The following is a 113627-nucleotide window of genomic DNA, read 5'->3' as shown; positions in this document are numbered from 1 at the left end:
GGTCGGCCGGCGTATCCAGCAGATCGATGAAATCGGCGAAGACGGTGCCAGGATCCGGGTGCCGGCACCGCAGCCCCATCCGCGCGACGCGCGCGGGCGCAACTGGGACATGGCCTTCGACAATCTGCACGGCTATGCCGCCAGTGTGCGCGCGGTGGTCGACAAGGTGCGCGACGAGTTCGACCTGAACGAGGCGCTGGAGAACCGCGCGCCCAATCCCTTCGGCGACTGAGCCGGCGGTCTAATCCACCGAAACGATGATGGCGACGCGCCGGTTCTCGGCGCGTCCCGCGGCGGTGCGGTTGTCCGCCACCGGGCGGGCCTTGCCCAGCCCGCGCACCTCGATGCTGTCGCGCGCAAAGCCGGCATCGGCCAGCAGCCTGGCCACGGCCTCGGCGCGCCGCACCGACAGCGACTGGTTGTAGTCCGCCGAGCCGGCGTCATCGGTATGGCCATCCACGCGCAGGCGCTCGATGCCCACGCCTCTCAGCGCCCGGCCGATGCGCTGCACATTGGCGGCGCGGTCCCCTTCGATCAGGTCTTCGTTGAAACCGAACAGCACCTTGTCGGTGAGGCCCAGCTCCCAGCCTTCGCCGGTCTGCATGAAGCCCTCCTGCTGCAAGACCGCCAGCTGCGCCGGCGACAGCCGGCCGGCGGGCGGCGTGGCCTGGCAGCCCGCCACGGCGAGGCTGGCCAGCATGACGGCGGCTACCCAGGCTTTCCATCTGGATGTGAGGCTTGTCGGGGGACGGCTTGCAAACATGTGGATTCTCACTGCGTGACGTCGAGGCGCGGCTCGGCGCTTTGCCAGATGCCGCCGGAGCGCCGCTTGGCGCCGTACATGGCGGCGTCGGCGGCGTGCAGCAGGGCCTGGCTGCCTTGCGCGTGGACCGGGAAGACGGCAAGTCCGATGCTGAGCGAGGCCTGCACCGAGCTGCCGTCGGGCAGGTCGATCGGGCGAGCCATCGCCTGCAGGATATGTTCGGCGATCTGGATGACGTCGGCCGGCGCGCGCAGCGCGGTGGCCAGCACCGCGAATTCGTCGCCGCCGATGCGCGCCACGGTGTCGCGGCCGCGCAGGCTGGCGCGGATGCGCTGGGCCACCGCGACCAGCACCGCGTCGCCCGCGGCATGGCCGTGGCGGTCGTTGACGTGCTTGAAATCGTCGCTGTCCAGGTACAGCACCGCGGCATATTCGTCGTTGGCGGCGGCGTGGCGCACCGCGTGCTCCAGCGCTTCGACGAAGGCGGCGCGGTTCAGCAGCCCGGTCAGGGCATCATGGTTGGCGCGGTGGGCGAGCGAGCGGTTTTCGTGCTGCATCTGGTTCTGCCAGGTCTGCAGTTCGTCGAGCAGGCCGTTGAAGTCATCGCTCAGGGCATTGAGCTCGGCGATGCTGGCCGGCGGCGTTCGCTGCGCGAAATCGCGCTGCGAACGCACTGCGTGCGCCACCCGCATCAGGTTGCGCAGCGGCTCGATGATCTGCACCAGCAGCCGGCTGGCCAGGTAGTGGGCGCCGACCGCGGTCAGCAGCAGGCAGGCCAGCAGCCCCAGCGCGCCTTGCAGCAGGAAGTGCAGCAGGTTGCGCGGGTCGCCGCTGACGCGCAGCGTGCCGACTTGCTGCGCCTGGTGCACGATGGGCTGCTCGACCGCATCGGTGCCCAGCCATTCGAGCAGCGCGTGGCGCAGGCCGGTCAGCGGGGCCTGGCCGGGGCGCTGCCATACCGCCAGCACGTGGTGGTCGCGGTCATAGACGGTGGCGCGGGCGATGTCTTCCGAGGCCGCGATCGCGGCCAGCGTTTCGGCGGTGGCCGCCTGGTCGCGGAACACCACCGGCGCTTCCAGCGTATAGGCGATCGAGCGTGCCACCAGCCGCACGTTGTGGTCGGCGTAGACACGCAGCGCGGTGACGCCGATCGCGGTCAGCGCCAGGCCCGCAGTGCATACCGCGATCAGCGCCACGCCCAGGTGGATACGGCGCAGCACGCTGTAGAGGGTGGGGCGCGCGCCTTGCCCGCGCACCGGCTGGCGCTGGCTCATGACGGCGCTCCCTTGCGGCGGCCGAGCTGCAGCACGCCGGGGTGCATATGCACGCCGCTGCGGGCGAGGGTATCGAGGTTGACGCGGAACGAGACCTGGTTGTCGCGGATGTTGAGGCAGAACATGCTGCCCACCTCGCACTCGAAGTCTTCTTCGGCGATGACCAGCACCGGGCGGCCGGTCAGCTCGGCCGACAGGCGCTTGCGGCGCGGTTCGTTCATGGTGCCCACGTACAGCGCATCGCACGCCGGGTGCAGCATCTCGGCCAGCACGTCGACCTGGCGGGTCTGCACGGTGCGGCCATTGGCGAGCGTGCCGCCTTCCTTGAGCCGGGCCGCATAGCGGCTGGCGTGATCGACGCACAGCCGCACCGGATCGCGCTCCACCGGCCAGCGCGCGTAGCCGAGCAGGCTGATGACGACGCGCGCGACCAGGTCGGCCCGTTGCGGCGCGGGCTGCGCGGTGACCGCCGGGGGCAGCATGGCCGGCAGCACTGCCAGCGTCACCGCCAGCAACAGCGCGGTCAGGCCGCGGCGCAGCAGCGGTCGTGCACGGGCAGCGGGCGGGGTTGGCGGGGGGCTGGCTGGGGCAGGCGCCATGGTCTGGAGCGAAGGGGGCGGGGCGGCCGGTTGCGGTGTTGTAGTCTGGCCGCGCGTATTGTCTGTGGCCGAGTTCCGGGCGGTCAAGCGTGCGGCTTTGCCGTGGCTCGGGCGAAAACGGGCGGCACGAGCGGGATGCTTCGGAGACCGGCTCGTGGCGCGGCGTGATACGAAATGTTTATCGGCCCCGCGGTTGCTTTCCTGAACCCCGCTGCGACCGCTGCTGCGCGCATGCCAGGCTTCGCCGTGGCGGACGCAACACTTAGAATGTGGCCATTGCCTCAATTCGTCCAACTCGCCCCCTGCCGCCATGATCGCCGATCCTCTTCTCCGCCTGCTGCACCTGACCGGCGTCGCCGTCTGGGTCGGCGGCATGTTCTTCGCCTACCTGTGCCTGCGGCCGGTGGCCGGCAACCTGCTGGAGCCGCCGCCGCGCCTGCGCCTGTGGCGCGGGGTGTTTGCCCGGTTCTTCCCGTGGGTATGGGCGTCGGTGGCGGCGATCCTGCTGAGCGGTGGCGCGATGATGGCGGCAGCTGGCATGGCGGGCGCACCACGCAACTGGCACCTGATGCTGGGCATCGGCCTCGTCATGGCGGGGATCTTCTGCTACGTCTGGTTCGGCCCCTACCGGGTGCTGGGCCGGGCCGTCGAGGCCCAGGACTGGCCAGCCGCCGGTGCCGCCCTGAACCGCATCCGGCAGGCGGTAGGGACCAACCTCGTGCTGGGGCTGGCCAATATCGCCGTGGCGACGCTGGGTCGCTGGCTTGCCTGAGCGGATCCGCGTCGGCTGGTCTTGTCACAACCACGCAAACGGAGAATTGCTATGCGCGTCCTCGCATGTGTTGCCGTCGCTGGTCTGACCGTGGCGGCCATCCCCGTCGCCGCCGCGGAAAATGGCACGCAGAATGGCGGCCTGAGCGCCGACTATGAGCGCTGCATGGACAAGGCCGTTTCGAACGCCGACATGCTCAACTGCGCGGCGCTGGAGTCGCGCGTGCAGGATACGGCGTTGAATCGCGCTTACCAGTCGCTGCTGCGGCGGCTGGAGGCGCCGCGCACCGGACAGTTGCGGGTGGCGCAGCGGGCCTGGCTGGATTACCGCCAGGCCAATTGCGCCTATGTCTCCAATCCTGCCGGCGGCAGCGCGGCGCGCGTGGCGGGCGCGTCCTGCCTGCTGGAGATGACCGCCGCGCGCGTGCGCGAATTGCGCGACTTCGCCACCGAGGCCGCCGGCCGGTGAGCTGGCGGGCCTTGTGCTAGAGTTGCCTGACCCCTGTGCTGCGGCACGTCTCAACCGGAGATGGATCATGGCAAACGAATCGCGCCACAACCTCAAGGCTTTCGTGCAGACCGCACCCCAGTCGGGGCGCTATGTGTGGGTCATCGCGCTGGTGGATTTCAGCGCGCAGCAGGTCAGGCGCGCGATCGTGTCGGACGATACCTTCACCACCTCCGATGCCGCGCGCGTTGCCGGCGAGGCCCAGCTCAAGGCGATGGCCGAGGATCACTAGCATCGCCCGCGCGCAAGCGGGGCTTGCACCGGGCTGTTGCGCGCCGGCATCCATGGCCGGCCGATATCGATTCTTGACTTGCCGGGGACTCACGGCGGACTAGACTATGGGCATGTTCCTCCACAAGAAAGGACTGCCATGTCGGATTGCGCGCTTCGCCCGGCCAGGGCCTTGCTGCTGGCCGCGTTGCTAGGTTCGGGCCTGACCCTCAGTGCGGGGTCGCTGGCCCAGGTCTCGGTCAATATCGCCATTGGCGTGCCGCCGCCGGCGCCGATCTACGAGGCCGCGCCCGCTCCGCGCGCCGGCTATGTCTGGATGCCCGGGTACTGGGACTGGGACGATCACCACCGCAAGCACGCCTGGAAGAAGGGCCGCTGGGAGCGCGAGCGCCCGGGCTATGTCTATGAGTCGCCGCGCTGGATCCAGGCGCGCGACGGCTGGGTGCTGGTGCCGGGTCGCTGGGACCAGGGCGGGTACAAGGACAAGGGCAAAAGCAACGGCAATCAAGGCCACGGCAACAAGGGCAACAAGGGCGGCCATTGCCCGCCCGGCCAGGCCAAGAAGGGCGAATGCTGACCGGCGCGCTGCCAGGCGCCGCGCGGTGACGCCGGACACCCCTGCCATGCTACGATCCCCGCCATGACACCCGCGCCCGCGCGGCGCATCGGCAGCGGATTCCGGAGGTAGCAATGGCAAGGCACGTCTTCACGCGCGCGCAGTATCTCGACATCCTCAACGACAGCCTGCGCAAGCATCCCGGCTGGCAGCCGGGCATGGCCTTCGTGTTCCTGCCGCCCGGCGCCGATGCCAGCCAGGCCACGGCGGTGGGCTGCACCGGCCCGATGGACGCGATACCGGTCTATGCGGAAATCCAGCGGGTGGCGGCCGAGCTGATCGAAGTCAGCGACGAATAGCCTAGGCACAGGCCTGCAACGGACACCACCACCGTAGCGCCGGCCGCGCCGGCGCCGCGGGTGCGTACAATACCGCCCTCTACAGACTTTCGGATATTGCCGTGAAGAAAACGGACCTGGAAAAAAACAAGGGCCTGAAGATCGCCAACAGCCTGAAGCAGGCGGCGGCGGGGCGGGGCGGCATTCCCGGCGCCGCGGCGCGTCCGGACCGGCGCGAGCAGCGCCGGCTGGACCAGGAGCAAGGCCTGGTGCCGTTCGCGTGCAAGCTCGACGGCGCGCTGGTGAAGCGCCTGCAGGCGCTGGCCGCCGATCACCCGGGCGGCATGACCGGGTTGCTCAATGAAGTGCTGGCCGGCGCGTTGCCGCCGGAACCGGGCCAGGCCTGAGCGCCGCGCGGCGGCCGCGCCGCCGCTGGCCCGGGCGTTGCTTCAGTCCTATTCCTCTTCGTCGAGGAACTCGCGGCGCAGCATCCAGTTGGCGATGGCTTCGTCGCAGATGCGCTTGAACTTCTGTTTGTCGGGCATCTTGTCGAACAGCTGGAAATTGACCAGCGCCATGCCGGCATCGGTGATGTAGAACATGCGGCTCGGGTCGTCATCGTGGACGATGCGGCCGTCGATGGCGTCTTCTTCGCTTTCGGCCGGCATGTCCTCCAGCTCGACCACGCGGCAGGTGAAGCGCGGGCTGCGGGTGTGGGTCAGGTACTCGAATTCGTCGTGCATGACCTCGCCGCCCTTGCCCGCGATCACGGCGAAGCCCCAGATAAAGCGGGGCATCGGCAGATCGGACAGATCTTCAATCTCGTCCATGGTGTTCTCCCTGATTCAATCCCCGCATTATCGCCCGGAACGCCGCGGCTTCAAAAGATGGCGCGGCCCGGGCCGTGCCGCGACCGTGCCCGCTACCTCCCGGCGTGGCAGTTGGCCAGCGCGGGCGGGGCGTTCTCGGCCTGCATCAGGTCGCGCAGCGTGCCTGACTCGCCCTTGGTCCACCATTCGTAGCGTCCGCCGACATAGCGCGCGCCGGACGCCGCCACCGTGCTGACCGCCAGCACCGGCTTGCCTTCGACGCGGAGCACCGCGGCCTGGTTGTCGGGGCTGTTGAAGTAGCGCACCGTCAGCGTCTTGCCGCCGTCGCACTGGTAACGCATGGTGCGCACCTCGGGAAAGCGCACGCCGTCGATGCCCGGCGCGCGGGCGGCGTAGGCCGTGGCGCTGGCGCAGAGCGCGGCCAGCAGGGCAACGATATGAATGCGGGACAGCGTCGGTCGATCGCGCATGGCGTGGTCTGGTCTGGTCGAAAGTTTGTGTTCGGGTGGATGGCGACAGCTCCGGCGAGCGATCAGCCGAGCATGTAGCCGGCCGCGAGCGTGCGGAAGCTCTCCACCTCGCGCGCCTGCCAGGCTGCATCCTCGGCAAGTTCTTCGGCCAGGATCGCGGCCACCGCCGGTGCCGCGTCAACGGCCGCGCGCGCGTCCAGGAACAGCGCGCGGTTGCGGCGCGCCAGCACGTCCTCGACCCGGCGCGCCAGCTCATGCCGGGCGGCAAAGCGCACATGGGCCTCGGTCAGTCCCGAGGCGCCGGCGAGCATCCGCTCGTGTCCCGGCAGCGCGCGCAGCAGGCCCAGCTCGTTGCCGTAGTAGCGGTCCGGCGAGCCCGAATCCGGCGGCGGCAGGTCGGCCGGCAAGCCGGCGGCGCCATGCAGCGGCAGCTCCGCGGTCACGCATGGCGCGGCGCGCACCATCTGGCGCTGGATCGCGGTCTCGATCACGTCTTCGGCCATCTTGCGGTAGGTGGTCCATTTGCCGCCGGTGACGGTAATCAGCCCGGCCCTGGACACCAGGATCGTATGCTCGCGCGACAGCGAAGCGGTGGAGGCCTCGCCAGTGGCCCGCACCAGCGGCCGCAGGCCGGCCCAGACGCTGGTGACGTCGGCGCGGGTGGGGTCCTTGGCCAGGTAGCGCGACGCCGTTTCCAGGATGAAATCGACATCGTCGGCCCCCGCATCGGGCTCCAGCGGCAGGTCGCGGCGCGGCGTGTCGGTGGTGCCGACGATGGTGTGGCCGTTCCACGGCACCACGAACAGCACGCGTCCGTCGTCGGTCTTGGGGATCAGGATGGCGCGCTCGCCGGGCAGGAAGCTGCGCGGCAGCGTCAGGTGCACGCCCTGGCTGGGCGCGACCATGGTGCGGGCATGCCCGTCTTCCATCTGGCGGATGGCATCGACCCACACGCCGGTGGCATTGATCACGCAATCGGCGCGCAACCGGAAGGTTGCGCCGCCGAGCACGTCCTGCACCGTCACGCCGCTGATCACGCCGCCTTGCTGGCTCAGCCCGGTCGCGCGCATGTAGTTGAGCGCGGTGCCGCCGACGTCGAACAGGGTCCGCATCAGCGCCACCGCCAGCCGCGCATCGTCGAACTGGCCGTCGAAATAAAGGTTGCCGCCGCGCAGCGGGCGACCGCCGACGTGCTCGGCCAGGTTGGGCGCGGCGGCCAGCACCTCGCGGTGGTTCAGCCAGCGGCTGCCGGACAGGTTGAGGTTGCCGGCCAGCATGTCGTAGAGCTTGAGGCCGATGCCGTAGAAGGGCTGGTCGAACATCTGGTAGGCCGGCACCACGAAGCCCAGCGGCCACACCAGGTGCGGCGCGTTGCGCGCCAGCAGGCCGCGCTCGTGCAGGGCCTCGCGTACCAGGCCGATATTGCCCTGCGCCAGGTAGCGCACGCCGCCATGCACCAGCTTGGTGGCCTTGCTCGAGGTGCCCTTGGCAAAGTCGGCGGCTTCGACCAGCAGCGTGCGGTAGCCGCGCGAGGCGGCATCGACGGCCGTGCCCAGGCCGGTGGCGCCGCCGCCGATGACGATCACGTCCCAGCGCGGCTCGCGCTCCAGGGTGGCGAGCAGGGCGGCGCGGCTGGGCGGCTGGATCGGGGTGGGAAGACTTTGCATGACGCTGGTGTGTGGTGGGTGCTGGCTGGAATGTTCGGATGGTCCGGACGTGGTGGCGCGGGGCGGGTTTGATCGACGCTCAGCCGTGGCCGGCGGCGGCGTCGTCATCGCGCGCCCAGTCGCGTGCGCGCTCGACCGCCCGGTGCCAGCGCGCGAGCCGGTGGCCGCGCTGGTCGGCCGACAGGTTGGGCTCGAAGCGCCGCTCCACCTGCCATTGCTGCGCGATCTGCACCGGGTCGCTCCAGTAGCCGGTGGCCAGGCCCGCCAGGTAGGCCGCGCCCAGCGCGGTGGTCTCGGTTACGCGCGGACGTACCACCGGGGTGCCGAGCAGGTCGGCCTGCATCTGCATCAGCAGGTCGCTGCGCGACGCGCCGCCGTCCACGCGCAGCTCGGCCAGCGCGATGCCGGCGTCCTTCTGCATGGCCTCGAGCACGTCCACGCTTTGCAGCGCGATCGATTCCAGCGCCGCGCGCGCGATCTGCGGCCTGCCGGTGCCGCGCGTCATGCCGACCAGCGTGCCGCGCGCAAAGGCGTCCCAGTGCGGCGCACCCAGCCCGGCAAAGGCCGGCACCAGCACCACGCCGCCGCTGTCGTCGCACTGGCGCGCCAGCGCCTCGGCCTCGGGCGCGCTCTGGATGATCTTGAGGCCGTCGCGCAGCCACTGGATGGTGGCGCCGCCCATGAACACGCCGCCCTCCAGGCAATACTGGGTCTGGCCGCGGTACTGCCAGCCGATGGTGGTCAGCAGCCGGTTATGCGACGTGACCGGCTGCGCGCCGGTATTCATCAGCAGGAAGCAGCCGGTACCGTAGGTGTTCTTGGCCATGCCGGGCACCAGGCAGGCCTGGCCGAAGGTGGCGGCCTGCTGGTCGCCGGCGATGCCGGCAATCGGGATCGGCATGCCGAACAGCCGCGCCGACGTGCGCGCGACCTCGCCGCTGGAGGGCACCACCTCTGGCAGCAGCGCGTGCGGGATGTCGAGCAGCGCCAGCAGCGCGTCGTCCCACTCGAAGCGGTGGATGTTGAACAGCATCGTGCGCGAGGCATTGGAGACATCGGTGACATGGCGCGCGCCGTCGGTCAGCTGCCAGATCAGCCAGCTGTCGACGGTGCCGAAGGCCAGTTCGCCGCGCTGCGCGCGCTCCCGCGCGCCTTCGATGTTGTCGAGCATCCAGCGCAGCTTGGTGCCGGAGAAATAGGCATCGATGACCAGGCCGGTCTTCTCGCGGAACAGCTCGCCGTGGCCGGCGGCCTGCAGCGCCTCGCACATCGGCGCGGTGCGGCGGTCCTGCCAGACCAGCGCGCGGCCGACCGGCTCGCCGGTCTTGCGGTCCCACAGCACGGTGGTCTCGCGCTGGTTGGTGATGCCGATGGCGCGCACCTGCGAGGCGCCGATGCCGGCGTCGGCCAGCACCGTGTGCGCCACCGCCAGCTGCGATTGCCAGATCTCGTAAGGGTCGTGCTCGACGTGGCCGGGATGTGGGTAATATTGGCGGAACTCGCGCTGCGCCAGCCGCACCACGTTGCCGGCATGGTCGAACAGGATGGCGCGCGAGCTGCTGGTGCCCTGGTCGAGCGCCAGCACGTATTGCGGCTCGGCGGGAAGCTGGGACGGGGCAGGGCGCTGCGCCTGCGCGGCGGGCTGGTTCATGCGTTCGATCCTGACAATGACAATGCGCGCCGGCGTGGCCGGTGCATGGAATCCTGATGGCTGAAACATCTTCTTTGCCGGCGGCCGGGGCCACCGCACGGATCGCCGCCTCGCTGGCGGCGCGCAGCGGCTTCGATGCCGCCGCCAGGCTGCGCCTGATGGCCGACGGCCGCCAGGTCGGCTGGCTGCCGCGCGCGCATGCCGGCATCCTGCGCGGTATCGACATCGGCCCTGGCGCCGTGCTGGGCCCGGAGCAGGCGCTCGCCGATGGCTCCGTGGCGGTGGCCTTGCTGCCCGGCCGCGACGATTTCGAGGCGCGCAGCGCCGCGCTGCAGGCGCTGGCCCGCCAGCTGGCCGACGCCGGCCATGTGCGCGGCTGGCGCGACGAGCTGTTCGCCGTCACCGCCGCGCTGGATGCGCCGTCGGTCGCGGTGGTGGAGCGCGCCGCGGCGCGCTTCCTCGGGCTGCTGACCTTTGCCTCGCACCTGAACGGCATCGTCGACGGCGCCGCGGGCGACCAGCCCGCCCTGTGGATCTCGCGCCGCAGCCCGGCCAAGGCCGTCGACCCCGGCATGTGGGACAACCTGGTCGCCGGCGGCATGCCCCACGGCAGCGATCCGCTGGCGACGCTGGTGCGCGAGTGCGAGGAAGAGTCTGGCATCCCGCCCGCGCTGGCGCGTGGCGTGCAGGCGCACGGCATGATCGAGGTGCTGCGCGACCTGCCCGAAGGCGTGCAGTGGGAGCAGGTCTATGTCTACGACCTGCTGCTGCCGCCGGACTTCATTCCGCACAACCAGGACGGCGAGGTCAGCGAGCACCGGCGCGTCGGGCTGGCGCCATTGCTTGCTATCATGTCGGCCGGCGCCATGACGGTCGATGCGACACTGGTGACGCTGGATGCCCTTGGACGGCGTGGCTGGCTCGAGGCCGGCCTCCACGACTGAGCCGCCGCAGGGTCCATCGCCGCTTGTCCCGGTATTGCCTGCCGTATTGACCTTTGCACGGACCGAGCCCCCCTGGCTTTCCCGGCCTTGCGCCGCGCCACCCAGACAGAACCACACACCATGAGCAACACCGGATTCATCCTGACCCTCTCGTGCCCTGACCAGCCGGGCATCGTCCACGCTGTCTCGGGCCTGCTGTTCCAGCACGGCTGCAATATCGTCGACTCCGACCAGTACGGGGACGAGTACGCGGGCCGCTTCTTCATGCGCGTGCATTTCACCCCGGCCGCCGGTGGTCCCGACCTGACCACGCTGAAGGCCGCGTTCGCGCCGGTGGGCGACCAGTTCGGCATGCAGTGGGAGCTGAACGACGCCACGGTGAAGCCGCGCGTGATGATCATGGTGTCGAAGATCGGCCATTGCCTGAACGACCTGCTGTTCCGTGCCAAGGCGGGCGGGCTGCCGGTGGAGATCGCGGCCATCGTCTCGAACCACCGCGACTTCTACCAGCTGGCGGCGTCGTACGACGTGCCGTTCTTCCACCTGCCGCTGATGAACGCGTCGGCGGAGCAGAAGGCCGCGCAGGAAGCGCGCGTGTTCGACGTGGTGCAGGAGCAGAAGATCGACCTGGTGGTGCTGGCGCGCTACATGCAGGTGCTGTCCGACGACCTGTGCCGCAAGCTGGCCGGCCGCGCGATCAATATCCACCATTCGTTCCTGCCCAGCTTCAAGGGCGCCAAGCCGTACTACCAGGCGCACGACCGCGGCGTGAAGCTGATCGGTGCCACCGCCCACTACGTCACCGCCGACCTCGACGAAGGTCCGATCATCGAGCAGGAGATCGAGCGCGTGGACCACAGCATGGACCCCGACCAGCTCACCGCCGTCGGCCGCGACGTCGAATGCGTGGCGCTGGCGCGCGCGGTCAAGTGGCATGCCGAACACCGCATCCTGCTGAACGGCCACAAGACCGTGGTGTTCAAGTAATCCTTTCCTGTGCCCTTGGTTTGCTCCCTTCTCCCGCTTGCGGGAGAGGGGCCAAGGGCGAGGGCAGGCCTGCGCCAGAACCAACGCGCCAGGCACTGCCGGCACGCTCAGTGGCGCCACTGCCGACACGGCAGCAGCAGCGCTTGTCCCGCAATCACTCCCGCTCCGCCACCACACACTTCACCCCACTGTCGGCCAGGATCTGATCGAACGGCGCCGCCAGCGGCGCGTCGGTAAACAGCCGGTCCACCTGCGACACATGCGCCAGCTCGACCATGGCCTGGCGGTTGAACTTGCTGGCGTCCGCCGCCAGCCAGACCTCGCGTGAATGCTCGATGATGGTCCGCGCCACCTTGACCTCGCGGAAGTCATAGTCGCGCAGCGTGCCGTCGGCTTCGATGCCCGAGATGCCGATCAGCCCGATATCGACCTTGAACTGGCGGATGAACTCCACCGTGGCCTCGCCGACGATGCCGCGATCGCGCGAGCGCAGCACGCCGCCGGCGACGATGACTTCGCAATCGGGGTTGTCGGCCAGGATATTGGCCACGTGCAGGTTGTTGGTGATCACGCGCAGGCCGCGATGGTGCACCAGGCCGCGCGCGATCTCTTCCACCGTGGTGCCGATGTTCAGGATCAGCGAGCACCCCTCGGGCACTGCCGCCGCCACCGCGCGCGCGATGCGCGCCTTGCCTTCGGCATTGAGCACCTGCCGCTGCCGGTAGGCGATGTTCTCGGTGGTGGAGTCTTCCACCCGCACCCCGCCGTGGAAGCGCGCCAGCATGCCGTTCTCGGCCAGCATGTTGACATCGCGGCGCACCGTCTGAAGCGTGACGCCGAACTTGCGCGCAAGTTCGTCGATGGAGGCAAAGCCCTGGGTGCGGACTTCTTCCAGCAGGGCCGTCTGGCGGGGATTGAGGGTCATGCGGGGATTCTAGTTCAAACACAAACGAAAACAAAATGATGCGGTGCACTATTGTTTTATGTTCGTTTTGTTGCTAAAACGAGCGTGAAGCCAAGATTGGTGCGCCTGCATCGAACGCATGCCGTATGTCGGCAGCGTCATCGGCCGGCAGCATATCGAACATGGAGGCCGGATGCAGCTACGTTTGGAAGGCGTCGCACAGCAGGCAGGTTCGCAGGCGTATCTGTATCCGCTGACGCTGGCCCTGGTTCCCGGCGCGGTCACCATCCTGCTGGGCGCGACGCAGGCGGGCAAGACTTCGCTGATGCGGGTCATGGCGGGGCTGGACCGGCCCAGCGCCGGGCGCGTGCTGGTCGACGGCGACGACGTCACCGGCATGCCGGTGCGCGAGCGCAATGTGTCGATGGTCTACCAGCAGTTCATCAACTACCCGTCGCTCAGGGTCTTCGACAACATTGCTTCGCCGCTACGGCTGCGGCGCAAGGCCGCAGCCGGCGAGATCGCCGCGCGCGTGCGCGAGCTGGCCGCGCGGCTGCATATCGACCACCTGCTGGAGCGCTATCCGGCCGAGCTGTCCGGCGGCCAGCAGCAGCGCGTGGCGCTGGCCCGCGCGCTGGCCAAGGAAGCCCCGCTGATGCTGCTGGACGAGCCGCTGGTCAACCTGGACTACAAGCTGCGTGAGGAACTGCGCGAAGAGCTGACCCAGCTGTTTGCGCACGGCGACGCCACCGTGATCTACGCCACCACCGAGCCCGGCGAGGCCCTGCTGCTGGGCGGGCACACCGCGGTGCTCGATGCCGGCGAGCTGCTGCAGTACGGCCCCACGCCACAGGTCTTCCACTATCCCGATTCGCTGCGCGTGGCGCGCGCCTTCAACGATCCGCCGATGAACCTGGTTGAGGGCCGGCTGGAGGGCGGCAAGGTGGCTTTGCCGGGAGGGATCGAGGTGCCCGTGCCTGGCGTGGCGGCGCACGACGGCCCGGTCACGCTTGGCGTGCGCGCCTCCGCGTTGCGCCTGACGGGCGAGGCCGGCGCGGTCGCCGTGCCGGGCCGCGTGGCGCTGGCCGAGTTGTCGGGGTCGGACACCTTCGTCCACGCCGCTACGTCGGTGGGCAACCTGGTGGCGCAGTTCGCGGGCGTGCTCGACCTGCAGCTGGGCGCGCCGGTGACGCTGCATCTGCTGCCCGAACAGCTCTACCTGTTCGACGCCGACGGGCGCCGCATCCATGCGCCGCGCCGGCCCGGCGGCCTCGCCGCCGAGGTGCCCGGCGGCACCGCGGCGGCAGGAGGCTGAGACATGGCGCGCATCGACCTGGACCTGGCGCACTCGTACGTGCCCGATCCGCGCACCGACGACGACTACGCGCTGCTGCCGCTGCGCTTCACCTTTGAAGACGGCGGCGCCTATGCGCTGCTGGGCCCGTCCGGCTGCGGCAAGACCACGCTGCTGAACTGCATTTCCGGGCTGCTGCGGCCTTCGCACGGCACCATCGCCTTCGACGGACGCGACGTCACCGGCGCCACGCCGCAGGCGCGCAATATCGCCCAGGTGTTCCAGTTCCCGGTGATCTACGACACCATGACCGTCGGCGAAAACCTGGCCTTCCCGCTGCGCAACCGCGGCGTGCCGGAAGCCCAGGTGCGCGAGCGGGTCGGCCGCGTTGCCGAGATGCTGGACCTGTCGGCGACGCTCGGGCGCCGCGCCAGCGGCCTGGCCGCCGATGCCAAGCAGAAGATCTCGCTCGGGCGCGGGCTGGTGCGCCAGGACGTGTCGGCCATCCTGTTCGACGAGCCGCTCACGGTGATCGACCCGCAGCTCAAATGGCAGCTGCGGCGCAAGCTCAAGGAGATCCACCACGAGTTTCGCCTGACGCTGATCTACGTGACCCACGACCAGACCGAGGCGCTGACCTTTGCCGACCAGGTGGTGGTGATGTCGCGCGGCAAGGCGGTGCAGGTGGGGCCGGCCGACGCGCTGTTCGAGCGGCCCGCGCATACCTTCGTCGGTCACTTTATCGGCTCGCCCGGCATGAACTTCCTGTCCGGGCAATGGCGCGACGGCGCGATCGACGTGGCCGGGCGGCGCTATCTGCCGTCGCTGGCGCCACCGGTGGAAGCGGCGCTGCGCGCGGCCGGCAGCTTCCGCATCGGGGTCCGCCCGGAATACCTGCAACTGGCGCCCGAGCGCGACACCCAGGCGGTGCCGGTGCAGGTGCAGCGCGCGCAGGACATCGGCACCTACTGGCTGCTGACCGGCGCGGTGCAGGAGGCGGGCGCGCAGGCCGGCACGCTGCGCGCGCGGCTGGGCGCCGAGGCGGCCGGTCTGCGCGCGGGCGACACGGCATGGCTGTCGGTGTTCAACCGGCATACCTGCTACTACGTCAACGAGGAGCTGGTGTCATGAAACCGGTCAACCAGAAGGCCTGGCTGCTGGTGCTGCCGGTGGTGGTGTGCGTGGCGTTCTCCGCCATCCTGCCGCTGATGACCATCGTCAATTACTCGGTGCAGGACATCATCTCGCCCGAGCGGCGCGTGTTCGTCGGCACCGAATGGTTCCGCACGGTGCTGCGCGACGGCGAGCTGCACGACGCGCTGCTGCGCCAGCTCGGCTTCTCGCTGGCGGTGCTGCTGGTGGAGATTCCGCTGGGCATCCTGCTGGCGTTGTCGATGCCGGCCCGGGGCTGGAAGGCGTCGGCGGTGCTGGTGATCATCGCGCTGTCGCTGCTGATTCCCTGGAACGTGGTCGGCACCATCTGGCAGATCTTTGGCCGCACCGACATCGGCCTGCTGGGCGCGGCGCTGGAGGGGCTCGGCTTCGACTACAACTACACCGGCAGCGCCTTCGATGCCTGGATCACGGTGCTGGTGATGGACGTCTGGCACTGGACGCCGCTGGTGGCGCTGCTGTGCTATGCCGGCCTGCGCGCGATCCCCGACGCCTACTACCAGGCCGCGCAGATCGACGGCGCCTCGCGCCTGGCGGTGTTCCGCTTTATCCAGCTGCCCAAGCTGCGCGGGGTGCTGATGATCGCGGTGCTGCTGCGCTTCATGGACAGCTTCATGATCTACACCGAGCCGTTCGTGCTGACCGGCGGCGGGCCGGGCAACGCCACCACGTTCCTGTCGCAATACCTGACCCAGAAGGCCGTTGGCCAGTTCGACCTGGGTCCCGCGGCGGCATTTTCCATCGTCTACTTCCTGATCATCCTGCTCATGTGTTTCATCCTCTACAACTGGATGCAGCGCGCGGGCACCGCCGGCAGCGAGGACATGCCCCATGGCTGAGATCTCTTCGGCAGTCCCCGCGGTGATCCCCACCGCGATCCCGGCGCAGGCCAACCGCGCCGCCTGGTGGCGCGCCGGCTTCCTGCTGGCTTACCTGGTGTTCGCGATCGTGCCGATCTACTGGATGGTCAACATGTCGTTCAAGACCAACGAGGAGATCGTCTCGACGCTGTCGCTGTGGCCGGGCCAGTTCACGCTCGAGCACTACAAGACCATCTTCACCGATCCGTCCTGGTATTCGGGCTACCTCAACTCGATGATCTACGTGGCGATGAACACCGTGATCTCGATCGGCGTGGCGCTGCCGGCCGCCTACGCCTTTTCGCGCTACCAGTTCATCGGCGACAAGCACGTGTTCTTCTGGCTGCTGACCAACCGCATGACGCCGCCGGCGGTGTTCCTGCTGCCGTTCTTCCAGCTCTACAGCACCATCGGGCTGATGGATACCCACCTGGGCGTGGCGCTGGCGCACCTGGTCTTCAACGTGCCGCTGGCGGTGTGGATCCTGGAGGGCTTCATGTCGGGCGTGCCGCGCGAGATCGACGAGACGGCCTATGTCGACGGCTACTCGTTCCCGCGCTTTTTCCTGACTATCTTCCTGCCGCTGATCAAGGCCGGGGTGGGCGTGGCCGCGTTCTTCTGCTTCATGTTCAGCTGGGTCGAGCTGCTGCTGGCGCGCACGCTGACCTCGGTCAACGCCAAGCCCATCGTCGCCACCATGACGCGCACGGTGTCGGCATCGGGCATGGATTGGGGCGTGCTGGCCGCGGCCGGGGTGCTGACCATCGTACCCGGCGGCATCGTGATCTGGTTCGTGCGGCACTACATCGCGAAGGGCTTCGCGATGGGCCGCGTTTAACGCAGGCCTTCGCAAGGAGACGGCGCCAATGCTGAGCTGGATGGTATGGACCACACCGGTGGCGGTGTTCTTTGGCTGCATCGTGGTGATGCTGATCGGCATGACGATCCTGGAAATCCGCTCGCCGTCGGTGCTGCGCAAGGGCTTCCTGCCAATCGCCACCACCCGCGGCGACCGGCTCTTCATCGGGCTGATGTGCGCGGCGTGGATCAACCTGGCGTGGGTCGGGCTGGGCGAAAAGGTCGCCGCTTGGCTGGCGCTGCCGGAAGAGCCCTCGGTGTGGATCAGCTTCGTGGCTTCGATGCTGGTGCTGGCGCTGATCCTGCGCAAGGGCTAGCGCCGCTGCCGGCCGGCATTGGCCAGCAATAGCAAGCAATAACGGGAAACGCGGCTTGTCCCCACCCCGGGGCCGCCACCCAGACCACGACCGGGGCAGGGGATTCTTGAGGAGACACCGATGAAAGTGCACGTGACGTTGGGGATGTCAGCCCTTGCCTGCGCGGCCGCGCTGGCTTGCGGCGCCGCCTGGGCGGGCGAAGCGGAAGCGAAGAAGTGGATCGACAACGAATTCCAGCCCTCGTCGCTGTCCAAGGACAAGCAGGCTGCGGAGATGAAGTGGTTCATCGATGCCGCCGCCCGGCTCAAGGCCAAGGGCGTCACGCAGATCAACGTGGTGTCGGAGACCATCACCACGCACGAGTACGAATCCAAGACCCTGGCCAAGGCGTTCGAGGAGATCACCGGCATCAAGGTCAACCATGACCTGATCCAGGAAGGCGACGTGGTGGAGAAACTGCAGACCTCGATGCAGTCAGGCAAGTCGATCTATGACGGCTGGATCTCCGACTCCGACCTGATCGGCACGCACTACCGCTATGGCTCGATCCTGCCGCTGACCGACTACATGAACGGCGCCGGCAAGGAATGGACCAATCCCGGGCTGGATGTGAAGGACTTCATCGGCACCAAGTTCACCACCGCGCCGGATGGCAAGCTGTACCAGCTGCCTGACCAGCAGTTCGCCAACCTGTACTGGTTCCGCGCCGACTGGTTCGCGCGCAAGGACCTGCAGGACAAGTTCAAGGCCAAGTACGGCTACGACCTGGGCGTGCCGACCAACTGGTCCGCCTATGAGGACATCGCCAATTTCTTCACCAACGACGTGAAGGAGATCGACGGCAAGAAGGTCTACGGCCACATGGACTACGGCAAGAAGGACCCCTCGCTGGGCTGGCGCTTCACCGACGCCTGGCTGTCGATGGCCGGCACCGCCGACAAGGGCCTGCCCAACGGCATGCCGGTGGACGAGTGGGGCATCCGCGTGGCCGAGGACAAATGCACGCCGGTCGGCGCCTCGGTGGCGCGGGGTGGCGCCACCAACAGTCCGGCGGCGGTCTACGCGCTGACCAAGTACATCGACTGGATGAAGAAGTACGCCCCGCCGCAGGCGATGGGCATGACCTTCTCCGAGGCCGGCCCCGTGCCCGCGCAAGGGCAGGTGGCGCAGCAGATCTTCTGGTACACGGCCTTTACCGCCGACATGACCAAGAAGGGCCTGCCGGTCGTCAACGCCGACGGCTCGCCCAAGTGGCGCATGGCGCCGTCGCCGTATGGGCCGTACTGGAAGCAGGGCATGCAGAATGGCTACCAGGACGTGGGCTCGTGGACCTTCTTCAAGAACACCGATCCCAACAAGCTGGCCGGGGCCTGGCTGTACGCGCAGTTCGTGACCTCGAAGACGGTATCGCTGAAGAAGTCGCTGACCGGGCTCACCTTTATCCGCGACAGCGACATCCATCACGACTACCTGACCAAGAACGCGGCCAAGTATGGCGGCCTGGTCGAGTTCTACCGCAGCCCCGCGCGCGTGGCCTGGACCCCGACCGGCACCAACGTGCCGGACTATCCGAAGCTGGCGCAGCTGTGGTGGAAGAACGTGGCCACCGCGGTGACCGGCGAGAAGACGCCGCAAGCCGCGATGGACACGCTCGCCGATGAGATGGACCAGGTCATGGCGCGGTTGCAGCGCGCCGGCATGAGCCACTGCGCGCCCAAGCTGAATGCGAAGGGCGATCCGGGCAAGTGGCTGTCGAACGACCACGCGCCGTGGAAGAAGCTCGCCAACGAGAAGCCCAAGGGCGAGACCATCCCTTACGACAAGCTGCTGCAGGCGTGGAAGGAAGGGCAGGTGCGCTGAGGGGTTTGAGGCTGCGGCGAACGTCGGGCCCTGATTAGCCCATTGGATGCTCCCTCTGCCGCTTGCGGTAGAGGGAGCCGCAGTCATTCCGCCTGAGCTAGCCTGCTTGCGATGCCAGGTCGGACGGCGCTGCCGTATCGGCCGCCTGCGCGGCATAACGCGCCTTGCCATGCCGCTTGGCTTGATACAGCGCCATGTCGGCGTGCAGGAACAGTTCGCTCACGGTCATGGCGTGCCGCGCATCGCGCAGGGCCGCGCCGACGCTGGCCGACGCCGCCAGCGTATGGCCATCGATCACGAAGGGTATGCGCGCTGCCTGCACGATGGTGTTGGCCACCGACGCCATGGCATGGCGGTCGGCAATGCCGTCAAGAATCACCGCGAATTCGTCGCCGCCGATGCGCGCTACCGCATCGCCCTTGCGCACACAGGCGCGCAGCCGCTGCGCGAATGCCACCAGCAACTGGTCGCCGATGGGGTGGCCGTGGTTGTCGTTGACCGCCTTGAAGTCGTCCAGGTCCACCAGCAGCAGCGCCAGCGGGCACGCGCTGGCGCCGGCGCGCGCCATGGCTTCGGCCAGGCGCCGGTCGAAGCCCTTGCGGTTGAGCAGGCCGGTCAGGTAGTCGGAGACGGTCTGCGCTTCCAGGCTGCGCAGCTTTTCGCGCTCGTGGGTGACGTTGCGCCCGAACATATGCAGGCCGACCACGGTGTCCTGGGCATCGTTCCACGCTGGCTGGCAAGTGATTTCGATGCACTCGGTGCCGTCCGCGCTTTCGCGGGTAAAGGTCACGGCCTGGCCGGTGCCGGCTTGCTGCAGGTAGGCCTGGCAGGCCATGTATTCCTGCGTGCCCCACAACTCGCGCAGCGACAGGCCCACGATCTGCTGCGCCGGCAAGCCGTAGCGACGTGCATACGCCTCGTTGACGAAGACATAGCGCTGCTGCATGTCGATGAAGGAGATAAAGTCCGGCACATGGTTGGCAATCGCCTCGATGCGCTTCTCGCTGGCGGCGGCGCGGTCCTTGGCGGCCTGCAGCGCGGCCTCGCGCTCCGACAGCCGGGCCACGACCTCGGCGAAGCTCGACGCCAGCTCGCCGATCTCGTCGGCACGGCCGACCGGCAGGTCCGCCACGGCCTTCGGGTCGGTGCCGAGCTGGCGCACCGCGCGGTGCAGCCGCTGCAGCGGCGCCAGCAGCCGCCACATCACCAGCCACATCAGCGCGGCCGCGATCACCATGGTGATCGCCCCCATCACCAGGGTCCGCTTGCGCACCGTGAGCAACGGCGCATAGGCTTCGGCCGCGGGCAGCACCGCGACCACCTCCCAGCCGTTGGACGCCAGCAGGTAGCGCGCGACGATCGGCTGGGTCGGCGTCAGGATCTCCAGCAGCGCGGGCGGCTGCTCGGCGCCGCAGGCTTCGTCGAGGGCGCGCGCGGGCGCCAGCAGGCGCGACACGTCAGGATGCATCGCGTAGCGGGGATTGGTGCCGGAAGACACCAGGCAGAAGCTGCCGGTAGTGCCGACCCGGCTGTGCGACAGCTCGCGCAGGAAGTTGCTGTCCGCCAGGTTCAGCACGCCGCCGACCACGCCGCGCAGTTCGCCGGCGGGCCCCAGCATCGGCACCGCCAGCACCACGCCCGGTGCATTGGTCTGCTTGCCCTGGATCAGGTCCGACACCGCGAACGACTGGCCGTGCAGGACATCGCGGAAATAGTCGCGGTCGTTGACGCGCAGGCGCACGCCATCGGGCACGGCGGTGCTGAACGTCAGTTCGCCATCGGGCGAAGCCAGGAACACGGCATTGAAGGTCTCGGGAATTTCCACCAGACCGTGCGCCGCCTTGCGCAAATCGGCCGGTTTGGCGCCATGGAGCGCGGAGAACTGGCGTGCCACCCGCTGCAGCACGGCGGCGCGTGCCTGCAGCTTTTCATCGAGCTGCTCGGCGACCATCTCGACCAGCGTGTCCTGCTGCGCCTGCAGCAGGTTTTTCAGGCTGTCATAGGCGTAATACTGGGCGTAGAGCGCGCGCAGCACGATGATCAGCGTCACCACCCCCGCCGTGGCCAACGCCATCCGATACTTCAAAGAGTGCTGCATGATTGACTTCTTTATTGTGCGCACTGACCCGGTGTCCCGTCCATCGACCCGCTCGAGAGTGGAATCGTCGGTCCGGTGACGTGAAAATAAGATTAGCAGAAGTCAAGCGACATTTCGAAACTGTTTGCAACAGCGGGTGCAAGTGCAGAAGCGGGGTGCTTTCGGAAAGGGCGGGGCGATGGATGCGGAAATGAAAAAAGCCAGCGCGAGGCTGGCTTTTTTGAAACTGGTGGGTGGTACAGGGATTGAACCTGTGACCCCTGCCGTGTGAAGGGACGGCCTCGCGCAGTGCGAACGCGAGTATAGCGCAAGCGGGTGCCACTCGGACGCAAGTCGGCGCGAGTCGGGCGCGAGTCGGGCGCGAGTCAGGCGCAAGTCGGGCGCAAGTTGCCTGCTGTGTGGAAAAATTGGGCCTGCCTTCTTCCGAAGGGGGATGGGGAAAAAGCAACTAAAACGATACGCGCGCCGCCCCTTTCCCTAAAAGGGGCGTGGCGAGTGACGCACGTGTCGCCGCGTTCGCGCAGCACGTCCACAACCCATGTTGAAAGAGGCGGTGATTATCCCCGCGCTGCCCGGGTTGGCACGTTCGAAAATCACGTACCAATTTCGATCCTGTGGTGTCGGTCCACTGAGCGGCCTCTTTCGTCGTCACAGAAGCACCTTTGGAAAGCCTAAACTGGATCAGCTACGGCCTTTTTTCGTGGCTACCTTGGGGGCAGCCCGGACCTTTCCACTTCGGCTTGTGGGTCCGGGCTGTTGTTGTTTGGGCAGGCGCCATTTGCACATGATGCAGTGGAACAGGCCACGGGCAACACGCCAGCGCACCGCCAGCGAATCCGCGCCGCACGCACAGCACCGGAACATGGACTGACCAAACGCGCCCCCTTCGGCTTCGGGTGTCACTTCCACCCATCCGTGGATGGCCACGTCATCGCCCGCCACACCGCCGCTGCGCTGCCTGCCCATGCCTCCCCCGTCGTTGTCTCATATCGACATAGTAGGAAAAAGCCGCCGGCCGCCGGCGAGGCACAAGACGGCCGGGGATAAGAGTAGTTCAGTTCGGAAAAGCGTTCGCTCGACGTTTTGTCACCCTAGAGCAAAAATCTAGAGTTGTCTTGGCGTTGCCGTTCCAAAAATCACTTGTTCTGCGAAATATCTAACTATCGGAATGATTTCATAAATTACATCCTCCGATTCCGAGAGTGGTATATGACATTCCTCCCTCTTGTACTTGTCGCTCGAATGAACAATCGCGTTTCGAACATGTTTCATTAATTTTGCGGCGTTGGAAATTGCATGTCCTTCCTTAAGCGAAATTTCGAGCGATTCGCCGAAAATTACACGTTTTTTCGAGTACAATTTTTCGCCAAAATCGCTCTCCAAATTTGCGACATATGCGATGAAATCTTCCTCGGACGTGAAGCGTTGTAGCACTTTTCTTAGCATCTCAGTTTCATCATCCTGTGCCGCCTGCTTTCGAACAAGTGAGATCAGCCGATCTAAACCATCAGAATTAACAGAAAAATTAGGTCGATTGAGAAGCGTCTTAAGTTGGTGGTGGAGGCTATCCTCCGAGACGCGAAGGAAGTAGTACTCTAGTACATGGTAGTAGGCGAGATAGCTTTGGCTCGGGAAGGGGCTGCTACGTGCCACCTTATAGAAACTTACGATGTTCGGATCGTAAGTTACTTTGGGGATGGTCCACTCGGGTTCAATCAATGAATCAACTTTTGAAATTGATCGGCGGGCGCGTGGTCGAAAGATCTCATAACAAATTCTGCGCTCAACGGCCAATTTCAAAAGACAAGCGCGAATGGCTTCTATTGCTGTCTCTTTAATATTGTTCGGAGTTTTCCTGCCGCCAGCCATGTAGGTTGCAGTTATTGGGCGGAAAAAAATAAATGCGAGCGGCTTCGCGGATCTTGATGACAGATTTCGTGTAATTCTCTGGTGAACGAATGATTTGAAATATTGCGCGTATTCAGGCGAATCGAAGTGGGCGAATGCATACGAGGCTGATGCTCGTTGGATGACAATTTTTCTGTTGGGCTCGCCATTGAACGTTGCGTCGTCGCCTTCGCGGAAAATATCGAGGTCGAGTCTGGCGAGAGGAACTTCTACCGAATTGTTAAGAATGTACGTTCGATCATTTGCGTCGAAGTTTTTGCTTCTTGCTCGCCGATAATTTGCATAGGCGTTTTCTAAATCCTCGTCTCGTCGAATCCGTATTTCGTTACCGTCTATGGTTAGATGCAGCGTGTCCTGTCGAATTTCTGATGTAATGCCGAAAGTTGCCAGACGCGTGGAGATATGTTCATTTAAAGTCATTATTTTTATCGACCCAATTTACGAAAAAGAAGACAGATTTTCCTGCTTGGTGTCCCATTATGTTGAGCATGCGCAACGCAGCATCATTTCACAGCAGTCATTCGACTCGCATCCTACTAAAGTGGGGGGTACTTTTTGCATAGCTGTACGCCCCCGTCTCAGACAACCACTGGACGCGCAAAGCTGGTAGGTCAGTAGACGTGTTTCAAGTGTCAAGTTATTTAGCAGGAAAAGAGGTCATCGCCGGGCTGCGGCTTACGGCTGCGCCGATTGCGTGTGGGCATTGCCGTGGACGACTGGTCGCGGGCACGACGTGCAACAGGCGCCAGTCGCAGCGCACGGCACGTGGCCAAAATGAAAGCCCGTAGCGCGCCGATCTCATTTAACAGTACTCGGCGCACCTTAAGCCGGTTGTCATCTGTTGGTGATATCGGCAGACGTTCTAGCGCTGCCGATACACGCCGGTATCTGGCCATCGAATCGCACAGGGTCGCTAACGCTACTTCATCCGCCGCCGCAAAATGGTCATCGTTGACCCCAGCCACGATTTCATCCCAGATTGCAGCCGCCCCCCTCACGGTCAGCAGAGGGGACGCTTCCCACGGCTGGCGGCTCACGGCCAACGTCAGGTTTCTTTCGGTGGTGGCTTTCATGGGTTTGTTCCTTCCAAATTTGCTCCGCAGAAGCGGCAGGAGGCCCGTGGTTGCGTCGAGCGATTCGGGGGGCGCCTTGGACTCTTCACCTCACAAAAAGCCCGGCAAACGGGGGATATTTTTTTTGGTGGCTCTTCGAAGCCCGCATGGTCAAAAACCGTTTTTAAAAGTGACCTACCCGCCCCGCCGCGGTGTGCCCCGGCGCGCTGGCGATGCTCGCGCGCACTGCAACGCGCGGCGTGCGTCAGGGCGCAGGCGAGGGGGCAGGCCATCGGCGCTTGCGCGCAGCGTCGCAGGGATGGCAACGCTTCGACGCGCGGCCCATCCGCGCGGACGGCGCGAAGTCAACGGAAGCGGCGTGAAGACCGGCGCTTTGTCCATCGCATCACGGTGCCGGCACCAGCACGGCCACGCGGCCAGCGCCACGCACGTGGAAGACGGCCGGCACCAGCGAACGAATGGCGCTCATGTCCTGTTGCCACATGCTCAGGACGGGGTGCGCTACCACGGGGGTGGCGGCGTTGTCCACGATGGGCAGGGGCACGGTGTCTTCCATGTGCAACGTAGCAGCGTCTGACACCGCCACGTCCGGCGCACCGCTCATGCCCACCAGCAGGTCCGCAGCGTCCAGCAGGATCACGCTATCGGTGGCACCCGTGGCCAAGTAAGGCAGGCCGAAAATGGAATCGTCACGCAGGGCACCAGCCGCAGCAGCAGCGGGCAAGTACGTGTAAGGCAGCACGAAGACAGGCGTGGACAGGTTGGGCACGGCGGCCAGCAGCGCGGCAAGGTCCGTTGCTGCATCGCCCGTGCTGGTCACTTCGGTGGCGCCGTACAGCAGGCCAGAGGGTCGGCCGCTGGCTTCACTGCCCTGCGTGTCGTCCACCAGCGCCGCGTCCACCGTCGCTTGGATGTCTTCGGCCATGATGGCTTCAAACGTGGGCAACGCGGGTGCGTCCATCAGTTCGTTGGTGGCCACGGTGATGACGGCCACGCGCCCGCCCAGCAGCGGCGCGGTGGACAGCCCGGCGCCTGACACGGGGATGGGCTGGCCTTCCACGTGCCATACCGCCGCTAGGCGCTTGCCGAAGTCACGCACAGGAATGCGAACGCGGCCACGGACCACCGGCACGCCCACCGATAGCGCGGCCAGTTGCGTGAACAGACTTCCGGCCAACGCTGTGGCCGCGTATTCGGCCACAGCGTCTTCCATAAGTTCCGCCGCCCATCCGGGCGTGGTGGTGTCCGCAGGGTTCTGCGCGGCCTTGGCGGCAGCGATAGCTACACCAGCGCCGGGCCACATGCGTTGAATGACGTTATCCACGCCTTCGCCTGTGCGGCGGTGGTGGAATGCGCCGATGGCCAGCGCGGCAAAGATAGACGGCAGCGGCTTGGAAATCATGGTCAGGCTCCGATAGGGTTATTCATCGGCGGCAGTAGGTGCGGCCGGCGCAGCAGGTGCAGACGGTGCGGAAGGCGTGGGCGTGGCCAAGGCGTTTTCCAGCGGCACTACCTGCGCTTGGACGCGCGGGGAATCGCCGGCCTTGGCGCGCGGCAAGCCCATGCGCTGGCGCGCTTCATTGGGTGCGAACAACCCGCCCGTAATGCCCTTGGTCAATCCGTCCACCCGGGCCACGAAGTCAGGCCGCATCAGCGCGTCCATATCGAATTCCAAGTATTCGCCAGGCGGAAGCTCAAACAACACGTCTAGGGCCTGCTCGATGTGTTCCACCATGAAGCCCAAGCCCGTGGACAACCAGTTGGAAATCAACTGTTCCGTGTTGGCCACGGTGACGCCTTCCATTTGCCCGATGACAGGCAGCGGCACCCGGAACACGCGGGCGATTTCCGCCACGGTCATTTTTTGTGTCTCAATAATCTGGCTGTCCTGACTGCTGAAACTGGTGGGTTGCCACTTCAAGCCCCACCCCAAAATTGGCACGCGGCCGGCGCCACTGTTCGCGGACAGTTGTTCCCATTGCTCGCGCAGTTCGGCCATTTGCTTGGACGTTAGCTGCGTGTCGGTTTGCAGCACGCCGGACGGGCGCGAAAAGTTCTGAAAGAAGGTCGCGTGGTGCGCGCCAATGGAATTTCCCGTGGCCACGGCCATGGCGGCGGCCGTGATGGGTGACACGCCCTTTAGGGGATGCTCCGGGCAGTTGATCCGCAGGTGCAGCGCGTCCCGTTGCGCAACGGCAAAACTCCAGTTGTCTTCAAGGCGTACCTCCGCGCGGCGCGGCGGCACTAGGCCGTTGTCCGCAATCGCATAGAACACCTCGCGCGAGTCCGGGTCCACCATGGGTTGCGTTAGGTGCGGGCCGGCAATATGCAACGCGTCTATTTCGTCCCGGCCGTTGCGCGTGGCGAAGGCGATGCCGTTGCCTTCGTATAGCTCGGTCGAAATTAGGTTTACCAAAAAGTCCGCGCGCGTCTGGTAGCCATTGGGCCGGCGCATCACGCGCGTGGCTGCGCTGTTTATCACGCGCTCACGCCCACCGTTGGGCAGGTCGCGCCAATGGTTCACGGGCAGGCTTGCAATGGTCTGCGCGTAGGCGGACACGCACGCGGCCACGGTCGGGTTGGGCTGGTGGGGCAGCGGGCTTATGCCAAGTTGCCACCAGTTCCACGGCATCGACGCGGCCAACAGTCCGTGCGATGTCGGGATGACTGGACCCGGGCCACGCCACCATGATTTCACGTAGGCCGGCAGGGTCGCGGCGCGAAGCATCAGGGCGTTGGCCATCATCATTTCCCCTTCGCACGTGCCAGCGCATCGGCTATGGGCCGGCGCGTGTCGGCTTCTTCGTGCAGTTCGGCCAGCACCAGCCGCGCGCCGCGCTGCAATTCCACTTCCAACCTGAAGTTGGTCGTTTGCCTGCGCACGGCCATCAATTCGAGTGTCAACCTGTTCAGCAGCTTGTCCACGCCTTCCATTGCGTCGGACACGGCGCCATACGTGGCCGCGTTCTTGTTCTCCTCTTGGCGGCACGCCGCGATGGCCCGGGCAATATGGGCCATGCGGTCTTCGATGCTGTCCACGATCACGCGCCGCGTCAGCGGCAACCCGGCGGTTGGTGTCGTCATGGCTTGTCACCTGCGAAAATAAAGGCCGGGTGTTCGAACTTGGCCAGCAGGCCGCGCGCCAGCGCAAACACCATCAGGTCATCGGCCGACAGGCACCCGCCCGGCGCGTCTTCCAGCGCGCAGGCAAGGCGCCTAATGTCGGCGTCATGCTCATAAACCAATTGCCGGGCGGCATAGTCCGCCATGGCGCCAGTACCTCGTCCTGGCATTGCGGTGTTGATGTCGCGTGCGGCGCGTATGTGGTCGGCATGTCGGGCCGCAGCGATGGGTTCCGGTAAGCGCGTCACGGCGCGGTCCGCGTGATAGCCCGCCAGCAGCACGGCAAGAATGTGCGAGGGGCGGCCATCGCTCAAAAATTCGACGTGTGCCGGGGCCATCGTGACGGCGCGTACCGTCATTCGGCATTGCCATGCCACGATGACCGTCGCGGCCAACCCGATGGCGGGACTCTGCGGCAGGCTATACGCCTCGTCGGGGCCGTAGGGGAACACGGGTTCGTCGGGGTCGAAGTCGGGTGTCATGCCGCAACGGATTTGCGCAGCGCGCGCACGGCGTCGGTAAGAATTCGCTTGTCGTGCGCGCGGGCGTGGATAAATTGCACCAACGCGTCCGGCTGGGACGTGATGAGCCGCCATCCGTTGCTTGGGTCGCGGAGCACCAGCCGGCTTTCCAGCAGCTTTTCCATGTCCGGCGCGAGGAACCGCCGCAGGTTTCCATCGGTCCTGAACATGCCTAAGCGTTCGGTGCGCAAGCACGGGCCGGGGCCATAGATGGGAATGAAGCGGGGGTGATTGGGCGTGTGGGCGGTCATGGGCGAATCTCCACGGTGGTGTGGTGATTCGGGGACCGGATGAACCATCGCCCGTAGGGTCGGGGCGTTGGCGGCCAGCGCGCACGAACCACCACCGTCTTGGGGTGATGGTTCGGGCCGGCACACCGTTGCCCGAAGGATTTACCCGGTAGACTACACCTCCATGAGCAAAACGCAAATGTGATTTAGGCCGCCGTGCCCTCTGCGCCGGCAGTGTCCGGCCAGCGCGGGCGCGCGCGGCTTCACGTTGTCCATCATCTGGGTGTTCCGGTTGGTTCGCCTTCGATTAGCCGCTTATAGCGAGCCTGTTCTTCAGGAAAGTCTTCGAGGAACGCGCGGCGCTTTCCCTTGGTTGTCTTGATGGGGTGTTGGCCGGCCAGTGCCTTTGCGATGCCGCGCCGCTTGCGCTTTCGCCACCAGTGCAGCCACGCAGGACCAAGGACGACATGTGGCAATGCCGAAGACGGTTGCGGTTCCGGTAATGTGGCCGGCATCAGGCCGCGCCGTACGCGTTCGTCCCGCAGGCGCCGTGCGAAGTGCGCGGCTTGCTCGGGCAGGCTGACAGCTGGGGCGCGGCGCAGTCGGTCTTCGATGTCGGCAACCAATTCGGGCGGCCAGCGTTCCAGCGTGGCCAGCGCGGCGACATCGGCACGGATAGCGGCCAGCATGGAACGGACTTGGGCGAGGGTGGGCAGGTTGTGCATGGCTTTACCCTTCAAAGCCGGCAAACGCAGCTTCCCCTTCTGGCGTCCAGAGATACGCGCCGCAGGAAAGCCGGTAGGTCACATCGGCACCGCGCCGCACGAAGTCAGCAAAGCGGCGTGGCCAGCATGGATGCGTTGGCATGGTCAGCGGTTCCCATAGCTGCCAGAACCGGGCCAGCGCGAATTCGAGGTACCGGGGTTCCATCCGCGTCAGCGCGCGTACGTCTTCGTCTTTGCGGCGCACAAGGGCAGCCACCGTGTGCAAGATTGCCGGCGCCCGTGAACCGTTCTCTGCAAGCCAGCCACGAAAGCTAATGTTCCGGTGTGGCTGGCACAGTGTGTCGAGGGTTGCGCCTTGGATGGTTTCGCCTTTCTCTCTGTACTCTCTTGGTACCTCTAAATACAGTGGCACAGAACTGGTACCACTTTCGGCCAGAACTGTGCCCACTTTTGAACCCGAACTACACCCACTTTGGCTGTCGGGGGTGCCCGAGTTGGCCCCAGTTTTCGCGCTCAAAAGGGGCACAGAACTGTGACCATTCTCCGAAGCGGCAGATTCAAAAGTGGGCGCCGGAGTGGTACCACTTTCGGCCGGGTCGTCGTCATCGTCGTCTTCGGAAGTGGGCACAGAACTGGCACCACTTTCGCTTGCGGCGGCCCGCTTGTGTTGCAATGCAGTCAGGTCTAACCCGTACACCCGGATGGTGCGAGAGCGGCCGTTGATTTCGACACGGCGACTTCCATCGGGGACCAAGACCCCTTCCCGGATTAACTGGCCACGTATGCGCTTCACGCTGCGTTCAGCAACGCCCATACGCTTGGCCACGGTCGCGTTGGCGGCCCATAGCTCTCCGGTGTCTTCGTTGGCATAGCTCGCAAGGAACACCAGCACCCGCCACCCCGCCGCATCCATTACGGGCGCCAAGTCCAATACCTGTTCCATTAGCTTGTAGCCCATGGTCATTGCTCCGCCTGCGGCTGGATCGGGCCAGCGGCATAGCGCGGGCGGTCCTTCTGCCAGTCCCACAAAAATGGCCGGTACTCGCCATATTCGGGATGCAATGCCTCTTCCGTCAGGCCGAGGGCGCGGAGGATGTCAGACGGTGGGCAGTTCGTGTCGCACCCGAAATGCACCTGCTGGTTAGCGAGCCAACCGAAATGCAGGTCACGCCGGCAAAGCGGGCACCGCGCCTTGCCCCGGTTGTAGGTGACAGGCTCAACGTGTCGCAGGCCGGGGGATGCAATGAAAACGGACAGGGACATAACCATTCCTTTTTCGTTGGGGTAAAGCTCCGCCCATGCCGCCCGGCCAAATGCCGGGCGTGTTCTCGGTTGGTTCGTTCCCTTGTTTTCTGGTGCGGCGCTGGCGTGCTTCTGTGGCACGCGGAGGCAGGATCAGGCCGCTTGTCTGTCGGCCCTCGGTGCGGAAGCCGGGGTCGGTTCGCGGTCGTCTTCGACGGTGCCGCGCGTGAGCAATTCGAAGGCGGCTTGCTCGAAGCGTTCGCTGTCGGCAATGGTGCCGCGATTGCCCGGTACCTTGCGCAGTATGTCCAGTTCGCGCAGGCGCGGGCCGTGGCGAGTGTTGAAATGAAACCAGCTATCCAGCGTGCCGGACATGTTCAATTCCGGGTGCTGCTGTTGGGTGAATTGCATCCAGAGGCTTGGGGCTGGCTTCCACTTGTTAATCTTCGGTTCCATAGTCGCTCCGTCGTGGGTTTCACATGCTTCGGGCAGGTGTCCTATCCCACGGTAGAAAAAACGGCTGTTTTGGGGCAAGTCAAGGATGCTTGCCGGCCTTGGCAATAGGACTTGCCGCGCCCGGCGACCCGCGCCAGCCAACAAAAAACCCGGCACGTGTGCCGGGTGTATCAGGGTTTGTCAGGAGGCGATTTGCGCGCGGGCGCTAAGGCTGTTGCCGCGTCATGCGGCGGTTCGCCACGACCGTTCGGTGGCTTCGCGCAGGGTCTTGGATTCCAAGTGTCCATATCTGCGTTGCAGGATCAGCGACGAATGCCCCAAGACTTGCGAGGCCACGGCAAGGGTGGTGCCGGCGCGTAGCAGTTCAGCGGCGCGGTGATGGCGCAAGTCGTGCAGATGCAGGTCGGGTCGGCCGATGGCGCGTGTCAGCTTGGCCCACGTGTTGCGGTAGTTAACGGGCTGGCCCTTGACCTTGCTTTCGAACAGCAGCGCATCGGGGTCGCGCTTGGGCCAAACCCGGCGCATGAGCGCAGCGGTGTCTTCGGAAAAGAACAGTTGCCGGGGTTTGTCGGTCTTGGTCTGCATCACGGTGATGGTGCGGCTGTCCAGATCGACGTCGCGCCAGCGGCGTTCGCGGATTTCGCCGCGCCGCCCGCCCGTCTCGATGGACAGGCGAACGAAGACAGCAAAGCGGCGGTCACGGAAGGCGTGGGCACCGTTGAGGATGGCGCGGATTTCGCGGTCGGAGATTTCCACGCGGCGGATGCCTTCTTCGTAGCGTTGCAGGCCAAGGGTGGGGGAGACGAAGCCGGCCGGCGCGAGGTGGCGGCGCACGGCCCATTTGTAGACCGTGCCGATGGTGCTGGTGTCGCGGTTGATGGTGCTGGGCTGGTAGAGGCCGGATTGCAGCATGGCTTCGGCGGCCAGCGAAATGTCGCGGGTGGTCAGCGTCCACGCCGCCAGATGGCCGAACGCCTCCTTCCACTTGCGTAGTCGGAGGTCGGCGCCGTCAAACTGGACCGCGCTGTAGGCGTCGATCAGTTCGGCGAAGGTCAGGTCAGCGGCTTGGTGTTCGCCGACTTGGGCCATGGCGGCCCGCAAGTTGATTTTGGGTCTCATGTGCAAGGCTCCTTGGTGCACTGTGCAAAAGGTGCCTGCCCGAAGCCATGATCCCAAAGCGAAAAGCCTTGCTAGGCAAGGCTTCACGGGTAAATCTGGTGGGTGGTACAGGGATTGAACCTGTGACCCCTGCCGTGTGAAGGCAGTGCTCTACCGCTGAGCTAACCACCCCTGTCTGCGTCGTCGTTGCCGTGCAGCAGAGAAATGAGATTATGCAGAGGTTCTTGTATCTTGTAAAGCCCTTTTTTGAATTTTCTTAGGCGGCCAGCGTTCCGGGGGCTTCGACAGGATCTTCCTGCCATACCGTCTTGCCGCCGCTGGCCTTGTCCAGTCCCTTCAGCAGGGCCAAGTGGGCCTGCTGCTCCTCATCCGTGGCGCGCAGCACCGGCAGTGCTAGCCGCGACAGGTCGGCGGTCGTGACCACACCGCCCTGGCCGCTGCCGCTGTCGAGCGTGTCGATCACCAGCGAATCCTGGCCACGCGTCATGGCCAGGTAGACCTCGGCCAGCAGTTCGGCGTCCAGCAGTGCGCCGTGCAGCGTGCGGTGGGCATTGCTGATGCCGAGGCGCTCGCACAGCGCATCCAGCGAGTTGCGCTTGCCGGGGAACATCTGCCGCGCTTCGCGCAAGGTATCGATCACGTTGCCGACATGCTGGCGGAACGGCGGCAGGCCCAGCAGCTGGAATTCCATGTCGAGGAAGCCCAGGTCGAACTGCGCGTTGTGGATGATCAGCTCGGCGTCCTGCACGAACTCGCGGATATCGTGGACGACCTCGGCAAAGCGGGGCTTGTCGGCCAGGAACTCGACCGTGATGCCGTGGACCGCGATCGCGCCCTCGTCGATATCGCGCTCGGGGTTGACGTAGAAGTGCAGGTGGCGTCCCGTCAGGCGGCGGTTCATCAGCTCGACGCAGCCGATTTCGATCAGGCGGTCGCCGGTGGCGGCATTCAGGCCGGTGGTTTCGGTATCGAGAACGATTTGTCGCATGGCGGGCATTCTAGCGGAGCGGGGCGGGCGTTCCGCGCTTGTTGTTGGTGGTGCTGAAGGTTCCGGTCAGCGGCCGATCGATTCGACGCCGCGGTTGGCCAGCGCGTCGGCGCGCTCGTTGCCGGGGTGGCCGTTGTGGCCGCGCACCCAGTGCCAGGAGATCTGGTGCGGCTGCGCCAGGGCGTCCAGCGCCTGCCACAGGTCGGCGTTCTTGACCGGCTTCTTGTCGGCGGTTTTCCAGCCGCGCGCCTTCCAGCCGGGCAGCCATTCGCTGATGCCTTTCTGCACGTACTGGGAATCGGTATAGACGCGCACCACGCACGGCCGCTTGAGTGCGCGCAGCGCTTCGATCACGGCGGTCATTTCCATGCGATTGTTGGTGGTGTTCGGCTCGCCGCCGAACAGCTCTTTTTCGCTGGTGCCGGCGACCAGCACTGCGCCCCAGCCGCCGCGGCCGGGATTGCCCTTGCAGGCGCCGTCGGAGTAGATCGTGACTTCTTGCATGTGATTCCGTGGTGGCCGCCCGCGGGTCGGGCGGCGCATTGAGGGCGAGGGCGGAGCGCGCGCGGCCGCACCGCGTCAGCGTTCCCTGCCCGGGGTCTTGCCGTGGGTGCCGGTGGGCGTGGCCACCGGTGCCGACACCGGCGCCAGCGCCGGCTTGGTCTTCCAGGCGGGTCCGACCAGGCGGATATTGCGCACGCGCTTGATCGCCGAGATCATATAGACCGCGCCGAAGATCGGCCACCAGCGGTCGCCGGCCTTTTCCATGAAGGCGGCGCGCTGCAGCCAGCGGTCGGTACGGTACGGCGGGCAATAGCAGCCGAAGCGGCCGCGGATGATATCGAAGCCGAGCAGCTTGAGCCAGTCCTTGATGCGAACGAAGCCGATCTGCTGGGCGTCGGTCGGCAGGAACGGCGTGGCGCCGAGCCGGTTCATGCCCTGGCGCGCGCCCCACAGGCTCATCGGGTTGAAGCAGGTCACCACCACGCGGCCCTCGGGCATCAGCACCCGCGAGACTTCGCGCAGCACTTCATGCGGGTCTTCGGCGAATTCCAGGATATGGGGCAGGGTGACGAGGTCGATGCTCTGGGTGTCGAACGGCAGTTCATCGAAGCGGCACAGCAGCTGGCGCGCGTCCGGATGTGCGGCACGGGGCCCGTGCGGGCCGCTGGACGGATCCAGCGCCAGCGCCGAGAACGGCATCCGGTTCTCGCGCAGGGTGTCGATATAGGGCAGTCCCAGCTGGACCGCGTGATAGCCGAAGATGTCGGCCACGGTCCGGTCGTACTGCTGCGCCTCCCAGCGCAGCATGTACTCGCCGGGCGGCGAGGCCAGCCATTCTTCCCAGCTTACAATCGGGTGATTGGGACGATTGGACATAGGAGCATGCGCATGTTGAAGGTTGAGCCGATCCCGGCGTTCCAGGATAACTATATCTGGGCCATCCACGACGGGCACTGCGCCGCCGTGGTCGATCCTGGCGAGGCCGCGCCGGTGGAGCGCTTCCTGGCGCAAAGCGGTCTGGCTCTGGGCGCTATTGTAATCACCCATCACCACGGCGATCACCAGGGCGGCGTAGCCGAGCTGCTGGCGGCGCATCCGCGCGCGCCGTCCGGCGAACCGCTGCCGGTGCTGGGGCCGGCGGGCGAGCGTATCGGCGGGCGCACCCGGGCGCTGCGCGAAGGCGACGTGGCGCCGCTGGAGGCGCCGGCGCTGACGCTGCGCGTGCTGGACGTGCCCGGCCACACTGCCGGCCATATCGCCTACGTCGCCGACCTCGGCGAAGCCGGCCCGGCGGTGTTCTGCGGCGATACCCTGTTCGCCAGCGGCTGCGGGCGCCTGTTCGAAGGCACGCCGGCGCAGATGCTGGCGTCGCTCGACAAGCTGGCCGCGCTGCCCGGGGACACCCGCGTCTATTGCGCGCACGAATACACGCGCAGCAACGTGCGCTTCGCGCGCGCGGTGGAGCCCGGCAACGCCGCGCTCGAGGCATGGGAGCAGCGCGTCGAGGCGCTGCGCGCCGCGGACCGGCCGACGCTGCCGACCACCATCGCCCACGAGCTCCAGGTCAACCCGTTCCTGCGCTCGCGCGAACCGGCGGTGCGCGCCGCGGTGTCGGCCCATGGGGGCGCCACCGCGGGCGATGCGCAGGCGTTCGGCGCGCTGCGGGGCTGGAAGGACAACTTCCGCTGAGGCCTGGTCGGCTCCGGATACCGGCTATGTGGAAAATCTGATTGACGCGATACGCGGTTTTTTTTAGCATCACGCAACCTTTTAGCGTCACGATTTGAGAACTTAATGAAAATTGGTCGATTACTGGCGGTGGTCGCGTGCGCCGCGCTGCTTGCAGCGTGCGCCAGCACCCCCACGCCGCCTGAAGGCGCCGACGGTGCCGCGACCGCCCAGACTGCCAAGCGGGACCCGCTCAACACCCTCAGCGACAAGTCCGCGCTCTCTTCCACTTCCACCATCAATGTCGACCAGGGCGGCCTGGACTGGCTGCGCGGCCCGTCCAACGATATCTGGGATCGCATCCGGCGCGGCTTTGCCATGACGGACCTGGAGGGCACGCTGGTCGACGATCGCACCCAGTGGTATGCGCAGCGGCCGGAGTACATGGAACGGATGGTCGGGCGCTCGAGCCGCTACCTCTATCACATCGTCGAGGAGCTGGAGCAGCGCAAGATGCCGACCGAGCTGGCGCTGCTGCCGTTCGTCGAGAGCGCCTTCAACCCGCAGGCGCAGTCCACCGCCAAGGCGGCCGGGATGTGGCAGTTCATTCCCAGCACGGGCAAGTTCTATAACCTGAAGCAGAACATGTTCCGCGACGAGCGCCGCGACGTGCTGGCCTCGACCGACGCCGCGCTCGACTACCTGGCGCGGCTCTACGACATGTTCGGCGACTGGCACCTGGCGCTGGCGGCTTACAACTGGGGCGAGGGCGCGGTGTCGCGCGCGATCGCGCGCAACCAGGCGCGCGGGCTGCCGACCGACTACGCCAGCCTGCCGATGCCCAACGAGACCCGCTACTACGTGCCCAAGCTGCAGGCGGTCAAGAACATCATCGCCAACCCGGCCGCGTACGGCGTCAAGCTGCCGGAGATCCCGGACCACCCGTACTTCGTCACGGTCACCACCTCGCGCGACATCGACGTGAATCTCGCGGCCAAGCTGGCGGACATGTCGGTGGAGGAGTTCAAGGCACTGAACCCGTCGTTCAACCGGCCGGTGATCCTGGGCGCGTCGAACCCGCAGATCCTGCTGCCGTTCGATAACGCCGAACGCTTCCAGTACAACCTGAACACCTATCGCGGCGGGCTGTCGAGCTGGGCCGCGGTGACGGTGGACAGCCGCGAGCGCGTCGAGTCACTGGCGGCGCGCCTGAATGTCGACGCCGACACGCTGCGCGAGATCAACAGCATCCCCAAGGGCATGCGCCTGAAGGCGGGCTCGACCGTGATGATCCCGCGCTCGGGCCGGCATGACCAGGACATCAGCGCCACCCTCGCCGACAGCGCCATGCTGGCGATGGAGCCGGACCTGCCCGATGCCCGCCGGGTGGTGGTGCGCGCCGGCCGGCGCGATACCGTGACCTCGGTGGCGCGGCGCTATGGTGTCTCGGCGGGGCAGGTGCAGTCGTGGAACAAGCTTTCCGGCACCAAGCTGGTGGCCGGCCAGAGCCTGGTGCTGATGGTGCCGGTGCGCGGCGCCGGCGCCGTGCGCGCGGCCCGTGCCGAACGCGCGGACCGGGCCGAGCGGGCCGAGCGCAGCGAACAGGCCAGCCGCAAGGAACCGTCCGGCAAGGGCGCCAAGGTGGTGCGGGTTTCCGCCAAGGGCAAGGGCGAGACGCGCCCGCGCGTGGTGGTCGAGGCCTCGCCGCGACGCGGGGCCAAGGCGCCGGCAGTCGCCAAGGTGTCGGCCAAGACCACCAGCAAGGCCAGCGCGAAAAGCGTCAAGGCGCGCTGACGGGATCGCGCCGGCGCGACGCCGGGGCAGCAAGAAGGGGCGATGCCGTCGGCACGCCCCTTTTTTCATGTGCCGGTGCCGCCCCGTGCGCCAGCGCGCTGAAAGCGTGGCCACGGCTGCCCGGGCCGGTGGCAAACTACGGGCATATCAACAACCACCGCAAAAGCGGAGGAGACAGACATGACGGCAAGCCATGCCGTGCATGCCCGTTCGCTGGCTGACCCCGAGGGGTTCTGGGCCGAACAGGCGGCACGCATCGACTGGGAAACCCCGTTCAGCCAGGTGCTCGACAACAGCCGCGCTCCCTTCACGCGCTGGTTCGTCGGCGGGCGCACCAACCTGTGCCACAACGCGGTCGACCGCCACCTCGCTGCCCGCGCCAGCCAGCCGGCGCTGCACTGGGTCTCGACCGAGACCGACCAGGCCCGCAGCTTCACCTACGCCGAACTGCACGACGAGGTCAGCCGCATGGCGGCGATCCTGCAAGGGCTGGGCGTGCAGCGGGGCGACCGCGTGCTGATCTACATGCCGATGATCCCGGAAGCCGCGTTCGCGATGCTGGCGTGCGCGCGCATCGGCGCCATCCATTCGGTGGTGTTCGGCGGCTTTGCCTCGGTCAGCCTGGCCGCGCGCATCGAGGATGCCCGGCCGCGCGTGGTGGTCAGCGCCGACGCCGGTTCGCGCGCGGGCAAGGTGGTGCCGTACAAGCCGCTGCTGGACGAGGCCATCCGGCTGTCATCGCACCAGCCCGGGAAGGTGCTGCTGGTGGATCGGCAACTGGCCGACATGCCCCGCACCGAAGGCCGCGATGAAGACTATGCCGCGTGGCGCGAGCGCGTCGCCGGCGTGCAGGTGCCGTGCGTGTGGCTTGATTCAAGCGAGCCGTCCTATGTGCTCTATACCTCGGGCACCACCGGCAAGCCCAAGGGCGTGCAGCGCGATACCGGCGGCTATGCGGTGGCGCTGGCCACCTCGATGGAATACATCTTCTGCGGCAAGGCCGGCGACACCATGTTCACCGCGTCGGACATCGGCTGGGTGGTGGGGCACAGCTATATCGTCTATGGCCCGCTGCTGGCCGGCATGGCCACGCTGATGTATGAAGGCACGCCGGTCCGCCCCGATGGCGGCATCCTGTGGCGCCTGGTCGAGCAATACCGGGTCAACCTGATGTTCAGCGCGCCCACCGCGATCCGGGTGCTGAAGAAGCAGGACCCCGCGTGGCTGACACGATACGACCTGTCCAGCCTGCGCCTGCTGTTCCTGGCCGGCGAGCCGCTGGACGAGCCCACCGCGCGCTGGATCCAGGACGGCCTGGGCAAGCCCGTGGTCGACAACTACTGGCAGACCGAATCGGGCTGGCCCATCATTGCCATCCAGCGTGGCCTCGAGGCGCTGCCGCCCAAGCTGGGTTCGCCCGGGGTGCCGGCCTACGGCTATGACCTCAAGATCGTCGACGAGAGCACCGGCGAGGAATGCCCGCCGGGACAGAAGGGCGTGGTCGCCATCGACGGCCCGCTGCCGCCGGGGTGCATGACCACGGTCTGGGGCGACGATGACCGCTTCGTGCGCACCTATTGGCAGGCGGTGCCGAACCGCCTGTGCTATTCCACCTTCGACTGGGGCGTGCGCGATGCCGACGGCTACGTCTTTATCCTGGGGCGCACCGACGACGTGATCAACGTCGCGGGGCACCGGCTGGGCACGCGCGAGATCGAGGAAAGCCTGTCGTCCAGCGCCGCCGTGGCCGAGGTGGCCGTGGTAGGCGTGCAGGACGCGCTGAAGGGACAGGTGGCAATGGCGTTCTGCATCGCCCGCGATCCGGCACGCACTGCCACGCCGGAGGCTCGGCTGGCGCTGGAGGGCGAGCTGATGAAGACGGTTGAACAGCAACTGGGCGCGGTGGCCCGCCCGGCGCGCGTGTTGTTCGTGAATGCGCTGCCGAAGACGCGTTCCGGCAAGCTGCTGCGGCGCGCCATGCAGGCGGTGGCCGAGGGCCGCGACCCGGGCGACCTGACGACGATCGAGGATCCGGGCGCGCTGGAACAGCTGCAGGCCGCGTTGAAGGGCTAGCGGGGCAGCGCGGAAGGAAGAGCGGTGGCGGTGTCGCACACGGCACACCGCATCGCCGCCTTGCCATCGGTCGTGATGCAGTCTAATATTTGAAGCATAAAATATTTAATCTTGATCTAGATGGCGGTGTAGTCCGGGACGGCGTGCGATATGCGGCGCGCCCGGCACAGCCGGCAGGAGGCAACAGATGCGCGTGCTTTGTATTGGCGGAGGCCCCGCCGGCCTGTATTTCGGCCTGCTGATGAAATTGCAGGATCCGGCCAACGAGGTCATCGTGGTCGAGCGCAACCGTCCCTACGATACCTTTGGCTGGGGCGTGGTGTTCTCGGACGCCACCATGGACAACCTGAAGCAGGCCGACCCGGCCAGCGCCAGCGAGATCAACGCCGCCTTCAACCACTGGGACGATATCGACATCCATATCGGCGGGCGCACCATCCGCTCGGGCGGGCATGGCTTTATCGGCATCGGCCGCAAGCGCCTGCTCAACATCCTGCAGGCGCGCTGCGAAGCGCTCGGGGTGAAGCTGGTGTTCGAGACCGATGTGTCCGACGACCAGGCGCTGGCGATGCAATACCAGGCCGACCTGGTGATCGCCTCGGACGGCCTGAACAGCCGCATCCGCACCCGCTATGCCGACACCTTCCGGCCGGACATCGATACGCGCCAGTGCCGCTTTGTCTGGCTGGGCACGCACAAGCTGTTCGATGCCTTCACCTTCGCTTTCGAGAAGACCGAGCACGGCTGGTTCCAGGCGCATGCCTACCGCTTCGACGACAACACCTCGACCTTTATCGTCGAGACCCCGGAAGCGGTCTGGCGCGCCGCCGGCATCGAGCAGATGAGCCAGGAAGAGGGCGTGGCCTACTGTGAGAAGCTGTTCGCGCGCTACCTCGACGGCAACAAGCTGATCAGCAACGCGGCGCACCTGCGCGGCTCGGCAATCTGGATCCGCTTCCCGCGCGTGATCTGCCGGCAATGGGTGCACTGGAACACCTTGCCGGACGGCCGCCGCGTGCCCGTGGTGCTGATGGGCGACGCCGCGCACACCGCGCATTTCTCGATCGGCTCCGGGACCAAGCTGGCGCTCGAGGATGCCATCGACCTGGCCGAGGAGATCCGTGGCAGCGGCCACGACGGCCTGCCCGATGCGCTGGCGCGCTATGAAGCCACGCGCGGCGTGGAAGTGCTGAAGATCCAGAATGCGGCGCGCAACTCGACCGAGTGGTTCGAGAACGTCGAGCGCTATGCCGGCAGCCTGCCGCCGGAGCAGTTCGCCTATTCGCTGCTGACGCGCTCGCAACGGATCTCGCACGAGAACCTGCGCGTGCGCGATGCCGGCTATGTCGCGCAGTTCGAGCACTGGCTGGCGCAGCAGGCCGGGGTGCCGGCCGACAGCCTGAAGCTGCAGGCGCACCAGCCGCTGCCGCCGATGTTCACGCCGTTCCGCGTGCGCGGCGTCACGCTGAAGAACCGCGTGGTGGTGTCGCCGATGGCGATGTACTCCTGCACCGAAGGCGTGCCGGGCGACTTCCATCTGGTCCACCTGGGCTCGCGCGCGCTCGGCGGCGCCGGCATGGTGGTGGCGGAAATGACCTGCGTGTCCCCCGATGCGCGCATCACGCCCGGCTGCCCGGGCCTGTGGAATGATGCGCAGCGCGACGCCTGGAAGCGCATCGTCGATTTCGTGCATGCCAGCAGCGATGCCCGCATCGCCATGCAGATCGGCCACGCCGGTCGCAAGGGCTCGACCCAGCTCGGCTGGGAAGCGATGGACCATCCGCTGCCGCAGGGCAACTGGCCGGTGATGTCGGCCTCGCCGCTGCCTTACCTGCCGGGGGAATCGCAGACCCCGCGCGCGATGACGCGCGCCGACATGGACCATGTGCGCGATGATTTTGTCGCCAGCGCGCGGCGGGCGGCCGAGGCCGGCTTCGACTGGCTCGAGCTGCACTGCGCGCACGGCTACCTGCTTTCCAGCTTTATCTCGCCGCTGACCAATACGCGCGACGACGCATACGGCGGTTCGCTGGCGGCGCGCCTGCGCTATCCGCTCGAGGTGTTTGCCGCGGTGCGCGCGGTGTGGCCGCAGGACAAACCGATGTCAGTGCGCATCTCCGCGCATGACTGGGTCGAAGGCGGCATCACGCCCGACGACGCCGTCGAGATTGCGCGCGCGTTCAAGGCCGCGGGGGCCGACATGATCGACTGCTCGTCGGGCCAGGTCAGCCCCGACCAGGCGCCGGTCTACGGCCGCATGTACCAGACCCCGTTCGCCGACCGCATCCGCAACGAGGCGGGCATCGCCACCATCGCGGTCGGCGCCATCTTTGAGGCGGACCACGTCGACTCGATCATCGCCGCCGGCCGCGCCGACCTGTGCGCGATCGCGAGGCCGCACCTGGCCAACCCGGCCTGGACGCTGCAGGAGGCCGCGCGCATCGGCTACCGCGACATCGCCTGGCCCAAGCAATACCTGGCGGGCAAGCGGCAGCTGGAAACCAATCTGGAACGCGCCGCGGCGCAGGAGAAGCAGGCATGACGGGCAGCACGGCAACTCTGGCCGGCCGGCACGCGCTGGTGACCGGCGGCGGGCGCGGCATCGGCGCGGCAATCGCGCGGCGGCTGCTGGCCGACGGCGCCAGCGTCACGCTGCTGGGGCGCGAGGCCGGCACGCTGCAGGCGACGGTGCAAGTCCTGCGCGAGCAGGCACCGGCAGGCGCCATCGTTTCGTTCGTCACGGCCGATATCGCCGATGTCGACAGCGTCGCGCGCGCCTTCGCCGCGGCCACGGAGCAGGCAGGTCCGGTCTCGATGCTGGTCAATAACGCCGGGCAGGCGCACAGCGCCCCCTTCATGAAGACCGATGCCGCGCTGTGGCAGCGCATGCTCGACGTCAACCTGACCGGCACCTTCCTGTGCACGCAGGCCGCACTGCCGGCGATGCTCGAAGCCGGCTGGGGCCGCATCGTCAACGTGGCCAGCACCGCCGGGCTGATCGGCTACGGCTATGTCAGCGCCTACTGCGCGGCCAAGCATGGCGTGATCGGGCTGACGCGCGCGCTGGCGCTGGAGACCGCAGCCAGGGGCGTGACCGTCAACGCGGTTTGCCCGGGCTACACCGAGACCGACATCGTGCGCGACGCCGTCGCCAATATCGTCGGCAAGACCGGCCGCACCGAAGACCAGGCGCGTGCCGAACTGGCCGCGCGCAATCCGCAGCGCCGCCTGGTTCAGCCCGAGGAAGTGGCCGACGCCGTGGCGTGGCTGTGCCAGCCGTCCGCCGGCGCGATCACCGGCCAGGCGATCCCGGTGGCCGGCGGCGAAGTGATGGCGGGCTGACAAGACAAGGACCTGAGAGAGAACCATGACTGATATCGCACTCGACATGCGCCACCACAAGCGCAGCTTTGCCGGCTATGAACCGCGGCACTTCCTGTGGTCGGTGTCCGACGACGGCAAGGTCGGGACCATCACGCTGAACCGGCCGGAGCGCAAGAATCCGCTGACCTTCGACTCGTATGCCGAGCTGCGCGACCTGTTCCGCGGCCTGTGCTACGCCAGCGACATCAAGGCGGTGGTGGTGACCGGCGCCGGCGGCAACTACTGCTCGGGCGGCGATGTGCACGAGATCATCGGCCCGCTGACGCAGATGACCATGCCCGAGCTGCTCGACTTCACGCGCATGACCGGCGACCTGGTCAAGGCGATGCGCGCATGTCCGCAGCCGGTGATCAGCGCGGTCGACGGCATCTGTGCCGGCGCGGGCGCGATGATGGCGCTGGCTTCGGACATGCGGCTGGGCACGGCGCAGGCCAAGACCGCGTTCCTGTTCACGCGCGTCGGCCTGGCCGGTGCCGACATGGGCGCGTGCACGCTGCTGCCGCGCGTGATCGGGCAGGGCCGCGCCAGCGAGCTGCTGTACACGGGCCGCTCGATGAGCGCCGACGAAGGGCTGCAGTGGGGCTTCTTCAACGCGCTGCACCCGTCCGACGCGGTGCTGGCGCAGGCGCAGGCGCTGGCCGCGCAACTGGCCGCCGGCCCGACCTTCGCCCATGGCGTGACCAAGAAGCTGCTGCACCAGGAATGGAACATGGGCCTGGACGAGGCCATCGAAGCCGAAGCCGAGGCGCAGGCCATCTGCATGCAGACGCGCGATTTCCGCCGCGCCTACGAGGCTTTCGTCGCCAAGACCAAGCCGGTGTTCGAAGGGGACTGAAGCGCCATGTCCGACAAGACCTACCTCGATCTGCCGCTGTTCGACGACGCCCACCGCACGCTGGAGCAGGAACTCGACGCATGGTGCGGACAACACCTGCGCGTCGACCACAGCGATACCGACGCCGCATGCCGCGCGCTGGTGCGGCAGCTGGGCGAGGCGGGCTGGCTGCGCTACTGCGTGCCGGCCGCGCATGGCGGCGCGCTGCCGGCGCTGGACTCGCGCTCGCTGTGCCTGCTGCGCGAGACGCTCGCGCGCCATGACGGCCTGGCCGATTTTTCCTTTGCCATGCAGGGCCTGGGCTCGGGCGCGATCACGCTGGCGGGCAGCGACGCGCTGCGCGCGCGCTACCTGCCGCGCGTGGCCCGCGGCGAGGCGATTGCCGCGTTCGCGCTGTCCGAGCCCGAGGCCGGCTCGGATGTCGCCGCGATGCAATGCAGCGCGAGGCTGTCGGACGACGGCAGCCACTATGTGATCGATGGCGCCAAGACCTGGATCTCGAACGGCGGCATCGCGGATTTCTACTGCGTGTTCGTGCGCACCGGCGAGGCCCCGGGCGCGCGCGGCATTACGGCGCTGGTGGTAGACGCCGATACGCCGGGCCTGTCCATTGCCGAGCGCATCGACGTGATGGCGCCGCATCCGCTGGCCACGCTGCGCTTCGACCAGTGTCGCGTGCCGGTGGGCAACCGCTTGGGCGAGGCGGGGCAGGGCTTCAAGGTGGCGATGATGACGCTCGATATCTTCCGCGCTTCGGTTGCCGCGGCGGCGCTGGGCTTCGGCCGCGCGGCGCTGGACGATGCGCTGGCACGTGCCTGCGCGCGCCCGATGTTCGGCGGCGTGCTGGCCGACCTGCAGCTGACCCAGGCCGCCATCGGCGACATGGCCACCGCGATCGACGCCGCGGCGCTGCTGACCTACCGCGCCGCCTGGCTGCGCGACGTCAAGGGACAGCGCACCACGCGCGAGGCGGCCATGGCCAAGATGGTCGCCACCGAGAACGCGCAGCAGGTGATCGACCGCGCGGTGCAGATGTTCGGCGGCCTCGGCGTCAAGGTCGGCACGCGCGTGGAAAGCCTGTACCGCGAGATCCGCTCGCTGCGCATCTACGAGGGCGCCACCGAAGTGCAGAAGCTGATCATCGCGCGCGAGACGCTGGCCGGGCAGCCGGCCTGAGCCCGGACCGTGCGCCCCCGCGCCACCCACGAACTGCCGTACCGATACAGAGCAGACAGGAGACAAGCCATGGCGACCACAGCCCACCTCGACACCTTCGCGCGCGACCGCCTGCCGCCGCAGGACCAGTGGCCGGTGTTCCGCTTCAATGCCGACACCGCCTACCCGGAGCGGATCAATGCCGCGGCGGAGCTGGTCGACCGCCACGTGCGCGAAGGCTGCGGCGAGCGCGTTGCCATCCGCCATCGCCGCGACGGCCGCATCGAGACGGTCACCTATGCCGAACTCGCGGCGCTGGTGAACCGCATCGCCCATGTGCTGGTCGAGGACATGGCGCTGGTGCCCGGCAACCGCGTGCTGCTGCGTGGCCCCAACAACCTGATGATGGCCGCAAGCTGGCTTGCCACCATCAAGGCCGGCCTGATCGCCGTGCCGACCATGCCGCTGCTGCGCGCCAGGGAGCTCAAGCAGATCGTCGACAAGGCGCAGGTCACCGCGGCGCTGTGCGATGCGCGGCTGCGCGAGGATCTCGATGCCAACCAGCGCGCCGGCGGGGAATTCCATTGCCCGACGCTGGCCCGCGCGCTGTATTTCAACGGCACCGGCGAGGGTTCGCTGGAAGCCGCGATGGCGGGCAAGCCCGACAATTTCGACGCCTGCGACACCGCCAGCGACGATGTCTGCCTGATCGCCTTTACCAGCGGCACCACCGGCCAGCCCAAGGGCACCATGCATTTCCATCGCGACGTGCTGGCCATGTGCGACCTGTTCCCGCGCCATGTGCTGCGCTCCGGGCCGGACGACATCTTTTGCGGTACCCCGCCGATCGCCTTCACCTTCGGGCTCGGCGGCATGCTGTGCTTCCCGTTGCGCATCGGCGCCAGCACGGTGCTGGCGGAGAAGCTCACCCCTGAAACTTTGCTCGAACTGATCCACGACTTCCGCGCCACCATCGTCTTCACCGCGCCCACCTTCTACCGGCAGATGGCGGCGCTGGCGCCGCGCTTCGATATCTCCAGCCTGCGGCACAGCGTGTCCGCCGGCGAGGCGCTGCCCGACGCCACGCGGCAGGGCTGGAAGGCCGCCACCGGCATCGAGATGACCGACGGCATCGGCGGCACCGAGATGATGCACATCTTTATCTCGAGCGCCGGCGCCGAGGTCAGGCCGGGCGCGATCGGCAAGGTGGTGCCCGGCTACGTGGCGCAGATCGTCGACGAGGAGATGCGGCCGCTGCCGCCGGGCCAGGTCGGCAAGCTGGCGGTGCAGGGCCCGACCGGCTGCCGCTACCTGGACGACCCGCGCCAGGCCAACTATGTGAAGGCCGGCTGGAACCTGCCGGGCGATACCTTCGTCGCCGACGCGGACGGCTATTACTTCTACCAGGCACGCTCCGACGACATGATCATCTCGGCCGGCTACAACATTGCCGGGCCGGAGGTGGAGAGCGCGCTGATGCAGCACGAGGCGGTGGCCGAATGCGGCGTGGTCGGCGCGCCGGACGACGGGCGCGGCCAGGTGGTGATGGCCTACGTGGTGCTGCGCGAAGGCGTGCCCGCGGACGACGTCACGCGTACCGCGCTGCAGGACTACGTGAAGCGGCAGATCGCGCCGTACAAGTACCCGCGCCGCATCGAGTTCGTGCCGGCGCTGCCGCGCACCGAGACCGGCAAGCTGCAGCGCTTCCGGCTGCGCCAGATGGCGGAGCAGGGGCCGGGCGCGGGCAATGGCGGCAAGCCACAGCAGGGGCAGCCATGAGCGATGTGTTCCGCAATACCGTGCTGGTGCGCTTCAAGCACTGCGACGCCGCCGGCATCGTGTTCTATCCGCGCTACTTCGAGATGCTCAACGACCTGATCGAGGACTGGTTCGGCGAGGCGCTGGGCTGGCCGTTCGATGCCATGCATGGCGAGGGTCGCGCGGGCGTGCCTACGGCCGAGCTGGAGTGCCGCTTCCTGGCGCCCAGCCGGCTGGGCGAGGTGCTGACGCGCGAGTTGCGTGTGCTGAAGCTGGGGCAGTCCAGCTTCACGCTGGCGATCCGCTTTGCCGGCCCGCATGACGATACCCGCATGGAAGTGACGCAACGGCTGGTCTGCGTCGATACCGGCGCGATCGCGCCGCAGCCGCTGCCCGAATCCGTGCGCGAGGCCATGGCGCGTTACCTGGTCGCCGCGGCCTGAACCCCGATTTCCATCCACTCATACCAAGCAACCACAGGGAAACGACATGAAGATCCTGCAGCCGCCCGACTGGGCGCCGCCGCGCGGCTACGCCAACGGCATGATGACCGAGATGCAGGCGGGCAGCCGCCTGCTGTTCATCAGCGGCCAGATCGGCTGGAACAGCCAATGTGAATTCGAGACCGACGACTTCGGCCTGCAGGTGGCGCAGACGCTGCGCAACGTCGTCGCGGTGCTGGCGGCCGGCGAGGCGCGGCCCGAGCATATCGCGCGCATGACCTGGTATGTGAAGGACAAGGCCGAGTATGTCGGCGCCTATGGGGCGATCGGCGAACATTACCGGGCCATCATCGGGCGCCACTTCCCGGCCATGACGGCGGTCGAGGTCGCCGACCTGGTCGAGCCGCGCGCCAAGGTGGAAATCGAGGTCACGGCGGTGGTGCCGCCGCCGCGATAATCCGGCTGCCGGGGTGCAACCCGGACCGCGGGCGCGGGCAGCGCGGCCGCCGCTGGCGCGGCGAGGTTGCCGCCTGCCGCGCGCAAGTCCTTGAAAACTTGAGAAATTGGGTGGCTCGGGATATAATTCGAAAGTTTCGCTTTCAGAACCCTTCACCCTAGCGCCAACCGCTTTCCACCTTCCGCCGCCCCCATCCGCGCCGCCTTTGCCGTTCATGTCTGATGTGATGCAAAGCGCATGTCGCAACCGGATCCGACCGCATCGGCGCAATGCCGCTGCCGCCGTCACGGATCCAGCCTGGGAGGCACGAGGCGTCGATTGGTCGGTCACGGGGTGAGTCCAGCAGGAGCCTACCCGTGTTACCGTCTTTTCCGTCCGCCATTCTCGCGCTTGCAGACGGCACGGTCTTTCGTGGCTATTCCATTGGCGCTTCCGGCCATACCATCGGCGAAGTGGTGTTCAACACCGCCATCACCGGTTACCAGGAAATCCTCACCGACCCGAGCTATTCGCGGCAGATCGTCACGCTGACGTATCCGCATATCGGCAACTACGGTGTCAATCCTGAGGACGTCGAAGCCACGAAAGTCCATGCCGCCGGCCTGATCATCAAGGATCTGCCGATCCTGGCCTCCAACTTCCGCAAGGAGCACACCCTTGCCCACTACCTGAAGCAGGAAAAGGTGGTGGCGATCGCCGGCATCGATACGCGCAAGCTGACCCGTATCCTGCGCGAAAAGGGCGCCCAGAACGGCTGCATCCTGGCCGGCGAGGACAATGTCCAGAAGGCCATCGACCTGGCCCGCTCGTTCCCCGGCCTGGCCGGCATGGACCTGGCCAAGGTGGTCTCGGTCAAGGAACCGTACGACTGGACCCAGTCCGAATGGAAACTGGGCGAAGGCTACGGCAAGCAGGACCAGCCGCAGTTCCACGTGGTCGCCTATGACTACGGCGTCAAGTACAACATCCTGCGCATGCTGGCCGAGCGCGGCTGCAAGGTCACGGTGCTGCCGGCGCAAGCCAGCGCGGCCGACGCGCTGGCGCTGAATCCGGACGGCGTGTTCCTGTCCAACGGTCCCGGCGACCCCGAGCCTTGCGACTACGCCATCGCCGCCACGCGCGAGTTCATCGAGCGCGGCATCCCCACCTTCGGCATCTGCCTGGGCCACCAGATCATGGCCCTGGCGGTCGGCGCCAAGACCCTGAAGATGAAGTTCGGCCACCACGGCGCCAACCATCCGGTCAAGGACCTGGACGACGGCCGCGTGGTGATCACGTCGCAGAACCACGGCTTCGCGGTCGACGCCGACACGCTGCCTGCCAACGTGCGCGTCACGCACAAGTCGCTGTTCGACGGCTCGCTGCAGGGTTTCGCGCTGACCGACAAGCCGGCGTTCTGCTTCCAGGGCCACCCGGAAGCCTCGCCCGGCCCGAACGACGTGGCTTACCTGTTCGACCGCTTCATCCAGCTGATGACCGACGCGCGCAAGTAAGCGCAGCCGGGAACAGCAGACACAGGGACATCCCATGAACGCCTTCATGCATACCGCTTTCGGCATCACCGACTTCTGGACCTATGTGCTGGGCACGATCTTCATCGTGCTGCTGCCGGGGCCGAACTCGATGTACGTGCTGTCGGTGGCGGCGCAGCGCGGCGTGCGCGCCGGCTACAAGGGCGCGTGCGGGGTGTTCCTGGGCGACGCGGTGCTGATGGTGCTGTCGGCGGCGGGCGTGGCCTCGCTGCTCAAGGCCAGCCCGGCGCTGTTCTACGTGGTGAAGTACGTCGGCGCGGCCTACCTGGCGTGGATCGGCTTCAACATGCTGCGCGGCGCGCTGCGCAGCTGGGCCGCGCGCGGCGATGCCGCCGGCGCCGCGGTGCCTGCGGCCACGCCGGACCAGTCCGACCCGTTCCGCAAGGCGCTGCTGATCAGCCTGCTGAACCCGAAGGCGATCCTGTTCTTCATCTCGTTCTTCATCCAGTTTGTCGACCCGGCCTTTGCTTACCCGGTGATGTCGTTCGGGGTGCTGGGGCTGGTGTGCCAGATCTTCAGCTTTGCCTACCTGACCACGATCATCTTCGTGGGCGCGAAGCTGGCCGAGGCGTTCCGGCGCCGCCGCCGGCTGTCGGCCGGCATGGCCAGCGGGGTAGGGGCGATGTTCATCGGCTTCGGCGCCAAGCTGGCGACCGCCACGATGAACTGAGCCAGACCACAATTTCGAATCCGGACGGATTCCCTGATTACCGGCGCGGTCCGCAGGCAAGGCGGGCCGGCCCATAAAGAGAGCGTGCAATGCCAAAACGCACAGACATCAAGAGCATCCTGATCATCGGCGCGGGCCCCATCATCATCGGCCAGGCGTGCGAGTTCGACTATTCCGGCGCCCAGGCCTGCAAGGCCCTGCGCGAGGAAGGCTTCAAGGTCATCCTGGTCAACTCCAACCCGGCGACCATCATGACCGACCCGGCCACGGCCGATGTCACCTACATCGAGCCGATCACCTGGGAAGTGGTCGAGCGCATCATCGAGAAGGAGCGCCCGGATGCCATCCTGCCGACCATGGGCGGCCAGACTGCGCTGAACTGCGCGCTGGACCTGCATCGCCATGGCGTGCTGGACAAGTACAAGGTGGAACTGATCGGCGCGTCGCCCGAAGCCATCGACAAGGCCGAGGACCGCCAGAAGTTCAAGGACGCGATGACCAAGATCGGCCTGGGCTCGGCCAAGTCCGGCATCGCCCACTCGATGGACGAGGCCGTGGCCGTGCAGGCCCACATCGCCCAGGAGACCGGCACCAGCGGCTACCCGATCGTGATCCGCCCGTCGTTCACGCTGGGCGGCACCGGCGGCGGCATCGCCTACAACCGCGAAGAGTTCGAAGAGATCTGCAAGCGCGGCCTGGACCTGTCGCCGACGCGCGAGCTGCTGATCGAGGAATCGCTGCTGGGCTGGAAAGAGTATGAGATGGAAGTGGTCCGCGACAAGCAGGACAACTGCATCATCATCTGCTCGATCGAAAACCTGGACCCGATGGGCATCCACACCGGCGACTCGATCACGGTGGCCCCGGCGCAGACCCTGACCGACAAGGAATACCAGATCCTGCGCAACGCCTCGCTGGCGGTGCTGCGCGAGATCGGCGTTGACACCGGCGGCTCGAACGTGCAGTTCTCGATCAACCCGAAGGACGGTCGCATGATCGTCATCGAGATGAACCCGCGCGTGTCGCGTTCGTCGGCGCTGGCCTCCAAGGCCACCGGCTTCCCGATCGCCAAGGTCGCGGCCAAGCTGGCGGTTGGCTACACCCTCGACGAACTGAAGAACGAGATCACCGGCGGCGCCACCCCGGCCTCGTTCGAGCCCTCGATCGACTACGTGGTCACCAAGGTGCCGCGTTTCGCCTTCGAGAAATTCCCGCAGGCCGACAGCCACCTGACCACCCAGATGAAGTCGGTGGGCGAAGTGATGGCGATGGGCCGCACCTTCCAGGAGTCGTTCCAGAAGGCCCTGCGCGGGCTGGAAGTGGGTGTCGACGGCCTGGACGAGAAGTCCACCGATCGCGACGAGATCGTCGAGGAGATCGGCGAGCCGGGCCCGGACCGCATCTGGTACGTCGGTGACGCGTTCCGCCTGGGCATGTCGCTGGAAGAGGTCTATCACGAGACCGCCATCGATCCGTGGTTCCTGGCCCAGATCGAAGATATCGTCCGCACCGAAGGCCTGGTCAAGTCGCGCACGCTCGACAGCCTGTCGACCGCCGAACTGCGCTTCCTGAAGCAAAAGGGCTTCTCCGACCGCCGCCTGGCGCGGCTGCTGAAGACCGACGCCAAGGCCGTGCGCGCGGCCCGCATCGCCCAGAACGTGCGTCCGGTCTACAAGCGCGTCGATACCTGCGCGGCCGAATTCGCCACCAACACCGCCTACATGTACTCGACCTACGAGGCCGAGCACGGCGAGTGCGAGGCGGCGCCGACCGACAAGAAGAAGATCATGGTGCTGGGCGGCGGCCCGAACCGGATCGGCCAGGGCATCGAGTTCGACTACTGCTGCGTGCACGCCGCGCTGGCGCTGCGCGAAGACGGGTACGAGACCATCATGGTCAACTGCAACCCGGAAACCGTGTCGACCGACTATGACACCTCGGACCGCCTGTACTTCGAGCCGGTGACGCTGGAAGATGTGCTGGAGATCGTCGCGATCGAGAAGCCGGTCGGCGTGATCGTGCAGTACGGCGGCCAGACCCCGCTGAAGCTGGCGCTGGACCTGGAGGCCAACGGTGTGCCCATCATCGGCACCAGCCCCGACATGATCGACGCGGCCGAAGATCGCGAGCGCTTCCAGAAGCTGCTGCAGGACCTGGGCCTGCGCCAGCCGCCCAACCGCACCGCGCGCGCCGAGGACGAAGCGCTGCGCCTGGCCGAGGAAATCGGCTACCCGCTGGTGGTGCGTCCGTCGTACGTGCTGGGCGGCCGCGCCATGGAAATCGTGCATGAGCCGCGCGACCTCGAGCGCTACATGCGCGAGGCGGTCAAGGTCTCGAACGATTCCCCGGTGCTGCTCGACCGCTTCCTGAACGACGCCATCGAGTGCGATGTCGACGCCCTGTGCGACGGCAAGCGCGTCTTTATCGGCGGCGTGATGGAACACATCGAGCAGGCCGGCGTGCACTCGGGCGACTCCGCCTGCTCGCTGCCGCCGTACTCGCTGTCGGCCGAGACCGTGGCCGAACTGAAGCGCCAGACCGCGGCCATGGCCAAGGCTCTGAACGTGGTCGGCCTGATGAACGTGCAGTTCGCGATTCAGCAGAACAACGGTGTCGACACCGTCTACGTGCTGGAAGTGAACCCGCGCGCCTCGCGTACCGTGCCGTACGTGTCCAAGGCCACCGGCATGCAGCTGGCCAAGATCGCCGCGCGCTGCATGGCCGGCCAGTCGCTGGACGAGCAGGGCATCGCCGACGAGGTCATCCCGCCGTACTACAGCGTCAAGGAAGCGGTGTTCCCGTTCAACAAGTTCCCGGGCGTCGATCCGGTCCTCGGACCTGAAATGCGTTCGACCGGCGAAGTCATGGGCGTGGGCAAGAGCTTCGGCGAGGCCCTGTTCAAGAGCCAGCTGGCCGCGGGTTCGCGCCTGCCGGAGAAGGGCGCCGTGCTGATCACGGTGAAGGACAGCGACAAGCCGCGCGCCGTGGCCGTGGCCCGCATGCTGCACGACATGGGCTACCCGATCGTCGCCACGCGCGGCACCGCCTCGGCGATCGAGGCCGCCGGCATCCCGGTCAAGGTGGTCAACAAGGTCAAGGACGGCCGTCCGCATATCGTCGACATGATCAAGAACGGCGAACTGGCGCTGGTGTTCACCACCGTGGACGAAACCCGCGGCGCGATCGCCGATTCGCGCTCGATCCGTATCTCGGCACTGGCGCACCGCATTCCTTACTACACCACCATCGCCGGCGCGCGCGCCGCGGTGGAAGGCCTGAAGCACATGCAGAGCCTGGAGGTCTACGACCTGCAGGGACTGCATGCCTCGCTGGCCTGATGCCGTCAAGGTAAGGAAGCAACACATCGCAAAAGGGCGTCCGCGTCGCGGCGGCCCCGCCCAAGGAAGCCCGCCGGAGTTGCTGCCGGCGGGCTTCCTGGCCTAAACTACGTCAAATTCGTCGATCGAACCGGCGTGCCCGCGTTCGATCCTGTCTGAAAGCCGCGGTTGAGCGGACGTGCCCTGGCGAGGTTTGCCGGGGTTGGCTCCAGCTCCGCTGCGGCTCATTTTTTTGTTGAACGAAGACATGAGCACCATTCCGATTACCAAGCGTGGCGCAGAGCTCCTGAAGGAGGAGCTGCAGCGCCTGAAGGCTGTCGAGCGTCCGGCGGTGATCAATGCCATCTCCGAAGCGCGCGCACAGGGCGACTTGTCTGAAAACGCCGAGTACGATGCCGCCAAGGAAAAGCAGGCCTTTATCGAGGGCCGCATCCTGGAAGTGGAGGCCAAGCTGTCGGCCGCGCAGATCATTGACCCGACCCAGCTCGATACCGATGGCCGCATCGTCTTTGGCGCGACCGTCGACCTGGAAGACCTGGAGTCCGGCAGTCCGGTCAGCTACCAGATCGTCGGCGATGACGAGGCTGACCTCGATGCCGGCAAGATCTCGGTCAGCTCGCCGATTGCACGCGCGCTGATCGGCAAGTTCGAAGGCGACGTCGCCACCGTGCTGGCCCCGGGCGGCGAGCGCGAGTACGAAGTCATTACCGTTCGCTACATCTGATGCCGGCCCGGCCGGCGGGCTTGCGCCTGCGCTGGCCACCGGAAAGGCCGGCTTGTGTTCTCCACTTCCTATAACAACCTGCCGCCGCTGCCGCACCGCATCTTCCTGTTGCTGACGGTGGTGTGGGCCGGCAGCCTGTGGACCGTCGGCTACATGGTGGCGCCGACGCTGTTTTCGGTGCTGCCCAGCCGCGAGATGGCGGGCATGATCGCCGGGCACCTGTTCCATACCGAAGCCATCGTCGGCGTGACCATCGGTGTGCTGCAGCTGGTGCTGTGCAACGTGATGATCCGGCGCGGCGCCCAGCGCTACCGCGGCCTGCGCTGGCTGGTGCTGGGCATGCTGTGCTGCGTGCTGGTCGGCTACTTCGGTACCCAGCCGTTCATGGGCAGCCTGAAGGAAAAGGCGCTGGCGCTGGGCGTGGGGGTGTCGGAATCGCCGTACAAGGCGCAATTCGGCATGCTGCACGGCGTCTCCAGCGCCTTCTACCTGCTGCAAAGCCTGCTGGCGCTGGCACTGGTGTGGCGCGCTTCGGCGCCGCGTTCGGCCGGGGAGTGAGGCCGGGGGTGAAGCCGACCACCGGCACGGACGCAGGCGCGGCGTGCCGGCATCGGGGCGCCTGGCGGCGCCCGCTTGTTTCCGGCTGCCGGGGCTTCAGCCCAGCGCCTTCTTCTTCTGGCTGGTCGGGCGGGCGCGCGAGCGCTTCACATTGCCGCCGGCGGTGACGCGCTCGTTGCCAAGCACCGTGACTTCCTTGCGGGTCGGGCGGCGGTTGGGCGCGGCGCTGGGCTTCTTCACCGTTACCGTGCGCGGGGCGGCGCCGCCGCGGCGGGCGGGCGTGTGCCGGCCGAGCTCTTCGGCCTGGTTTTCCTTCAGGCGGGCTTCGCCCGGACGCCACACCACCAGCAGCTTGCCGATATGCTGGATCGGCGCGGCGCTGAGCTGGTCGCAGATTTCTTCGTAGATGGCGATGCGCGCTTCGCGGTCGTCGCCGAACACGCGGATCTTGATCAGGTCGTGGGCAGCCAGGCTGCGGTCGATCTCGGCCAGCACGGCGCGGGTCAGGCCTTCGGCGCCGACCATCACCACCGGGTTCAGGGCATGGGCACGGGAGCGCAGGTCAGAGCGCTGGGCAGGGACTAGTTGTAGAGCAGGCATAGGTTGGCGCTGGATAAGGCGCTTGAAATAGTGATAGAGCGCTTGGCGCTGGTAATCGGGCGCTGCAGCTGCGCCGGTCGTGACACGGCGGCTGGAACAGGCTGCCGGCGGCCGCCGGCTGGCGGCAAAGCCGGGATTCGGATTGGCGCGTATTATCCGTCAATCCGGCACTGTCGGGCAGCAAAATCATCAAAACAGTAGGAAAACCTGCGCCGCCGGCCCGACCGGCGCGCGCGGGCAGGGAACAGGCTGGTATCTGGCATGGCAAAGAACAAGTTCAACCATTCGTGGCTGCACGACCACATCAACGATCCGTACGTCAAAATGGCGCAGCGCGAGGGCTACCGCGCCCGCGCGGCGTACAAGCTCAAGGAGATCGACGAGCAGGACAAGCTGATCCGCCCCGGCCAGGTCATTGTCGACCTGGGCGCGGCGCCGGGCAGCTGGAGTCAGTACGCCCGCAACAAACTGGCCGACTCGCCGCGCGCCAGGGACGGCCGGATCGACGGCGCGGTCGTCGCGATCGACCTGCTGCCAATGGAACCGGTCGCCGACGTCACGTTTATCCAGGGCGATTTCCGCGAGGAGTCGGTGTTCCGTGAGCTCGAAAGTGTGGTTCTCGGCGCCTCCGGCGGCAACAAGATCGATCTTGTTTTGTCCGACATGGCCCCCAACTTGTCCGGTGTGGCCTCCGCCGACGCCGCCCGGATCGAGTACCTGTGCGACCTGGCGCTTGAATTCGCGCAGGCCCACCTGAAGCCGGAGGGAGCATTGCTGGTAAAGTGTTTCCACGGGAGCGGCTACAGCCAGATCGTGGAAAAGTTCAAACGGCAGTTCAAAGTGGTCGCGAAGCGCAAGCCCAAGGCGTCGCGCGACAAGTCTTCCGAAACCTTTATCCTTGGGCGCTACCTGAAGACAGTGGATTGACCGATCTCGATACGAGCCAGGGCGGAATAAGAAATGTAGAGGGAAATACCCTCACCCGGTGCTATCGGCATCATAGTTTCTCTGTTTCCCCTCGAGGGCGGGGGCTGCATTACAATGCAGCTATCCGTTGGCAAGGCAATTGCAAAGGAGTTCGGCCTTGAATAACAACCTGTTTCAAAAGGCGGCAATCTGGCTCGTGATCGCGCTGGTGTTGTTTACCGTCTTCAAGCAGTTCGACAAGCCCCGTGCGCAGGACAGCGTCACCTATTCGCAGTTCATGGATGACGCCAAGAACGGCAAGGTGTCGCGTGTCGACGTGCAGGGCCGCAACCTGGTGGTCTCGCCCAAGGAAGGCGCCAAGTACACCATCATCTCGCCGGGCGACATCTGGATGGTCGGCGACCTGATGAAGTACGGCGTGCAGGTCACCGGCAAGGCGGACGACGAACCCAACGTGCTGGTCCAGGCCCTGTATTACCTCGGGCCGACCCTGCTGATCATCGTGTTCTGGTTCTACATGATGCGTCAGATGCAGGGTGGCGGGAAAGGCGGCGCATTCTCATTCGGCAAGTCGCGTGCGCGGCTGATCGACGAGAACCAGAACGCCGTCACGTTCCAGGACGTGGCCGGCTGCGACGAGTCCAAGGAAGAAGTCGTCGAGCTGGTCGACTTCCTCAAGGATCCGCAGAAATTCCAGAAGCTGGGCGGCCGTATCCCGCGCGGCGTGCTGCTGGTCGGCCCTCCGGGTACCGGCAAGACGCTGCTGGCGCGTGCCATCGCCGGCGAGGCCAAGGTGCCGTTCTTCAGCATCTCGGGCTCCGACTTCGTTGAAATGTTCGTTGGCGTGGGCGCGGCGCGTGTGCGCGACATGTTCGAGAACGCCAAGAAGCAGGCGCCCTGCATCGTGTTCATCGATGAAATCGACGCCGTCGGCCGCCATCGTGGCGCCGGCATGGGCGGAGGCAACGACGAGCGCGAGCAGACCCTGAACCAGATGCTGGTCGAGATGGACGGCTTCGAGGCCAACTCGGGCGTGATCGTGATCGCCGCGACCAACCGTGCCGACGTGCTGGACAAGGCGCTGCTGCGTCCGGGCCGTTTCGACCGCCAGGTCTACGTGGGCCTGCCGGACATCCGCGGCCGCGAGCAGATCCTGAAGGTCCATATGCGCAAGGTGCCGATCGGCAACGACGTCGACGCTTCGGTGATCGCGCGCGGTACCCCGGGCTTCTCGGGCGCCGACCTGGCCAACCTGGTCAACGAGGCCGCGCTGTTTGCCGCCCGCCGCAACAAGCGCGTGGTCGACATGCAGGACTTCGAGGACGCCAAGGACAAGATCTACATGGGTCCGGAGCGCAAGTCGACGGTGATGCGCGAGGAAGAGCGCCGCGCCACGGCTTACCATGAGTCGGGCCACGCGGTGGTTGCCAAGCTGCTGCCCAAGGCCGACCCGGTGCACAAGGTCACCATCATGCCGCGTGGCTGGGCGCTGGGCGTGACCTGGCAGCTGCCCGAGCATGACAAGTATTCGAAGTACAAGGACAGCATGCTGGAAGAGGTCGCCATCCTGTTCGGCGGCCGCGCGGCGGAAGAGGTCTTCCTCAACGCCATGAGCACCGGCGCTTCCAACGACTTCGAGCGCGCCACCAAGATCGCGCGCGACATGGTGACCCGCTTCGGCATGAGCGATTCGCTGGGTGCGATGGTCTACGTCGATACCGAGCAGGACGGCATGTTCGGCAAGTTGTCGTCGAAGACCGTGTCGGAAGCCACGCAGCAGAAGGTCGACGCCGAGATCCGTCGCATCATCGACGAGCAATACGCGCTGGCCAAGCGCCTGCTCGAAGAGAACCGCGACAAGGTCGAAGCCATGACCAACGCACTGATGGAATGGGAAACCATCGACGCCGACCAGGTCAACGACATCATGGCCGGCAAGCCGCCGCGTCCGCCGCGCAGCGCGTCGGGCCCGAACGGTGGCGGCAGCACGCCCTCGGGCGGCTCGCCGGTGGCGCCGACCAACGCGCCCGCCACGGCCTGACCCGGCGCTCGTCCCACTGACGACGCTGTAGCGATGGCTGTGTAGTGCCTGTCCCTGAAGCCGGTGCCTGGCGCACCGGCTTTTCCTTTTTGTGCGGCCCCGGCCGCGCGCATCGCCAAAGCCTTCCTACCTTGCAGCAGACGACTCAGACCCGGCACTTCCAGTGCGGCCGTTTCCGCTTTGCCCTGGACCAGCGTCCGCTGGTGATGGGCATCCTCAACGTCACGCCCGACTCCTTTTCCGACGGCGGCCAGCATGCCAGCCGTGATGCGGCGCTGCGCCATGCCGAGCAGATGATTGCCGAGGGCGTCGACATCATCGACATCGGCGGGGAATCGAGCCGGCCCGGGTCAGCCGCGCTGCCGCTGGCAGACGAGCTGGCGCGCGTGATCCCCGTGGTGGAAGCGCTGCGCGATTGCGGCAAGCCGCTCTCGATCGACACCTACAAGCCCGAGGTCATGCGCGCCGCGCTTGCGGCCGGAGCCGATCTCATCAACGATATCTGGGGCTTGCGCATGCCGGGCGCGGTCGAGGCGGTGGCGGCGGGACAGGCGGGCCTGTGCGTGATGCATATGCAGCGCGATCCGCAGACCATGCAGGAAGACCCGCACTACGACGATGTGGTCGCCGAAGTGGCGCAGTTCCTCGCCGAGCGCGTCGCCGTGCTGCGCGCCGCCGGGATTGACGACGCCCGGATCTGCCTCGATCCGGGATTTGGCTTCGGCAAGACACCGGATCATAATTTGCGCCTGCTCGCGCAGTTGCCGCAGCTGGCGCTCGACGGCCTGCCGGTGCTGGCGGGCATCTCGCGCAAGTCCACGCTGGGCGCCATCCTGGGCGGCCGGCCGCCGCAGCAGCGCGTCGCCGCCAGCATCGCCGCGGCGGTCTGTGCGGTGGAGCGCGGTGCGTGGATCGTACGCGTGCATGATGTGCAGCAGACCGTCGACGCCGTGAAGACCTGGTGGGCCGTGCGCAACGAATCCGTCAGCGCGGGCTGAGCCAGGCGCAGACACCGGTTGGCGCCACCAGGACAGAACATAGAAGAGAAAGGGAAACCAAGAATGACACGCAAGTATTTCGGGACCGACGGCGTGCGGGGCAAGGTCGGCGATGCGCCGATCACGCCGGACTTCGTGATGCGGCTGGGCCATGCCGCGGGCAAGGTGCTGGCGCACGGCGCCAGGACCGGGCAGGGCAAGCCGACCGTGCTGATCGGCAAGGACACGCGCATTTCGGGCTACATGCTGGAAGCCGCGCTGGAGGCCGGCTTTACCTCGGCGGGCGTGCACGTGCTGCTGACCGGCCCGCTGCCGACCCCCGGCATCGCCTACCTGACGCGGGCGCTGCGGCTGTCCGCCGGCGTGGTGATCTCGGCCAGCCACAACCCCTACTACGACAACGGCATCAAGTTTTTCTCGGCCAGCGGCGACAAGCTGCCCGACGCGGTCGAGGCGGCGATCGAGGCGGCCCTCGACGAGCCCATGGTGTGCGCCCCGTCCGACGACCTCGGGCGCGCCCGCCGCATCGACGATGCCGCCGGCCGCTATATCGAATTCTGCAAGAGCACCTTCCCGTATGAACAGGACCTGCATGGCCTGAAGCTGGTGGTCGACTGCGCCCACGGCGCGGCGTACCACATCGCGCCGCCGGTGTTCCATGAGCTCGGCGCCGACGTGGTCGCCATCGGCAACCAGCCCAACGGGCGCAATATCAACGCCGGCTACGGCGCCACCGCGCCGGAGAAACTGATCGAGGCGGTCAAGGCCAACGGCGCGGACCTGGGCCTGGCCTTCGATGGCGACGCGGACCGGCTGCAGGTGGTGGACGCCGATGGCCGGCTCTACAACGGCGACGAACTGCTGTATCTGATCGTGCGTGACCGCCAGGCCGCGGGCCAGGCGGTGCCCGGCGCGGTCGGCACGCTGATGACCAATATGGCGGTGGAACTGGCGCTCAAGCGCGAGGGCGTAGACTTCGTGCGCGCCAAGGTGGGCGACCGCTATGTGCTGGAGGAGCTGAACAAGCGCAAGTGGACGCTGGGCGGCGAGGGTTCGGGCCACCTGCTGTGCCTGGATCGCCACAGCACCGGCGACGGCATCGTGTCGGCGCTGCAGGTGCTGGGCGCACTGCGCCGCAGCGGCAAGACTCTGGCGCAACTGCTTGACGGCGTGAAGCTGTTCCCGCAGACGCTGATCAACGTGCGCGTGCAGAAAGGTTTCGACTGGCAGACCCATGCCGGCCTGCAGGCGGCCCGTGCCGCGGTGGAGCCGGAACTCGAAGGGCGCGGCCGCGTGCTGATCCGGGCCTCGGGCACCGAGCCCGTGGTGCGCGTGATGGTGGAGGCGGAGCAGGCAGAGATGGCCGAGCGCGCAGCCAGGAAGCTGGCGGACGCGCTGGGTGCCTGACAGCACCCATCAAAGAAGAGAACGCCGGGCTCGCCCGGCGTTTTTTTTGCCCGCTTACGCAATTAACCGCCGTCATCTTGCCCACACGGCAGAGCGGGGCAATCCCGTCATTACCTTGCTGCAGGCCAGTTTCAAGAAGATTTAAAGATGTCACGGAATTGTCATACAGGCAGCATAAAGTTCGTCTTGTCAAAAATTTGTCATTCCCAACCAATGTTCTCTGGAGGACATATGAAGCTGGTCAAGACTGCCGTGGCAGGCATCGTTTCGATGGTGGTAGCGGGTACTGCGTTCGCGGCGGAAATTACCGGTGCAGGCGCTTCCTTCCCGGCGCCCGTGTATTCCAAGTGGGCCGACGCATATAACAAAGCAACGGGCAACAAGGTCAACTATCAATCCATCGGCTCGTCGGGCGGCATCAAGCAGATCGGCGCCAAGACGGTCGATTTCGGCGCTTCGGACGCGCCGCTGAAGGACGAGGACCTGAACAAGCAGGGCCTGGTCCAGTTCCCGACCGTGATCGGCGGCGTGGTGCCGGTGATCAATCTGCAAGGCGTGAAGCCGGGCGAGCTGACCATCACCGGCGAGCTGCTGGCCAACATCTACCTGGGCAAGATCAAGAAGTGGGACGATCCCGCCATCAAGGCGCTGAACCCGCAAGCCAAGCTGCCGAGCCAGGACATCCTGCCGGTGCGCCGTGCCGACGGTTCGGGCACCACCTTCATCTTTACCAACTACCTGTCCAAGGTCAGCGCTGACTGGAAGGGCACGGTCGGTGAGGGCACCACGGTCAACTGGCCGGGCGGCGGCACCGGCGGCAAGGGCAACGAGGGCGTGGCCGCCTTCGTGCAGCGCCTGAACGGTGCGATCGGCTATGTCGAGTACGCCTATGCCAAGCAGAACAAGATGACCCACGTGAACATGAAGAACGCGTCGGGTGCCGTGGTCAAGCCGGGTGACGACGCCTTCAAGGCCGCCGCCGCCGGCGCGGACTGGAGCAAGAGCTACTACCAGATCCTGACCAACCAGCCCGGCAAGGACGCCTGGCCGATCGCCGGCGCCACCTTCATCCTGGTGCACAAGAACCAGGAAAAGCCGGCGCAGGGCACCGAAGTGCTGAAGTTCTTCGACTGGGCCTACAAGAGCGGCGCCGGCATGGCCGCCGATCTCGACTACGTGCCGCTGCCGGAGAACGTGGTCAACCAGATCCGTTCGACCTGGAAGACCAGCGTCAAGGACGCTTCGGGCAAGGCGCTGTACTGATCTGACGGCATCGCCGGCCGCGCGCCAGCGCGGCGGCGGTAGCCGGGCAGCCCGAAACCGGCCCGGCCACCGTGCTCGCGCCCAGGCGCGAGCGGCGATCCACCCTGAATTCCCGACATGGCGACTACCCCCTCCGAGTTCCGCAACGTCCGGCCCCCGAGCCGCATGGGCGACATCCTGTTCGGCGGCCTGACGCGGGGCGCCGCGATCGTGACGCTGCTGCTGCTGGGCGGCATCATCGTCTCGCTCGCGATCAGCGCCTGGCCCTCGATCGAGGCCTTCGGCGCGCGCTTCCTGTGGTCCGCGGAGTGGGATCCTCCCGCCGATGTCTATGGTGCGCTGGTGCCCATCTACGGCACCATCGTGACCTCGCTGATCGCGCTGATCATCGCGGTGCCGGTGAGCTTCGGCATCGCCCTGTTCCTGACCGAACTGTCGCCGGCCTGGCTGCGCCGCCCGCTCGGCACCGCCATCGAACTGCTCGCCGCGGTGCCGTCGATCGTCTACGGCATGTGGGGCCTGCTCGTGTTCGCGCCGATCTTCGGCGAGTATTTCCAGAAGCCCCTGGCCGCCACGGTGGGCCAGCTGCCGGTGATCGGCAAGCTGTTCCAGGGCGCGCCGCTGGGCATCGGCCTGCTGTGCGCGGGCGTGATCCTGGCGATCATGATCATCCCGTACATCGCCTCGGTGATGCGCGACGTGTTCGAGGTCACCCCGGTGCTGCTCAAGGAATCCGCCTACGGCGTGGGCTGCACCACCTGGGAAGTGATGTGGAACGTGGTGCTGCCCTACACCCGCGCCGGCGTGATCGGCGGCGTGATGCTGGGCCTGGGCCGCGCGCTGGGCGAGACCATGGCCGTCACCTTCGTGATTGGCAATACCAACCTGCTGGACAGCGCGTCGTTGTTCTCGCCGGGCAACAGCATTACCTCGGCGCTCGCCAACGAGTTCGCCGAAGCCGGCGCCGGCCTGCATACCGCCGCGCTGATGGAGCTGGGCCTGATCCTGTTCTTCATCACCTTCGTGGTGCTGGCGCTGTCCAAGCTGTTGCTGCTGCGACTCGCCAAGAATGAGGGCGCAAAATGAGCCAATCGAGCCAAGCCATGACTTCCGTATCGATGCCCGCCGTCCGTCCTGATGCCGATGCCGTGCGTGCCCGCCTGCAGGGCCGCCGCCGCCGCGTCAACCTGTACGCGCTGACCGCGTCGCTGGTGGCGATGGCCTTCGGCCTGTTCTGGCTGGCGTGGATCCTGTGGACCACCGTCACGCTGGGCGTGGGCGGGCTGTCGCTGGACCTGTTCACGCAGATGACGCCGGCTCCCAATACCGCCGGCGGCGGCCTCGCCAACGCCATCTTCGGCAGCTTCGTGATGGTCGGCATGGCCACGCTGTTCGGCACGCCGCTGGGCATCCTGGCGGGCATCTACCTGGCCGAGTATGGCAAGAGCTCGCCGCTGGCCAGCTTTATCCGCTTTATCAACGACATCCTGCTGTCGGCGCCGTCGATCGTGATCGGCCTGTTCGTCTACGCGCTGGTGGTGACCCGCATGGGCCACTTCTCAGGCTGGGCCGGCATTTGCGCGCTGGCGCTGCTGCAGGTGCCGATCGTGGTGCGCACCACCGAGAACATGCTGAACCTGGTGCCCAACGCGCTGCGCGAGGCCGCCTTCGCCCTGGGCACGCCCAAGTGGAAGATGGTGCTGTCGATCACGGTGAAGTCATCGTACGCCGGCATTGTGACGGGCGTATTGCTGGCCGTGGCCCGTATCGCCGGCGAAACCGCGCCGCTGCTGTTCACCGCGCTGTCCAACCAGTTCTGGACCACCGACCTGAACAAGCCGATGGCCAACCTGCCGGTGACCATCTTCCGCTTCGCCATGAGCCCGTTCACCGAATGGCAGCAACTGGCCTGGGCGGGCGTGTTCCTGATTACGATCGGCGTGCTGGCCCTGAATATCCTGGCGCGCATCCTGTTCAAGAAATAAGCGGCGCGCCCGTCATCCGGACCGCCCCAAGACTGCAAGCGAGAAAACGCAATGACCTCCACCGTCATCGACATTCCCGATTCGGTACGCGCCAAGATCGACGTGCGCAACCTGAACTTCTACTACGGCCAGTTCCATGCCCTGAAGAACATCAACATGTCGATCCCGGACCGCAAGGTCACGGCCTTCATCGGGCCGTCGGGATGCGGCAAGTCGACGCTGCTGCGTACCTTCAACAAGATGTACGCGCTCTATCCCGAGCAGCGCGCCGAGGGCGAGATCAACATGGACGGCGACAACCTGCTGACCGCCAAGCAGGATATCGCGCTGCTGCGCGCCAAGGTCGGCATGGTGTTCCAGAAGCCGACGCCGTTCCCGATGTCGATCTATGACAACATTGCCTTCGGCGTGCGCCTGTTCGAGAAGCTGTCGCGCTCGGAGATGGACGACCGCGTGGAATGGGCGCTGACCAAGGCGGCGCTTTGGAACGAGGCCAAGGACAAGCTGCACCAGTCGGGCTACGGCTTGTCCGGCGGCCAGCAGCAGCGCCTGTGCATCGCGCGCGGCATCGCCATCCGCCCCGAAGTGCTGCTGCTGGACGAGCCGTGCTCCGCGCTCGACCCGATTTCCACCGGCCGCATCGAAGAGCTGATCGCCGAACTGAAGGACGAGTACACCGTGGTGATCGTGACGCACAACATGCAGCAGGCGGCGCGCTGCTCGGATTACACCGCCTACATGTACCTGGGCGAACTGATCGAGTTCGGCGAGACCGAGAAGATCTTCATCAAGCCGCACCGCAAGGAAACGGAAGACTACATTACCGGCCGCTTCGGCTGACGCGCAGGGCAGGGACTAGCATATCCATAAGCGGCCAGGAGAATCCCATGACTGACAAGCACCTGTCGACCCAGTTCGACGCAGACCTCAACGCCATCAACACCAAGCTGCTGCAGATGGGCGGCCTGGTGGAGTCGCAGATCGAGCTGGCCATGCGCGCGCTGACCGACTTCGACGCCGAGATCGCCGACCAGGTGATCGCCCGGGAAATCCAGCTCAATGCGCTGGAAGTCGAGATCGATGCCGATTGCGGCAACATCATCGCCCGGCGCCAGCCGACCGCGCGCGACCTGCGCCTGGTGATGGCCATCTCCAAGACCATCACCAACCTGGAACGCGCCGGCGACGAGGCCGAGAAGATCGCCAAGCGCACCAAGCACATCATGGAAGACGCGTCGGCGCACAGCATCAACTACGCCGAGGTCAAGCTGTCGGGCGAGATGGCGATCTCGCTGCTGCGCCAGGCGCTCGACGCCTTTGCGCGGCTGGACACCGTAGCGGCGGCGCGCATCGTCAAGGACGACAAGGCCATCGACGAAGAATTCCGCGGCTTCGTGCGCAAGCTGATCACGTACATGATGGAAGACCCGCGCACCATCTCGGTCGCGCTGGATTTCCTGTTCATCGCCAAGGCCGTCGAGCGCATTGGCGATCACGCGAAGAACATCGCGGAATTTATCATTTACATTGTCAAGGGGACGGACGTCCGCCATGTCTCGCGCGAGGACATGGAGCGCGAAGCGCTGAGCTGAGGTCAGCCGCCCACGGAGAACCATACACATGCCAAGCAGTATTCTCGTTGTCGAAGACGAACCGGCGATCGCCGAACTGATCGCCGTGAACCTGCAGCACGCGGGGCATTATCCGATCCGGGCCTATAACGCCGAGCAGGCGCTGTCGTTGATGAGCGATGTGCTGCCCGACCTGGTGCTGCTCGACTGGATGCTCCCGGGCAAGTCGGGGGCGAACTTCGCCAAGGAGTTGCGCGCCAATGACCGCACCCGCCAGATTCCCATCATCATGCTGACCGCCCGCGGCGAGGAGCAGGACAAGGTGATGGGGCTGGAAGCCGGTGCCGACGACTATGTCACCAAGCCGTTCTCGCCCAAGGAGCTGCTGGCCCGGATCAAGGCCGTGCTGCGCCGCCGCGCGCCGCAGCTGACCGACGACGTGGTGGCGATCAACGGCCTGCGGCTCGACCCGGCCACGCACCGCGTGACCGGCCAGGACGAGAGCGGCCCGATCAAGCTGGACCTGGGTCCGACCGAGTTCAGGCTGCTGCACTTCCTGATGACGCACCCGGAGCGCGTGCACAGCCGTTCGCAATTGCTCGACCAGGTCTGGGGCGACCATGTCTTTGTCGAGGAACGCACCGTCGACGTCCATATCAAGCGCCTGCGTGCGGCCCTGACGCCCGGCGGCTACAGCAACATGATCGAAACCGTGCGTGGCAGCGGCTACCGGCTGGCGCGCACCCCTGGCGCCTGAGCCGCCGCACGGGTCTCAAGCCGCTGGCAGGGCGCGGCGAAATCGTGGCACACTCCGTCGCAACCCTGCAGGCAGCCGTTTTCGCGGCTGCCTGCGAGCCTGAACCCTGCGCATGAATGTCATCTGGGCCCGTTCCGCGGCCATCCTGATCAGCCTGCTGGTGCTGTCCGCCGGCGTCTACCTGGTCGCCGGCCCGGTGCCGGCGCTGGCGCTGGCATGCGTGTCGCTGCTCGGCCTGTTGTTCTACTACCTGTACCAGATCAACCGGCTGTGGAAGGTGCTGGACGCGCCGGTCTACGGCGAGATCCCCAGCGCGCTCGGCCTGTGGGGCGAGGTGTATTACCGCCTGCACCGGCTGGTCAAGCGCTGGCGCACCCAGGTGCTGCAGGTGGAGCAGCAGCACACCCGCTTTATCCAGGCCATCCAGGCCTCGCCCAACGGCGTGCTGATGCTCGATGACGCCGACCAGATCGAGTGGTGCAACGACGTCGCCGAGCAGCATTTCGGCCTGAACGCGCGGCGCGACGTGCGCCAGCGCATTACCCACCTGATTCGCCGGCCGGAGTTTGTCCACTACCTCACGCGGCAGCAGTTCGACGACCCGCTGGTGATGCGCGACATGGGCGAGCACAAGCACAGCGTGATCGCGGTCCAGATCCTGCCGTACGGCGACAACCGCAAGCTGGTGATCACGCAGGACATCACCAAGCTGGAAAACACCGAGGCGATGCGGCGCGACTTCGTCGCCAATGTCTCGCACGAACTGAAGACTCCGTTGACCGTGATGACCGGCTTCCTCGAAACCGTGCGCGACCTGCCGGTGTCCGAGGAAGACCGGCGCCGCTATATCGACATGATGCTGGCGCAGTCGGTGCGCATGCAGAGCATCGTCGAAGACCTGCTGGCGCTGGCCAAGCTGGAAAGCGACGCCCAGCCGCCGGGCCATGAGGTGGTGCCTATCCGCGCCATGGTGGCGCACCTGATGCACGATGCCGAGGCGCTGTCGCAGGGCCGGCACCACGTCGCGGCCGAGATCGATCCCACCGTGGGCATGCGCGGCGCGGAGACCGAGCTGATGTCGGCGCTGGGCAACCTGGTGTCGAACGCGGTGCGCTACACGCCGGAGGGCGGGCGCATTACCATGCGGCTGGCCTGGGAAGACGGCCACGCGGTGTTCTCGGTGGCCGATACCGGCCTGGGCATCGCGGCCGAGCATATTCCCCGGCTGACCGAGCGCTTCTACCGCGTCGACCGCAGCCGCTCGCGCGACACCGGCGGCACCGGCCTTGGGCTGGCCATCGTCAAGCATGTGCTGTCGCGCCACCATGCCGAACTGCGCGTCACCAGCGAAGAGGGCCGGGGCAGCGTGTTCCGCGTGGTGTTCCCGCTGGAGCGCAGCCTGCGCTCCGCTGCCGCAAGCGCGGACAGCCCGGTGCCGGGCGTGGGTCCGACGGTAACGCCGCAGGCACCGGACAATTCCCGGCGCGCAGCCTGATCTCAAAGAGAAACCCCGCCGCGGCGGGGCTTCTTGTGCTCGCGGCGCGCGTTCAGGGCGTACCGCCAAACATCACCAGCATATCGTTCTGGCTGACATGCGGATGCTTGGAACGCGTCTGGCTGCGCACGTAATTTCCGTCCGACTGCATGAGCCACGCCGAGGCATTGTCGCGCAGGTGGACCTGCAAGCTCTCCTTGATCACGCGCGCCTTGAGCGCCTTGTCCAGCACCGGGAACGCGACTTCCACGCGGCGGAACAGGTTGCGGTCCATCCAGTCGGCGCTGGACAGGTAGAGCACCTCTTCGCCGGCCGCGTGGAAGTAATAGACGCGATGGTGTTCGAGAAAACGCCCGATGATCGAGCGCACCGTGATGTTCTCGGACATGCCGGGCACGCCCGGCATCAGCGCGCACACCCCGCGCACGATCAGGTCGATCTTCACGCCGGCGCGCGAGGCCTTGTACAGCTCGTCGATGATCGACGGTTCCAGCAGGGCGTTCATCTTGGCGATGATGCGCGCCGGCTTGCCCGCGCGCGCGTTGCGGGCCTCGGCGCGGATATGGTCGACCAGGTTGCTCTGCATGGTGAACGGCGACTGCCACAGGTGGTTCAGCCGGATCGTGCCGGCCGTGCCGGTCAGCAGCTGGAACACATGGTGCACGTCTTCGCAGATGGCCTCGTCGGCGGTCAGCAGCCCGAAGTCGGTATAGAGCCTGGCCGTGCGCGGGTGGTAATTGCCGGTGCCCAGGTGGGCATAGCGGCGCAGCTTGACCTGCTTGGCCTTCGGCCCGGTGGGCTCGCGCCGCACGATCAGCAGCATCTTGGCGTGGCACTTGTGCCCGACCACGCCGTAGATCACGTGCGCGCCGGCGGACTCGAGCCGCTCGGCCCAGTTGATATTGGTTTCCTCGTCGAAGCGCGCCAGCAGTTCCACCACCACCGTCACTTCCTTGCCGTTGCGCGCGGCGGTCATCAGCGCTTCCATCACCAGCGATTCGTTACCGGTGCGGTAGACCGTCTGCTTGATCGCGACCACGTTGGGGTCGGCCGCGGCGAGCTGCAGCAAGTCCAGCACGGAGCTGAAGCTCTCGTAGGGATGGTGCAGCAGCACGTCCTGCTGGCGCATCACGTCGAACATCGACGCGCCGCCGGCAAAGGCCTTGACCGGCGCCGGCACGTAAGGCGGGAACTTGAGCGCCGGCCGGTCGACCATGTCGGGGATCTGCATCAGCCGCACCAGGTTCACCGGGCCCGATACGCGGTACAGGTCCTGTTCGGCGAGTCCCGATTCCAGCAGCAGCCGGCGCGCCAGCGGGGCCGGCGTATCGGACGAGATTTCTAGCCGCACCGTGTCGCCGAAATGGCGCGCGGGCAGCTCGCCCTGCAGCGCTTCGCGCAGGTCGGTGATGTCGTCTTCCGAGACGAACAGGTCCGAGTTGCGCGTGACGCGGAACTGGTAGCAGCCATGCACGGTAATGGCCGGGAACAGCTCGTGCACGAAGCCCTGCATGAATGACGACAGCATGACGAAGCCGTACGGATAGCCCGACAGCTTCTCCGGCATCTTCACCACGCGCGGCAGCGCACGCGGCGCCTGCACGATGGCGAGATCGGCGTCGCGCCCGAACGCGTCCTTGCCGGACAGTTCCACCACGAAGTTCAGGCTCTTGTTGAGCACGCGCGGGAAGGGGTGGGCCGGGTCCAGCGCGATCGGGGTCAGCACCGGCGCCAGTTCGCGCTGGAAGAACTCGCGCGCCCATTCACGCTGGGCGTCGGTCCAAGTGGTGGTCAGGTGGAAAAAGACCCCTTCTTTTTCAAGTAGTGGAAAAATGGTGTTCTGCAGCATGTCATACTGCGAGGCCACCAGCCGTTGCGTGCGCTCGGTGACAAGCTGGTAGGTCTGCTGGAACGAAAGACCATCCGGCGTCAGGCCCGAGGCATTGTCGCGCATCTGTTCCTTCAGGCCCGCCATGCGGATTTCAAAGAACTCGTCCAGGTTGCTGGACACGATGCAGATGAACTTGAGCCGTTCCAGCAGCGGGACTTTCGGGTCCGCGGCTTGCGCCAGCACGCGGGCATTGAATTCCAGGATGCCCAGTTCGCGATTGAGCAGCGTACTGGACGGAGTCGTCGACATGGTCATGACCTTCTTTTGGTAATGTGGCGACTTTTTCATAGAATCGTGTCACTTTCATGACAGTTTGATTTTGTCATGATGCGGACATGACCACGACATATTTTCTCCGGGCCCGAATCGCGGCAGGCTCCGGCGCCAGCGGGTCCCTGCCGCGCTTCGCCACGCCAATGCGAACCTGCCCTCCAAGCACACGATGAACAACACTCCACGCCTGCTGGCCGCCGTCGACATGGGCTCGAACAGCTTCCGCCTGATGATCGGGCGGGTGGACGAGACCCCGACGGCCAATGGCCCGGCCAGCCAGATCTTCCAGGTGGACGCGCTGCGCGAACCGGTGCGGCTGGCGGCCGGCCTGACCCCCGACAAATACCTTGACCAGCCCGCGCGGCGACGCGGTATCGATGCGCTGCGGCGCTTCGGCGACCGCCTGCGCGAGTTCGCGCCTGGACAGGTGCGCGCGGTTGCCACCAATACGCTGCGGGTAGCAAAGAATGCGTCCGATTTCCTGATCGAGGCCGAAGGCGCGCTGGGCTTCCCGATCGAAGTGATAGCCGGGCGCGAGGAAGCGCGGCTGATCTATCTGGGCGCGTCGCACGACGCGCCGGCCTGCCAGGGCAACCGCCTGGTGGTCGATATCGGCGGCGGCTCGACCGAATTCATCATCGGCAACGGCTACCAGTCCAAGCTGATGGAAAGCCTGTATATCGGCTGCGTGTCGCACAGCCGCCAGTTCTTCCCCAGCGGCAATGTCGACGACTACGCGATGAAGCAGGCCGAGCTGGCGGCGCGCCGCGAGATCCAGGTGCTGGTGCGCCAGTACCGTGCCGCCGGCTGGGAGCAGGCGGTGGGCTCGTCGGGCACCGCGCGCGCGCTGGCCGAGCTGATCGAACTCAACGGCATGAACGACAGCAATGCCGAGCACGGCATCACGCGCGAAGGGCTGGAGCGCCTGAAGCGTGCGCTGATCAAGGCCGAGAACACCAACCGCGTCAAGCTGACCGGTCTCAAGCCGGACCGCATTCCGGTGCTGCCGGGGGGCTTGTCGATCATGCTGGGCGTGTTCGCCGAACTCGATATCGAGCGCATGGACGTGACCGACGGCGCGCTGCGGCTGGGCGTGCTGTACGACCTGCTCGGACGCAGCCACCATGAAGACATGCGCACGGTCACGGTGGACCAGTTCATGCGCCGCTATGGTGTCGACCGCGCGCAGGCCAGCCGCGTGCGGCGCACCGCGCAGACACTGCTGTCACAGTTCCCGGACCCGGCCAACGAACGGCGCGAGGACAACCTCGCGCTGCTGGGCTGGGCCGCCAGCCTGCACGAGATCGGCATGTCGATCTCGCACAGCGGCTACCACAAGCATTCCGCCTATATCGCCACGCATGCCGACATGCCGGGCTTTTCCAAGACCGACCAGGCGCGGCTGGCGACGCTGCTGCTGGGCCATGCGGGCAAGCTGGGCAAGCTCTCGGGCAGCGGCAAGTTCGTCGACTGGCGCATGCTGTTCAGCCTGCGCCTGGCCTTCGTGCTGTGCCGGCGCCGCTCGGACGTGGCGCTGCCGGACATCCGCGTCACGCAGTTGGCCGAAGCGCTGGACGAAGGCTTCACCGTGCGCCTGCCGAAGGCGTGGATCGACGCCAATCCGCTGATCGAATACAGCCTGGCGCAGGAAGCCGACGAATGGCAGCGCATCGGCAAGCGCTACAAGGTGGTCTACGACTGAGAGGGAAGGGATCGACCGGCCGCCGATAAGGCGGCCGTGACCGGAAGGGCTTGTTGGCGGGCGCGCCGTTCAGGCGGCGTTGTTCAGGCCCAGGAAGTGGCGGGCGTAGCGCGGGTTCATGTCGTTCACGCGCAGCAGCGTGAGGAAGTCCGCCACGTTGAAGTCCGGGTCCCAGGCGGGCTGGCCGCAGATCTTCGCGCCCAGGCGCAGGTAGCCCTTGATCAGCGCGGGCGGCTCGACCGCCAGCTGCTGGTTCAGGTCTTCCACCGGCAGCGGCAGGCGCGGGAAGGCGTGGTACTCGATCGGTGCCAGCGAGCGCTCGGTGAACAGCCGGTGCAGGCTGGCCGCGTAGTGGCCGCCATCGCTCATCGGCACGCTCGCGCAGCCCAGCATCGACTCGATGCCCCAGCGCTGCAGGTACTCGCCCAGCCCGCCCCACAGCGCCATGATGACGCTGCCGGAGCGGTAGTCGCGGTGCACGCACGAGCGGCCCAGTTCCAGCATCTTGGGGCGCAGGTGCGACAGGCGCACCAGGTCGAATTCCGATTCGGCGTACAGGCAGCCCAGGCGCTTGGCCTGGTGCGGCGGCAGCACGCGGTAGGTGCCGACCACGCGCAGCGTGGCCATGTCGCGCACGATCAGGTGGTCGCAGTAGGCATCGAACATGTCGATGTCCAGTTCAGGCACCGAAGACGTCAGGCGTGCGCCCATTTCCTCGGCAAAGACCTTGTAGCGCAGGCGCTGGGCCTCGACTACTTCGTCCTGGTGGCGCGCCCACGCCACGCTGAGAACAGGCGACTCATGTGCCGGTGTATCCGATGGGCGATGAAGACGCCTCCGCGCCGTCTGGCCGCCGAGGCCATTGGGCAGGGAGTCGAAGAGCGGCTGGGTAGGCGTCGGCAGATCTCGCATCAGTATGTCCTTTTGGTGACGAAACTGTTGCGATGCAATGTAGTGAGGGCCGGTGACAATGCCGTGACCCGGCGATGACGGTTGCGTGACTTCGACAGCCGGGTCTGTCCGGGAAGCCTTCAGGGGCACCCTTGGGCGGTGCCGCACCCCGACCGGACTTAGAGGAATTCTGGGTTGATGACCGCGCGCAGCACGGTCTGGGCCTCGCTTTCGCGGGTACGGCCGGTCAGCCACCAGAGGCCGCCCTTGCGCACGCTCCAGTCCATTTCGGTGCCCGCCAGCAGCAGGCTGGCGACGCGGCCGATCCAGGGCTGATGACCGACCACCACCACGTGCTCCGGGCGCTCCGGCCATTCGACCGCGGTCAGCACGGCGCTGACGTCGGCGCCGGGGGCCAGGGCATCGAGGATTTGTGCGTCGCCGGTCAGTGCCGCCGCGGTTTCGCGGGCGCGCACGGCGGGGCTGCATAGGACCCGGGTATCGGCTGGCAGGTGGGCCCGCAGCCATTTGGCCGAGGCCTCGGCCTGCTTGCGGCCGCGGCGCGTCAGCGGGCGCTGCAGGTCGGCATGGCGGCTAAGGCTGAGGGCGTCGGGGAGGTCTTCGGCTTCGGCATGGCGCCACAGGATCAGGTTCATGTCGGACGGGGCAATGAGCTTGCTTCGAGTATGGTGAAGCCGCCCGACCGGCGCAAGCGCGGCGCGAACAAAAGCGGGCTGCCGGTCAGGGCAGCCCGCAAGTGTCTCCGGGCGCGGTGTCAGCGGCGTGACAGCGCGTCGGCGCAATACAGCGGCGGCGCCGATGGCAATGCATTGCCACCGGCGCCGTCGGGAAACTCAGGACTTGTGGCGGAAGTTGATGCGGCCCTTGGTCAGGTCGTAGGGCGACATTTCCAGGGTTACGCGGTCGCCGGCCAGGATGCGGATGCGGTGCTTCTGCATCTTGCCCGAAGCGTATGCCCAGATTTCAACGCCGTTTTCCAGCGTGACCCGATAGCGGTTGTCAGGCAGGGCTTCCGACACCACGCCGCCAAATTCAATGAGTTCTTCCTTAGCCAATCTGTCTTCCTTTTCGGCAGCCCGCGAAGGCTGCATGGTTACGTTTTCAAAAAATCTGTTCGGTTCGCCCGCAACGTCGCCCAGTCGCGGCACCTTGCGCCGATACGGCCAATCGCGCCTGAGGCGGTCGGGGGCAGGGCGCGCATGCTGCGGCGGCTGGCGCCCTGCATGACCGGATCAATCGGCGGGGTCAGCGGTGTCGCCATGCGGGCGCGGATTGCTTGGGCGAAAACCTGGTCGCTGACAGCCGGAGAGGCCGTGTGCTTCGCGGAGCAGGCGGGCAGGTGTACCCGGTGGTTCGCCAGTTCGGTGTCGTCGCGGTGGCCCGCGCCGGCGGCTGCTGTTCGCTCGCAGGAGCGCGCTGGTGAGAACGCCCGGTTACAGGGATGCTCGGACACCCCGGGGGCTACTGCGACATTGTATCACGTACGCGGATGCAGCATTGCCGGTGCGTCCGGTTGCACCGGCCTCGGGCTAGGCGCAACAAAATGGCGATAAAGGCGCAAACCGGCTCGCAGTCCGCTTGGTATTTGAGCCATATGAGCTAGAACTAACGCGTACGGCCGTGCCGGGCCGGATCTCGCAAGGAGACTGCCATGGAACTCCATCTGGAATCGCACCGCTATGTCCGCTGCCGCCCCGACTGGCGCGCCGCGGTGCTGGCGGGGCTGATTGCGGGCGCGGTCTACATGGTGCTGGAGTTGCTGACCGCGCGCTTTCTGCTGTACCAGGGCGCCTGGGGCACCGTGAAGATGGTCGCAGCCATCATCCTGGGCCGTGAGGCGCTGTCGGCCGATGCCTTCAACTGGACCATCGTGCTGGCCGCGGGCACGGTGCATTTTGCCTTGTCGATCATCCTGGCGGCGGCGCTGGCGCTGATCCTGTCGTCGTTCCGGTTCGACACCAGCCTGGGCCTGGCCTCGGTGGTGGGGATCGTATTCGGCGTGGTGGTCTACCTGGTCAACTTCTATGTGCTGGGGCGCTACATGAACTGGTTCGACGAGGCGCGCGGCTGGGAAGCCCTGTTCGCGCATGCGCTGTTCGGGCTGGTCGCGGCCGATGTGTACTGCAACCTGGAGCGCCGGCGCGGCGGGGCGCAGGCGCAGCCCCCCGCCTGAACCGTTTAGCCCATCTGGTTGATATGACGATTAACGCGCTCGCACTACGCTAGAGGCAAACGACCATAGCGGCTGGCGCCTGGCACATCCGCGCACAGTCACACCGGAGTGCCCATGCGGGTCGCAATCGTCAGTACCGAAACCACCGGGCTCACGCCAGCCGATGAGCCCGTCAGCATCGGCTTGCTGCTGGTCGAGGTGTCGCCGCGCGCCGGCGGCCTGCTGCGCGAAGTGGCGGAGTACTACGGTTCGCAGGAGCCGACCGTGCCGATCAGCGCGGCAGCCACCGATACCCACGGCCTGACCGCCGACATGCTGCGCGGGCGCCGCTTCGACCTCGGCGCCATTCGCGCCATCGTCGACGAGGCCGAGGTGCTGGTGGCCCACGGCGCCGCGTTCAACGCCAGGATGCTGGAGAAAGTGCTGCCCGGCATCCAGCACAAGCGCTGGCGCTGCTCGGTGCGGCAGGTGCGCTGGTCCCAGTATTTCCACGCCGCCAACCACAAGCTCGATACGCTGTGCGAGCACCTGCATATCTTCCGCCCCCGGCCGCAGGTGGCTTTGGATGACTGCCTGGCGCTGTCCAAGCTGCTGTTCCGGCCGATCGGCGCCACCCAGCAGGCGACGCCGATGGGTTTCCTGCTGGCCGAAGCCGATTTCGCGATAAGCGCCGCCCCGCATGCCGGCAGCGTGCCCGCTCCGCCGCCCCTGGCGCCGCCGCCGGAACTCTCGTCTTCCTGGATGCCTCAAGTCGAAGCCAGCCAGCATGGCCCCGGGCGGGGGCTGGTGATGGCGGCCGTGATACTGATGCTATGCGCCGGCGCGGTGATCTGGCCGGACTTGTTCCCGTGGTGACAGCGCGTTGCAAGCGCCGCATGGCTGCCCTTGCGCAAACGGGCCGGAAAAGAAAAACGGCCCGGATCTTCCGATCCAGGCCGTTGTTTCCACTGGGTATTTCTGGTCGGAGCGATAGGATTCGAACCTACGACCCTCTGATCCCAAATCAGATGCGCTACCAGGCTGCGCTACGCTCCGAAGCCGGCCATTGTAGCCGCGTTGGCAAGCCACGGTCAATGTGCGTCGATGCCGATGGGTTCGGGTCGGACGAGTGCGCCGCAATGCTCCCCCTTCTGGCGGGGGCGCTTTGTCTTGACTTGGGTTTGCGCGCTGCGATAATCCGCACACCGCTCCAGTCCGACCGGCGTGCTGTTGGGAACGCCCGGTTTCGCGTAGTTCCTTCCGGACTGACCTGATCACCACAACAAGAACGGCGCTCCCCGCCCTGGGCGAGCGGCTCGGTCTGTCTGCGTTCGCCAATTGGCGGCACGGGCGGCCTGAAACAGGAGGTGCGGCATTCGATCACAACGATCCGGCACAGGATCGGCAAAACATGCAGGGAAGAGCGGTGGCATGCGGAGCGCCGCTGCTTGCCTTGGACGGGAATAAAGATGTTTCAGTCGCACGTGGTTGTGCTCATCGCGGGGCTGTTTGCCTTGCAGATGGCGGTGGTTTGCGTGGTGTTGCGCCGGTCGTCGGGCATGGAGCGCAGCGGCCTGACATCCTGGGCGCTGGGCAGCGTGCTGGCGGCCTTTGCCGCGGCGCTCGCGGCGGTGCAGGCATTGCGGCCGATGTGGCTGGTGCCGGAGTCGACCGACCTGGCGCTGCTTGCCGCGCTTTCGGTGATGGCAGTGGGCGCGCGGCACTTTGCGCAACGGCCGGGCCGTGCCGCGGGCCTGCTGGGGCTGAACCTCGCGGCCGCGGCAGCGGTGGCCTGGGGCGACCTGGCGCCGCGCTACCTGGCCACGACGGTGGCGCTGCCCGATCTGGCGCCGGTGCTGAGCGCCTGCCATATCGTGCTGCTGCTGGATCTCGCGCGCAGCGTGGTGCCGGCGGTGCCGGCAACGCGCGGCACCGGCCGGCTGGCGGCGTGGTCGCTGGCGGCGATCGTGATCGCCGCGGCGGCCATCAATGCCTGGACCGTGTTGCGGCCGCTGGCGGCACTGGCGCAGGGCGGCGCCTGGCCGCGGCCGATGCCGTGGGACGGCGAGCTGGCCGTGTTCAACGTCTTTGCCCTGGTGGGGGTGTCGGTCAGCTTTGCCCTGATGGCGCACGACCGGCTGCGCCGCATGCTGGAGCGGCGCGCGCGGCACGACGACCTGACCGATGTGCTGCTGCGCGGCGCCTTCTGGGAGGAACTGGAGGCCGCCTGCCTGCAGGCCGAGCGGCAGCGCAAGCCGATGACGGTCGCGTTTGTCGACCTCGACCACTTCAAGGCGATCAACGATGTCTATGGCCACCTGGCCGGCGACAGCGTGCTGCGGCACTTTGCCGGCCTGTTGCGCAAGACGCTCGGACACGGCGACCTGGCGGGGCGCCTGGGCGGCGAGGAGTTCGCCATCGTGATGCCGGATACCGCGCTGGAAACCGGCCGGCTTGCCTGCCTGCGGCTGGCCACGGCGGTGCGCGCCACGCCGTGCCCGTCGGAACCCGATCCGATTGCCTATACCGTCAGCATCGGCGTGGCCGCGCGCCAGCCCGGCGAGGGTGCCGATGCGCTGATGCGCCGCGCGGACCGCGCGCTGTATGACGCCAAGCTGAAGGGGCGCAACTGCGTGTCGCTGCACCCGGCGGGCGGCGATGCCGCGGAATCGGCCTCCGACTCCGCCGGCGCCGGCCGCTACGTCACGCGCGGCCAGCCCCGCGCCGCGTCCTGAGGCGCATCGCTTGTCACCGCGGCCGGGCGCTGCGGTAGAATGCACGCCTTCGCGTCCTTAGCTCAGTTGGATAGAGCACTCGCCTTCTAAGCGAGCGGTCAGAGGTTCGAATCCTCTAGGACGCGCCAAAGCCCACGGATTCGGGGCGCCGAATCGTCCCGGGTCCAGTCCCTGCCGCTTCGCCGACATCATCCCGGCGCCATCCTGCGGTTTCCCATGGGTTGTCCAAGGCCAGTCGCCAAGCCATATCGCAACGCATGGATGCCATGTAGCGATAGGCATACCTTTTGAGGTTGTCCAGGCCTCACCCCTCATCTAGACTGGATTTCATCCGTCCAAGCGGTCAGTACTTAACCTGACCTGCCGAATGCGCGGCGGCGCGGTTGCCGGTCCTGGGTCTTGGTGGTGATCTGCAGGGAGACAAGCATGATGCCTACGCCAACTTCGGAGCGCTTGCTGTCGCGCGGGCTACTCGATGTGCTGATCCGCGCGGGGCTGATCGCGGTGCTGGCGATCTTCTGCTTTCAGATATTCCGGCCCTTTCTCGATCTCATTGTCTGGTCGGTGATCCTGGCCGTGACCATCTATCCGCTGCAGGTCAGGCTCAGGCGCAAGCTGGGCAACAAGGACGGACGCGCCGCCACGCTGATCGTCCTGGCCGCGATTGCCATCATCGCGCTGCCGGCCTACCTGCTGGGCGCCGCCATGGTCGACTCGGTGGCCAGTGCCATGGCCATGGTCAAGAAAGAAGGCTTGCATATTCCGCCACCGGCCGAGTCGGTCGCCAGCTGGCCGCTGGTGGGCCAGCGCCTGTATGACGTCTGGCTGCAGGCCGCCTCCGACCTGACCGGCGTGATCCAGACCCACGCGCCTCAGGTGCGGGAAATCAGCCTGGCCGTGCTCGCCGCCGCCGCCGGCATCGGCAAGGGGCTGCTGCTATTTGTCTTCGCCCTGATCATCGGGGGCATCTTCATGGCCTACGGCGAGGCCGGCAACCGTAGCGCCGTGCAGATTGCCGCGCGCGTCTTTGGCCCCGAGCGGGGCCAGCGCATCGCCTCGCTGTGCACGGCGACCATTCGCGCGGTGGCCCAGGGCGTGGTCGGTATCGCCTTTATCCAGATGCTGCTGGTCGGCGTTGCCTTCGTGGTCAAGGGTGTCCCGGCTGCGGGCGTGCTGGCCCTGGTGGTGCTGCTGCTGGGCATTGCGCAGTTGCCGGCCACGCTGATCACCGTGCCGGTGATCATCTATGTCTTTGCCAGCGAAGGGGCCAGCGTGGCCACCATCGTCTTCGCCATCTATGTGTTCGTGGCGGGGCTGGCCGATAATGTGCTCAAGCCGCTGTTGCTCGGGCGGGGCGTCGACGTGCCGATGCCGGTGGTGTTGATCGGCGCGCTGGGCGGGATGGTGACCGGCGGCGTGATCGGCCTGTTCATCGGTCCGGTGGTGCTGGCGGTCGGCTATCAGCTGTTCTGGCAATGGGTGGAAGATCCGCCGCCGCAGACCGAGCCTGGCAGCCAGCAACAGACCTGAAGCCATCCGGGCCGCCCATGACGCGCCGGCACCGTCCTCTGCGCGCATTGCTGGCCGCCGCGTGCTGCGTGGGGGGGTGCGCGCGCCTCGGGCCGGATTTCCAGCCGCAGCAGGAACCGTGGACGCAGCAGTGGCGCAGCCCGGCGCTCGAGCAGGCTACGGTGCAGCGAGCCCTGCCCGACATCCGCGAGTGGTGGCAGGTCTTCGGCGACCCGGCACTCGAACGCCTGATCGCCGAAGCCGATGCCCACAATGCCAGCCTGAAGATTGCCGGCCTGCGCGTAATGGAAGCGCGCGCCCAGCTGGGCATTGCCCAGAGCGGACGATTCCCCCAATTGCAGCAGGCCAGTGCCGACGTCCTGTACACAGATCGCCGGCAGGCCGGCGGCCGCAATCCTCAGAACAATCGCTTCTGGCAATACAGCGCGGGCTTCGACATCGGCTGGGAGCTGGATTTCTGGGGGCGCTTCAGCCGCGCCATCGAATCCGCCGATGCCGCCTACTTTGCGGCCCGCGCCAACCGCGAGGACGTGCTGGTGCTGCTGCGCGCCCAAGTCGCGGAGACCTACTTTGCCTTGCGCACGGCCGAGGCACGCCTGCGCATCGCCCGCGACAACGCGGCCCTGCAGCGGCGCAGCCTTGAAATCACCGAGCGGCTGTTCAAGAGCGGCGAGACCGACGAACTCGACCTGCAGCAAGCCAAGACCCAGTACCTGGGCACCCTGAGCACCGTCCCCGAATTCGAAAGCCAGATCACGCGCACCCGCAATGCCCTTGCGGTGCTGGTGGGCCGCCCGCCGGGGCCGTTGCCGGAGTTGCCGGAGCTGTCCGGCAAGGAAGGCCTGATGCCGCTGATCGATCGCGCCGTGCTGCAGGACGTGCCCGCCAGCCTGCTGCAGCGCCGGCCGGATATCCGCGCCGCCGAGTTGCAGATCGCCGCGCAATCGGCGCTGATCGGTGTGGCCGAGGCCGATCTCTATCCGTCGCTGACGCTGCTGGGCAGCATTGTCTGGTCCGCCAGCACACTGGCGGGCACGCCCAACAGCCTGGCGCTGGTCGGCGGGCCGAGCCTGCGCTGGAATGTGTTCGACTATGGCCGCATCAAGAACACCGTGCGGGTGCAGGACGCCCGGCTGCAGCAGTTGATCATCGCCTACCAGGATGCCGTGCGACAGGCGGCGCGCGAAGCCGACGATGCCGCGAGCGCGCTGATCAAGGCGCTGGAGCGTGAGCAGATCCTGCGTGACAGCGCGCTGGCCGCGAGGCGTTCGCTGACGCTGGCCAACGCGCTTTACCGCGAGGGCTACTCGGACTTCCAGCGCGTGCTGGATGCGCAGCGCGCGCTGGCGGCCCAGCAGGATGCCTACGTGGTCAACCGCAGCAATGCCGTCAGCGACCTGATCGCCGTGTACAAGGCGCTCGGCGGTGGCTGGTCCAGCGAACAGCCGCTGCTCGACCCTGCCACGCGCGAGCAGATGCGGCAACGTACTGACTGGGGAACCCTGCTCGACGAGCCAGGGTCCGCGCCGGTTTCCCTGTCAGGCAACGGTAATCCCTGAGCGAGTGCCGATGAACGACACCCCGCAGCCCTCCGAGGCGCCGACGCTTACGCCGACCCCCGCGCCGCCGCCGCCCGCGGCCGACTCGTCAAAGAAGGGCGTGCGCTGGGTGCTGCTGCTGATCGTGATCAGTCTCGCCTGGTACCTGCTGGCCGACCGCCTGACCCCGTATACGCAACAGGCGCGGGTGCAGGCCTTCGTGGTGCCGGTGGCCGCGGAAGTGTCCGGCCGCGTGACCAAGGTGCACGTGCGCAACAATCAGGACGTGGCGACGGGCACGGTGCTGTTCGAGGTGGATCCGCAGCAATACCGCATCGCGGTGGACCGCGCCCGTGCCGATCTGGAGTCGACGCGCCGGCAGATCGGGGCCAGCACGGCGGGTATCGAGTCGGCGCAGGCATCGCTGCGCGCGGCCCGTGCCAACGAAGTCAAGGCGCGGCAGGATAGCGAGCGCCTCGAGCGGCTGTACCGCGAGGACCCCGGCACCATCTCGCTGCGGCGCCTGGAGGTGGCGCGGGCCAGCCTGGAGCAGGCCGTCAGCCAGGTCGCCGCTGCCAGGGCCGAGGTTCAGCGTGCGCGCGAGCAGGAGGGCGGCAGCGACGCAGACAACGCCAAGCTGCGCAGCGCCGCCGCGGCGCTGGAAAAGGCCGAGCTGGACCTGGCCAACACGCAGGTGCGGGCGCGCGCCGCCGGGCTGGTCACCGACCTGCGCACCGATGTCGGCCAGTTTGCCGCGGCCGGCAATCCGGTCATGACGCTGATCGCCATCCACGATGTCTGGATCAACGCCGAAATGACCGAAAACAACCTCGGCCGCGTCGAGCCCGGCACGCCGGTTGCCATCGTGCTGGATGCCTTGCCGGGCAGGGTCTTCAAAGGCCGGGTGCGCAGCGTCGGCTACGGCGTCAACGCCGGGACAAGCACGCCGCCGGGCAGCCTGCCGACGGTGCAGAACAGTCGTGACTGGCTGCGCCCGGCGCAACGCTTCCCGGTCATTGTCGAGCTCGACCGCGGCGAGTTTCCCCCCCTGCGCGGCATTCGCGTGGGCGGGCAGGCCGAGGTCATGGCGTTTCCCACCGAGGGCAACCCGCTCAATCCGCTGGGCCGCTTGTTCCTGTACCTGATGAGCTGGCTTTCCTATGTCTACTGACAGCCAGGCGTCGCCATGGCCCGCGCGCGATCCACGCAGCCGACGTTGCCTGCGCCTGGCCAGCGGCACCGCGCTGTGCCTGACGATCAGCTTCGGACTGGCCCTGCCGGTGCCCATGGTCGCGCCGGTGCTCGGCGTGTTCCTGCTGGCGACGCTCAACCGGCCGATGTCGCTCGGGGCGGGACTGGGCCTGGCACTGGTGGTGATGCTGACCACCGGCATCGGCCTGCTGCTGATCCCCCTGCTGCGCCATTACCCTGCCAGTGGCGTGCTGCTGGTCGGCCTGTGCCTGTTCCTGGCCTTTCGCTACGGATTGCGCGGCGGCAACGGCCTGGTGTCGACCTTCCTGGTGGTGGGGCTGACCATGATCTCGGCGGCGGGCACCTTTGATTTCGGACTGGCGGTCACGGTGATCGAAGCGCTGGTCAAGGGACTGCTGGTCGCCCTGATGGCGCTGGGGATTGGTCACTGGCTGTTTCCCGAACCGGCTGGCGCGGGCGCGCCGCCTGCAGCCGCGGACCTGCCGGAAGAGCAGGCCGCCCGGATCGCGCTGCGCGCCGCGCTGGTGGTCATGCCGGCATTCCTGCTGGCGCTGAACGATCCGTCGGCCTACCTGCCGGTCATCATGAAGGCGGCCACGCTGGGCCGGCAAACCTGCACTACTTCGGCACGCGGCGCGGGGCGGGAACTGCTGGGGTCGACCCTGCTTGGCGGCGTGCTGGCGATCCTGTTCTGGGCCGCGCTCAGCCTGTTCGTGCACTTGTGGATGTACTTCCTGTGGATGCTGCTGTTTGGCCTGCTGGTGGGGCGCAGGCTGTATCGCCTGAGCCCGTCGCGGTACCCGCCAGGCTTCTGGGTCAACACCCTCGTGACCCTGATTATCCTGCTGGGCCAGTCCGTGCAGGACAGCGCCGCCGGGAAGGACGTCTATACCGCCTTTGCCGTGCGCATGGGCCTGTTTGTCGGCGTCACGCTGTATGCCTGGCTGATGGTCGCATGGCTCGATCAGCCCCGCGACGCGCGGCAATTGTCTGGATGAAAGGGGCGGTCATGCTGCACAACCTGGCGCTCGGCGTTCCCGTGATGCTGGCCTGCCTGCTGTTGCAGGCGGTGTTCGTGGCCGTCTGCCTGCGCTACTACGCGCGCTTCAAGCATGCGCGGCACGGGCACTTTTCGCTGGGCCAGGAAATCCTGCTGCTGTCGGTGGTGATGGTGCTGACCCTGAGCGGCAACTTCGTCCAGATGGCGATCTGGGCCATCCTCTTCATGCTGCTGGGCGAGTTCGCCGATTTCGCGACCGCGCTGTATCACTCGGGCGTCAACTTTGCCACGCTGGGCTATGGCGATATCGTCATGTCTCCCGCGTGGCGCCTGCTGGGGCCGCTGGAGGCGGCCAACGGCATTCTGATGTTCGGCGTCTCCAGTTCCGTGATGACGGCGGCGGTGCTGGAGGTGATCAAGCAAAACCTGGCCAGCCTGGGCGAGGACGTCGAGCCATAGCGCCGGGATGCCGCGCCCGGGCCGGGCGCGTCGCGGTCCCGCGGGTGCGGGAGCAGCGCCGGCAGGATTCGCGTTTTTGCCGCACAATACGGCCTGCGCGCCGCACAGGAGCACGCTGGATCGATCAGAGGCGAGGACTACCTCGCCCGTCAGCGGGCGGCATTTCGTTGAACCCTGCAAATCCTGTACATGGCCGCCCCACATGCACAATCCGCCGCGGATCCCGACCGCGGCGCCGACGCTTCCCTGTCTTCCCGCGATCACCACCCGTCCGGCCCGCTGCCGCTACTGGCATTGGGGGTCGGCAGCTTCGCCATCGGCACCGGCGAGTTCGTCATCATGGGCCTGCTGCCCGATGCCGCCACCGACCTCGGCATCTCGATCCCGCAAGCCGGCCACCTGATCAGCGCCTATGCGCTCGGCGTGGTCGTCGGCGCACCGCTGCTGGCGGTGCTGGGCGCACGCTGGCCGCGGCGCAACCTGCTGATTGCCCTGATGGCGGTGTTTGCCGCCGGCAATATCGCCAGCGCGCTGGCGCCGTCGTACCTGTCGATGATGGTGGCGCGCCTGCTCACGGGCTTTCCGCACGGCACGTACTTCGGCGTCGCGGCGCTGGTCGCGGCCAGCCTGGTGCCGCGTGAGCGGCGCGCGCAGGCGGTGGGGCTGGTGATGCTTGGCCTGACCACCGCCACGCTGGTCGGCGTGCCGATCGCGGCCGCGGTCGGCACCTGGCTGGGCTGGCGTTCGGCCTTCGTGATCGTAGGCGCGCTCGGCGCGCTGACGGCGCTGCTGGTATGGCGCTGGGTGCCGTTCGTGCCGGCCGACCGTCGTGCCAGTCCGCTGCGCGAGTTGTCCGCACTCGGGCGCAAGCAGGTCTGGCTGACGCTGGGCATCGGTGCGATCGGGTTTGGCGGCATGTTCGCGGTGTTCAGCTATATCAAGCCGACCATGCTGGAGCTGGCGCATATGCCGGCGGCCGGCATCCCGGTGGTGCTGGCGCTGTTCGGCATCGGCATGGTGGCGGGCAACCTGGCCGGCGCGAAGCTCGCCGACAAGGCGTTGATGCCCACGGTGGGCGGGGTGCTGGTCTGGACCGCGCTGGTGCTGGGCGCCTTTACCTTGACCGCGTCGCACGCCTGGCTGGCCGCCTTCAATGTGCTGCTGGTCGGCACCGCCGTGGCGCTGGGCCCGGCGCTGCAGATCCGGCTGATGGACGTTGCAGGCGATGCGCAGACGCTGGCGGCGGCGCTCAACCATTCGGCCTTCAACCTGGCCAATGCGCTGGGCGCCTGGCTGGGTGGGCTGACCATTGCCGCCGGCTTCGGCTGGGAATCGACCGGCTGGGTCGGCCTGCTGCTGGCGTTGGGCGGGCTGGTGATCTATGCCTGGTCGATGCTGAGCATGGAGCGGCGCGTCCCCGCCGCGGCGTAGCAGGCTGGTGTGTACGCCTGGTCGGAATCCCGAAGCAAAAAAGGGGGTGCCATAACGGCACCCCCTTTTTTATCGCGCGAGTTGCCGGCGCCGGATTTACTCCGCGTCGGCCACGCTCGCGCCGACCACGTTGAAGCCACCATCGACATAGGTGATCTCGCCGGTCACGCCGCTGGCCAGGTCCGACAGCAGGAAGGCGGCGACGTTGCCGACTTCTTCGATGGTGACATTGCGGCGCAGCGGCGCGGCTTGCTCGAAGTGGCCGAGCAGCTTGCCGAAGCCCTTGATGCCCGAAGCGGCCAGGGTCTTGATCGGGCCGGCCGAGATGCCGTTGGCACGGATCCCGCGCGGGCCGACCGACGAGGCCAGGTAGCGCACGCTGGCTTCGAGCGAGGCCTTGGCCAGGCCCATGGTGTTGTAGTTGGGGACCACGCGCTCGGCGCCGAGGTAAGTCAGCGTCAGCAGCGAGGCCTTGTCCGACAGCAGCGGCAGGGCGGCCTTGGCCAGCGCCGGGAAGCTGTACGCGGAAATATCGTGGGCGATGCGGAAGCCTTCGCGCGACAGGCCGTCGAGGAAATCGCCCGCGATCGCTTCACGCGGCGCGAAGCCGATCGAATGCACCAGGCCGTCAAACTTTTCCCAGCGCTGGCCCAGCGCGGCGAAGGTGGCGGCAATCTGCTCGTCGCTGCCGACGTCGCATTCGAAAACCAGGTCGCTGCCGAATTCCTTGGCAAAGTCGCTGATCCGGTCCTTGAACCGTTCGCCGACGTAGGTGAAGGCCAGTTCGGCGCCTTCGCGCTTGCACGCCGAGGCAATGCCGTAGGCGATCGAGCGGTTCGAAAGCAAGCCGGTGATCAGGATCCGCTTACCTGCCAGAAATCCCATAAATTCTCCAAGGTGGTGTATCAGGCACGCTTCGTGCGTCCGCCGTGCGGCCGTGCGGGTGCCGGGCTGTCCTGCGGCCCTTTTATTGCGCCGCGCAGAGGGAATGTCCGGATGGCTGGGGCCACCCCGGACGCATGTAAAATTGTCTCATACTTGGCCCGGCCGCAGAACGCCGGGCCCCACAGGTGACAGTGGAGGAATCCAACAGGATGCCTATTCAAGCACGTTGGCCGCTTCAGGCGGCATGGCAGTGCTTCCGGCGGGATGCAGTACTGCGTGGTTGGGCGGCAATGAAGCTGGCGCTGACGCTGGCGGCGGGGGTCTCGCTCTTTTCTGATCCGGCATGGGCGGCGCATGGCTTTGCGCTGCATGGGGACCTGAAGTACCAGCCGAATTTCTCGCACTTCGAATACGCCAATCCCAACGCGCCGGTCGGCGGCACGCTGACGCTCGCCAATCCTGACCGGCGCACCAGCTTCGACAAGTTCAATCCGTTCACGCTCAAGGGCACTTCGGCCCCGGGCCTGAACGCGCTGATGTTCGAGTCGCTGCTGATCAGCAGCGCCGACGAAAGCGCCAGCGCCTACGGCTTGCTGGCCGAGGACGTCACGGTGGCGCCCGACGAGTTGTCGGTCACCTTCACGATCCGCCCGCAGGCGCGCTTCTCCAATGGCGATCCGGTGCTGGCCTCGGACGTCAAGTACTCCTACGACATGCTGATGAGCAAGGCCTCGAGCCCGGGCTATCGCAGCATGTGCACCGACGTGAAGGCGGTGGTCGTGACCGGCGAGCGCACCGTGCGCTTCGATTTCAAGCAGCGCAACCGCGAGCTGCCGCTGATCGTCGGCTCGCTGCCGGTGTTCTCGCGCAAGTGGACCGCCAAGGTTCCGTTCGAGAAGCTGACCTTCGAGCCGCCGGTGACCAGCGGCCCCTACCTGATCGAGCGTTTCGACGCCGGCCGCGGCATCATCTTCCAGCGCGACCCGAAGTACTGGGGCAAGGACCTCGCGGTGCGGCGCGGCACCTTCAATTTCGCGCGCGTGGTCTACCGCCTGTACAAGGACGAGACCGCCCGCCTCGAGGCCTTCAAGGCCGGCGAGTTCGACGCCATCGTCGAATACAAGGCCAAGAACTGGGCCAAGAGCTACCAGGGCACGCGCTTTCGCAACGGCGAGCTGCTCAAGACCGAGTTCCCGCACCGCAACGGCGCCGGCATGCAGGGCTATGTCATGAACCTGCGCAAGCCGGTGTTCCAGGACGTGCGCGTACGCCAGGCGCTGATCCTCGCGCTGGATTTCGAATGGCTCAACCGGCAGCTGTTTTACGGCGCCTACAAGCGCCTGGACAGCTGGTTCTCCAACAGCGAACTGTCGGCCAGTGCTACCTTCGACGGCCGTCCCGGTCCCGGCGAAATGCAGCTGCTCGAACCGCTGCGCGCGCAGCTGCCGCCGGAGGTGTTCGGCCCCGACGTGGTCCAGCCCAGCACCGCGCCGCCGCGCTCGCTGCGCGACAACCTGCGCCTGGCGCGGCGCCTGCTGGCCCAGGCCGGCTGGACCTATACCGACGGCGCGCTGCGCAACGCCAAGGGCGAGCCGCTGGTGTTCGAGTTCCTCGACGACGGCGGCGCCATGAGTCGCGTGATCACCACCTACGTGCGCAACCTCGAGAAGCTCGGCATCCAGGTGCACCAGCGCACCACGGATTTCGCGCTGTACCAGAAGCGGCTCGAAGACTTCGACTTCGACATGGTGTCGATCCGCTTCCCCGACTCGCAAAGCCCGGGCAATGAGCTGCGCGACCGCTTCTCCAGCGAGGCCGCCGGCACGCCTGGCTCCGACAACCTGTTCGGGCTGAAGTCGCCGGTGGTCGACAAGCTGGTCGACAACGTGCTGCGCGCCGATACCCGGCAGGAACTGGTCACCGCCGGCCGCGCGCTCGACCGGGTACTGATGCATGGCTATTACATCGTGCCGAACTGGTACAGCGCGTCGCACCGGGTCGCCTACCGCAAGACGCTGGCGTACCCGGAGCGGCTGCCGTATTTCTACACGGCGGAAGGCTGGATCCTCAGCCACTGGTGGCGCACCGACATGCAGGCGCAAGCCCGCTGAGGCGCTCAGGCGCTGGCAGATTCAGCGCGGACAAGGAAAGAGACGGCCCCCATGCTTGCCTATCTGCTTAAACGCATTCTGCTGATGATTCCGACGCTGGTCGGGGTCATCACGCTGACCTTCGTCGTGATCCAGTTCGTGCCGGGCGGCCCGGTCGAGCAGATGATGATGGAGCTGAAAGGGCGCGGCGGCGCTGGCGAAGCCAGCGGCGGTGGCGCCGAATACCGCGGGCGGCGCGGCGTCGACCCCGACAAGATCAAGGAGATCCAGGCGCTCTACGGCTTCGACAAGCCGCCGCTGGAGCGCTACTTGCTGATGCTCAAGCGCTTTGCCCAGTTCGACCTGGGCCAGAGCTATTTCCAGCACCGCAGCGTATGGGAGCTGGTCAAGTCCAAGCTGCCGGTATCGGTCAGCCTGGGCCTGTGGACCTTCTTCCTGACCTACCTGATATCGGTGCCGCTCGGCATCTCGAAGGCGATCCGGGCGGGCAGCCGCTTCGACGTGGTGACCAGCGTCATCGTGCTGGTGGGCTATGCCATTCCCGGCTTCGTGCTGGGCGTGCTGCTGCTGGTGTTGTTCGGCGGCGGCACCTTCGTGCAGTGGTTCCCGCTGCGCGGGCTGACTTCCGACAACTGGGAGCAGCTGTCGCTGATGGGCAAGGTGATGGACTACCTGTGGCACCTGGTGCTGCCGATCACCGCGTCGGTGGTGGGCAGCTTTGCGGTCGTGACCATGCTGACCAAGAACGCCTTCCTCGAGGAAATCCGCAAGCAGTATGTGCTGACCGCGCGCGCCAAGGGCCTGGGCGAGCGCCGCGTGCTGTGGAAGCACGTCTTCCGCAATGCCCTGATCCCGCTGGTGACGGGCTTCCCGGCGGCGTTCATCGGCGCCTTCTTTACCGGCTCGCTGCTGATCGAGACGCTGTTCTCGCTCGACGGGCTGGGCCTGCTGTCTTATGAGGCGGTGCTGCGGCGCGACTACCCGGTGGTGCTCGGCACGCTCTACCTGTTCACGCTGATCGGGCTGGTCACGCGCCTGATCTCCGACGTCTGCTACGTGCTGGTGGATCCGCGCATCCACTTCGAGGGCTTGCATCGATGAAACCGTTCTCGCACGCGGCGCCCAACGGCCTGCCGCATTCGCCTTCGCCGCGCCAGCGCGCCTGGCAGCGCTTTCGCCGCAACCGGCGCGGCTACTGGAGCCTGGTGATCTTCGTCTTCATCTTCGTGCTCAGCCTCGGCGCCGAACTGCTGTCGAGCAACCGGCCGCTGGTGGTGCACTACAAGGGCGAATGGTATTTCCCCATCGTCAAGGTCTATCCGGAAACCACCTTCGACGGCGATTTCCCCACGCCTGCCGACTACCTGGACCCGTATATCCGCGACCGCATCACCACCAACGGCAATTTCGCGGTATTTCCGCTGAACCGGTATTCGTACGACTCGCTCAACTACTTCGCCAAGGAACCCAACCCGGCGCCGCCTTCAGCCGAGAACTGGCTCGGCACCGACGATCGCGGCCGCGACGTGCTGGCGCGGCTGCTGTATGGCTTCCGCGTGTCGGTGCTGTTCGCGCTGGCGCTGACCGTCATCGGGGTGCTGGTCGGCACCCTGACCGGGGCGCTGATGGGCTTCTTCGGCGGGCGCTTCGACCTGTTCTCGCAACGCGCCATCGAGATCTGGAGCTCGATGCCCGAGTTGTACCTGCTGATCATCTTCGCCTCGATCTTCGAGCCCAGCCTGGCGCTGCTGATCATCCTGCTGTCGCTGTTCGGCTGGATGGGCCTGTCCGACTACGTGCGCGCCGAGTTCTATCGCAACCGCTCGCTCGACTACGTCAAGGCCGCGCGCGCGCTCGGACTATCCAACGTGCAGATCATGTGGCGCCACATCCTGCCCAACAGCCTGACCCCGGTGATCACCTTCCTGCCATTCCGCATGAGCGCGGCCATCCTGGCGCTGACCAGCCTGGACTTCCTCGGCCTGGGCGTGCCGCCCACCACGCCCAGCCTGGGCGAGCTGCTGGCGCAGGGCAAGGCCAACCTCGACGCGTGGTGGATCTCGCTGTCGACCTTCGCGGTGCTGGTGGTGACGCTGCTGCTGCTCACCTTCATGGGCGACGCGCTGCGCGATGCCTTCGATACCCGGCTGGGCCTGGCCGCGCTGCGCGGCCGCGTCGAGCCCAAGGTTCCCGCCGGGGCGCCCACCGGCGCGGCACCGGAGGCCACGCCATGACCGCGGTGTCGCCGATGACCTTGCCGGACGTGGAGCCGGCGCCGATGCCCGCACCGGGTTCCATGCTGATGTGCGTGGACAAGCTGTCCGTCACCTTCGGCCATGGCGAGCATGCCACCCGCGCGGTGCGCGACGTCAGCTTCGACCTGCGCGCCGGCGAGCGCTATGCGCTGGTGGGCGAGTCGGGCTCGGGCAAGACCGTGACGGCGCTGGCCATGCTGCGGCTGGTGGAAGACGCGTACTACGATGGCGCGATCCGTTTCGAGGGCAAGAACCTGCTCGAGGTCTCCGACCGCGAGATGCGCGCGATCCGCGGCGCCGAGATCGCGATGATCTTCCAGGAGCCGATGACCGCGTTGAATCCGCTGTACACCATCGGCAACCAGATCGTCGAGACCCTGGCCCTGCACGAAGGCCTGGACCGCCGCGCCGCGCGCGAGCGCGCCATTGCGCTGCTGGAGCGCACCGGCATCAGCGATGCCGCGCATCGCTTCGACAGCTTCCCGCACCAGCTCTCGGGCGGCCAGCGCCAGCGCGCCATGATCGCGATGGCGCTGGCGTGCCGGCCCAAGCTGTTGCTGGCCGATGAGCCGACCACGGCGCTGGATGTCACCATCCGCGCCCAGATCCTCGACCTGCTGCGCGACCTGCAGGCCGAGTTCGGCATGGCGGTGATGCTGATCACCCATGACCTCAACCTGGTGCGCGCCTTCGCGCAACGGGTGGGCGTGATGGAGAAGGGCGTGCTGGTGGAAACCGGCGAGACCGCCAGCGTGTTCGCCGCGCCCCAGCACCCCTATACCCGCAAGCTGATCGACAGCCGCCCGCGGCGCGAGGTGCTGCCGCTGGTGCCGCTGGCGCCGGTGCTGCTCGAGGCGAACAAGCTCGGCGTCAGCTATGCGCGCAAGCGCCGCGGCCTGGCAGGCTGGTTCGGCAAGGACCAGTTCGTGGCGGTCAAGGATGTCGACTTCCAGCTGCGCGAGGGCGAGACCCTGGGCATCGTCGGCGAATCCGGCTCGGGCAAGACCACGCTGGCGCATACCGTGCTGGCGCTGCAGCGCAAGAGCGCTGGCACCATCCATTTCCTGGGGCGCAGCTTCGACAGCGCCACGCGCGACGACCGCCGCAAGCTGCGCGCGCGCATGCAGGTGGTGTTCCAGGACCCGTTCGGCTCGCTGGCGCCGCGCATGACCATCGAGCAGATCGTCGGCGAAGGCCTGGCGCTGCACCAGCCCGGGTTGTCGCGCGAGGCCACGCGCCAGCGCGTGATCGAGGCGCTGCGCGAGGTCGGCCTCGACCGTACCGCGCTGGGCCGCTACCCGCACGAGTTCTCGGGCGGGCAGCGCCAGCGCATTGCCATCGCCCGCGTGCTGATCCTCAAGCCCCAGATACTGGTGCTGGACGAACCCACCTCGGCGCTGGACGTGTCGATCCAGCAGCAGGTGCTGGCGCTGCTGTCCCAGCTGCAGCACAAGTACAACCTCAGCTACCTCTTCATCAGCCACGACCTGGCGGTGATCCGCGCCATGGCGCATCGCGTCATCGTGATGAAGGCGGGCGAGGTGGTCGAGGCGGGCGATACCGAAGTGGTGCTGGGGGCGCCGCAGCATCCCTATACGCGCAAGCTGATGGCGGCGGCGCAGGTCGGCGCAGCGTAACCGGCAGGGGTTGTTTGCCGCGGTGCGGCGACCATGCCGGCCTGCGCCGGCTAGCACCGAACGATATGATTAATCCGATAAAGAAGATGCGAAAACCGGTCTATATCGTTGATTCGGAAGTCAAATCCGTCGAATTTGTAACGAACTTTGACATGTGAATGACAACCCTTTACCATCCCGCCAGAACTAGTTTTTGGGGGTGGTCCGCCCGGCGCATTTGCGCATGCCGCGCACAAATGCGGTGCGGCAGCCGGCACGACGGCCTGGCGCGAAGGTTGCGTAGGATTCGGCTCCATAGTTCACATGATGATCGCCCGACGTCATTGAAACGTTCGCGCGACATCCACCCAATACCCAGCTGCCCCGGACCTTGTGCCGGGGCTTGCTTTGGAACGATCAACAGGAGAACCAATGCAGCGATCGGTGCTTCATTCCCTGGCGCGCGCCGCCGTCGGATTTGCCCTTGCCTGCGGTGCGACTGTGTCGAATGGAGTGCTGGCGGATACGGTATTCAAGGATGCCGACACCCGTATCGAGTCCGCGGCCCAGGCCGTGGATGCGCATCCGGAAGGCAAGCGCGGCTTGCTGTCGTCGGTGGTGAATTCCACCAGCAACGTCGCCAGCAAGGCCGGCGACCTGGTCATGAACGCGCTGGGCCTGATCGGCGTGCGTTACCGCTTCGGCGGCAACACGCCCGAATCCGGCCTCGATTGCAGCGGCTTTGTCCGCTACGTGTTCCACGACACCTTCGGCTTCATGCTGCCGCGCCGCTCCGTCGAAATCAGCCGCGTCGGCACCACCGTGGCCACCAGCGACCTGCGTCCGGGCGACCTGGTGTTCTTCAACACCATGCGCCAGACCTTCTCGCATGTCGGCATCTATATCGGCGACAACAAGTTCGTGCATGCGCCGTCCACCGGTAGCAAGATCCGCGTCGACGACATGCGTGCGGCCTATTGGGTGACCCGCTACAACGGCGCCCGCCGCATCGACGAAGGCAAGGAGCGCAGTGCCGAGGGCCTGGGCGACATGGTCGAGACGCTCAAGCGCTACGATCCCAAGGCGGCGCGCGCGTCGATGTACGGCGGCTGACGGCTGGCGACGCGTCAAACGACAGAGGACTGCTGCGGCAGTCCTTTTTATTTTCCGAAGCAGCGGCGGCGCGGTTACTGTGCCGCGACCTTGCCGGCCGGCGCCAGCCGGGCCTGTTCCAGCCGCTGCCGCAGCGTTGCCATGACCGCCGCGGTCGCCTGCTCGCCCGCCAGCACGGCGCGGTTGCGCGCGTTGAAGTCGCTGCCGCCCATGTCGGGCAGCTCGGGCCGGATCACCACGTCGGCGCGCGCCAGCGCCATCTTGTTGATCGACTGACCCATGATCGCGGTGGTCTGCAGCAGCACGCCGCTCTGGCCGGCGTGCTGCTGCGCCGACGGGTCGGCCGAGATATTGACCGCGATGACGAAGTCCGCGCCCATGGCGCGCGCGGAATCCACCGGCACCGGCTCGACCAGGCCGCCGTCGACATAGTCGTGCCCCTGGATCGATACCGGCTGGAACACGCCCGGCACGCTGCTGGAAGCGCGCACGGCCTGGCCCGTGTTGCCGCGGCGGAACAGGATCTTGTCGCCGCTCTTCAGGTCGGTGGCGACGATGCCCAGCGGCAGCTTCATGGCTTCGATGGGGCGGTTCTGCACCAGCCGGTTGACGTAGTTCTGCAGCGCCTCGCCCTTGAGCCAGCCGCCGAAGCGGGTGCCGAACGGCAGCGCCCAGTCGGCAATCGCGGCTTCGTCCATGGTCAGGGCCAGCTTGTTCAGCTCGAAGCCATTGAGCCCGCTCGCGTACAGCGCCGCCACCACCGCGCCGGCGCTGGTGCCGGTGACCAGGTCGGCGCGAATGCCCTGGGCCTCGAGCGCCTTGATCACGCCGATATGGGCGAAGCCGCGCGCGGCGCCGCCGCCCAGCGCCAGGCCGATCTTGATGGGCCGCGGGGTGGGTGGGGAGGGCGGTGTGGTCGCGACCGGTCGTGCGGGGCGCGGGCCGAAGGCGCAGCCCGCCAGCAGGGCGGCGGCGGAGATGCCGAGAAAATGACGTCGTTGCATGCAGCGGGGGATCGGTAACAAGGTGGGACCGGCGGCGGCGATGCGATGCGGGTGCTTCTCCATCCACGTTCGCATCGCTCGGCCTGGCTGCCGGCCACAGCTCAGACCGGCGCAAGCATAAATGATTCCGCGCGGGGCCGGTGCGCGCAACGGGTCGGGCGAGGGGCGAGGCCCGGCAATACGCGTTGGTATAATGCAGGGCCCGCACATACACCAGCCTGCGCGCCGCGACGCGCGGGCTTTCTTGTTTTCCCCTGACCATGACTCAACGCGTCCGCACCCGCTTTGCGCCGAGCCCGACCGGCTTCATCCACCTCGGCAACATCCGCTCCGCGCTCTATCCCTGGGCCTTTGCCCGCCGCATGCAAGGCGACTTCATCCTGCGCATCGAGGACACCGACGTCGAGCGTTCGTCGCAGGAAGCGGTGGACGTGATCCTGGAAAGCATGGCCTGGCTGGAACTGGATATCGACGAAGGGCCGTTCTACCAGATGCAGCGCATGGACCGCTATCGCGAGGTGGTGGCGCAGATGGTCGAGGCCGGGCTGGCCTACCGCTGCTACATGAGCACGGCCGAACTGGACGCGCTGCGCGAAGCCCAGCGCGAGCGCGGCGAGAAGCCGCGCTACAACGGCTTCTGGCGCCCGGAGCCGGGCAAGGTGCTGCCCGAACCGCCGGCCGGCGTGGATCCGGTGATCCGCTTCAAGAACCCCATCGGCGGCAGCGTGGTGTGGGATGACGCGGTCAAGGGCCGCATCGAGATTGCCAACGACGAACTCGACGACCTGGTGATCGCGCGCCCCGACGGCACGCCCACCTACAACTTCTGCGTGGTGGTCGACGATCTCGACATGCGCATCACGCACGTGATCCGCGGCGACGACCACGTCAACAACACGCCGCGCCAGATCAACATCATCCGCGCGCTGGGCGGCACGCCCCCGGTCTATGCCCATTTGCCGACCGTGCTCAACGAGCAGGGCGAAAAGATGAGCAAGCGCCATGGTGCGATGAGCGTGACCGGGTACCGTGACGAAGGCTACCTGCCGGAGGCGGTGCTGAACTATCTGGCGCGGCTGGGCTGGGCGCACGGCGATGCCGAGATCTTCTCGCGCGAGCAGTTCGTCGAGTGGTTCGACCTGGAACACCTCGGCAAGTCGCCCGCCCAGTACAACCCCGAGAAGCTGGCCTGGCTCAACAACCACTACATCAAGGTTGGTGACAACCAGCGCCTGGCCACGCTGACGCAGCCGTTCATCGAGGCGCTGGGCGGCAAGGTGGAAGGGGCGGATCTTGTCGGCGTAATTGCGCTGGTGAAGGACCGCGCCAACACGCTGAAGGAAGTCGCGCAGGCCGCGTTGCTGTTCTATCGCGGGGAGCCGCAGGCCGATGCCGCGCTCAAGGCGGAACACCTGACTCCGGAGATCCAGCCGGCGCTGGCCGCACTGTCGACCCGGCTCGCCGCGCTGCCGGCGTGGACCCGCGAAGAGATCAGCGCCACCTTCAAGGCCGTGCTGGCCGAGTTCGGGCTGAAGATGCCCAAGCTCGCCATGCCGGTGCGGCTGCTGGTGGCGGGGCAGCTGCAGACGCCGAGCATCGACGCGGTGCTGGAACTGTTCGGCCGCGACACGGTGCTGCGCCGCCTGGCCGCCGCGGCCTGAGCGCTGCCTCAAAAGACGCAAAAAAAGTCCGGGCCGGGGCTTGCGCTTCGGCCAGGACTTGCGCATAATCTCGTTCTCCCTGCAGCGCGGCAGCTACAAAGCAGCCAAGCGGGCCGGCGGATCCGCAAGGATCCTTCGTTTTCTCTGGCCGGATTATTGAAGGGCAGGGCAAGCGAAAAAAGCTGAAACGGGAACTTGCAAAGATTAATGATTGATATATAATCTTGGCTTCGCTTGAAACGGTAGTTAATTCAGGCGAAAACGCAGCAAGTGCAGTAAATGGAAGTACCATGGGGCTATAGCTCAGCTGGGAGAGCGCTTGCATGGCATGCAAGAGGTCAGCGGTTCGATCCCGCTTAGCTCCACCAAGATTCAGGCTTCAGCCAGGCAGTATCGGTTGGTGCCAGACGGAACGTGTTGAAAGACAAGTTTCTGTCCCCTTCGTCTAGAGGCCTAGGACATCACCCTTTCACGGTGAGTACAGGGGTTCGAATCCCCTAGGGGACGCCAAAACAGCCGGGCGTAATCAGACGTCCAGCATGTCGTCTCAAGCGATAGCTTGAGCCGGCAGCCGACTAAGGAGTGGTAGTTCAGTCGGTTAGAATACCGGCCTGTCACGCCGGGGGTCGCGGGTTCGAGTCCCGTCCACTCCGCCAAAACTAAACCCGCATGGTGTATGCACCATGCGGGTTTTTCTTTTGGGTGAGGGATTATGTTTTGAATCGCGGTAAATGCAATAAAATATGTTGCATTCGTTGTGAAAATCGCTATATAATCTTGTCTTCGCTACAAACGCTGCGCAAGCGGCGGCGGCGAAAGAATCAGGCAGTAACCGTCCAGAGTATCGGATACGGGGCTATAGCTCAGCTGGGAGAGCGCTTGCATGGCATGCAAGAGGTCAGCGGTTCGATCCCGCTTAGCTCCACCAGAATCTGGGAAGCGTCTGAAAAGAAGCTTCCCAAGCGCGAAAAAGCCTGCTATGATGGCGGTCTTTCCAGCGCAAGACAGAAAACGCGTTGAAGAACAAGTTTCTGTCCCCTTCGTCTAGAGGCCTAGGACATCACCCTTTCACGGTGAGTACAGGGGTTCGAATCCCCTAGGGGACGCCAAAACAGCCGGGCGTAATCAGACGTCCAGCATGTCGTCTCAAGCGATAGCTTGAGCCGGCAGCCGACTAAGGAGTGGTAGTTCAGTCGGTTAGAATACCGGCCTGTCACGCCGGGGGTCGCGGGTTCGAGTCCCGTCCACTCCGCCAATTTTGAAAAGCCCGCGCAAGCGGGCTTTTTCTTTGCTACTCCTCGAATTTCTGGTCCCCCGCCTGGGGCGGCCTTGTGCGCGATTCAGTTTGCCGGATCCCTGCTGACCCGGCTGAAATACCGCACCAGCAGCACGCCGGCAATCGCCAGGCTGATGCTGTTGGCCAGCCAGAACCCGCTGGCGCCGCGCGTGAAGGCCGGCATGCCGTCGATCAGGCCGAAGCCCAGCACATATCCGCCCCCCAGGCCGATGCCCCACAGCGAGCCGGCGTAGATTACCGTGGGGATCAGCGCGATCTTGTACGCGCGCAGGATAAAGGCCGTCATCACCTGCACCGCGTCGAAGGCCTGGTAGAACGCCACGAACAGCACCAGCGGCAGCGCTGCGGCGACCACCGCGGGATCGCTGGCATAGGCGTCGAGCACGGGCTTGCGCAGCAGCCACAGCATCGCGCCGGTCAGCACCGCCAGCACCACCGCCATGTGGATGCCCCGCCAGGCGAGGCGGCTGGCCCCGGCCCGGTCGCGCGCGCCAAGGTGCTGCGCCACCAGCGTCGAGGTAGCAATGCCCAGCGACAGCGGCAGCATGTAGGCCACCGCGCCGAGGTTGGCGATAATCTGGTGACCGGCGAGCGTCACCGTGCCCAGGCGCGTGATGAAGATCGACATCAGCGTGAACGACGTGATCTCGATCAGGTAGGTCAGCCCCATCGGTACGCCCAGGCGCAACAGCGCACGCAGCGGCGCGGCGGCGGGCCTACTCCAGGTGAAGATGCGCAGCGCACGATAGGCGCTGCCATAACGCAGGATCAGCACCCCGGAGATGCACCAGGCCCAGCTGATCAGCGTCGAGGCCAGGCCGCAGCCGGGACCGCCCATCGCCGGCACGCCCAGGCCGCCATGAATGAACCAGGCATTGAGCGGCACCTTCAGTGCCAGCCCCGCGACCTGCAGCACCGTCACCATGATCGGCCGGGACAGCGCATTGTTCAGCGCCGAGTAGATGCGGAAGGCCAGGGCCGCCGGCAAGCCGAAGGCGCCGAAATGCAGGTAAGCGCTGGCCTTCTCCACCAGCTCCGGCGGCGCCTTGGCGAACGCCAGCAACGGTCCCGGAAAGGCCAGCAGCAGCACGCCCGGCACCGCCAGCGCCAGGCCAAGCCACGCTGCCTGCCGCACTTCCGCGCCGATGGCTTCGAGGCGGCCGGCGCCATAGAGCTGGCCGGCGATGGGTGAGAGCGCCTGCAGCACGCCCATCAGGCTGATATAGATGGTCACGTAGATCGACCCGCCCAGGCCCACGGCGGCGAGGTCGGTGGCGGACGCGCGTCCGGCCATCACGGTATCGATCACGCCGAAGGCGATCACGGCGAGTTGCCCGGCCAGCACGGGTGCGGCCAGGGCGGCAATGCGGCGAAGGTCTTGGAACAGTGTCATTCAGGGCTCGGCAGGGGCGGGCTGGAAATCCAGCCCCGCAGCCGCCTGCGGCCGGAATGGTTCGTGGGCGCGTCAGGCGCTGCGGTGTATCGGGGTGCGGCTAGTGGCGACGGCGAGCAGACAAGGCTCAAGGCTGGCGCGGCAGCCGGCGTCGCGGCAGGTCGGGGCGCGGGTGGACGGCGCGGGCGGTATCGACAAGGCGGTACATGCGGAAGCGCTCGTCACGGTCGGCCGGGCGCCGGCCTTCCCAGATCAGCCGCCACTCGAAGTGCGAGATATTGCCGGGCTCGCCGTAGTCGACCGAATCATGCCGCAGCAGCACGTCGCAGCCGTCGTTGGGCCCGCCGAAGCGAATATGGCCGAAGTAGGCGAACGACGCCAGCTGCGCATCGCCCATGCGGATCGGCTGCACGCACTGGTAGGCCGGCGGCAGCGCCATCGACGCCGCCTGGGCCACGTCGCGATAGGTCTTGCCGTAGTTGATCGAGGGCAGCCACAGCGTCATCGCCATGACCCACATCAGCGTGGTGCCTGCCGCCGAAATCACCACCGGGCGCCAGATCTGCTTGGGCGCGCGCGACAGGCGCCAGCGCACGATCAGCACCCAGGCCACGGTCGCCGCCAGCGCGAACACCACCGCCGCGATGGTGAATTCATGCTGGTAGCCCGGCAGCTGGCGGAACACGTTGCGCGCGATGCGCGGCGGCCAGCCGGTAGTCTTGGCGATCCACATGAACCAGACCGTGCCGCCGAAGATGGTGAAGAACAGCAGCGCGAACCAGTCGATGGCGTTGATCACGCCGCGCGCCAGCGTGGGCAGGGCAAAGGCGGCCAGCACGGCCATCGGCGGCAGCAGCAGGATGAACTGGACGTCGCCGGCACTGCGCTGCAGGAACAGCAGCACCACCACCGGCAGCAGCAGCGCCAGCGGCGCCGCGACATGGGGTGCCCGGCGCATGCCGGTCCAGGCGATCCAGGCCCAGCCCGCGATCGGCCACACCGGCCACGTGTACAGGAACAGGTTGCGCATGTTGAAGCCGAACGTCGCCATGTTCGGCGAGCCGTAGCTGCGGCGGTCATAGCGCGACCATTCGCGGATAAAGGTCACGGCCTCGTTGCGGTCGGCCGCGCCGAAATAGGCGGCCGCCAGCCATGCCGCCACGATCAGCAGCGCCAGCGGGATCGCGACGGCGGCAAGCCGTCGCCATGGCAGCGGCTTGCACACCAGCGCGCACACCGCGGTGCCGAGCAGCAGCGCCAGCGCCAGCAGCGGCCCGCTGGCCAGCGTCAGGCCGCCCAGCGCGGCGCCATAGATCAGGCTGCCCTGGGTGGGCTTGTCGAGGCTGCGCACCATGCCGTACAGCGCCAGCGCGATGAACGCGACCTGGCCGACCTGCGGCGTGGTCTCGTGTCCGCGCATGGCCAGGCCCACGCAGGCGAGGAAGATCAGCAGCGCACCGTCGGCCAGCGTGCGGCCGTAGTCGCGCGCATTGGGCTGGCCGCCGAAGGCATAGGCAAAGGGCTGGACCTCATCGCGCCGGCCCAGCAGGTAGGTGGTGTACCAGATGCAGGCGCAGGTGGCGAAGAAGAACAGCGCCGTCGCCAGCCGCGCCGCGTCGGTCGCGCCCAGCCAGCCGCCAAAGCCGCGGATCATCAGCGCGCCGATCCAGAACACCAGCGGACCGTCCTCGCTGTACGGGCGGCCGACGATGTTCGGCATCAGCCAGTCGTGCGTGCTGCCAGTGGCGAGTTGCCACATCACGCCGAAGCCGGCGGCGTCCTCGTTCTTCCACGGGTCGCGCCCGAACAGGCCGACCAGGCCGTAGATGATGCAGATGGCCAGCAGCAGCGCGCGCGGCAGTGCACCGGTGGCGGCTGCGGTCAACTGGACGGGTGAGGTGTTGGCTTGACGCATCGATGCTCAGGTCGGGCCGTGGCGCCATGGCGCGAAGGCCACAGTATCGCGCATGCGGCGGCCGCGTGGCCGTGGCATGGCGTGGAAGCCTCACGGAATGTGGGGGTAAATCCGAATGGCGGGCGGGGTCGGTGGCGCTGGCCAAAGCGCTCCGGCACAAATGCAAAGAGGCAGCCGATGCTGCCTCTTTGCTGGTTCGCGCACGCCCGGAACTTGTCCGCGGCTGGCGCGAAGCGGGGTCGCTGAAAGCGATTACTTCGCAGCCTTGCCCAGCTTGTTGCCGAACTTCTGGCGGAACTTTTCGACGCGGCCGGCGGTGTCCATGATCTTCTGGGTGCCGGTGTAGAACGGGTGCGATTCCGACGAGACTTCGATCTTGGCCAGCGGGTATTCCTTGCCGTCCTTCACGATCGTGTCCTTGGTCTGGATGGTCGAGCGGGTGATGAAGCTGAAGTCGCTGGACATGTCCTGGAACACGACTTCGCGGTAATTCGGGTGAATGCCTTCTTTCATGATGAGTCCTTTCTGGTTGGGTAGCCAGTCCGTTGTAATCCGCGGTTCTCCGCCAGGGAGAAGAGATGGTGCGGCCACGAACGAACCACTTGCCGATTACGGGCAAACCGGGATTATGGCAGAAAAACAAAGACTTGGGGAAGGGCGCAAGCGCCTCGGCCGCACAAAGTGTTGCGCCCAAAAAGGGGCGCCTATTTCACATCGCGGCCGGATCCTGCCGGTAAAACGCCGTCAGTGACTGGTATACCACCGGCCAATGCCGCGCCAGTCCGACAGGTTCAACGAAAAATGCCTCTGACGTCACGGCAAAGAACTCGCTGGGCGCCTCGCTGCCATACGGGTCAATGATGCGCAGCGCGGCCGGCAGGCGCTCCGGGTGCTCCCAGTCGGCCTCGTCGCGCGCGTCCCAGGCTTCGGCGAAGCGATCGTACTCGCTCAGGAAGGTCTCGGCCCAGGCCTCGGCGTCGACCTCCGGATGCAGCACGCGCGAGAACGCCGGCACGCCGTCGGGCTCGCCGTCGAGCATGTCGAGCTTGTGGGCGAATTCGTGGATCACCACGTTATAGGTGTCCGCTGGCAGTTCATGGTCGCTGTCGATGCCCGCGCCGGGGCTGTGCACGTCGGGCCAGGACAGGATCACGGGTCCGTGCTCCCACGCTTCGCCGCTGGCTTCCTCGACCACGCCGTGGACCAGGCCGATCTCGTCCTGCACGGTCCGACGGATGATGAACTCGCCCGGATAGAGCACGATGCCATGCCAGCCGCGGTACCACGGCAGCCCCAGCTTCAGGATCGGCACGCAGGCCTGCACCGCGACGCTGACCACCATGTCGTCGTCCAGCGGCAGATCGTGCGCGGTGGAGTATTCCTTCTCGGCAATGAACAGCGTCGCCAGCTCGCGCAGCGCCGCCAGGTCGGCGCTGCCGTAGCGCTGCACGAACGGCAGCTTGGCCACGGTGCGTGCCCAGAGCGCGTCGGGGATGGCGTAGTGCTCGAGCTTGCGGGCGCGCGAGCGCGAGCGCAGGAATGTGGTCAGTTTGCCCAGCATGGCGTCGTCGAAAAAACAAAAAAGGCGTGCCGCGGCACGCCTTCCTGTCTGCGTTGCGGCACGGCCGCAGCGAGGCTCAGCCGCCTCGGCGCATCATATCGAAAAACTCTGCGTTGTTCTTCGTGGCCTTCATCTTGTCCATGATGAATTCCATCGCCTGCACTTCGTCCATGTCCGAGATGAACTTGCGCAGCACCCAGATCTTCTGCAGGATGTCCGGCTTGATCAGCAGCTCTTCGCGGCGCGTGCCGGACTTGTTCAGGTTGATCGACGGATAGACGCGCTTTTCGGCCAGGCGGCGTTCCAGGTGCACTTCCATGTTGCCGGTGCCCTTGAACTCTTCGTAGATCACGTCGTCCATGCGGCTGCCGGTCTCGATCAGCGCGGTGGCGATGATGGTCAGCGAGCCGCCTTCCTCGAGGTTGCGCGCGGCGCCGAAGAAGCGCTTGGGGCGCTGCAGCGCGTTGGCGTCGACACCACCGGTCAGCACCTTGCCCGAGGCCGGCACCACCGTGTTGTAGGCGCGCGCCAGGCGCGTGATCGAGTCCAGCAGGATCACCACGTCGCGCTTCAGCTCGACCAGGCGCTTGGCTTTCTCGATCACCATTTCGGCGACCTGGACGTGGCGGATGGCGGGTTCGTCGAAGGTGGAGGCCACCACCTCGCCGCGCACCGAGCGCTGCATCTCGGTCACTTCTTCCGGACGCTCGTCGATCAGCAGCACGAACAGGTCGGCTTCGGGATGATTGTTGGCGATCGCGTGTGCAATGTGTTGCAGCATCACGGTCTTGCCCGACTTGGGCGACGCCACCAGCAGCGCGCGCTGGCCACGGCCGATCGGCGCGATCATGTCGATGATGCGGCCGGTGATGTTTTCTTCCGCCTTGATATCGCGTTCGAGCGTGAGCGGCCGGTTCGGATGCAGCGGCGTCAGGTTCTCGAACATGATGCGGTTCTTGACCGCTTCGGGCGCCTGCCCGTTGACCTTGTCCACCTTCACCAGCGCGAAATAGCGTTCGCCGTCCTTGGGCGTGCGCACCTCGCCCTCGATCGAATCGCCGGTGTGCAGGTTGAAGCGGCGGATCTGCGACGGGCTGATGTAGATGTCGTCGGTGCTGGCCAGGTAGGAGGTCTCGGGCGAGCGCAGGAAACCGAAGCCGTCAGGCAGAACTTCCAGGGTGCCGTCTCCGTAGATGGTTTCGCCCATCTTGGCGCGCTTCTTCAGGATCGCAAACATCAGTTCTTGTTTGCGCATCCGCTGTGCGTTGTCGATCTCGAGCGTAGCCGCCATTTCGAGAAGCGCAGACACGTGAAGCGATTTGAGTTCTGTCAGGTGCATAGACGAGGGGTACAGATGGGCCCGGACGGGCGAGACGTAAAGGAAGGGGGAGAAAATGAGCGAACGCTCGGGGAGTTGTTGGTGGCATCTTAGCACAATCCGACCGGCGCGCCAGGGTGTGGCGCACGCACGTCGGATCGTGACGAAACCGGGACCGCGGGTCGGGTCCCGGCGCGCAGCTTACAGGTTGCCGTCGAGGAAGGCAGTCAGTTGCGACTTGGACAGCGCGCCGACCTTCTGGGCCGCGACCGCGCCGTTCTTGAACAGGATCAGCGTCGGGATGCCGCGGATGCCGAACTTGGCCGGCACCTGCTGGTTTTCATCGACATTGATCTTGGCGACCTGCAGCTTGTCGCCGTAGTCCTTGGCGACTTCGTCCAGGATCGGCGCGATCATCTTGCACGGGCCGCACCATTCCGCCCAAAAATCGAGCAGGACGGGCTTGTCGGACTGGAGGACGTCAGCGTCGAACGAGGCGTCGCTCACATACTTGATTTGTTCGCTCATGGCGGAAAACCTCTGGTTTCGCTCTGTTTATGTTGAAGGCTGGACGGCCGAACCGTTACCTTACACGAGATTGCGCGGACCCGTCGGGCCGCCTCTTTACGCCTGAAGCAAGCGGTGGAGGCCGCTGCCGCGCCCGGTGCTGCCGATATGTTACCAGTTTGCCGATTTTCAAGACCGGCCGCCGGCACATCCGGCAAACTGCGGCAGCGGGGCATAAGGGGCCGCAAACAATGCCGTCATTCTGGTGCAAAGGTTTAATTCATTGAAATGCTTATTTTCAATGGCGGCGAGAGATTTGCGCAATCGCCAAGCCCCACCTGTGGTGGGTGCCATGCAATGCACTTGCGCGCGCCGGGGTGCCGGATGCGTGCGGCGTGCGCGTAGAATAGAAGCGGTCCGCACGACGCCCGCCGGGCGACCCGCGGCGCCATCCATGCAGCTGCGCCCCCTGACTAGGTCATCGACATGAACACCGATCCCCGCAAGCCTTCGCAGTCCGAGCCCGGCCAGGCGCCGGACGTCGACCACCTGAGCGATGCGCTGGACCATCTCAGCAGCGCCGTGGAGACCAACAGCATCGCCAGCGGCGCTGCGCGCGGGCTGGTCTACAGCATCATCGAAACGCTCGGCACGCTGGTGGGCGACCCCGATCTGCCCGAGCACGCGCGCTCCGGCTACGAAGGCCTGCTCGAAACCGCGCGCGAAATCCGGGCCCGGCTGGAAGGCGGTTCTGACTGAAGCGGCGGGGCTGCTCCCATACCGCGGTGCCGCGCCGCCGGACGCGCCGGCTGGCGGCGCCGCGCCTTTGTTGTCTTTCATTGCTTCCCGATACGTTTCCGATCGACGCCGTTCCCGCAGCCTTTGCGGCCAACGCCTCCATGACGGCCCATGACGTCGCTTAGCTTTCGCCCCGGCCCCGATTTTCTCGAGCAGGCGGCCACGGCTGCCTGGTATTTCCTCGACCGCTGCGGTGTGTCCGAGGCGGGCGCGCACGTAGTCGTGCCGACCGCCGCGCAGATTCCGGGCGTGCGCCAGGCGCTGGACGCCGCGGCGCGCACGGCCGGGCGGCCGCGGCTGTTGCCGCGCGTGCTGACGCTGGGCCACTGGCTGCTCGACCTGCCGCCCGAGGGCGCGCCGGTGCGCAGCCCGGCTGCGCGTCTGCTCGCCGTGCAGCAGGCGGTGCGCGGCCAGGACTGGCTGCGCCGCGCCTTCGGCGCGCAGAACGAAACCGCGGCCTGGGGCTTGTCGCAGACACTGCTGGCGATCTGCGACGAACTCAGCGCGCGCTGGCTCGAAGACGCCGCCATCCGCGACGACGACGAGGTCGACGGCGACGATCGCGCGGGCCTGCTGCAGGGCGCGCTGGCGCGGACCTATGCGCATCTGTCGGAACGTTTCCTGGGCGAAGAAGCGCGCATCGTGCTGGCCTTCTGGCAGGCGCTGTCCGGGCCCGACGATCCGCTGCCGGCGAAGCGCCGCGCGCTGCGCGAACTGTCGCAGCAGCTGCGCGGTCCGGTGGTCTGGATTGCGCCGACCCCGCCCACGCCGCTGGAGGCCGCGTTCCTGCGCGATGCCGGCGAACTGGTGCCGGTGCTGCAGGTGGGCTATGACTGGAGCGGGCAGGATCAAGGCGAGGCCGGTTGGTATCACGCGTTGCTGGCATTGTGGCCGGAAGCCAGGATCGCCGGCGACGATGAGGCCGCGCTCCACGCGACCTCGCCGGCGATGCCCGCGCTGCCGCCGCAGCGCCCGTCGGTGCGCGTGGTCGGCTGTGCCCGCTTCGAGGACGAAGCCGCCGCCGCGGCCGCGCAGCTGGTGCAATGGCTCAATGAGGGCCGCCGCCAGGTGGCGCTGGTCGCGCACGACCGCGTGGTGGCGCGCCGCGCGCGCGCGCTGCTGGCACGCGCCGGCGCGCCGGTGCGCGACGAGACCGGCTGGAAGCTCTCGACCACGCGCGCCGCCGCCGCGCTGATGCGCTGGTTCGACCTGCTGGTGCGCGATGGCGATACCGCCGCGCTGCTGGACCTGCTCAAGAGCCCGTTCTGCCTGCCCGATGTGGCCGCGCGCGGCGCGGCCATCGCGCTGCTCGAGCGCCAGGTGCGGCGCGAGGGCATTACCGGCGGCTGGGCGCGGCTGCGCCAGATGTTCGCGCACGCACCGGCCAACACGCAGCAGGCCGCCGGGGACGACGAGGAAGCCGAGCAGGCGCCGCGCCGCGCGGCCCGTGCGCTGATCGCCGTGCTTGCCGACGAGGCCGCGCGCTGGCCGCGCGGGTTCGCCCAGCATCCGCTGGCGACCTGGCTGGAGCGGCTCGACGGCATGCTCGATGGCCTCGGCATTCGCGCCGCGCTGGCCGCGGACGATGCCGGCAGCCAGCTGCTCGATGCGCTGGCGCGGCTGCAGGAGCTGCCGCGCGACGAGACCGGCGGCCATGCCACGCTGTCGCAGGGCGAGTTCCGCGCGATGCTGTCGGCGCTGCTGGAATCGGTGGCCTACAAGGAGCCGTCGGCCAGCGGGCCGGCGCGCATCACCATCCTGCCGCTGAACGGCGCGCGCATGCGGCGCTTCGAGGGCGTGGTGATCGTCGGCTGCGACGACGCCCAGCTGCCGTCCAGCGCCGCCGAGCTGATGTTCTTCTCCAACCAGATGCGGCGCGAGCTGGACCTGGAAGACCGCGAGGCACGCTTTGCGCAGCAGGCGCGCGACCTGGCCGAGGTGCTGCTGAACAACGACGACGTGGTGCTGACCTGGCAGCGCTACGGCAGCCGCGGCGAGCCGCACCACGTGTCGGGCTGGATCGAGCGGCTGGCCGCGTGCTGCGCGCGCGCCGGGGTCAGCATCGAAGGCGCCGCCGTGCCGCAGGCGCACGAGACCTTTGCCGATGTGCGCGGCATGCCGGCCCCCTCGGCCGAGCCCGCGCTGGTGCCGGTGCGCTGGAGCGCGCAGGCGTACAACGCGCTGCGGCGCTGTCCTTACCAGTTCTTCGCTGGCCGCATGCTGGGCCTGGCGGGGCTGGAGACGGTCAGCGACGAGCTGGAGAAGCGCGACATCGGCGAGACCCTGCACCGCGTGCTGCTGACCTACCACAAGGAGCTGCAGGCGCGGCGCGAGCGCGGCGAGACGCTGCCCGACGACCAGCGCCTGGCGCGCCTGGGCGAGATCTCCGACGAGGTCTTCGGCGCGCTGATGGCCGAGGATGGCAATGCCATTGCCTACTACCGGCGCTGGCGCGAGGTGCTGGCGTCGTATGTCGCGTGGCAGTCCGCGCGCGAGGCCGAGGGCTGGTTCTGGCGTGGCGGCGAACTCGACGCCGGCATCGACCTGCCGATGCCGGACGGCCAGCCGCTGCGCCTGACCGGGCGCATCGACCGGCTCGACCAGGGTCCCGGCGGCGCGCATGCCGTGCTCGACTACAAGACCCAGAGCGCCACGCGCCTGAAGCGCAAGCTGGCCGAGGTCGAGGAAGACTGCCAGCTGCCGTTCTACGGCCTGCTGCGCGCCGATGCCGCGGCGGGCAGCTGGGTCTCGCTCGAGGGTGCGCGCGAGGGCGCGCCGGCGGCGCAGCGCGAGGTCGCCCTGCCGGACTTCGAGGCCGCGGTCACCTGGCTGGAACGCCAGATGCGCGACGACGTGATGCGCCTGCGCCAGGGCGCGCGGCTGCCGGCCTTCGGCGATGCCTCGGCCTGTGTGTATTGCACCGCCCGCGGCCTGTGCCGCAAGGGTTTCTGGGACTCCACCGCCGTGCCGGCGCTGACATCATGACGCCTCACGATCTGCACGAGGTCCAGCCTTACCAGCGCGATGGCGCGCCGGTTTCCGAAGCGGAATTCACGCGCGCGGCCTGCGATCCGGCGCGTTCGGTGGTGGTCGAAGCCTGCGCCGGCAGCGGCAAGACCTGGCTGCTGGTGGCGCGGCTGGTGCGACTGCTGCTGGCCGGCGCCGCGCCGCACGAGATCCTGGCGATCACCTTTACGCGCAAGGCCGCCGAAGAAATGCGCGACCGCCTGCTCGAGGTGCTGGCGCAGCTGTCGCGCGACAGCGATGACGACGTGATCGCCGCGCTGGTGCAGCGCGGCCTTTCGGCCGAAGCCGCGCGCGAGGCGCTGCCGCGCGCGCGCCGGCTGCATGCGCAGGTGCTGGCGGCGCCGGGGCGCATGGCGATCGACACCTTCCACGGCTGGTTCGGCACGCTGCTGCGCGGCGCGCCGCTGGCGTCGGGCATCGTGCCGGGCGCGGCGCTGCGCGAGGATGCGCTGCGCATGAAGCGCGAAGCCTGGGCTCCGGTATGGCGCGCGCTGGCCACGCCGCCCTACGCCGAGCTGCGCGCCGCGTGGGAAACGCTGGTCGATACCGTGGGCGACTTCCAGGCGCGCGCGCTGCTTGACGCGATGTTCCACGCCCGCAGCGAATGGTGGGCGATGCAGGAGGGCGGCGACCCGCTGCAGGCGCTGTCCGACTGCCTGGGCGAGGACGCGCAAGGCGACGTGTTGCTGCAGGCGCTGGCCGACGAAGGCTGGCGCGATGCCTGCGAAGCGCTGGCGGCGCGCCTGGGCGCGGCCGGCAAGAGCGAGCAGGCCCACGCCGGCCGCATTACCGAGGCGCTGATGGCGATCGCCGCCTGGCGCGAGGCCGGCGCCGCGCCCGGCAAGCCCGCCGAACGCGTGTTCGCGCAGCTGCGCGCCGCGTTCTTCACCACCACGGGCGGGCCGCGCTCGCTGCGGCGTACCGCGGCGCTGGCCAAGGCCGCGGGCGGTGAGGGCATGGTCGATGCGCTGCTGGACGAGCATGCCGCGATCTGCGCGATGCTCGACGACATCAGCGCGCGCTGCTGCGAAGCAGCCGTGCTGGCGATCAACCAGGCCCTGTTCCGCATCGGCGATGCGCTGCTGACGCGCTACCAGCAGCACAAGGACGAGCAGCGCGCGATGGATTTCGCCGACCTCGAATGGCAGGCCGCGCGACTGATGTCGGACGAGGAAACCGCCACCTACCTGCAGGTGCGGCTCGATGCGCGCTACCGCCACCTGCTGCTCGACGAGTTCCAGGACACCAACCCGCTGCAATGGCGCATCCTGCAAGGATGGCTGGCCGGCTATGCGGGGCTGGGCGAGCGCCCGATGGTGTTCCTGGTGGGCGATCCCAAGCAGTCGATCTACCGTTTCCGCCGCGCCGATGCCAGGCTCTTCGGCGCCGCCGGCGAGATGCTGCGCGATGCGTTCGGCGCCACCGTGCTGCGCACCAACCGGACCCGGCGCAATCGCGCCGAAGTGCTGGACTGGGTCAACGCCGTGTTCGACAGCGCGCGCGCCGAGGGCCGCTATCCGCTGTACTCGACCCAGACCACGGCGCTGGGCGGCTGCGGCGGGCCGGTGTGGCTGTTGCCGCTGGTGGAGTCCGATGACGCCAGTGAAAGCGCCGCGGAGGATGCGGACGATGAACCGGCGCAAGCCGCCGGCGCGCATCGCGACACGCTGCTGCAGCCGCGCCGGCAGGCCGGCGATTCGCTGCGGCTGGAAGAAGGGCGGCGCGTGGCGGCGTGGCTGCGGCTGGTGCGCGATACCGTGCCGGTGCACGAAGGCAACACCCAGCGGCCCGCGCGCTGGAGCGACATGCACCTGCTGGTGCGCCGCAAGACCCATCTGGCCGACTACGAGCGCGCGCTGCGCGAGGCCGGCATCCCGTGCCTGAGCCCGCGCCGCGGCGGCCTGCTGGCCACGCTAGAGGCGCTGGACCTGTCGGCGCTGCTGGCGTTCCTGATGACGCCCGAGTCGGACCTGGACCTGGCGCATGTGCTGAAGAGCCCGCTGGTGGGCGCGAGCGACGATGATCTGCTGGCGCTCGCGCAAATGGAGGGCGAGGGCGGCTGGTGGGCGCGCATCGAGGCCACCGGGCTGCCGCCGCAGGTTTCCGACGCGCTGCGCGAAGGCGTGCCGCGACTGCGGCAGTGGCTGCGCGTCGCGCCGCACCAGCCGGTGCATGACCTGATCGACCAGATCTTCCACGGCGGCGAGGTGCGGCGGCGCTACGCCGAGGCCGCGCCGCCGGATATCCGCGAGCAGGTGCTGGCCAACCTCGACGCCTTCCTGAAGCTGTCGCTCGACCTCGATGGCGGGCGCTATCCGAGCCTGCCGAAGTTTATCGACGAGCTGCAGGAAATCCGCCGCGGCGACGAAGGCGAAAGCCCCGACGAAGGCGGCATGGGCGAGCGCGCCGAAGATCTCGAGCCGGCCGACGACGATCCGGCCTACGCCGGCCTCGACGCGGTCCATATCCTGACCGTGCATGCCGCCAAGGGACTGGAAGCGCCGTTCGTGGTGCTGCTCGATGCCAACCACAGCGAGCCGGCCGCGGACCGCGGCGGCATCCTGGTCGACTGGCCGCCGTCGTCGCCGGTGCCGCGCCATTTCTCCGCCTACGGCAAGCGCAGCGAGCGCGGGCTGGCGCGCGCGCCGCTGTTCGAAGCCGAGGCGGCGCTGGGCGAGCGCGAGAACTGGAACCTGCTGTACGTGGCCATGACGCGCGCGCAGCAGGGCCTGCTGGTCAGTGGCGTCAAGGGGCGCGCCAGCCGCGCCGGTGCGGGCGACGGCAATGCCGAGATCGCCGGCAGCTGGTATGTGCGGCTGCAGGCCGCGGGCGTCGGCGAAATGGTGCCGGCTTATCCGGACGCCCAGGGCGATGCGGCCGGCGCGCAAGCCTTGCTGCCCGCGCGACTGAGCGAGCCGGTGCGCTTCACCGATTTCCGGCTGCGCTACCGCGATGCCGTCGAGGATCCGCGCCAGGCAGGCTTTGCCGACGACGACGCCGAGGGGGAGGGCGAGTCCGACGGCATCGTCTTCAACGCCGCCGCGGCACGCCATGGCGAACTGGTGCACGCGCTGCTGGAACGCCTGACGCGCTATCCCGAAGCCTTTGCCGGCGTGCCCGCGCTCGATACGGTGTTGCGGTGGTTCCCGCTGACCGGCGCGCACACCGACGCGGCACGGTCAGCCTGGCGGCAACAGGTGGAAGAGGCGCTGGCGGCGGTGGCCGCAATGCTGCGTGCTCCGGCGCTGGCGCCGCTATTGGCGGCGCATGATGCGTGCAGCGCGCGTAACGAGGTTGAACTGTACGACGCGTGTGGACGGCTGCTGCGTATCGACCGGCTGGTGGAATTCGACGACCGCGTCGTCGTCGTCGACTACAAGCTGCGCCTGCTGCCGCAGGAGCACGCCGCCTATCGCGCGCAACTGGGCCGCTACGCGGCGGCGATCGCGCCGATGTTCCCGGGCAAGCGCGTCGAGGCGGGCGTGGCTACCGCCGAGGGCGAATGGATTCCCGCCGAGCGCCTGGCGCCGCCGGTTCCGCAACAGGGTTCGCTGTTCTGAAAGCTGGCGCGGCGCGCCGGCAAGGGCAGCGGAATCGGCGCAAAATGGGGCGCATGGCGCGCGCGGTGGCGGCCCGGCTGTACTAAAGTGACAGAGACTGCGCTGCGAGCCGCTGGCGCGCGGGATGCTGCGTGGCGTGGCGTGGCGTAGACGGATAAGCGGGAAGCGGTACTGCGGAAGGGAAGTGTGAGGTGGACGAGCCTGACCCTCGGCACTGGCGGAAAACGGCTGTGGCTGCTTCGTTCCCGACCTGACCAGGTTGACCGCGCCACCATGCGAGGAGGCCCGTCCGAGCGGCATTGTACCCCAGAGCGTGCGTGCGCGCAGAATTTGCATCGAATGCCCTTGGCACGCGCGGGTCATTGCCCGCGCCATGACGCCGGGTTGATCTGGCGCAGGCGATGCGCGCCGCGCTGGCCCGACCATTCACCAACCCGCACACATGGTGAGCCAATACATGAACGCAAACGACCAGATCATTCGCGGCGCGCTGGCGCCGCAGGAAATCTCCACCGAAGTCCTGCTCGAAAAATACGCCAAGGGCGAAGAGCGCAGCATCGCCGAGGTCAGGCAGCGCGTGGCGCGCGCGCTGGCGCAGGCCGAGCCCGAGGACCAGCGCGAAGCCTGGAGCGCGCGCTTCCTGTGGGCGCAGGAAAACGGTTTCGTGCCGGCCGGACGAATCAATTCCGCGGCGGGCACCGGGATCCAGGCCACGCTGATCAACTGCTTCGTGCAGCCGGTGGGGGATTCTGTGTCGGAGCCGCGCGATGGCCGCCCCAGCATCTACACCGCGGTGGCGCAGGCCGCGGAAACCATGCGCCGCGGCGGCGGCGTGGGCTATGACTTTTCGGCGATCCGCCCGGCCGGGGCGCTGGTGCGCGCCACGCATTCGCGCGCGTCGGGGCCGGTGTCGTTCATGAAGGTGTTCGACGCCTCGTGCGCCACGGTGGAATCGGCCGGCGCGCGCCGCGGCGCGCAGATGGGCGTGCTGCGCTGCGACCATCCGGATATCGAGAGCTTTATCCACGCCAAGGACAAGGGCGAGCTCAGCAACTTCAATATCTCCATCGGCGTCACCGACGACTTCATGCAGGCGGTGCAGGCCGATGCCGAGATCGAGCTGGTGCACGAGGCCGAGCCCGGCGCCGACATGATCGCCGCCGGCGCGTACCGCCGCGACGACGGGCAATGGGTGTACCGGCGCGTGCCGGCGCGCAACCTGTGGGACCAGGTCATGCAGGCCACCTACGACCATGCCGAGCCGGGCATCCTGTTCCTGTCGCAGATCAACGCCGACAACAACCTCTATTACTGCGAGCGGATCGAGGCCACCAACCCCTGCGCCGAGCAGCCGCTGCCGTCCTATGGCTGCTGCTGCCTGGGCTCGATCAACCTGACCCGCTTCGTGCGCCAGCCCTTCACGCCGCAGGCCGAATTCGATTTCGACGCCTTTGCCGAAGTGGTGCGCGTGGCCACCCGCATGCTCGACAACGTGCTCGACGTGACCTTCTGGCCGTTGCCCGAACAGCAGGCCGAGGCCCACGCCAAGCGCCGCGTCGGCCTGGGCTTCCTCGGGCTGGGCAGCGCGCTGGTGATGCTGGGCCTGCGCTACGACACCGAGCCGGCGCGGCAACTGGCGGCGCGGATCTCGGAGCGCATGCGCGACGAGGCCTACCTGGCCTCGACCGAACTGGCGGTGCAGAAGGGTGCCTTTCCCCTGTTCGATGCCGGCGCCTACCTGCAGAGCGGCTTCGCCAGCCGGCTGCCGGAGCCGGTGCGCGAGGCCATCGGCCGCCACGGGCTGCGCAACTCGCACCTGCTGTCGATCGCGCCCACCGGCACCATCACGCTGGCCTTTGCCGACAATGCGTCCAATGGCATCGAGCCGGCCTTCTCGTGGACCTACAACCGCAGGAAGCGCATGCCGGACAACAGCTACCGCAGCTTCGAGGTGGCGGACCATGCCTGGCGGCTCTACCGTCACATGGGGGCCGACATGGCGCAGCTGCCGGACGCGTTCGTTACGGCGCTGCAGATGTCGGCGCTGGACCATATGCGGATGCTCGAAGCGGTGCAGCCGTATATCGACACCAGCATCAGCAAGACCGTCAACGTGCCGGAGGACTATCCGTACGAAGCTTTCCGCAACCTGTACCTCGAGGCCTGGAAGGCCGGTCTGAAGGGGCTGGCGACGTATCGCCCGAACTCGGTGCTGGGCGCGGTGCTGTCGGTCGAGGCGCCCGCCGCGCCGGCCGTGCCCACGGCCGACGACAACCCGCTGGTGCGCCCGTTCGGCAGCCGGCCGGTGGGCGACCTGGAGGGCGTGACGTCCAAGGTCGAATACCTGACCTACGAGGGCCACAAGACCGTCTACCTGACCGTCAACTTCATGCGCGTCGCCGGCGTGGCCGAAGGCAGGCCGGTGGAGATCGAGCGCCCGGTGGAGTTCTTCATGCCGGCGGGCCAGCGCAGCGAGGGCCAGCAATGGATCACCTCGACCATGCGGCTGTTGTCGATGGTGGCGCGCTCGGGCGGTTCGGTGGCCAAGGCGCTGGCCGACATGCGCAACGTGGTGTGGGACAAGGGCACGGTGCGCTACGGCACGCTGGTGCGCCAGGACGGCACCGAGGTGCCGCGCTTCCATGATTCCGAGGTGGCGGCGTTGGGCTATGCGCTGCAGCGCATCCTGATCAAGCGCGGCTTCCTGGACGCCGACGGCGGCCAGGTGCCGGTGACGGCGCTGGCCGCGCGGCTGGCGCAGCGCGACGGCGGCGGCCTGGCGCTGGCGGCCGGGGCGGACCTGGCCGGCACCCCCGGTGCGGCGCCCGGCGCGCCCGGCGTGGGCACCGGCAAGCCTTGTCCGGAGTGTGGTGCGCACGCCTTGCACAAGGTCGACGGCTGCGCCAAATGCGCCAATTGCGGCTACGTCGGCGAGTGCGGCTGAGCCGCGCCGCGGGCGGCCGGCGGCCACCCGCGCGGGCCGCCGGCGCCGGGCCCGGATAAAGACGCCGGGGCCGGCCACCGGGCGGCCGGAGCGGGGCCGCCTTTTGCTACAATCGCCGCCATGAGTTATCAAGTTCTAGCGCGCAAATGGCGCCCCAGGGATTTCACCACGCTGGTCGGCCAGGAGCACGTGGTCCGCGCGCTCACGCACGCGCTGGAACAACAGCGGCTGCACCACGCCTACCTGTTCACCGGCACGCGCGGGGTCGGCAAGACCACGCTGTCGCGGATCCTGGCCAAGGCCCTGAACTGCACCGGCCCTGACGGCAGCGGCGGCATCACCGCCGAGCCGTGCGGGCAGTGCAAGGCCTGCCAGGAAATCGACAGCGGCCGCTTCGTCGACTACATCGAGATGGACGCCGCGTCCAACCGCGGCGTCGACGAAATGGCCCAGTTGCTGGACAAGGCCGTTTACGCTCCCACTGCCGGGCGCTTCAAGGTCTACATGATCGACGAAGTGCACATGCTGACCAACCACGCCTTCAACGCCATGCTGAAGACGCTGGAAGAGCCGCCCGGGCACGTCAAGTTCATCCTCGCCACCACCGACCCGCAGAAGATCCCGGTCACGGTGCTGTCGCGCTGCCTGCAGTTCAACCTGAAGCAGATGCCGCCGGGACACATCGTCTCGCACCTTGACCATATCCTGGCGCAGGAAGGCATTGCCCACGACGGCAACGCGCTGCGGCTGCTGGCCCAGGCCGCGCATGGCTCGATGCGCGATGCGCTGTCGCTGACCGACCAGGCCATCGCCTACAGCGCGGGGCAGGTGTCGGAGGAAGCCGTGCGCGGCATGCTGGGCGCGATCGACCAAAGTTACCTGGTGCAGCTGCTGGATGCGCTGGCCGCCGAGGATGGTGCCGCCATGCTGGCGATCGCCGATGCCATGGCCGACCGCAGCCTGTCGTTTGCCGGCGCGCTGCAGGACCTCGGTTCGCTGCTGCACAAGGTGGCGCTGGCGCAGGCCGTGCCGGCGTCGGTGCAGGACGAATGGCCCGAAGCCGACGAGGTGCGGCGCCTGGCCGGCGTGTTCGACGCGCAGGAAGTGCAGCTGTTCTACCAGATCGCCAATCTTGGCCGCAGCGAGCTGGCGCTGGCGCCGGACGAGTACGCTGGCTTTACCATGACGCTGCTGCGCATGCTGGCATTCCGGCCGTCGTCCGAACCGGCCGCCACGACCGGGCAGGGCGGCGGCGCAGCGCCCGCGCGACCGCGCAGTGCCGGCATGCCGACCGCGGCGCGACCGGCCGAGGCAAGCCAGGCGGCGACTGCCGCCGCTGCGCCGGCTGCTCCCGCTGCCTCCATTACCGATTCCACTCCGGCGCCAGCCGCGGTGCCGCCCACGGTTGCGCCACCTGCGCCCGTAGCCGGGCCTGCCGCCGCGTCGGCGCAGGCTGCCGCGGCCGAACCCGCGCCGGCGCGCGCGGCAGGCGGCGCCATGTCGCCTGCGGCCGCGGCGCTGGCCGCCGCGCGCCAGGCTTCCGCCGCCCGCG

99 protein-coding genes, 9 tRNA genes and 1 other RNA gene (1 of these 109 running past the window's edge) are annotated in these 113627 nt (G+C 67.1%); 69 read left to right on the top strand and 40 right to left on the bottom strand.

Annotation, left to right across the window (positions count from 1 at the left end; translation table 11 throughout):
* A protein-coding gene (locus tag U9J39_RS26350) for a hypothetical protein (RefSeq protein ID WP_115680608.1) crosses the window boundary here: on the top strand, positions 1–232 show its 3' portion. The gene continues 41 nt to the left of window position 1, outside the view; 232 of the gene's 273 nt are visible here — the last part of the coding sequence; the start codon falls outside the window, past its left edge; the stop codon is at positions 230–232.
* Between the two features lie 9 nt (positions 233–241).
* Here U9J39_RS26350 and U9J39_RS26345 read toward each other — a convergent pair whose 3' ends face one another.
* Genes U9J39_RS26345 through U9J39_RS26335 form a run of 3 tightly spaced genes read right to left on the bottom strand, consistent with a single transcriptional unit; the run spans position 242 to position 2636 of the window.
* Positions 242–763: an OmpA family protein gene (locus U9J39_RS26345; RefSeq protein WP_116312774.1), complete on the bottom strand. Its 522-nt coding sequence runs from the start codon at positions 761–763 to the stop codon at positions 242–244.
* An 8-nt stretch (positions 764–771) separates the two neighbouring features.
* Positions 772–2037: a diguanylate cyclase domain-containing protein gene (locus tag U9J39_RS26340; RefSeq protein WP_326348528.1), complete on the bottom strand. Its 1266-nt coding sequence runs from the start codon at positions 2035–2037 to the stop codon at positions 772–774.
* Positions 2034–2636 (bottom strand): YfiR family protein, encoded by a 603-nt coding sequence (locus tag U9J39_RS26335; RefSeq protein WP_115710111.1) that lies wholly within the window; start codon positions 2634–2636, stop codon positions 2034–2036. The genes U9J39_RS26340 and U9J39_RS26335 overlap by 4 nt, the downstream gene beginning before the upstream one ends.
* Positions 2637–2946: 310 nt before the next feature.
* Between U9J39_RS26335 and U9J39_RS26330 the strand changes: the two genes are divergently transcribed.
* The 6 genes from U9J39_RS26330 (at position 2947) to U9J39_RS26305 (ending at position 5447) form a co-directional block, all read left to right on the top strand.
* The gene (locus U9J39_RS26330; RefSeq protein WP_116312773.1) at positions 2947–3408 is read left to right on the top strand and encodes a CopD family protein; all 462 of its coding nucleotides are present in this window, start codon (positions 2947–2949) and stop codon (positions 3406–3408) included.
* Positions 3409–3459: 51 nt separating this feature from the next.
* Complete coding sequence (locus U9J39_RS26325; RefSeq protein ID WP_115710109.1) at positions 3460–3876, top strand: lysozyme inhibitor LprI family protein; 417 nt, start codon at positions 3460–3462, stop codon at positions 3874–3876.
* Between the two features lie 67 nt (positions 3877–3943).
* On the top strand, positions 3944–4147 hold the full coding sequence (locus U9J39_RS26320) for a hypothetical protein (RefSeq protein WP_092309492.1): 204 nt from the start codon (positions 3944–3946) through the stop codon (positions 4145–4147).
* Positions 4148–4285: 138 nt separating this feature from the next.
* On the top strand, positions 4286–4723 hold the full coding sequence (locus tag U9J39_RS26315; protein ID WP_115710108.1) for a YXWGXW repeat-containing protein: 438 nt from the start codon (positions 4286–4288) through the stop codon (positions 4721–4723).
* A gap of 113 nt (positions 4724–4836) precedes the next feature.
* Positions 4837–5061 carry a hypothetical protein gene (locus U9J39_RS26310; protein ID WP_012353266.1) on the top strand — a complete coding sequence of 75 codons (225 nt, stop codon included), beginning with the start codon at positions 4837–4839 and terminating at the stop codon, positions 5059–5061.
* 101 nt (positions 5062–5162) lie between these two features.
* Positions 5163–5447, top strand: a complete 285-nt coding sequence (locus tag U9J39_RS26305) for a hypothetical protein (RefSeq protein WP_115710104.1) — start codon at positions 5163–5165, stop codon at positions 5445–5447.
* Between the two features lie 48 nt (positions 5448–5495).
* Here U9J39_RS26305 and U9J39_RS26300 read toward each other — a convergent pair whose 3' ends face one another.
* The 4 genes from U9J39_RS26300 to glpK form a co-directional block, all read right to left on the bottom strand.
* The gene (locus U9J39_RS26300) at positions 5496–5870 is read right to left on the bottom strand and encodes a hypothetical protein (protein WP_326348527.1); all 375 of its coding nucleotides are present in this window, start codon (positions 5868–5870) and stop codon (positions 5496–5498) included.
* A 92-nt stretch (positions 5871–5962) separates the two neighbouring features.
* The gene (locus U9J39_RS26295; protein WP_116312771.1) at positions 5963–6340 is read right to left on the bottom strand and encodes an MliC family protein; all 378 of its coding nucleotides are present in this window, start codon (positions 6338–6340) and stop codon (positions 5963–5965) included.
* A gap of 62 nt (positions 6341–6402) precedes the next feature.
* Positions 6403–8007, bottom strand: coding sequence for a glycerol-3-phosphate dehydrogenase/oxidase (locus tag U9J39_RS26290; RefSeq protein ID WP_115710100.1), 1605 nt, complete (start codon positions 8005–8007; stop codon positions 6403–6405).
* Between the two features lie 79 nt (positions 8008–8086).
* Positions 8087–9658, bottom strand: a complete 1572-nt coding sequence (glpK, locus tag U9J39_RS26285; RefSeq protein ID WP_115710098.1) for a glycerol kinase GlpK — start codon at positions 9656–9658, stop codon at positions 8087–8089.
* 56 nt (positions 9659–9714) lie between these two features.
* On the opposite strand from glpK, the gene U9J39_RS26280 reads away from it, so the two are divergent.
* Both U9J39_RS26280 and purU read left to right on the top strand, forming a co-directional pair.
* The gene (locus tag U9J39_RS26280) at positions 9715–10602 is read left to right on the top strand and encodes an NUDIX hydrolase (RefSeq protein WP_115710096.1); all 888 of its coding nucleotides are present in this window, start codon (positions 9715–9717) and stop codon (positions 10600–10602) included.
* 120 nt (positions 10603–10722) lie between these two features.
* Positions 10723–11589, top strand: coding sequence for a formyltetrahydrofolate deformylase (purU, locus tag U9J39_RS26275; RefSeq protein WP_111517592.1), 867 nt, complete (start codon positions 10723–10725; stop codon positions 11587–11589).
* Positions 11590–11743: 154 nt separating this feature from the next.
* On the opposite strand, the gene U9J39_RS26270 is transcribed toward purU, so the two are convergent.
* Complete coding sequence (locus U9J39_RS26270; RefSeq protein ID WP_111517593.1) at positions 11744–12514, bottom strand: DeoR/GlpR family DNA-binding transcription regulator; 771 nt, start codon at positions 12512–12514, stop codon at positions 11744–11746.
* A 172-nt stretch (positions 12515–12686) separates the two neighbouring features.
* Here U9J39_RS26270 and U9J39_RS26265 point away from each other — a divergent pair, with 172 nt between their 5' ends.
* The 6 genes from U9J39_RS26265 (at position 12687) to U9J39_RS26240 (ending at position 18855) form a co-directional block, all read left to right on the top strand.
* The gene (locus tag U9J39_RS26265; RefSeq protein ID WP_326348525.1) at positions 12687–13808 is read left to right on the top strand and encodes an ABC transporter ATP-binding protein; all 1122 of its coding nucleotides are present in this window, start codon (positions 12687–12689) and stop codon (positions 13806–13808) included.
* A 3-nt stretch (positions 13809–13811) separates the two neighbouring features.
* Positions 13812–14918, top strand: coding sequence for an ABC transporter ATP-binding protein (locus tag U9J39_RS26260; RefSeq protein WP_115710092.1), 1107 nt, complete (start codon positions 13812–13814; stop codon positions 14916–14918).
* Complete coding sequence (locus U9J39_RS26255; protein WP_115680594.1) at positions 14915–15799, top strand: carbohydrate ABC transporter permease; 885 nt, start codon at positions 14915–14917, stop codon at positions 15797–15799. Before U9J39_RS26260 ends, U9J39_RS26255 begins: the two co-directional genes overlap by 4 nt.
* Entirely contained in the window at positions 15792–16658 is an 867-nt protein-coding gene (locus tag U9J39_RS26250) for a carbohydrate ABC transporter permease (protein ID WP_092309462.1), read from the top strand. The genes U9J39_RS26255 and U9J39_RS26250 overlap by 8 nt, the downstream gene beginning before the upstream one ends.
* Before the next feature lie 28 nt (positions 16659–16686).
* Positions 16687–16995, top strand: a complete 309-nt coding sequence (locus tag U9J39_RS26245) for a DUF2160 domain-containing protein (protein ID WP_111517597.1) — start codon at positions 16687–16689, stop codon at positions 16993–16995.
* 120 nt (positions 16996–17115) lie between these two features.
* Positions 17116–18855: an ABC transporter substrate-binding protein gene (locus U9J39_RS26240; RefSeq protein WP_373429509.1), complete on the top strand. Its 1740-nt coding sequence runs from the start codon at positions 17116–17118 to the stop codon at positions 18853–18855.
* Positions 18856–18952: 97 nt separating this feature from the next.
* Here the strand turns inward: U9J39_RS26240 and U9J39_RS26235 are convergent, their stop codons facing one another.
* The 17 genes from U9J39_RS26235 to U9J39_RS26155 all read right to left on the bottom strand — a co-directional run bounded on the left by U9J39_RS26235 (position 18953) and on the right by U9J39_RS26155 (position 33718).
* Positions 18953–20953 (bottom strand): diguanylate cyclase domain-containing protein, encoded by a 2001-nt coding sequence (locus U9J39_RS26235; RefSeq protein ID WP_326348524.1) that lies wholly within the window; start codon positions 20951–20953, stop codon positions 18953–18955.
* Between the two features lie 1104 nt (positions 20954–22057).
* On the bottom strand, positions 22058–23281 hold the full coding sequence (locus U9J39_RS26230) for a hypothetical protein (protein ID WP_326348523.1): 1224 nt from the start codon (positions 23279–23281) through the stop codon (positions 22058–22060).
* A gap of 221 nt (positions 23282–23502) precedes the next feature.
* Positions 23503–23934 (bottom strand): P27 family phage terminase small subunit, encoded by a 432-nt coding sequence (locus U9J39_RS26225; protein WP_326348522.1) that lies wholly within the window; start codon positions 23932–23934, stop codon positions 23503–23505.
* Between the two features lie 385 nt (positions 23935–24319).
* Entirely contained in the window at positions 24320–25336 is a 1017-nt protein-coding gene (locus U9J39_RS26220) for a hypothetical protein (RefSeq protein ID WP_326348521.1), read from the bottom strand.
* 18 nt (positions 25337–25354) lie between these two features.
* A complete protein-coding gene (locus tag U9J39_RS26215; protein ID WP_326348519.1) occupies positions 25355–26683 on the bottom strand; it encodes a phage portal protein in 1329 nt (442 codons plus the stop codon).
* Entirely contained in the window at positions 26680–27018 is a 339-nt protein-coding gene (locus U9J39_RS26210; protein WP_326348518.1) for a hypothetical protein, read from the bottom strand. The genes U9J39_RS26215 and U9J39_RS26210 overlap by 4 nt, the downstream gene beginning before the upstream one ends.
* Positions 27015–27539 (bottom strand): hypothetical protein, encoded by a 525-nt coding sequence (locus tag U9J39_RS26205; protein WP_326348517.1) that lies wholly within the window; start codon positions 27537–27539, stop codon positions 27015–27017. Before U9J39_RS26205 ends, U9J39_RS26210 begins: the two co-directional genes overlap by 4 nt.
* The gene (locus U9J39_RS26200) at positions 27536–27829 is read right to left on the bottom strand and encodes a hypothetical protein (RefSeq protein ID WP_326348516.1); all 294 of its coding nucleotides are present in this window, start codon (positions 27827–27829) and stop codon (positions 27536–27538) included. Before U9J39_RS26200 ends, U9J39_RS26205 begins: the two co-directional genes overlap by 4 nt.
* 254 nt (positions 27830–28083) lie before the next feature.
* Positions 28084–28533, bottom strand: a complete 450-nt coding sequence (locus U9J39_RS26195; protein WP_326348515.1) for a hypothetical protein — start codon at positions 28531–28533, stop codon at positions 28084–28086.
* 4 nt (positions 28534–28537) lie between these two features.
* Entirely contained in the window at positions 28538–29491 is a 954-nt protein-coding gene (locus tag U9J39_RS26190) for a helix-turn-helix domain-containing protein (protein WP_326348513.1), read from the bottom strand.
* A gap of 2 nt (positions 29492–29493) precedes the next feature.
* The gene (locus U9J39_RS26185) at positions 29494–29796 is read right to left on the bottom strand and encodes a hypothetical protein (protein ID WP_326348512.1); all 303 of its coding nucleotides are present in this window, start codon (positions 29794–29796) and stop codon (positions 29494–29496) included.
* 132 nt (positions 29797–29928) lie between these two features.
* A complete protein-coding gene (locus tag U9J39_RS26180) occupies positions 29929–30231 on the bottom strand; it encodes a hypothetical protein (RefSeq protein ID WP_326348511.1) in 303 nt (100 codons plus the stop codon).
* 222 nt (positions 30232–30453) lie between these two features.
* Positions 30454–31350 carry a tyrosine-type recombinase/integrase gene (locus U9J39_RS26175; RefSeq protein WP_326348510.1) on the bottom strand — a complete coding sequence of 299 codons (897 nt, stop codon included), beginning with the start codon at positions 31348–31350 and terminating at the stop codon, positions 30454–30456.
* A 96-nt stretch (positions 31351–31446) separates the two neighbouring features.
* Positions 31447–31521: transfer RNA gene (locus U9J39_RS26170), tRNA-Val, on the bottom strand.
* Between the two features lie 85 nt (positions 31522–31606).
* Positions 31607–32347 carry a DNA polymerase III subunit epsilon gene (gene dnaQ, locus U9J39_RS26165; protein WP_115710084.1) on the bottom strand — a complete coding sequence of 247 codons (741 nt, stop codon included), beginning with the start codon at positions 32345–32347 and terminating at the stop codon, positions 31607–31609.
* A gap of 57 nt (positions 32348–32404) precedes the next feature.
* The gene (gene rnhA, locus U9J39_RS26160) at positions 32405–32842 is read right to left on the bottom strand and encodes a ribonuclease HI (protein WP_115680590.1); all 438 of its coding nucleotides are present in this window, start codon (positions 32840–32842) and stop codon (positions 32405–32407) included.
* 75 nt (positions 32843–32917) lie between these two features.
* Entirely contained in the window at positions 32918–33718 is an 801-nt protein-coding gene (locus U9J39_RS26155) for a class I SAM-dependent methyltransferase (RefSeq protein WP_115710082.1), read from the bottom strand.
* 12 nt (positions 33719–33730) lie between these two features.
* On the opposite strand from U9J39_RS26155, the gene gloB reads away from it, so the two are divergent.
* The 15 genes from gloB to U9J39_RS26080 all read left to right on the top strand — a co-directional run bounded on the left by gloB (position 33731) and on the right by U9J39_RS26080 (position 53231).
* A complete protein-coding gene (gloB, locus tag U9J39_RS26150) occupies positions 33731–34531 on the top strand; it encodes a hydroxyacylglutathione hydrolase (RefSeq protein ID WP_326348509.1) in 801 nt (266 codons plus the stop codon).
* A 105-nt stretch (positions 34532–34636) separates the two neighbouring features.
* Complete coding sequence (locus U9J39_RS26145) at positions 34637–36304, top strand: transglycosylase SLT domain-containing protein (RefSeq protein ID WP_115710078.1); 1668 nt, start codon at positions 34637–34639, stop codon at positions 36302–36304.
* A gap of 180 nt (positions 36305–36484) precedes the next feature.
* The gene (locus tag U9J39_RS26140; RefSeq protein WP_326348508.1) at positions 36485–38377 is read left to right on the top strand and encodes a propionate--CoA ligase; all 1893 of its coding nucleotides are present in this window, start codon (positions 36485–36487) and stop codon (positions 38375–38377) included.
* A 187-nt stretch (positions 38378–38564) separates the two neighbouring features.
* Positions 38565–40919, top strand: a complete 2355-nt coding sequence (locus U9J39_RS26135; RefSeq protein WP_326348507.1) for a bifunctional salicylyl-CoA 5-hydroxylase/oxidoreductase — start codon at positions 38565–38567, stop codon at positions 40917–40919.
* Positions 40916–41719 (top strand): SDR family NAD(P)-dependent oxidoreductase, encoded by an 804-nt coding sequence (locus U9J39_RS26130; protein WP_115710073.1) that lies wholly within the window; start codon positions 40916–40918, stop codon positions 41717–41719. The genes U9J39_RS26135 and U9J39_RS26130 overlap by 4 nt, the downstream gene beginning before the upstream one ends.
* 25 nt (positions 41720–41744) lie before the next feature.
* Positions 41745–42596 (top strand): enoyl-CoA hydratase family protein, encoded by an 852-nt coding sequence (locus tag U9J39_RS26125; RefSeq protein WP_326348506.1) that lies wholly within the window; start codon positions 41745–41747, stop codon positions 42594–42596.
* A 6-nt stretch (positions 42597–42602) separates the two neighbouring features.
* A complete protein-coding gene (locus U9J39_RS26120; protein WP_115710069.1) occupies positions 42603–43772 on the top strand; it encodes an acyl-CoA dehydrogenase family protein in 1170 nt (389 codons plus the stop codon).
* Between the two features lie 69 nt (positions 43773–43841).
* Positions 43842–45530 (top strand): AMP-binding protein, encoded by a 1689-nt coding sequence (locus tag U9J39_RS26115; RefSeq protein WP_326348505.1) that lies wholly within the window; start codon positions 43842–43844, stop codon positions 45528–45530.
* The gene (locus U9J39_RS26110; RefSeq protein ID WP_115680580.1) at positions 45527–45952 is read left to right on the top strand and encodes an acyl-CoA thioesterase; all 426 of its coding nucleotides are present in this window, start codon (positions 45527–45529) and stop codon (positions 45950–45952) included. Before U9J39_RS26115 ends, U9J39_RS26110 begins: the two co-directional genes overlap by 4 nt.
* A 46-nt stretch (positions 45953–45998) precedes the next feature.
* Positions 45999–46409: a RidA family protein gene (locus U9J39_RS26105; protein ID WP_115680579.1), complete on the top strand. Its 411-nt coding sequence runs from the start codon at positions 45999–46001 to the stop codon at positions 46407–46409.
* Between the two features lie 356 nt (positions 46410–46765).
* Positions 46766–47902 carry a glutamine-hydrolyzing carbamoyl-phosphate synthase small subunit gene (carA, locus tag U9J39_RS26100; protein WP_115710065.1) on the top strand — a complete coding sequence of 379 codons (1137 nt, stop codon included), beginning with the start codon at positions 46766–46768 and terminating at the stop codon, positions 47900–47902.
* A 34-nt stretch (positions 47903–47936) separates the two neighbouring features.
* Positions 47937–48611, top strand: a complete 675-nt coding sequence (leuE, locus tag U9J39_RS26095) for a leucine efflux protein LeuE (RefSeq protein ID WP_326348504.1) — start codon at positions 47937–47939, stop codon at positions 48609–48611.
* 89 nt (positions 48612–48700) lie between these two features.
* The gene (carB, locus tag U9J39_RS26090; protein ID WP_115710062.1) at positions 48701–51949 is read left to right on the top strand and encodes a carbamoyl-phosphate synthase large subunit; all 3249 of its coding nucleotides are present in this window, start codon (positions 48701–48703) and stop codon (positions 51947–51949) included.
* A 247-nt stretch (positions 51950–52196) separates the two neighbouring features.
* The gene (gene greA / locus U9J39_RS26085) at positions 52197–52673 is read left to right on the top strand and encodes a transcription elongation factor GreA (RefSeq protein ID WP_092309418.1); all 477 of its coding nucleotides are present in this window, start codon (positions 52197–52199) and stop codon (positions 52671–52673) included.
* Between the two features lie 54 nt (positions 52674–52727).
* The gene (locus U9J39_RS26080) at positions 52728–53231 is read left to right on the top strand and encodes a DUF4149 domain-containing protein (protein WP_062800712.1); all 504 of its coding nucleotides are present in this window, start codon (positions 52728–52730) and stop codon (positions 53229–53231) included.
* 96 nt (positions 53232–53327) lie between these two features.
* Here U9J39_RS26080 and U9J39_RS26075 read toward each other — a convergent pair whose 3' ends face one another.
* Positions 53328–53831, bottom strand: coding sequence for a YhbY family RNA-binding protein (locus U9J39_RS26075; protein ID WP_115710060.1), 504 nt, complete (start codon positions 53829–53831; stop codon positions 53328–53330).
* A gap of 261 nt (positions 53832–54092) precedes the next feature.
* Here U9J39_RS26075 and U9J39_RS26070 point away from each other — a divergent pair, with 261 nt between their 5' ends.
* The 11 genes from U9J39_RS26070 to phoR all read left to right on the top strand — a co-directional run bounded on the left by U9J39_RS26070 (position 54093) and on the right by phoR (position 66275).
* On the top strand, positions 54093–54758 hold the full coding sequence (locus U9J39_RS26070; RefSeq protein WP_115710059.1) for an RlmE family RNA methyltransferase: 666 nt from the start codon (positions 54093–54095) through the stop codon (positions 54756–54758).
* A 157-nt stretch (positions 54759–54915) separates the two neighbouring features.
* A complete protein-coding gene (gene ftsH, locus U9J39_RS26065) occupies positions 54916–56799 on the top strand; it encodes an ATP-dependent zinc metalloprotease FtsH (RefSeq protein ID WP_012353229.1) in 1884 nt (627 codons plus the stop codon).
* A 206-nt stretch (positions 56800–57005) separates the two neighbouring features.
* Positions 57006–57797 carry a dihydropteroate synthase gene (gene folP, locus U9J39_RS26060; RefSeq protein ID WP_231942174.1) on the top strand — a complete coding sequence of 264 codons (792 nt, stop codon included), beginning with the start codon at positions 57006–57008 and terminating at the stop codon, positions 57795–57797.
* Between the two features lie 63 nt (positions 57798–57860).
* The gene (gene glmM, locus U9J39_RS26055) at positions 57861–59204 is read left to right on the top strand and encodes a phosphoglucosamine mutase (RefSeq protein WP_012353227.1); all 1344 of its coding nucleotides are present in this window, start codon (positions 57861–57863) and stop codon (positions 59202–59204) included.
* Between the two features lie 231 nt (positions 59205–59435).
* Positions 59436–60467: a phosphate ABC transporter substrate-binding protein PstS gene (gene pstS / locus U9J39_RS26050; protein WP_116312756.1), complete on the top strand. Its 1032-nt coding sequence runs from the start codon at positions 59436–59438 to the stop codon at positions 60465–60467.
* Positions 60468–60584: 117 nt separating this feature from the next.
* The gene (pstC, locus tag U9J39_RS26045) at positions 60585–61553 is read left to right on the top strand and encodes a phosphate ABC transporter permease PstC (protein ID WP_115710055.1); all 969 of its coding nucleotides are present in this window, start codon (positions 60585–60587) and stop codon (positions 61551–61553) included.
* A gap of 17 nt (positions 61554–61570) precedes the next feature.
* A complete protein-coding gene (gene pstA, locus U9J39_RS26040; protein ID WP_373429508.1) occupies positions 61571–62452 on the top strand; it encodes a phosphate ABC transporter permease PstA in 882 nt (293 codons plus the stop codon).
* Between the two features lie 51 nt (positions 62453–62503).
* Entirely contained in the window at positions 62504–63292 is a 789-nt protein-coding gene (gene pstB, locus U9J39_RS26035) for a phosphate ABC transporter ATP-binding protein PstB (RefSeq protein WP_012353223.1), read from the top strand.
* Positions 63293–63339: 47 nt separating this feature from the next.
* Entirely contained in the window at positions 63340–64044 is a 705-nt protein-coding gene (gene phoU / locus U9J39_RS26030) for a phosphate signaling complex protein PhoU (protein ID WP_018007821.1), read from the top strand.
* A gap of 28 nt (positions 64045–64072) precedes the next feature.
* Entirely contained in the window at positions 64073–64780 is a 708-nt protein-coding gene (gene phoB, locus U9J39_RS26025; protein WP_012353221.1) for a phosphate regulon transcriptional regulator PhoB, read from the top strand.
* 112 nt (positions 64781–64892) lie between these two features.
* Complete coding sequence (gene phoR, locus U9J39_RS26020; RefSeq protein ID WP_115710053.1) at positions 64893–66275, top strand: phosphate regulon sensor histidine kinase PhoR; 1383 nt, start codon at positions 64893–64895, stop codon at positions 66273–66275.
* Positions 66276–66327: 52 nt separating this feature from the next.
* Here the strand turns inward: phoR and ppk1 are convergent, their stop codons facing one another.
* Positions 66328–68454: a polyphosphate kinase 1 gene (gene ppk1, locus U9J39_RS26015; RefSeq protein ID WP_115710051.1), complete on the bottom strand. Its 2127-nt coding sequence runs from the start codon at positions 68452–68454 to the stop codon at positions 66328–66330.
* Between the two features lie 154 nt (positions 68455–68608).
* Between ppk1 and ppx the strand changes: the two genes are divergently transcribed.
* Complete coding sequence (ppx, locus tag U9J39_RS26010) at positions 68609–70141, top strand: exopolyphosphatase (protein ID WP_115680568.1); 1533 nt, start codon at positions 68609–68611, stop codon at positions 70139–70141.
* A gap of 69 nt (positions 70142–70210) precedes the next feature.
* Here ppx and U9J39_RS26005 read toward each other — a convergent pair whose 3' ends face one another.
* The 3 genes from U9J39_RS26005 to infA all read right to left on the bottom strand — a co-directional run bounded on the left by U9J39_RS26005 (position 70211) and on the right by infA (position 72108).
* Positions 70211–71053, bottom strand: coding sequence for a GNAT family N-acetyltransferase (locus U9J39_RS26005; RefSeq protein ID WP_112774029.1), 843 nt, complete (start codon positions 71051–71053; stop codon positions 70211–70213).
* A gap of 158 nt (positions 71054–71211) precedes the next feature.
* A complete protein-coding gene (locus U9J39_RS26000; protein WP_115680567.1) occupies positions 71212–71688 on the bottom strand; it encodes a SixA phosphatase family protein in 477 nt (158 codons plus the stop codon).
* Positions 71689–71886: 198 nt separating this feature from the next.
* Positions 71887–72108, bottom strand: coding sequence for a translation initiation factor IF-1 (infA, locus tag U9J39_RS25995; protein ID WP_008641674.1), 222 nt, complete (start codon positions 72106–72108; stop codon positions 71887–71889).
* A gap of 596 nt (positions 72109–72704) precedes the next feature.
* On the opposite strand from infA, the gene U9J39_RS25990 reads away from it, so the two are divergent.
* A complete protein-coding gene (locus tag U9J39_RS25990; RefSeq protein ID WP_115710047.1) occupies positions 72705–73226 on the top strand; it encodes a hypothetical protein in 522 nt (173 codons plus the stop codon).
* Positions 73227–73340: 114 nt separating this feature from the next.
* Positions 73341–74081, top strand: a complete 741-nt coding sequence (locus tag U9J39_RS25985) for a DNA polymerase III subunit epsilon (RefSeq protein WP_115710045.1) — start codon at positions 73341–73343, stop codon at positions 74079–74081.
* A 103-nt stretch (positions 74082–74184) separates the two neighbouring features.
* On the opposite strand, the gene U9J39_RS25980 is transcribed toward U9J39_RS25985, so the two are convergent.
* Positions 74185–74261 (bottom strand) — tRNA-Pro (locus U9J39_RS25980).
* 413 nt (positions 74262–74674) lie between these two features.
* Between U9J39_RS25980 and U9J39_RS25975 the strand changes: the two genes are divergently transcribed.
* The 8 genes from U9J39_RS25975 (at position 74675) to U9J39_RS25940 (ending at position 83110) form a co-directional block, all read left to right on the top strand.
* Entirely contained in the window at positions 74675–75940 is a 1266-nt protein-coding gene (locus tag U9J39_RS25975) for a GGDEF domain-containing protein (RefSeq protein WP_116312754.1), read from the top strand.
* Between the two features lie 51 nt (positions 75941–75991).
* Positions 75992–76068: transfer RNA gene (locus U9J39_RS25970), tRNA-Arg, on the top strand.
* 298 nt (positions 76069–76366) lie between these two features.
* A complete protein-coding gene (locus U9J39_RS25965; RefSeq protein ID WP_326348499.1) occupies positions 76367–77470 on the top strand; it encodes an AI-2E family transporter in 1104 nt (367 codons plus the stop codon).
* A 17-nt stretch (positions 77471–77487) separates the two neighbouring features.
* Positions 77488–79029: an efflux transporter outer membrane subunit gene (locus U9J39_RS25960; RefSeq protein WP_115710040.1), complete on the top strand. Its 1542-nt coding sequence runs from the start codon at positions 77488–77490 to the stop codon at positions 79027–79029.
* A 10-nt stretch (positions 79030–79039) separates the two neighbouring features.
* Positions 79040–80179, top strand: a complete 1140-nt coding sequence (locus U9J39_RS25955) for an HlyD family secretion protein (protein WP_115710038.1) — start codon at positions 79040–79042, stop codon at positions 80177–80179.
* On the top strand, positions 80169–81218 hold the full coding sequence (locus U9J39_RS25950; RefSeq protein ID WP_115710036.1) for a DUF2955 domain-containing protein: 1050 nt from the start codon (positions 80169–80171) through the stop codon (positions 81216–81218). The genes U9J39_RS25955 and U9J39_RS25950 overlap by 11 nt, the downstream gene beginning before the upstream one ends.
* Before the next feature lie 11 nt (positions 81219–81229).
* Complete coding sequence (locus U9J39_RS25945) at positions 81230–81679, top strand: potassium channel family protein (RefSeq protein ID WP_115710034.1); 450 nt, start codon at positions 81230–81232, stop codon at positions 81677–81679.
* Positions 81680–81868: 189 nt separating this feature from the next.
* Complete coding sequence (locus tag U9J39_RS25940; protein WP_116312753.1) at positions 81869–83110, top strand: MFS transporter; 1242 nt, start codon at positions 81869–81871, stop codon at positions 83108–83110.
* 96 nt (positions 83111–83206) lie between these two features.
* Here the strand turns inward: U9J39_RS25940 and fabI are convergent, their stop codons facing one another.
* Positions 83207–83995: an enoyl-ACP reductase FabI gene (fabI, locus tag U9J39_RS25935; RefSeq protein ID WP_062800677.1), complete on the bottom strand. Its 789-nt coding sequence runs from the start codon at positions 83993–83995 to the stop codon at positions 83207–83209.
* Positions 83996–84204: 209 nt separating this feature from the next.
* Between fabI and U9J39_RS25930 the strand changes: the two genes are divergently transcribed.
* From U9J39_RS25930 to U9J39_RS25910, 5 genes are all read left to right on the top strand, one after another.
* Positions 84205–86106 carry an extracellular solute-binding protein gene (locus tag U9J39_RS25930; RefSeq protein WP_115710031.1) on the top strand — a complete coding sequence of 634 codons (1902 nt, stop codon included), beginning with the start codon at positions 84205–84207 and terminating at the stop codon, positions 86104–86106.
* Positions 86107–86157: 51 nt separating this feature from the next.
* Positions 86158–87207, top strand: coding sequence for a microcin C ABC transporter permease YejB (locus tag U9J39_RS25925; RefSeq protein WP_115710029.1), 1050 nt, complete (start codon positions 86158–86160; stop codon positions 87205–87207).
* Complete coding sequence (locus U9J39_RS25920) at positions 87204–88340, top strand: ABC transporter permease (RefSeq protein WP_012353203.1); 1137 nt, start codon at positions 87204–87206, stop codon at positions 88338–88340. Before U9J39_RS25925 ends, U9J39_RS25920 begins: the two co-directional genes overlap by 4 nt.
* Entirely contained in the window at positions 88337–89998 is a 1662-nt protein-coding gene (locus tag U9J39_RS25915) for an ABC transporter ATP-binding protein (RefSeq protein ID WP_115680553.1), read from the top strand. Before U9J39_RS25920 ends, U9J39_RS25915 begins: the two co-directional genes overlap by 4 nt.
* Positions 89999–90409: 411 nt before the next feature.
* On the top strand, positions 90410–91090 hold the full coding sequence (locus U9J39_RS25910) for a C40 family peptidase (protein ID WP_111517688.1): 681 nt from the start codon (positions 90410–90412) through the stop codon (positions 91088–91090).
* A gap of 74 nt (positions 91091–91164) precedes the next feature.
* Here the strand turns inward: U9J39_RS25910 and U9J39_RS25905 are convergent, their stop codons facing one another.
* Positions 91165–92094, bottom strand: coding sequence for a patatin-like phospholipase family protein (locus U9J39_RS25905; RefSeq protein WP_326348497.1), 930 nt, complete (start codon positions 92092–92094; stop codon positions 91165–91167).
* 260 nt (positions 92095–92354) lie between these two features.
* Here U9J39_RS25905 and gltX point away from each other — a divergent pair, with 260 nt between their 5' ends.
* From gltX to U9J39_RS25870, 7 genes are all read left to right on the top strand, one after another.
* Complete coding sequence (gene gltX, locus U9J39_RS25900) at positions 92355–93755, top strand: glutamate--tRNA ligase (protein ID WP_115680552.1); 1401 nt, start codon at positions 92355–92357, stop codon at positions 93753–93755.
* A 292-nt stretch (positions 93756–94047) separates the two neighbouring features.
* Positions 94048–94123 (top strand) — tRNA-Ala (locus tag U9J39_RS25895).
* 66 nt (positions 94124–94189) lie between these two features.
* A tRNA-Glu gene (locus U9J39_RS25890) sits at positions 94190–94265 on the top strand.
* A gap of 69 nt (positions 94266–94334) precedes the next feature.
* Positions 94335–94411: transfer RNA gene (locus U9J39_RS25885), tRNA-Asp, on the top strand.
* Positions 94412–94607: 196 nt separating this feature from the next.
* A tRNA-Ala gene (locus tag U9J39_RS25880) sits at positions 94608–94683 on the top strand.
* Positions 94684–94788: 105 nt separating this feature from the next.
* A tRNA-Glu gene (locus tag U9J39_RS25875) sits at positions 94789–94864 on the top strand.
* Between the two features lie 69 nt (positions 94865–94933).
* Positions 94934–95010 (top strand) — tRNA-Asp (locus tag U9J39_RS25870).
* An 85-nt stretch (positions 95011–95095) separates the two neighbouring features.
* Here U9J39_RS25870 and U9J39_RS25865 read toward each other — a convergent pair.
* From U9J39_RS25865 to trxA, 6 genes are all read right to left on the bottom strand, one after another.
* Positions 95096–96445, bottom strand: a complete 1350-nt coding sequence (locus U9J39_RS25865) for an MATE family efflux transporter (RefSeq protein WP_116312752.1) — start codon at positions 96443–96445, stop codon at positions 95096–95098.
* A gap of 127 nt (positions 96446–96572) precedes the next feature.
* A complete protein-coding gene (locus tag U9J39_RS25860) occupies positions 96573–98360 on the bottom strand; it encodes an ArnT family glycosyltransferase (protein ID WP_115710027.1) in 1788 nt (595 codons plus the stop codon).
* 252 nt (positions 98361–98612) lie between these two features.
* The gene (locus U9J39_RS25855; RefSeq protein WP_012353195.1) at positions 98613–98873 is read right to left on the bottom strand and encodes a type B 50S ribosomal protein L31; all 261 of its coding nucleotides are present in this window, start codon (positions 98871–98873) and stop codon (positions 98613–98615) included.
* A gap of 196 nt (positions 98874–99069) precedes the next feature.
* The gene (locus tag U9J39_RS25850; RefSeq protein WP_116312751.1) at positions 99070–99921 is read right to left on the bottom strand and encodes a M90 family metallopeptidase; all 852 of its coding nucleotides are present in this window, start codon (positions 99919–99921) and stop codon (positions 99070–99072) included.
* Between the two features lie 76 nt (positions 99922–99997).
* Positions 99998–101260 carry a transcription termination factor Rho gene (gene rho / locus U9J39_RS25845; protein WP_012353193.1) on the bottom strand — a complete coding sequence of 421 codons (1263 nt, stop codon included), beginning with the start codon at positions 101258–101260 and terminating at the stop codon, positions 99998–100000.
* Positions 101261–101440: 180 nt separating this feature from the next.
* On the bottom strand, positions 101441–101767 hold the full coding sequence (trxA, locus tag U9J39_RS25840) for a thioredoxin TrxA (protein WP_029046118.1): 327 nt from the start codon (positions 101765–101767) through the stop codon (positions 101441–101443).
* Positions 101768–102232: 465 nt separating this feature from the next.
* Here trxA and U9J39_RS25835 point away from each other — a divergent pair, with 465 nt between their 5' ends.
* From U9J39_RS25835 to U9J39_RS25825, 3 genes are all read left to right on the top strand, one after another.
* Positions 102233–102505, top strand: coding sequence for a hypothetical protein (locus tag U9J39_RS25835; protein ID WP_111517692.1), 273 nt, complete (start codon positions 102233–102235; stop codon positions 102503–102505).
* A gap of 150 nt (positions 102506–102655) precedes the next feature.
* Complete coding sequence (locus U9J39_RS25830; RefSeq protein ID WP_326348495.1) at positions 102656–105529, top strand: PD-(D/E)XK nuclease family protein; 2874 nt, start codon at positions 102656–102658, stop codon at positions 105527–105529.
* Complete coding sequence (locus U9J39_RS25825; RefSeq protein WP_326348494.1) at positions 105526–109131, top strand: UvrD-helicase domain-containing protein; 3606 nt, start codon at positions 105526–105528, stop codon at positions 109129–109131. Before U9J39_RS25830 ends, U9J39_RS25825 begins: the two co-directional genes overlap by 4 nt.
* Before the next feature lie 191 nt (positions 109132–109322).
* Here the strand turns inward: U9J39_RS25825 and ffs are convergent.
* Positions 109323–109421, bottom strand: an RNA gene (gene ffs, locus U9J39_RS25820) — signal recognition particle sRNA small type.
* Positions 109422–109588: 167 nt separating this feature from the next.
* Here ffs and U9J39_RS25815 point away from each other — a divergent pair.
* Both U9J39_RS25815 and U9J39_RS25810 read left to right on the top strand, forming a co-directional pair.
* Positions 109589–112075 (top strand): adenosylcobalamin-dependent ribonucleoside-diphosphate reductase, encoded by a 2487-nt coding sequence (locus tag U9J39_RS25815; RefSeq protein ID WP_326348493.1) that lies wholly within the window; start codon positions 109589–109591, stop codon positions 112073–112075.
* 120 nt (positions 112076–112195) lie between these two features.
* Positions 112196–113627: DNA polymerase III subunit gamma/tau (locus U9J39_RS25810; RefSeq protein WP_326348492.1), on the top strand; the 1432-nt coding region annotated here is incomplete at its 3' end.

This window comes from Cupriavidus sp. SS-3 (assembly GCF_035818815.1).
Taxonomy (GTDB): domain Bacteria; phylum Pseudomonadota; class Gammaproteobacteria; order Burkholderiales; family Burkholderiaceae; genus Cupriavidus; species Cupriavidus taiwanensis_C.
The sequence above is the reverse complement of the archived record's forward strand: the minus strand, read 5'-3'. Positions and strand labels throughout refer to the sequence as shown.

Excerpts from the sequence above, each read along its gene's own strand:
- U9J39_RS26345 (WP_116312774.1), bottom strand. The coding sequence starts at position 763 with ATGTTTGCAAGCCGTCCCCCGACAAGCCTCACATCCAGATGGAAAGCC.
- U9J39_RS26340 (WP_326348528.1), bottom strand. The coding sequence starts at position 2,037 with ATGAGCCAGCGCCAGCCGGTGCGCGGGCAAGGCGCGCGCCCCACCCTC.
- U9J39_RS26335 (WP_115710111.1), bottom strand. The coding sequence starts at position 2,636 with ATGGCGCCTGCCCCAGCCAGCCCCCCGCCAACCCCGCCCGCTGCCCGT.
- U9J39_RS26330 (WP_116312773.1), top strand. The coding sequence starts at position 2,947 with ATGATCGCCGATCCTCTTCTCCGCCTGCTGCACCTGACCGGCGTCGCC.
- U9J39_RS26325 (WP_115710109.1), top strand. The coding sequence starts at position 3,460 with ATGCGCGTCCTCGCATGTGTTGCCGTCGCTGGTCTGACCGTGGCGGCC.
- U9J39_RS26320 (WP_092309492.1), top strand. The coding sequence starts at position 3,944 with ATGGCAAACGAATCGCGCCACAACCTCAAGGCTTTCGTGCAGACCGCA.
- U9J39_RS26315 (WP_115710108.1), top strand. The coding sequence starts at position 4,286 with ATGTCGGATTGCGCGCTTCGCCCGGCCAGGGCCTTGCTGCTGGCCGCG.
- U9J39_RS26310 (WP_012353266.1), top strand. The coding sequence starts at position 4,837 with ATGGCAAGGCACGTCTTCACGCGCGCGCAGTATCTCGACATCCTCAAC.
- U9J39_RS26300 (WP_326348527.1), bottom strand. The coding sequence starts at position 5,870 with ATGGACGAGATTGAAGATCTGTCCGATCTGCCGATGCCCCGCTTTATC.
- U9J39_RS26295 (WP_116312771.1), bottom strand. The coding sequence starts at position 6,340 with ATGCGCGATCGACCGACGCTGTCCCGCATTCATATCGTTGCCCTGCTG.
- U9J39_RS26290 (WP_115710100.1), bottom strand. The coding sequence starts at position 8,007 with ATGCAAAGTCTTCCCACCCCGATCCAGCCGCCCAGCCGCGCCGCCCTG.
- glpK (WP_115710098.1), bottom strand. The coding sequence starts at position 9,658 with ATGAACCAGCCCGCCGCGCAGGCGCAGCGCCCTGCCCCGTCCCAGCTT.
- U9J39_RS26280 (WP_115710096.1), top strand. The coding sequence starts at position 9,715 with ATGGCTGAAACATCTTCTTTGCCGGCGGCCGGGGCCACCGCACGGATC.
- purU (WP_111517592.1), top strand. The coding sequence starts at position 10,723 with ATGAGCAACACCGGATTCATCCTGACCCTCTCGTGCCCTGACCAGCCG.
- U9J39_RS26270 (WP_111517593.1), bottom strand. The coding sequence starts at position 12,514 with ATGACCCTCAATCCCCGCCAGACGGCCCTGCTGGAAGAAGTCCGCACC.
- U9J39_RS26265 (WP_326348525.1), top strand. The coding sequence starts at position 12,687 with ATGCAGCTACGTTTGGAAGGCGTCGCACAGCAGGCAGGTTCGCAGGCG.
- U9J39_RS26260 (WP_115710092.1), top strand. The coding sequence starts at position 13,812 with ATGGCGCGCATCGACCTGGACCTGGCGCACTCGTACGTGCCCGATCCG.
- U9J39_RS26255 (WP_115680594.1), top strand. The coding sequence starts at position 14,915 with ATGAAACCGGTCAACCAGAAGGCCTGGCTGCTGGTGCTGCCGGTGGTG.
- U9J39_RS26250 (WP_092309462.1), top strand. The coding sequence starts at position 15,792 with ATGGCTGAGATCTCTTCGGCAGTCCCCGCGGTGATCCCCACCGCGATC.
- U9J39_RS26245 (WP_111517597.1), top strand. The coding sequence starts at position 16,687 with ATGCTGAGCTGGATGGTATGGACCACACCGGTGGCGGTGTTCTTTGGC.
- U9J39_RS26240 (WP_373429509.1), top strand. The coding sequence starts at position 17,116 with ATGAAAGTGCACGTGACGTTGGGGATGTCAGCCCTTGCCTGCGCGGCC.
- U9J39_RS26235 (WP_326348524.1), bottom strand. The coding sequence starts at position 20,953 with ATGCAGCACTCTTTGAAGTATCGGATGGCGTTGGCCACGGCGGGGGTG.
- U9J39_RS26230 (WP_326348523.1), bottom strand. The coding sequence starts at position 23,281 with ATGACTTTAAATGAACATATCTCCACGCGTCTGGCAACTTTCGGCATT.
- U9J39_RS26225 (WP_326348522.1), bottom strand. The coding sequence starts at position 23,934 with ATGAAAGCCACCACCGAAAGAAACCTGACGTTGGCCGTGAGCCGCCAG.
- U9J39_RS26220 (WP_326348521.1), bottom strand. The coding sequence starts at position 25,336 with ATGATTTCCAAGCCGCTGCCGTCTATCTTTGCCGCGCTGGCCATCGGC.
- U9J39_RS26215 (WP_326348519.1), bottom strand. The coding sequence starts at position 26,683 with ATGATGATGGCCAACGCCCTGATGCTTCGCGCCGCGACCCTGCCGGCC.
- U9J39_RS26210 (WP_326348518.1), bottom strand. The coding sequence starts at position 27,018 with ATGACGACACCAACCGCCGGGTTGCCGCTGACGCGGCGCGTGATCGTG.
- U9J39_RS26205 (WP_326348517.1), bottom strand. The coding sequence starts at position 27,539 with ATGACACCCGACTTCGACCCCGACGAACCCGTGTTCCCCTACGGCCCC.
- U9J39_RS26200 (WP_326348516.1), bottom strand. The coding sequence starts at position 27,829 with ATGACCGCCCACACGCCCAATCACCCCCGCTTCATTCCCATCTATGGC.
- U9J39_RS26195 (WP_326348515.1), bottom strand. The coding sequence starts at position 28,533 with ATGCACAACCTGCCCACCCTCGCCCAAGTCCGTTCCATGCTGGCCGCT.
- U9J39_RS26190 (WP_326348513.1), bottom strand. The coding sequence starts at position 29,491 with ATGGGCTACAAGCTAATGGAACAGGTATTGGACTTGGCGCCCGTAATG.
- U9J39_RS26185 (WP_326348512.1), bottom strand. The coding sequence starts at position 29,796 with ATGTCCCTGTCCGTTTTCATTGCATCCCCCGGCCTGCGACACGTTGAG.
- U9J39_RS26180 (WP_326348511.1), bottom strand. The coding sequence starts at position 30,231 with ATGGAACCGAAGATTAACAAGTGGAAGCCAGCCCCAAGCCTCTGGATG.
- U9J39_RS26175 (WP_326348510.1), bottom strand. The coding sequence starts at position 31,350 with ATGAGACCCAAAATCAACTTGCGGGCCGCCATGGCCCAAGTCGGCGAA.
- dnaQ (WP_115710084.1), bottom strand. The coding sequence starts at position 32,347 with ATGCCCGCCATGCGACAAATCGTTCTCGATACCGAAACCACCGGCCTG.
- rnhA (WP_115680590.1), bottom strand. The coding sequence starts at position 32,842 with ATGCAAGAAGTCACGATCTACTCCGACGGCGCCTGCAAGGGCAATCCC.
- U9J39_RS26155 (WP_115710082.1), bottom strand. The coding sequence starts at position 33,718 with ATGTCCAATCGTCCCAATCACCCGATTGTAAGCTGGGAAGAATGGCTG.
- gloB (WP_326348509.1), top strand. The coding sequence starts at position 33,731 with ATGTTGAAGGTTGAGCCGATCCCGGCGTTCCAGGATAACTATATCTGG.
- U9J39_RS26145 (WP_115710078.1), top strand. The coding sequence starts at position 34,637 with ATGAAAATTGGTCGATTACTGGCGGTGGTCGCGTGCGCCGCGCTGCTT.
- U9J39_RS26140 (WP_326348508.1), top strand. The coding sequence starts at position 36,485 with ATGACGGCAAGCCATGCCGTGCATGCCCGTTCGCTGGCTGACCCCGAG.
- U9J39_RS26135 (WP_326348507.1), top strand. The coding sequence starts at position 38,565 with ATGCGCGTGCTTTGTATTGGCGGAGGCCCCGCCGGCCTGTATTTCGGC.
- U9J39_RS26130 (WP_115710073.1), top strand. The coding sequence starts at position 40,916 with ATGACGGGCAGCACGGCAACTCTGGCCGGCCGGCACGCGCTGGTGACC.
- U9J39_RS26125 (WP_326348506.1), top strand. The coding sequence starts at position 41,745 with ATGACTGATATCGCACTCGACATGCGCCACCACAAGCGCAGCTTTGCC.
- U9J39_RS26120 (WP_115710069.1), top strand. The coding sequence starts at position 42,603 with ATGTCCGACAAGACCTACCTCGATCTGCCGCTGTTCGACGACGCCCAC.
- U9J39_RS26115 (WP_326348505.1), top strand. The coding sequence starts at position 43,842 with ATGGCGACCACAGCCCACCTCGACACCTTCGCGCGCGACCGCCTGCCG.
- U9J39_RS26110 (WP_115680580.1), top strand. The coding sequence starts at position 45,527 with ATGAGCGATGTGTTCCGCAATACCGTGCTGGTGCGCTTCAAGCACTGC.
- U9J39_RS26105 (WP_115680579.1), top strand. The coding sequence starts at position 45,999 with ATGAAGATCCTGCAGCCGCCCGACTGGGCGCCGCCGCGCGGCTACGCC.
- leuE (WP_326348504.1), top strand. The coding sequence starts at position 47,937 with ATGAACGCCTTCATGCATACCGCTTTCGGCATCACCGACTTCTGGACC.
- carB (WP_115710062.1), top strand. The coding sequence starts at position 48,701 with ATGCCAAAACGCACAGACATCAAGAGCATCCTGATCATCGGCGCGGGC.
- greA (WP_092309418.1), top strand. The coding sequence starts at position 52,197 with ATGAGCACCATTCCGATTACCAAGCGTGGCGCAGAGCTCCTGAAGGAG.
- U9J39_RS26075 (WP_115710060.1), bottom strand. The coding sequence starts at position 53,831 with ATGCCTGCTCTACAACTAGTCCCTGCCCAGCGCTCTGACCTGCGCTCC.
- U9J39_RS26070 (WP_115710059.1), top strand. The coding sequence starts at position 54,093 with ATGGCAAAGAACAAGTTCAACCATTCGTGGCTGCACGACCACATCAAC.
- folP (WP_231942174.1), top strand. The coding sequence starts at position 57,006 with ATGGGCATCCTCAACGTCACGCCCGACTCCTTTTCCGACGGCGGCCAG.
- glmM (WP_012353227.1), top strand. The coding sequence starts at position 57,861 with ATGACACGCAAGTATTTCGGGACCGACGGCGTGCGGGGCAAGGTCGGC.
- pstS (WP_116312756.1), top strand. The coding sequence starts at position 59,436 with ATGAAGCTGGTCAAGACTGCCGTGGCAGGCATCGTTTCGATGGTGGTA.
- pstC (WP_115710055.1), top strand. The coding sequence starts at position 60,585 with ATGGCGACTACCCCCTCCGAGTTCCGCAACGTCCGGCCCCCGAGCCGC.
- pstA (WP_373429508.1), top strand. The coding sequence starts at position 61,571 with ATGACTTCCGTATCGATGCCCGCCGTCCGTCCTGATGCCGATGCCGTG.
- pstB (WP_012353223.1), top strand. The coding sequence starts at position 62,504 with ATGACCTCCACCGTCATCGACATTCCCGATTCGGTACGCGCCAAGATC.
- phoU (WP_018007821.1), top strand. The coding sequence starts at position 63,340 with ATGACTGACAAGCACCTGTCGACCCAGTTCGACGCAGACCTCAACGCC.
- phoB (WP_012353221.1), top strand. The coding sequence starts at position 64,073 with ATGCCAAGCAGTATTCTCGTTGTCGAAGACGAACCGGCGATCGCCGAA.
- phoR (WP_115710053.1), top strand. The coding sequence starts at position 64,893 with ATGAATGTCATCTGGGCCCGTTCCGCGGCCATCCTGATCAGCCTGCTG.
- ppk1 (WP_115710051.1), bottom strand. The coding sequence starts at position 68,454 with ATGAAAAAGTCGCCACATTACCAAAAGAAGGTCATGACCATGTCGACG.
- ppx (WP_115680568.1), top strand. The coding sequence starts at position 68,609 with ATGAACAACACTCCACGCCTGCTGGCCGCCGTCGACATGGGCTCGAAC.
- U9J39_RS26005 (WP_112774029.1), bottom strand. The coding sequence starts at position 71,053 with ATGCGAGATCTGCCGACGCCTACCCAGCCGCTCTTCGACTCCCTGCCC.
- U9J39_RS26000 (WP_115680567.1), bottom strand. The coding sequence starts at position 71,688 with ATGAACCTGATCCTGTGGCGCCATGCCGAAGCCGAAGACCTCCCCGAC.
- U9J39_RS25990 (WP_115710047.1), top strand. The coding sequence starts at position 72,705 with ATGGAACTCCATCTGGAATCGCACCGCTATGTCCGCTGCCGCCCCGAC.
- U9J39_RS25985 (WP_115710045.1), top strand. The coding sequence starts at position 73,341 with ATGCGGGTCGCAATCGTCAGTACCGAAACCACCGGGCTCACGCCAGCC.
- U9J39_RS25975 (WP_116312754.1), top strand. The coding sequence starts at position 74,675 with ATGTTTCAGTCGCACGTGGTTGTGCTCATCGCGGGGCTGTTTGCCTTG.
- U9J39_RS25965 (WP_326348499.1), top strand. The coding sequence starts at position 76,367 with ATGATGCCTACGCCAACTTCGGAGCGCTTGCTGTCGCGCGGGCTACTC.
- U9J39_RS25960 (WP_115710040.1), top strand. The coding sequence starts at position 77,488 with ATGACGCGCCGGCACCGTCCTCTGCGCGCATTGCTGGCCGCCGCGTGC.
- U9J39_RS25955 (WP_115710038.1), top strand. The coding sequence starts at position 79,040 with ATGAACGACACCCCGCAGCCCTCCGAGGCGCCGACGCTTACGCCGACC.
- U9J39_RS25950 (WP_115710036.1), top strand. The coding sequence starts at position 80,169 with ATGTCTACTGACAGCCAGGCGTCGCCATGGCCCGCGCGCGATCCACGC.
- U9J39_RS25945 (WP_115710034.1), top strand. The coding sequence starts at position 81,230 with ATGCTGCACAACCTGGCGCTCGGCGTTCCCGTGATGCTGGCCTGCCTG.
- U9J39_RS25940 (WP_116312753.1), top strand. The coding sequence starts at position 81,869 with ATGGCCGCCCCACATGCACAATCCGCCGCGGATCCCGACCGCGGCGCC.
- fabI (WP_062800677.1), bottom strand. The coding sequence starts at position 83,995 with ATGGGATTTCTGGCAGGTAAGCGGATCCTGATCACCGGCTTGCTTTCG.
- U9J39_RS25930 (WP_115710031.1), top strand. The coding sequence starts at position 84,205 with ATGCCTATTCAAGCACGTTGGCCGCTTCAGGCGGCATGGCAGTGCTTC.
- U9J39_RS25925 (WP_115710029.1), top strand. The coding sequence starts at position 86,158 with ATGCTTGCCTATCTGCTTAAACGCATTCTGCTGATGATTCCGACGCTG.
- U9J39_RS25920 (WP_012353203.1), top strand. The coding sequence starts at position 87,204 with ATGAAACCGTTCTCGCACGCGGCGCCCAACGGCCTGCCGCATTCGCCT.
- U9J39_RS25915 (WP_115680553.1), top strand. The coding sequence starts at position 88,337 with ATGACCGCGGTGTCGCCGATGACCTTGCCGGACGTGGAGCCGGCGCCG.
- U9J39_RS25910 (WP_111517688.1), top strand. The coding sequence starts at position 90,410 with ATGCAGCGATCGGTGCTTCATTCCCTGGCGCGCGCCGCCGTCGGATTT.
- U9J39_RS25905 (WP_326348497.1), bottom strand. The coding sequence starts at position 92,094 with ATGCAACGACGTCATTTTCTCGGCATCTCCGCCGCCGCCCTGCTGGCG.
- gltX (WP_115680552.1), top strand. The coding sequence starts at position 92,355 with ATGACTCAACGCGTCCGCACCCGCTTTGCGCCGAGCCCGACCGGCTTC.
- U9J39_RS25865 (WP_116312752.1), bottom strand. The coding sequence starts at position 96,445 with ATGACACTGTTCCAAGACCTTCGCCGCATTGCCGCCCTGGCCGCACCC.
- U9J39_RS25860 (WP_115710027.1), bottom strand. The coding sequence starts at position 98,360 with ATGCGTCAAGCCAACACCTCACCCGTCCAGTTGACCGCAGCCGCCACC.
- U9J39_RS25855 (WP_012353195.1), bottom strand. The coding sequence starts at position 98,873 with ATGAAAGAAGGCATTCACCCGAATTACCGCGAAGTCGTGTTCCAGGAC.
- U9J39_RS25850 (WP_116312751.1), bottom strand. The coding sequence starts at position 99,921 with ATGCTGGGCAAACTGACCACATTCCTGCGCTCGCGCTCGCGCGCCCGC.
- rho (WP_012353193.1), bottom strand. The coding sequence starts at position 101,260 with ATGCACCTGACAGAACTCAAATCGCTTCACGTGTCTGCGCTTCTCGAA.
- trxA (WP_029046118.1), bottom strand. The coding sequence starts at position 101,767 with ATGAGCGAACAAATCAAGTATGTGAGCGACGCCTCGTTCGACGCTGAC.
- U9J39_RS25835 (WP_111517692.1), top strand. The coding sequence starts at position 102,233 with ATGAACACCGATCCCCGCAAGCCTTCGCAGTCCGAGCCCGGCCAGGCG.
- U9J39_RS25830 (WP_326348495.1), top strand. The coding sequence starts at position 102,656 with ATGACGTCGCTTAGCTTTCGCCCCGGCCCCGATTTTCTCGAGCAGGCG.
- U9J39_RS25825 (WP_326348494.1), top strand. The coding sequence starts at position 105,526 with ATGACGCCTCACGATCTGCACGAGGTCCAGCCTTACCAGCGCGATGGC.
- U9J39_RS25815 (WP_326348493.1), top strand. The coding sequence starts at position 109,589 with ATGAACGCAAACGACCAGATCATTCGCGGCGCGCTGGCGCCGCAGGAA.